This window comes from Streptomyces sp. NPDC048650 (assembly GCF_043199095.1).
In the GTDB taxonomy this organism is placed as follows: Bacteria; Actinomycetota; Actinomycetes; order Streptomycetales; family Streptomycetaceae; genus Streptomyces.
The window spans coordinates 170,416-285,758 of the sequence record NZ_JBICVM010000008.1 but is presented as its reverse complement, the minus strand read 5'-3'; the positions used below and the strand labels follow the sequence as shown (position 1 = coordinate 285,758).

The 115,343-nt window shown below is 69.9% G+C and carries 90 protein-coding genes and 4 pseudogenes (2 of these 94 only partly in view); 52 read left to right on the top strand and 42 right to left on the bottom strand.

Translation table 11 applies throughout. From position 1 onward, the window contains the following. The 3 genes from ACGFML_RS24075 to ACGFML_RS24065 all read left to right on the top strand — a co-directional run. Window positions 1–217: the 3' portion of an LLM class F420-dependent oxidoreductase gene (locus ACGFML_RS24075; RefSeq protein ID WP_393546847.1), read on the top strand. It extends 707 nt beyond the left edge of the window; only the last 217 of its 924 coding nucleotides appear in the window; its start codon lies off the left edge, out of view; the stop codon is at window positions 215–217. 83 nt (window positions 218–300) lie between these two features. Beyond that, a complete protein-coding gene (locus tag ACGFML_RS24070; RefSeq protein ID WP_393546845.1) occupies window positions 301–1,989 on the top strand; it encodes a 3' terminal RNA ribose 2'-O-methyltransferase Hen1 in 1,689 nt (562 codons plus the stop codon). Next, complete coding sequence (locus tag ACGFML_RS24065; RefSeq protein WP_393546843.1) at window positions 1,986–4,712, top strand: polynucleotide kinase-phosphatase; 2,727 nt, start codon at window positions 1,986–1,988, stop codon at window positions 4,710–4,712. Before ACGFML_RS24070 ends, ACGFML_RS24065 begins: the two co-directional genes overlap by 4 nt. A 96-nt stretch (window positions 4,713–4,808) precedes the next feature. Here ACGFML_RS24065 and ACGFML_RS24060 read toward each other — a convergent pair whose 3' ends face one another. Continuing rightward, on the bottom strand, window positions 4,809–5,780 hold the full coding sequence (locus tag ACGFML_RS24060; protein WP_393546841.1) for a GlxA family transcriptional regulator: 972 nt from the start codon (window positions 5,778–5,780) through the stop codon (window positions 4,809–4,811). A gap of 95 nt (window positions 5,781–5,875) precedes the next feature. Here ACGFML_RS24060 and ACGFML_RS24055 point away from each other — a divergent pair, with 95 nt between their 5' ends. The 4 genes from ACGFML_RS24055 to ACGFML_RS24040 all read left to right on the top strand — a co-directional run bounded on the left by ACGFML_RS24055 (window position 5,876) and on the right by ACGFML_RS24040 (window position 11,989). Next, on the top strand, window positions 5,876–7,387 hold the full coding sequence (locus ACGFML_RS24055; protein WP_393546839.1) for an MFS transporter: 1,512 nt from the start codon (window positions 5,876–5,878) through the stop codon (window positions 7,385–7,387). A 359-nt stretch (window positions 7,388–7,746) separates the two neighbouring features. Then, window positions 7,747–8,982 carry an arginine deiminase gene (locus ACGFML_RS24050; RefSeq protein ID WP_393546837.1) on the top strand — a complete coding sequence of 412 codons (1,236 nt, stop codon included), beginning with the start codon at window positions 7,747–7,749 and terminating at the stop codon, window positions 8,980–8,982. Between the two features lie 267 nt (window positions 8,983–9,249). Continuing rightward, entirely contained in the window at window positions 9,250–10,254 is a 1,005-nt protein-coding gene (gene argF, locus ACGFML_RS24045) for an ornithine carbamoyltransferase (protein ID WP_393546835.1), read from the top strand. Window positions 10,255–10,450: 196 nt separating this feature from the next. After that, a complete protein-coding gene (locus tag ACGFML_RS24040) occupies window positions 10,451–11,989 on the top strand; it encodes an amino acid permease (RefSeq protein ID WP_393546834.1) in 1,539 nt (512 codons plus the stop codon). Window positions 11,990–11,993: 4 nt separating this feature from the next. On the opposite strand, the gene ACGFML_RS24035 is transcribed toward ACGFML_RS24040, so the two are convergent. Continuing rightward, complete coding sequence (locus ACGFML_RS24035; protein ID WP_393546832.1) at window positions 11,994–12,542, bottom strand: ATP-binding protein; 549 nt, start codon at window positions 12,540–12,542, stop codon at window positions 11,994–11,996. 36 nt (window positions 12,543–12,578) lie between these two features. Then, on the bottom strand, window positions 12,579–13,340 hold the full coding sequence (locus ACGFML_RS24030) for a DUF6183 family protein (protein ID WP_393546830.1): 762 nt from the start codon (window positions 13,338–13,340) through the stop codon (window positions 12,579–12,581). 409 nt (window positions 13,341–13,749) lie between these two features. Here ACGFML_RS24030 and ACGFML_RS24025 point away from each other — a divergent pair, with 409 nt between their 5' ends. After that, the gene (locus tag ACGFML_RS24025; protein WP_393546828.1) at window positions 13,750–14,577 is read left to right on the top strand and encodes an enoyl-CoA hydratase family protein; all 828 of its coding nucleotides are present in this window, start codon (window positions 13,750–13,752) and stop codon (window positions 14,575–14,577) included. After that, a complete protein-coding gene (locus ACGFML_RS24020; protein ID WP_393546827.1) occupies window positions 14,562–16,877 on the top strand; it encodes a bifunctional salicylyl-CoA 5-hydroxylase/oxidoreductase in 2,316 nt (771 codons plus the stop codon). The genes ACGFML_RS24025 and ACGFML_RS24020 overlap by 16 nt, the downstream gene beginning before the upstream one ends. A 35-nt stretch (window positions 16,878–16,912) precedes the next feature. Here ACGFML_RS24020 and ACGFML_RS24015 read toward each other — a convergent pair whose 3' ends face one another. Continuing rightward, window positions 16,913–17,530, bottom strand: a complete 618-nt coding sequence (locus ACGFML_RS24015; RefSeq protein WP_393546825.1) for a ScbR family autoregulator-binding transcription factor — start codon at window positions 17,528–17,530, stop codon at window positions 16,913–16,915. 381 nt (window positions 17,531–17,911) lie between these two features. On the opposite strand from ACGFML_RS24015, the gene ACGFML_RS24010 reads away from it, so the two are divergent. Continuing rightward, window positions 17,912–18,406 carry a hypothetical protein gene (locus ACGFML_RS24010; protein WP_393546823.1) on the top strand — a complete coding sequence of 165 codons (495 nt, stop codon included), beginning with the start codon at window positions 17,912–17,914 and terminating at the stop codon, window positions 18,404–18,406. 94 nt (window positions 18,407–18,500) lie between these two features. Here ACGFML_RS24010 and ACGFML_RS24005 read toward each other — a convergent pair whose 3' ends face one another. Then, window positions 18,501–19,238: a TetR family transcriptional regulator gene (locus tag ACGFML_RS24005; protein ID WP_393546821.1), complete on the bottom strand. Its 738-nt coding sequence runs from the start codon at window positions 19,236–19,238 to the stop codon at window positions 18,501–18,503. 451 nt (window positions 19,239–19,689) lie between these two features. Between ACGFML_RS24005 and ACGFML_RS24000 the strand changes: the two genes are divergently transcribed. After that, entirely contained in the window at window positions 19,690–20,457 is a 768-nt protein-coding gene (locus ACGFML_RS24000; protein ID WP_393546819.1) for an HAD family hydrolase, read from the top strand. A 9-nt stretch (window positions 20,458–20,466) separates the two neighbouring features. On the opposite strand, the gene ACGFML_RS23995 is transcribed toward ACGFML_RS24000, so the two are convergent. Then, window positions 20,467–21,321 (bottom strand): PaaX family transcriptional regulator C-terminal domain-containing protein, encoded by an 855-nt coding sequence (locus ACGFML_RS23995; RefSeq protein WP_393546817.1) that lies wholly within the window; start codon window positions 21,319–21,321, stop codon window positions 20,467–20,469. 4 nt (window positions 21,322–21,325) lie between these two features. Continuing rightward, complete coding sequence (locus ACGFML_RS23990; protein WP_393546815.1) at window positions 21,326–22,933, bottom strand: AMP-binding protein; 1,608 nt, start codon at window positions 22,931–22,933, stop codon at window positions 21,326–21,328. 265 nt (window positions 22,934–23,198) lie between these two features. Here ACGFML_RS23990 and ACGFML_RS23985 point away from each other — a divergent pair, with 265 nt between their 5' ends. Together ACGFML_RS23985 and ACGFML_RS23980 are read left to right on the top strand one after the other, a co-directional pair. After that, window positions 23,199–24,332 (top strand): acyl-CoA dehydrogenase family protein, encoded by a 1,134-nt coding sequence (locus tag ACGFML_RS23985; protein WP_393546813.1) that lies wholly within the window; start codon window positions 23,199–23,201, stop codon window positions 24,330–24,332. 134 nt (window positions 24,333–24,466) lie between these two features. After that, window positions 24,467–25,267, top strand: a complete 801-nt coding sequence (locus tag ACGFML_RS23980; RefSeq protein WP_393546811.1) for a VOC family protein — start codon at window positions 24,467–24,469, stop codon at window positions 25,265–25,267. Between the two features lie 318 nt (window positions 25,268–25,585). On the opposite strand, the gene ACGFML_RS23975 is transcribed toward ACGFML_RS23980, so the two are convergent. After that, complete coding sequence (locus tag ACGFML_RS23975; protein WP_393546809.1) at window positions 25,586–26,539, bottom strand: LysR family transcriptional regulator; 954 nt, start codon at window positions 26,537–26,539, stop codon at window positions 25,586–25,588. A gap of 105 nt (window positions 26,540–26,644) precedes the next feature. Between ACGFML_RS23975 and ACGFML_RS23970 the strand changes: the two genes are divergently transcribed. The 10 genes from ACGFML_RS23970 (at window position 26,645) to ACGFML_RS23925 (ending at window position 36,535) form a co-directional block, all read left to right on the top strand. Further along, a complete protein-coding gene (locus tag ACGFML_RS23970) occupies window positions 26,645–27,550 on the top strand; it encodes an EamA family transporter (protein ID WP_393546807.1) in 906 nt (301 codons plus the stop codon). Window positions 27,551–27,672: 122 nt separating this feature from the next. Then, a complete protein-coding gene (locus tag ACGFML_RS23965) occupies window positions 27,673–27,960 on the top strand; it encodes a hypothetical protein (protein ID WP_393546805.1) in 288 nt (95 codons plus the stop codon). Then, window positions 27,957–29,240: an MFS transporter gene (locus ACGFML_RS23960; RefSeq protein WP_393546803.1), complete on the top strand. Its 1,284-nt coding sequence runs from the start codon at window positions 27,957–27,959 to the stop codon at window positions 29,238–29,240. Before ACGFML_RS23965 ends, ACGFML_RS23960 begins: the two co-directional genes overlap by 4 nt. Before the next feature lie 995 nt (window positions 29,241–30,235). After that, window positions 30,236–31,555, top strand: coding sequence for an aromatic ring-hydroxylating dioxygenase subunit alpha (locus ACGFML_RS23955; protein ID WP_393546801.1), 1,320 nt, complete (start codon window positions 30,236–30,238; stop codon window positions 31,553–31,555). Next, a complete protein-coding gene (locus tag ACGFML_RS23950; protein WP_393546799.1) occupies window positions 31,552–32,064 on the top strand; it encodes an aromatic-ring-hydroxylating dioxygenase subunit beta in 513 nt (170 codons plus the stop codon). The genes ACGFML_RS23955 and ACGFML_RS23950 overlap by 4 nt, the downstream gene beginning before the upstream one ends. A gap of 76 nt (window positions 32,065–32,140) precedes the next feature. Next, entirely contained in the window at window positions 32,141–32,533 is a 393-nt protein-coding gene (locus tag ACGFML_RS23945; protein ID WP_393546797.1) for a carboxymuconolactone decarboxylase family protein, read from the top strand. Further along, window positions 32,523–33,059 carry a hypothetical protein gene (locus ACGFML_RS23940; RefSeq protein ID WP_393546795.1) on the top strand — a complete coding sequence of 179 codons (537 nt, stop codon included), beginning with the start codon at window positions 32,523–32,525 and terminating at the stop codon, window positions 33,057–33,059. Before ACGFML_RS23945 ends, ACGFML_RS23940 begins: the two co-directional genes overlap by 11 nt. A 146-nt stretch (window positions 33,060–33,205) precedes the next feature. Then, window positions 33,206–34,264, top strand: coding sequence for a hypothetical protein (locus ACGFML_RS23935; protein WP_393546793.1), 1,059 nt, complete (start codon window positions 33,206–33,208; stop codon window positions 34,262–34,264). Window positions 34,265–34,397: 133 nt separating this feature from the next. Next, on the top strand, window positions 34,398–35,054 hold the full coding sequence (locus tag ACGFML_RS23930; protein ID WP_393546791.1) for a flavodoxin family protein: 657 nt from the start codon (window positions 34,398–34,400) through the stop codon (window positions 35,052–35,054). 251 nt (window positions 35,055–35,305) lie between these two features. After that, window positions 35,306–36,535: a 3-deoxy-7-phosphoheptulonate synthase gene (locus ACGFML_RS23925; RefSeq protein WP_393546789.1), complete on the top strand. Its 1,230-nt coding sequence runs from the start codon at window positions 35,306–35,308 to the stop codon at window positions 36,533–36,535. Between the two features lie 54 nt (window positions 36,536–36,589). Here the strand turns inward: ACGFML_RS23925 and ACGFML_RS23920 are convergent, their stop codons facing one another. The 3 genes from ACGFML_RS23920 to ACGFML_RS23910 form a co-directional block, all read right to left on the bottom strand. Continuing rightward, window positions 36,590–36,817, bottom strand: coding sequence for a hypothetical protein (locus ACGFML_RS23920; protein WP_393546787.1), 228 nt, complete (start codon window positions 36,815–36,817; stop codon window positions 36,590–36,592). A 607-nt stretch (window positions 36,818–37,424) separates the two neighbouring features. Further along, on the bottom strand, window positions 37,425–39,608 hold the full coding sequence (locus ACGFML_RS23915) for a hypothetical protein (RefSeq protein ID WP_393546786.1): 2,184 nt from the start codon (window positions 39,606–39,608) through the stop codon (window positions 37,425–37,427). 365 nt (window positions 39,609–39,973) lie between these two features. Next, window positions 39,974–40,114 carry a hypothetical protein gene (locus ACGFML_RS23910; protein WP_393546784.1) on the bottom strand — a complete coding sequence of 47 codons (141 nt, stop codon included), beginning with the start codon at window positions 40,112–40,114 and terminating at the stop codon, window positions 39,974–39,976. A gap of 179 nt (window positions 40,115–40,293) precedes the next feature. Here ACGFML_RS23910 and ACGFML_RS23905 point away from each other — a divergent pair, with 179 nt between their 5' ends. From ACGFML_RS23905 to ACGFML_RS23890, 4 genes and pseudogenes are all read left to right on the top strand, one after another. After that, window positions 40,294–40,953 (top strand): hypothetical protein, encoded by a 660-nt coding sequence (locus ACGFML_RS23905; RefSeq protein WP_393546782.1) that lies wholly within the window; start codon window positions 40,294–40,296, stop codon window positions 40,951–40,953. Between the two features lie 238 nt (window positions 40,954–41,191). Continuing rightward, entirely contained in the window at window positions 41,192–41,632 is a 441-nt protein-coding gene (locus tag ACGFML_RS23900) for an acyl-CoA thioesterase (RefSeq protein WP_393546780.1), read from the top strand. 686 nt (window positions 41,633–42,318) lie between these two features. Next, window positions 42,319–43,023: a phage antirepressor KilAC domain-containing protein gene (locus ACGFML_RS23895; RefSeq protein WP_393546778.1), complete on the top strand. Its 705-nt coding sequence runs from the start codon at window positions 42,319–42,321 to the stop codon at window positions 43,021–43,023. Between the two features lie 215 nt (window positions 43,024–43,238). After that, window positions 43,239–43,346, top strand: a pseudogene (locus ACGFML_RS23890) (hypothetical protein); the annotation flags it as partial. Window positions 43,347–43,546: 200 nt separating this feature from the next. Here the strand turns inward: ACGFML_RS23890 and ACGFML_RS23885 are convergent. The 3 genes from ACGFML_RS23885 to ACGFML_RS23875 all read right to left on the bottom strand — a co-directional run bounded on the left by ACGFML_RS23885 (window position 43,547) and on the right by ACGFML_RS23875 (window position 48,378). Beyond that, window positions 43,547–47,314 carry an AAA domain-containing protein gene (locus ACGFML_RS23885; protein WP_393546776.1) on the bottom strand — a complete coding sequence of 1,256 codons (3,768 nt, stop codon included), beginning with the start codon at window positions 47,312–47,314 and terminating at the stop codon, window positions 43,547–43,549. Next, on the bottom strand, window positions 47,311–47,727 hold the full coding sequence (locus tag ACGFML_RS23880) for a hypothetical protein (protein ID WP_393546774.1): 417 nt from the start codon (window positions 47,725–47,727) through the stop codon (window positions 47,311–47,313). The genes ACGFML_RS23885 and ACGFML_RS23880 overlap by 4 nt, the downstream gene beginning before the upstream one ends. Window positions 47,728–47,952: 225 nt before the next feature. Next, window positions 47,953–48,378 (bottom strand): hypothetical protein, encoded by a 426-nt coding sequence (locus ACGFML_RS23875; protein ID WP_393546773.1) that lies wholly within the window; start codon window positions 48,376–48,378, stop codon window positions 47,953–47,955. A 243-nt stretch (window positions 48,379–48,621) separates the two neighbouring features. Between ACGFML_RS23875 and ACGFML_RS23870 the strand changes: the two are divergent. From ACGFML_RS23870 to ACGFML_RS23855, 4 genes and pseudogenes are all read left to right on the top strand, one after another. Then, window positions 48,622–48,732 (top strand): annotated as a pseudogene (locus tag ACGFML_RS23870) (IS5/IS1182 family transposase); the annotation flags it as partial. 146 nt (window positions 48,733–48,878) lie between these two features. After that, window positions 48,879–49,271: a hypothetical protein gene (locus tag ACGFML_RS23865; RefSeq protein ID WP_393546771.1), complete on the top strand. Its 393-nt coding sequence runs from the start codon at window positions 48,879–48,881 to the stop codon at window positions 49,269–49,271. Window positions 49,272–49,279: 8 nt separating this feature from the next. Further along, window positions 49,280–50,206, top strand: a complete 927-nt coding sequence (locus ACGFML_RS23860) for a hypothetical protein (protein WP_393546769.1) — start codon at window positions 49,280–49,282, stop codon at window positions 50,204–50,206. Between the two features lie 87 nt (window positions 50,207–50,293). After that, window positions 50,294–54,097, top strand: coding sequence for a CHAT domain-containing protein (locus ACGFML_RS23855; protein ID WP_393546767.1), 3,804 nt, complete (start codon window positions 50,294–50,296; stop codon window positions 54,095–54,097). A 17-nt stretch (window positions 54,098–54,114) separates the two neighbouring features. On the opposite strand, the gene ACGFML_RS23850 is transcribed toward ACGFML_RS23855, so the two are convergent. The 7 genes from ACGFML_RS23850 to ACGFML_RS23820 all read right to left on the bottom strand — a co-directional run bounded on the left by ACGFML_RS23850 (window position 54,115) and on the right by ACGFML_RS23820 (window position 60,386). After that, on the bottom strand, window positions 54,115–55,158 hold the full coding sequence (locus ACGFML_RS23850; RefSeq protein WP_393546765.1) for a serine hydrolase domain-containing protein: 1,044 nt from the start codon (window positions 55,156–55,158) through the stop codon (window positions 54,115–54,117). A gap of 82 nt (window positions 55,159–55,240) precedes the next feature. Further along, on the bottom strand, window positions 55,241–56,338 hold the full coding sequence (locus tag ACGFML_RS23845; protein ID WP_393546763.1) for a glycosyltransferase family 4 protein: 1,098 nt from the start codon (window positions 56,336–56,338) through the stop codon (window positions 55,241–55,243). Then, the gene (locus ACGFML_RS23840) at window positions 56,335–56,874 is read right to left on the bottom strand and encodes a deoxycytidine triphosphate deaminase (RefSeq protein WP_393546761.1); all 540 of its coding nucleotides are present in this window, start codon (window positions 56,872–56,874) and stop codon (window positions 56,335–56,337) included. Before ACGFML_RS23840 ends, ACGFML_RS23845 begins: the two co-directional genes overlap by 4 nt. After that, window positions 56,871–57,410, bottom strand: a complete 540-nt coding sequence (gene dcd / locus ACGFML_RS23835; RefSeq protein ID WP_330479108.1) for a dCTP deaminase — start codon at window positions 57,408–57,410, stop codon at window positions 56,871–56,873. The genes ACGFML_RS23840 and dcd overlap by 4 nt, the downstream gene beginning before the upstream one ends. Next, window positions 57,407–58,627 (bottom strand): metallophosphoesterase, encoded by a 1,221-nt coding sequence (locus tag ACGFML_RS23830; protein ID WP_393546759.1) that lies wholly within the window; start codon window positions 58,625–58,627, stop codon window positions 57,407–57,409. The genes dcd and ACGFML_RS23830 overlap by 4 nt, the downstream gene beginning before the upstream one ends. Further along, the gene (locus ACGFML_RS23825; RefSeq protein ID WP_393546757.1) at window positions 58,624–59,946 is read right to left on the bottom strand and encodes a UDP-N-acetylglucosamine 1-carboxyvinyltransferase; all 1,323 of its coding nucleotides are present in this window, start codon (window positions 59,944–59,946) and stop codon (window positions 58,624–58,626) included. Before ACGFML_RS23825 ends, ACGFML_RS23830 begins: the two co-directional genes overlap by 4 nt. 2 nt (window positions 59,947–59,948) lie before the next feature. Continuing rightward, window positions 59,949–60,386, bottom strand: coding sequence for an ATP-binding protein (locus ACGFML_RS23820; RefSeq protein ID WP_393546755.1), 438 nt, complete (start codon window positions 60,384–60,386; stop codon window positions 59,949–59,951). 176 nt (window positions 60,387–60,562) lie between these two features. Here ACGFML_RS23820 and ACGFML_RS23815 point away from each other — a divergent pair, with 176 nt between their 5' ends. Together ACGFML_RS23815 and ACGFML_RS23810 are read left to right on the top strand one after the other, a co-directional pair. Continuing rightward, window positions 60,563–61,837, top strand: a complete 1,275-nt coding sequence (locus ACGFML_RS23815; protein ID WP_393546753.1) for a helix-turn-helix domain-containing protein — start codon at window positions 60,563–60,565, stop codon at window positions 61,835–61,837. Further along, window positions 61,834–62,391: a flavoprotein gene (locus ACGFML_RS23810; RefSeq protein WP_393546752.1), complete on the top strand. Its 558-nt coding sequence runs from the start codon at window positions 61,834–61,836 to the stop codon at window positions 62,389–62,391. Before ACGFML_RS23815 ends, ACGFML_RS23810 begins: the two co-directional genes overlap by 4 nt. Here ACGFML_RS23810 and ACGFML_RS23805 read toward each other — a convergent pair whose 3' ends face one another. The 3 genes and pseudogenes from ACGFML_RS23805 to ACGFML_RS23795 form a co-directional block, all read right to left on the bottom strand. Next, window positions 62,392–64,104, bottom strand: a complete 1,713-nt coding sequence (locus ACGFML_RS23805; protein WP_393546750.1) for a relaxase/mobilization nuclease domain-containing protein — start codon at window positions 64,102–64,104, stop codon at window positions 62,392–62,394. A 5-nt stretch (window positions 64,105–64,109) separates the two neighbouring features. Further along, window positions 64,110–64,679 (bottom strand): plasmid mobilization protein, encoded by a 570-nt coding sequence (locus ACGFML_RS23800; RefSeq protein ID WP_393546748.1) that lies wholly within the window; start codon window positions 64,677–64,679, stop codon window positions 64,110–64,112. 917 nt (window positions 64,680–65,596) lie between these two features. Next, window positions 65,597–66,444, bottom strand: a pseudogene (locus ACGFML_RS23795) (helix-turn-helix domain-containing protein). 1,253 nt (window positions 66,445–67,697) lie between these two features. Between ACGFML_RS23795 and ACGFML_RS23790 the strand changes: the two are divergent. Together ACGFML_RS23790 and ACGFML_RS23785 are read left to right on the top strand one after the other, a co-directional pair. Continuing rightward, a complete protein-coding gene (locus tag ACGFML_RS23790) occupies window positions 67,698–68,000 on the top strand; it encodes an AlpA family transcriptional regulator (protein ID WP_159468968.1) in 303 nt (100 codons plus the stop codon). Between the two features lie 128 nt (window positions 68,001–68,128). Further along, entirely contained in the window at window positions 68,129–69,301 is a 1,173-nt protein-coding gene (locus ACGFML_RS23785; protein WP_393546746.1) for a tyrosine-type recombinase/integrase, read from the top strand. Window positions 69,302–69,425: 124 nt separating this feature from the next. Here the strand turns inward: ACGFML_RS23785 and ACGFML_RS23780 are convergent, their stop codons facing one another. Continuing rightward, window positions 69,426–70,955 carry a helix-turn-helix domain-containing protein gene (locus tag ACGFML_RS23780; RefSeq protein WP_393546744.1) on the bottom strand — a complete coding sequence of 510 codons (1,530 nt, stop codon included), beginning with the start codon at window positions 70,953–70,955 and terminating at the stop codon, window positions 69,426–69,428. 116 nt (window positions 70,956–71,071) lie between these two features. Here ACGFML_RS23780 and ACGFML_RS23775 point away from each other — a divergent pair, with 116 nt between their 5' ends. Together ACGFML_RS23775 and ACGFML_RS23770 are read left to right on the top strand one after the other, a co-directional pair. Beyond that, window positions 71,072–72,091, top strand: a complete 1,020-nt coding sequence (locus ACGFML_RS23775) for a DUF1648 domain-containing protein (RefSeq protein ID WP_393546742.1) — start codon at window positions 71,072–71,074, stop codon at window positions 72,089–72,091. 1 nt (window position 72,092) lies between these two features. Then, window positions 72,093–72,452: a GntR family transcriptional regulator gene (locus ACGFML_RS23770; RefSeq protein WP_393546741.1), complete on the top strand. Its 360-nt coding sequence runs from the start codon at window positions 72,093–72,095 to the stop codon at window positions 72,450–72,452. Window positions 72,453–72,586: 134 nt separating this feature from the next. Here the strand turns inward: ACGFML_RS23770 and sigJ are convergent, their stop codons facing one another. Both sigJ and ACGFML_RS23760 read right to left on the bottom strand, forming a co-directional pair. Continuing rightward, the gene (gene sigJ / locus ACGFML_RS23765) at window positions 72,587–73,495 is read right to left on the bottom strand and encodes an RNA polymerase sigma factor SigJ (protein ID WP_393546739.1); all 909 of its coding nucleotides are present in this window, start codon (window positions 73,493–73,495) and stop codon (window positions 72,587–72,589) included. A 193-nt stretch (window positions 73,496–73,688) separates the two neighbouring features. Next, window positions 73,689–74,009, bottom strand: a complete 321-nt coding sequence (locus ACGFML_RS23760; RefSeq protein ID WP_393546737.1) for a hypothetical protein — start codon at window positions 74,007–74,009, stop codon at window positions 73,689–73,691. Window positions 74,010–74,309: 300 nt separating this feature from the next. On the opposite strand from ACGFML_RS23760, the gene acnA reads away from it, so the two are divergent. Next, a complete protein-coding gene (gene acnA / locus ACGFML_RS23755) occupies window positions 74,310–77,024 on the top strand; it encodes an aconitate hydratase AcnA (protein WP_393546736.1) in 2,715 nt (904 codons plus the stop codon). 100 nt (window positions 77,025–77,124) lie between these two features. Here the strand turns inward: acnA and ACGFML_RS23750 are convergent, their stop codons facing one another. Then, window positions 77,125–80,604, bottom strand: coding sequence for a GH92 family glycosyl hydrolase (locus ACGFML_RS23750; protein WP_393546734.1), 3,480 nt, complete (start codon window positions 80,602–80,604; stop codon window positions 77,125–77,127). Window positions 80,605–81,071: 467 nt separating this feature from the next. Here ACGFML_RS23750 and ngcE point away from each other — a divergent pair, with 467 nt between their 5' ends. The 9 genes from ngcE (at window position 81,072) to ACGFML_RS23705 (ending at window position 93,532) form a co-directional block, all read left to right on the top strand. Next, window positions 81,072–82,511 carry an N-acetylglucosamine/diacetylchitobiose ABC transporter substrate-binding protein gene (gene ngcE, locus ACGFML_RS23745; RefSeq protein ID WP_393546732.1) on the top strand — a complete coding sequence of 480 codons (1,440 nt, stop codon included), beginning with the start codon at window positions 81,072–81,074 and terminating at the stop codon, window positions 82,509–82,511. A 108-nt stretch (window positions 82,512–82,619) separates the two neighbouring features. Further along, window positions 82,620–83,543: a carbohydrate ABC transporter permease gene (locus ACGFML_RS23740; RefSeq protein ID WP_393546730.1), complete on the top strand. Its 924-nt coding sequence runs from the start codon at window positions 82,620–82,622 to the stop codon at window positions 83,541–83,543. Further along, window positions 83,543–84,487, top strand: coding sequence for a carbohydrate ABC transporter permease (locus tag ACGFML_RS23735; protein ID WP_393546728.1), 945 nt, complete (start codon window positions 83,543–83,545; stop codon window positions 84,485–84,487). Before ACGFML_RS23740 ends, ACGFML_RS23735 begins: the two co-directional genes overlap by 1 nt. 224 nt (window positions 84,488–84,711) lie before the next feature. Continuing rightward, window positions 84,712–85,920: an ROK family protein gene (locus ACGFML_RS23730; protein WP_393547023.1), complete on the top strand. Its 1,209-nt coding sequence runs from the start codon at window positions 84,712–84,714 to the stop codon at window positions 85,918–85,920. A 130-nt stretch (window positions 85,921–86,050) separates the two neighbouring features. Then, complete coding sequence (locus ACGFML_RS23725; protein WP_393546726.1) at window positions 86,051–87,145, top strand: sugar ABC transporter substrate-binding protein; 1,095 nt, start codon at window positions 86,051–86,053, stop codon at window positions 87,143–87,145. A 289-nt stretch (window positions 87,146–87,434) separates the two neighbouring features. Further along, window positions 87,435–88,235, top strand: coding sequence for an ATP-binding cassette domain-containing protein (locus tag ACGFML_RS23720; RefSeq protein WP_393546724.1), 801 nt, complete (start codon window positions 87,435–87,437; stop codon window positions 88,233–88,235). Then, window positions 88,232–89,521, top strand: coding sequence for a sugar ABC transporter permease (locus ACGFML_RS23715; RefSeq protein WP_393546722.1), 1,290 nt, complete (start codon window positions 88,232–88,234; stop codon window positions 89,519–89,521). Before ACGFML_RS23720 ends, ACGFML_RS23715 begins: the two co-directional genes overlap by 4 nt. Window positions 89,522–89,836: 315 nt before the next feature. Beyond that, entirely contained in the window at window positions 89,837–91,780 is a 1,944-nt protein-coding gene (gene dxs, locus ACGFML_RS23710; protein ID WP_393546720.1) for a 1-deoxy-D-xylulose-5-phosphate synthase, read from the top strand. Window positions 91,781–92,026: 246 nt separating this feature from the next. Next, complete coding sequence (locus ACGFML_RS23705) at window positions 92,027–93,532, top strand: amino acid permease (protein ID WP_393546718.1); 1,506 nt, start codon at window positions 92,027–92,029, stop codon at window positions 93,530–93,532. Between the two features lie 54 nt (window positions 93,533–93,586). Here ACGFML_RS23705 and ACGFML_RS23700 read toward each other — a convergent pair whose 3' ends face one another. From ACGFML_RS23700 to ACGFML_RS23690, 3 genes are all read right to left on the bottom strand, one after another. Further along, window positions 93,587–93,976, bottom strand: coding sequence for an NTP pyrophosphohydrolase (locus ACGFML_RS23700; RefSeq protein WP_393546716.1), 390 nt, complete (start codon window positions 93,974–93,976; stop codon window positions 93,587–93,589). A gap of 115 nt (window positions 93,977–94,091) precedes the next feature. After that, window positions 94,092–96,221, bottom strand: coding sequence for a 3-hydroxyacyl-CoA dehydrogenase NAD-binding domain-containing protein (locus tag ACGFML_RS23695; RefSeq protein WP_393546714.1), 2,130 nt, complete (start codon window positions 96,219–96,221; stop codon window positions 94,092–94,094). Continuing rightward, entirely contained in the window at window positions 96,218–97,438 is a 1,221-nt protein-coding gene (locus ACGFML_RS23690) for a thiolase family protein (protein WP_393546712.1), read from the bottom strand. Before ACGFML_RS23690 ends, ACGFML_RS23695 begins: the two co-directional genes overlap by 4 nt. A 273-nt stretch (window positions 97,439–97,711) precedes the next feature. On the opposite strand from ACGFML_RS23690, the gene ACGFML_RS23685 reads away from it, so the two are divergent. Beyond that, a complete protein-coding gene (locus ACGFML_RS23685) occupies window positions 97,712–98,392 on the top strand; it encodes a PepSY domain-containing protein (RefSeq protein WP_393546710.1) in 681 nt (226 codons plus the stop codon). Window positions 98,393–98,440: 48 nt separating this feature from the next. Here ACGFML_RS23685 and ACGFML_RS23680 read toward each other — a convergent pair whose 3' ends face one another. The 3 genes from ACGFML_RS23680 to ACGFML_RS23670 form a co-directional block, all read right to left on the bottom strand. Continuing rightward, a complete protein-coding gene (locus tag ACGFML_RS23680; protein WP_393546708.1) occupies window positions 98,441–99,715 on the bottom strand; it encodes an HRDC domain-containing protein in 1,275 nt (424 codons plus the stop codon). Window positions 99,716–99,794: 79 nt separating this feature from the next. Next, entirely contained in the window at window positions 99,795–100,457 is a 663-nt protein-coding gene (locus ACGFML_RS23675) for a response regulator transcription factor (RefSeq protein WP_016573641.1), read from the bottom strand. Window positions 100,458–100,751: 294 nt separating this feature from the next. Continuing rightward, window positions 100,752–101,408, bottom strand: coding sequence for a DUF3000 domain-containing protein (locus ACGFML_RS23670; protein WP_393546706.1), 657 nt, complete (start codon window positions 101,406–101,408; stop codon window positions 100,752–100,754). A gap of 147 nt (window positions 101,409–101,555) precedes the next feature. Here ACGFML_RS23670 and hemE point away from each other — a divergent pair, with 147 nt between their 5' ends. Continuing rightward, entirely contained in the window at window positions 101,556–102,623 is a 1,068-nt protein-coding gene (hemE, locus tag ACGFML_RS23665) for a uroporphyrinogen decarboxylase (RefSeq protein ID WP_393546704.1), read from the top strand. 37 nt (window positions 102,624–102,660) lie between these two features. Then, window positions 102,661–104,097, top strand: coding sequence for a hypothetical protein (locus ACGFML_RS23660; protein ID WP_393546702.1), 1,437 nt, complete (start codon window positions 102,661–102,663; stop codon window positions 104,095–104,097). 34 nt (window positions 104,098–104,131) lie between these two features. On the opposite strand, the gene ACGFML_RS23655 is transcribed toward ACGFML_RS23660, so the two are convergent. From ACGFML_RS23655 to ACGFML_RS23640, 4 genes are all read right to left on the bottom strand, one after another. Next, a complete protein-coding gene (locus ACGFML_RS23655) occupies window positions 104,132–105,529 on the bottom strand; it encodes an FAD-dependent oxidoreductase (protein WP_393546700.1) in 1,398 nt (465 codons plus the stop codon). Between the two features lie 89 nt (window positions 105,530–105,618). Further along, window positions 105,619–106,152, bottom strand: a complete 534-nt coding sequence (locus tag ACGFML_RS23650) for a chloramphenicol phosphotransferase CPT family protein (RefSeq protein ID WP_393547022.1) — start codon at window positions 106,150–106,152, stop codon at window positions 105,619–105,621. Window positions 106,153–106,219: 67 nt separating this feature from the next. Next, on the bottom strand, window positions 106,220–107,416 hold the full coding sequence (locus tag ACGFML_RS23645) for a thiolase family protein (RefSeq protein WP_393546699.1): 1,197 nt from the start codon (window positions 107,414–107,416) through the stop codon (window positions 106,220–106,222). A 109-nt stretch (window positions 107,417–107,525) separates the two neighbouring features. Next, on the bottom strand, window positions 107,526–108,533 hold the full coding sequence (locus ACGFML_RS23640) for a DUF4349 domain-containing protein (protein ID WP_393546698.1): 1,008 nt from the start codon (window positions 108,531–108,533) through the stop codon (window positions 107,526–107,528). Between the two features lie 213 nt (window positions 108,534–108,746). On the opposite strand from ACGFML_RS23640, the gene hemG reads away from it, so the two are divergent. Together hemG and hemQ are read left to right on the top strand one after the other, a co-directional pair. After that, the gene (gene hemG / locus ACGFML_RS23635; protein WP_393546696.1) at window positions 108,747–110,201 is read left to right on the top strand and encodes a protoporphyrinogen oxidase; all 1,455 of its coding nucleotides are present in this window, start codon (window positions 108,747–108,749) and stop codon (window positions 110,199–110,201) included. 11 nt (window positions 110,202–110,212) lie between these two features. Further along, on the top strand, window positions 110,213–110,947 hold the full coding sequence (hemQ, locus tag ACGFML_RS23630) for a hydrogen peroxide-dependent heme synthase (RefSeq protein ID WP_393546694.1): 735 nt from the start codon (window positions 110,213–110,215) through the stop codon (window positions 110,945–110,947). A gap of 65 nt (window positions 110,948–111,012) precedes the next feature. On the opposite strand, the gene ACGFML_RS23625 is transcribed toward hemQ, so the two are convergent. From ACGFML_RS23625 to ACGFML_RS23610, 4 genes and pseudogenes are all read right to left on the bottom strand, one after another. Further along, window positions 111,013–112,749 (bottom strand): alpha/beta hydrolase, encoded by a 1,737-nt coding sequence (locus ACGFML_RS23625; protein ID WP_393546692.1) that lies wholly within the window; start codon window positions 112,747–112,749, stop codon window positions 111,013–111,015. 137 nt (window positions 112,750–112,886) lie between these two features. Then, window positions 112,887–113,633 carry a TIGR04222 domain-containing membrane protein gene (locus ACGFML_RS23620; protein WP_393546690.1) on the bottom strand — a complete coding sequence of 249 codons (747 nt, stop codon included), beginning with the start codon at window positions 113,631–113,633 and terminating at the stop codon, window positions 112,887–112,889. Between the two features lie 75 nt (window positions 113,634–113,708). After that, window positions 113,709–114,746 carry a TIGR04222 domain-containing membrane protein gene (locus ACGFML_RS23615; protein ID WP_393546688.1) on the bottom strand — a complete coding sequence of 346 codons (1,038 nt, stop codon included), beginning with the start codon at window positions 114,744–114,746 and terminating at the stop codon, window positions 113,709–113,711. Window positions 114,747–114,751: 5 nt separating this feature from the next. Beyond that, window positions 114,752–115,343 (bottom strand): annotated as a pseudogene (locus ACGFML_RS23610) (DUF692 domain-containing protein); it runs 705 nt beyond the window's last position.

Sequence of the window (115,343 nt, the reverse complement as noted above, 5' to 3'; positions counted from 1 at the left end):
GGACGACGCCGAGGTGGCGCGGCGGGCCGCGGCCATCGGACGGGAGGTGGATGAACTGAAGGCCAACGGCCTCGCGGGCACGCCCGCCGAGGTCGTCGACAAGATCGGCCGGTACGCCGCAGTCGGTGCGTCCCGGGTCTATCTGCAGATGCTGGACCTCGACGACCTGGACCACCTGGAGTTGATCTCCGCGCAGGTGCAGTCACAGCTGACCTGACGCCGGACACGTGCCCGGTGGCGAGACGGGCGCCGGCGGAAAACGGGTGGGGGATCGGATCGTGCACGGCGATACTCGGGCGTGTGTTCCTGACGATAACCATCACCGGCAGTGCCGACCGTCCCGCGACCGACCTCGGCTTTCTGCTGCACAAGCATCCCGACAGAGCCCAGCGGTTCTCGACGTCGTATGGAGTCGCGCACGTCCTCTACCCGGAGGCCGATGCGCAACGGTGCACGGCGGCGCTGCTGCTGGAGGTCGACCCCATCGCCCTGGTCCGCCGGGGGCAGGGGAAGGGCCGTGGCGGGGCTCCCGATTCGGCGCTCGGACAGTACGTCAACGACCGTCCGTACGCGGCGTCGTCGCTGCTGGCCGTGGCGCTGCGCAGCGTCTTCACCAGCGCGATGAAGGGGGAGTGCGCGGCACGGCCCGAGCTGCCCGGCCGGGCGATGCCGTTGCGGATCGAGGTGCCGGTACTGCCGGCCCGGGGCGGCGCGGACCTGGTGCGCAGACTCTTCGAGCCGCTGGGCTGGACGGTGACGGCGGAGCCGTTGCCGCTGGACGCGACGTTCCCCGAATGGGGCGACTCGCGCTACGTACGTCTGGTGTTGGAGGGGGAGAGTCGGCTCGCCGAGGCGTTGCGGCATCTGTATGTGCTGCTGCCCGTCCTGGACGACGCCAAGCACTACTGGGTCTCGCCCGACGAGGTCGACAAGCTGCTGAAGGCAGGCGAGGGCTGGCTGGAGGACCATCCCGAGCAGCGGCTGATCGCCGACCGCTACCTCGCGCGGCGCCGGGCGCTGACACGTCAGGCCATCGAGCGGCTGGCGCTGGAACGGCTCGCCGAGGCGGACGACGCGGACGGCGAGGAGATCGACAACGCGGTGGACGAGGAGGTGGACACCGAGCAGAAGCCGGTACCGCTCGCCGTACAGCGGCGGGAGGCGATCCTGGCGGAGCTGCGGGCCGTCAACGCCACACGCGTGCTCGACCTGGGCTGCGGGCAGGGGCAGTTGGTCGGTGCGCTGCTCAAGGAGCGGCAGTTCACCGAGATCGTCGGCGTGGACGTGTCCATGCGGGCGCTGCACGAGGCGCGGCGCCGGCTGAGGCTGGACCGGATGCCCGAGCGGCAGTCGGAGCGGGTACGGCTCCTGCAGGGGTCGCTGGCGTACACCGACGACAGGCTCAAGGGATACGACGCGGCGGTGCTGAGCGAGGTCATCGAGCACGTGGACCCGGAGCGACTGCCGGCGCTGGAGTACGCGGTGTTCGGGGCGGCCAGGCCGCAAACGGTCGTGGTGACCACGCCGAACGTCGAGTACAACGTGCGCTGGGAGACGTTGCCGGCCGGTCAGGTACGGCATGCCGACCACCGCTTCGAATGGACGCGGCGGGAGTTCCGGCAGTGGGCGCAGGAGGTCGGCGCGCGGCACGGCTATGCGGTCACGTTCGAGCCCGTGGGTCCGGACGACGCCGAGGTCGGGCCACCCACTCAGCTCGCGCACTTCCGTATGACCGATGACGACGGCGAGGGCCGGAGCGAGTTCAAGACCCAGGACCGGAACCGAAGCCACAACAAGAACAACAAAAAGAACAACAACAAGAACAACAACAAGAACAACAACAAGAGCCAGGGCCAGGGCCAGGACACGGACCGGGACCGGGACGGGGACAGGGACAGGGACCCCGCGAGGGGATACGGCACGAGCGACGGCGCCGACGGCGCCGTCGGCAGCAGCGCGGCGACGACGGGAAAGGAGGTCGCGGCATGACGGACACCGACCGCACTCAGCACGGGGACGACAACGAACACCGGCACGGGGACGAGCAGGAGCGGGCCCGCGGGCCACAGCCGTCGCCCGGCCGGGCGACGCGCACCCTCGGCGTGCCCGACCTGGCGCTCGTGGTGCTGATCGGCGCCACCGGCTCCGGCAAGTCCACCTTCGCCGCCCGGCACTTCAAGCCGACCGAGGTCCTCTCCTCCGACTTCTGCCGCGGCCTGGTCAGCGACGACGAGAACGACCAGAGCGCCAGCGGCGACGCCTTCGACCTCCTGCACTTCATCGCGGGCAAGCGCCTGGCGGCCGGACGGCTGACCGTCGTCGACGCCACCAACGTCCAGTCGGAGGCCCGCACCCAGCTGGTGCGCCTGGCCCGTGAGCACGACGTACTGCCGGTGGCGATCGTGCTCGACGTACCCGAGCAGGTCTGCGCCGCACGCAACGCGGCGCGCGCCGACCGGGCCGGGCTGCCCCGCCGCGTCATCCAGCGTCACCAGCGCGAACTCCGCCGCTCCCTGCGCCATCTGGAGCGCGAGGGGTTCCGCAAGGTACACATCCTGCGGGGCCAGGAGGAGGTCGAGGCCGCCGAGATCGTCACCGAACGGCGGTTCAACGACCTGCGCCATCTCACCGGGCCGTTCGACATCATCGGTGACATCCACGGCTGCCGCTCCGAGCTGGAGAGCCTCCTCGGCCGCCTGGGGTACGCCCTGGAGCGCGACGCACTGGGCCGGGCCGTCGACGCCGTGCACCCGGCGGGTCGGACGGCGGTCTTCGTCGGAGACCTCGTCGACCGCGGACCCGACAGTCCCGGGGTGTTGCGCCTGGTGATGGGCATGGTCGGTGCCGGCCACGCCCTGTGCGTGCCGGGGAACCACGAGAACAAGCTCGGCCGTTACCTCAAGGGCCGCAACGTCAAGCACTCCCACGGCCTCGCCGAGACCGTCGCACAGCTGGAGAAGGAGGACGACACCTTCCGCACCGAGGTCGCGGACTTCATCCACGGCCTGGTCAGCCACTACGTCCTCGACGGCGGTGGGCTGGTGGTCTGCCACGCCGGGCTGCCGGAGAAGTACCACGGCCGGACCTCGGGCCGGGTGCGGTCCTTCGCGCTGTACGGCGACACGACCGGCGAGACCGATGAGTTCGGCCTGCCGGTGCGCTACCCGTGGGCCGAGGACTACCGGGGCCGCGCGGCCGTCGTCTACGGCCACACGCCCACCCCGCGTGCCGCCTGGCTCAACAACACCCTCTGCCTCGACACCGGCTGCGTCTTCGGCGGCGCCATGACCGCGCTGCGCTGGCCGGAGCGCGAAATGGTGGACGTACCGGCGGAGCAGGTCTGGTACGAGCCCGTCAAGCCGTTGGTCTCCGAAGCGCCCGGCGGTGCGGACGGCCGGCCGCTGGGCCTGGGCGATGTGGCGGGACGGCGGGTCGTGGAGACGCGCTACATGGGCCGGCTCGCGGTCAGGGAGGAGAACGCCGCCGCCGCGCTGGAGGTGATGAGCCGCTTCGCGATCGACCCGCGGCTGCTGCCGTACCTCCCGCCGACGATGGCCCCCTGCGCGACCTCCAAGGCCGAGAGCGGCGGCGAAACCGCCGGGGAGGGCTTCCTGGAGCACCCCGCCGAGGCGTTCGCCGCCTACCACGCGGACGGCGTGCGGGAAGTGGTGTGCGAGGAGAAGCACATGGGCTCGCGCGCGGTGGTCCTGGTCTGCCGAGACGAGGCCGCGGCCCGCGCGCGCTTCGGGGCGCCACAGGGTGTCTCGGGCGCGCTCTACACCCGTACGGGACGGCCGTTCTTCGATGACCGGGAGACGGCCGAGCGCCTTCTGCGACGCGTCCGCGAGGCCGCGGAGCGAGCCGGGCTGTGGGCGGAGCTGGAGACGGACTGGCTGCTGCTGGACGCCGAGCTGATGCCGTGGTCCCTGAAGGCGACCGGGCTGCTGCGCAAGCAGTACGCGGCTGTCGGGGCGGCGTCCGGCGCGGTGTTCCCGGGTGCGCTCGGGGCGCTGGAGGCGGCGGCCGAGCGGGGCGTCGACGTGGCGGAGCTCCTCGGGCGCCAGCGCGAGCGGGCCTCTGACGCCGCCGCGTTCACCGATGCCTACCGGCGCTACTGCTGGCGGGTCGGCGCGATGGGGCCCACCGGGGCGGATGAGCTGGCAGGCGTCCGGCTCGCCCCGTTCCAGATCCTCGCCGCCCAGGGCCGCAGTCTGGCCGGTCTGGCGCACTCCGATCAGCTCGCCATGATCGACCGGCTGATCGAGGCGGAGGCCGAGGGCGCGGAAGCCGACGGTACGACGCTGCTCGCCCCGACCCGCCGGCTCGTCGTGGACACCGGGGACGAGACGTCGGTCGCGGCCGGAATCGCCTGGTGGCTGGAGCTCACCGCGGACGGCGGCGAGGGCATGGTGGTCAAGCCGCTGAAGGCACTGATACGCGGCGCGGACGGCCGCCTCGTCCAGCCGGGCATCAAGTGCCGCGGACGGGAGTACCTGCGGATCATCTACGGCCCGGAGTACACCCGTCCGGAGAATCTGCGGCGCCTGCGGGTCCGCCACCTGGGCCACAAGCGTTCCCTCGCCCTGCGCGAGTACGCGCTCGGCCTGGAGGCGCTCGACCGGATGGCCGAGGGGGAACCGCTGTGGCGCGTCCATGAGGCGGTCTTCGCGGTGCTCGCGCTGGAGTCCGAGCCGGTGGATCCGCGGCTGTAGCGGTCACGCCCCGGGGCGGGGCCATGCCCCGGGGGCCGGATCATGCCCCGGGGCAGGCGGCTCGTCCGGCTCATGCCGCCGAGCTGCCCGGCCGGCTCATGCCGCCCGGGTCACCCGCGCTGCCCGGTAGGACCGCCGGTAGTCGACCGGCGGGACTCCCATGGCGCGGGTGAAGTGCCGGCGGAGGTTGGCGGCCGTACCCAGGCCGCTGATCTCCGCCACCCGGCCCACCGCGAGATCCGTTCCTTCGAGCAGCTCCCGTGCCCGGGAGATGCGTTGGGTCTGCAGCCACTGCATGGGCGTGGTGCCCGTGGCGGCGTGGAAGCGGCGGACCAGGGTCCGGGTGCTGGTGTTCGCATGCCGGGCCAGGTCGGCGACAGTCAGCGGCCGGCACAGCCGCTCGGCGGCCCAGTGCAGCAGCGGGGCGAGGGAGTCGTCACGCCGTTCGGGCAGCGGCGTCTCGATGTACTGCGCCTGACCGCCGGGGCGGTGCGCGGGGGCGACCATCTGGCGGGCCCGGGAGTTGGCGACCTCGGTGCCGAAGTCCTTGCGTACCAGGTGCAGACAGACGTCGATCGAGGCCGTGGCGCCGGCGCCGGTGAGCACGTCGCCGTGGTCGACGTAGAGCACCGCCGGATCCACGGTGACGGCCGGATAGCGCGTGGCGAGCAGGGACGCGTACATCCAGTGGGTGGCGGCCGTCCGGCCGTCGAGCAGCCCGGTCGCGGCGAGCGTGAAGGCGCCCGAGCAGAGGGAGACCAGGCGCGCACCACGCCGGTGGGCTTCGCGCAGCGCTGCCACGAGCTCGGGCGGCGGATCGCCGTGCACATCGGCCGAGGCCGGTACGAGGACCGTATCGGCGGCGACCAACTCCTCGACGCCGTACGGGGTCGTGGCGGTGAACCAGGACTGCATCCGGGGTGCCGCGCCGTTCGCGCCGATCGCGCACACCCGCAGGTCGTACCAGTCAGGGGGCGTCTCCATCCGGTCCGTGCCGAAGACGTGGCAGGGGATGGCGAGTTCGAAGAACGGCATTCCGTCGGTGGCGGCGACCGCGAGGGTGGGCATGGGGCGAGTATGGCAGCCGAAGTGGCAGGAATGTAGCGGGTGTTGTCAGGGCTGCCACTCGTAGGGGCGGCGCCCGGGGCCGAAGCTGTATGGGTATGACCACTCCTTCTACGGGGCGCCAGGGGACGGGTGTGCGCGCGGGCGCCCAGGACCGGCACTCCCCACTCGACGCGCCCGACCCCCGCCGCTGGCTGGTGCTCGCTATCGCGTCGGCCGCGCAGTTCCTCGCCGTACTCGACCTGATCGCCGTCACCATCGCCTTCCCGGAGATCGGCCGGGACTTCGCGCCCGCGTCCGCCTCCGCGCTGTCCTGGGTGCTCAACGCCTACACGGTGGTGCTCGCCGCGCTGCTCGTACCGGCCGGCCGGGTCGCCGACGAGGCGGGGCGGCGGCGCAGCTTCCTGATCGGCATGGTGCTGTTCGGCGTGGCGTCGGCGGCCTGCGGTGCGGCACCCACCCTGACCCTGCTGATCGTTGCCCGGGTGGTGCAGGGCGTGGCCGCCGCCGTACTGATCCCCACCTCCCTCTCCCTCGCCCTCCCCGCCTTCGCGCCGCACGAGCGCGCCACCGCGGTCGGCGCCTGGACCGCGGTCAGCGCGGTGGCGGCCAGCTCGGGCCCGGTGATCGGCGGTCTGCTCGCCGCCTCCGACTGGCGGCTGATCTTTCTGATCAACGTCCCGGTGGTGCTGGTGGCGGTGACCGCGGGCGTCCGGCTGCTGCCCCGGTCACCACGTGGCGCACGGCAGGCGCTCGACCTGCCCGGGACCGGGCTGGTCCTGGTGTGCATCGGCGCGTTGGTGACCGCGTGCGTCCAGGCCCCGGAGTGGGGTTACGGCGCCCCTGCCACGCTCGGCGCCCTCGCCGTCGGCGGGCTGGCGGGCGCGCTGTGCGTCCGCCATGTGCACCGCGTCGCCGAACCGGTCGTCCACCCGGCCCTCTTCCGTACCCCCGGCTTCACCGCGGCCACCCTCGGGCTGCTCTGCTACTTCGTGGCGTACTCCGCCATGATGCTCGGCGCGACCCTGCTGTTCACCGACGTCTGGCACTACCCGGTCCGTACGGCCGGGCTGGCGGTGGCCCCCTGGCCGCTGACCGTGCTGGTGGTGTCCGCCCTCTCCGGCCGGATCGTGGGCGCCATCGGGGAGCGGAGCGCGGGGGTGGCCGGCGCGCTCTGCTTCGTGGCCGCCGACCTGTGGTGGGCCGTCGCCGCGGACGGCGGTGCCGGCGGCACCCGGTACGCGGCGCACTTTCTGCCGGGGCTGATACTCGCGGGCTGCGGCACCGGGCTGTACCAGCCGGTGATGTTCGCCGCCACGGGGTTGCTGCCCGCGCACCGACTGTCGCTCGGTTCGGGAGTGCTGATGGTCTCGCGACAGGGAGGTACGGCGCTGGGCGTGGCCGTGCTGATCGCCGTCATGGGCGGCCAACAGGCGCCGGGGGCAGGGGCGTTGCGCGCCACCTGGCTCATCGCGGCGGTGATGTCGGCGGTGGCGGTGGCGGCCGCACTGCGGATCGGCCGGGGCCAAGGCGACGGTGGGGGCACCCGGCGGCGGAACGCAGGGGAGGCGGCGGTGGCGGCGGGTGGCTCGCGGGGCCCCCACTCCTGAGCCTGCCCAGGAGCTGTTCCGGGGATCGGTGACGGGTCCCGGAGAGATCCCGGAGAGATCCCGGAGAGATCCCGGAGAGATCCCGGAGAGCGACGCTCGGGGAACGGGGAACCAGGAGAGCGCTCCTGAGGGAGGTCGGGGAAGCCCGGCGTACGACCGGTGCGAGCCGGCCCACCCCTGAACCAGCGCGTCACTCCATCACTTCACCAGTCACCACTCCGCCACCCCATCGCTCCGTCAGCCCACCACTCACCACTCACCACTCCGATATTCCGCCACCCCGCCCGCCGTACCCCACAACATCGGCCGACATGCTCCGACGAGGTTCGTACGCGCCCCGCAGCGGCCAAGATGGGGAGATGGGATTCCATGTCGACTCCGAGGCCGGGCGGCTGCGCCGCGTCATTCTGCATCGCCCCGATCTGGAGCTGAAGCGGCTGACGCCCTCCAACAAGGACGCGTTGCTCTTCGATGACGTGCTGTGGGTGCGGCAGGCGCGGGCCGAGCACGACGCGTTCGCGGATGTGCTCCGGGACCGGGGAGTGGACGTGCACCTCTTCGGGGATCTGCTGGCCGACAGCCTGCGGATCCCCGAGGCGCGGACGCTGGTCCTGGACCGGGTCTTCGACGAGAAGGAGTACGGGCCGCTGGCCACCGACCACCTCCGGGCGGCCTTCGACGAGCTGCCGGTGGCCGAGCTCACGGAGGCGCTGATCGGCGGCATGACCAAGCGCGAGTTCCTCGAACGTCATCCCGAGCCGACCTCGGTCCGCTTCCACGTCATGGAGATGGACGACTTCCTGCTCGGCCCGCTCCCCAACCACCTCTTCACCCGCGACACCTCGGCCTGGATCTACGACGGCGTCTCGATCAACTCCATGCGCTGGCCCGCCCGGCAACGCGAGACGGTGCACTACGAGGCGATCTACCACCACCACCCGCTCTTCCGCGGCGCCGACTTCCATGTCTGGTCCGAGGGGCAGGCCGACTACCCCTCCACCATCGAGGGCGGCGACGTCCTGGTGCTGGGCCGTGGGGCGGTGCTGATCGGAATGAGCGAGCGGACCACCCCGCAGGCCGTGGAGCTGCTGGCGCGCGGGCTGTTCGCGGCGGGGTCCGCGCGCACCATCGTGGCGCTGGACATGCCCAAGCGGCGGGCCTTCATGCATCTCGACACCGTCATGACGATGGTCGACGGCGACACCTTCACGCAGTACGCGGGCCTGGGCATGCTCCGCTCCTACACCATCGAGGCCGGATCGGGGGAGCAGGACCTCAAGGTCACCGACCATCCGCCGGAGCACATGCACCGCGCTATAGCGGCCGCGTTGGGACTGGACGACATCCGGGTGCTGACGCCGACGCAGGATGTCCACTCGGCGGAGCGCGAGCAGTGGGACGACGGATGCAACGTACTGGCGGTGGAGCCGGGCGTGGTCGTCGCGTACGAGCGGAACGTCACCACCAACACGTTCCTGCGCAAGCGGGGCATCGAGGTGGTCACCATCCCCGGGAGCGAGCTGGGCAGGGGCCGGGGCGGGCCGCGCTGCATGAGCTGTCCGGTGACGCGGGACGCCGTACCGGGCCTGGGCTGAGCGGCGGTTCCGGACGGGCTCCCGCCGGGCTCCCGCCGGGCCGTCCGCGGCCGGGTCCGTCCGGAGCCGGGTTTGTCAGGTGCCGGGCGCGGCACCTGACAGGCGGGACCGGAGGCCGAACCGGTCGTGATCCCCACGGTGCGCGGCGGTGCCCGGCGAAGGGCGCGGCGAGCCACGCTGGACGAATATAGATACGGACATTCGTATATAGTTCCAGTATCTGAGTACGTCCGTCCGTCCCCGATTGCCGCGAACCAGGAGTCCACCATGGCGATAGACCTCGCGGGCCGCCACTTCCTCAAGGAGCTGGACTTCAGCGCCGAGGAATTCCGCCGACTGATCGACCTCGCGGCCGAACTGAAGGCCGCCAAGCGCGCCGGGACCGAGATCGCGCGCCTCCGGGGTCGCAATATCGCCCTGATCTTCGAGAAGACCTCGACCCGGACCCGCTGCTCCTTCGAGGTTGCGGCGGCCGACCAGGGGGCCTCCACGACCTACCTCGACCCCTCCGGCTCGCAGATCGGCCACAAGGAGTCGGTCAGGGACACCGCACGCGTCCTCGGTCGGATGTTCGACGGTATCGAGTTCCGCGGCAGCCGGCACGCGGACGTCGAGGAACTCGCCGCGCACGCCGGTGTGCCCGTCTTCAACGGGCTCACCGACGACTGGCACCCGACCCAGATGCTCGCCGACGTGCTGACCATGGTCGAGCACGGCGGGGGCCGCCCGCTGGAGGAGACCGCCTTCGCCTACCTCGGCGACGCCCGCAACAACATGGGCAACTCCTACCTGGTCACCGGCGCGCTGCTCGGTATGGACGTACGCATCGTGGCGCCCCGGCAGCTGTGGCCCGAGGAGGCGGTCGTCTCCCGGGCCCGTGAGCTGGCCGCCGGCAGTGGCGCCCGCATCACGCTCACCGAGGACGTCGCCGAAGGCGTGCGCGACGCGGACTTCGTCGCCACCGACGTCTGGGTCTCCATGGGGGAGCCCAAGGAGGTGTGGGACGAGCGGATCGCGCTGCTCGCCCCGTACGCCGTCACCATGGACGTCCTGCGGGCCACCGGGAAGCCCGGGGTGAAGTTCCTGCACTGCCTGCCCGCCTACCACGACCTGGGCACCGCGGTCGGCCGGGAGATCCACGAGCGACACGGGCTGGAGTCGTTGGAGGTCACCGACGAGGTCTTCGAGTCCGCGCACTCGGTCGTCTTCGACGAGGCGGAGAACCGCATGCACACCATCAAGGCCGTGCTGGTGGCGACGCTGGGGCGGTAACGGCACGCCGTACGGGACGAAGCGTAGGAAACATCACAGCGCATACCTTGCATAGGCATACGCCTCAGCGGGCGATCATGCAGGCATAACGGCTACCATCGAGCCGCTCACGGGGTTCGGACCCACCGGTCCGGACCCCGCTCGCGCGCCCCACCCGCGCCGCGCGCACCGCACCACCAGAGAAGAGAACCACCCCATGCGCCCGCCCGTCCTCCGCCACCGCCCCCAGCAGGCGCCGCGCGCCGCACCCCTCGCGGGCCCCGCCGGACTGCGCATCAAGTCCCCGGACCTGCTCATCGCCGAATCCGGCGCGGATCTCGACGGCAACGGCCTCAAGCGCAGCATGGGACTCTTCCAGCTCGTGTGCTTCGGTATCGGCGCGATCGTCGGCACCGGCATCTTCGTCGGGCTCTCCGACACGGTCGCCGAGGCGGGACCGGCCGTCATCGTCTCCTTCGTGCTCGCCGCCGTCACCTGCGTCTTCACCGCCTTCTCCTTCGCCGAGCTGGGCGGCGCGATACCGGTGTCCGGCAGCTCGTACTCGTACGCCTACGCCACCCTCGGCGAGCGCACCGCCTTCCTCGTCGGCTGGTGCCTGCTCCTCGAGTACGGCATCTCGGTCTCGGCGGTCGCCGTCGGCTGGGGCCAGTACCTCAACGAACTGCTCGGCAGCCTGACCGGCTGGGAGCTGCCCGCCGCGCTCTCCAGCCCGCCCGGCGACGGCGGCATCGTCAACGTCCCGGCCGTCGTGGTGCTGCTGCTCGCCACGCTGCTCCTGGTCCGGGGCATCCGCGAGAGCGCCCGTGCGACCGCGGCGATGGCCGTGCTCAAGCTCGCGATCCTGGTGCTGTTCTGCGCGATCGGGTTCAGCGCCTTCCGGGCCGGCAACCTCTCGCCGTTCGCCCCGGAGAGCGTCGCCGGCATCACCTCCGGCGCCTCCGTGGCGTTCTTCTCGTACATCGGCTTCGACGCGATCACCACCGCGGGCGAAGAGGTCAAGAATCCGCGGCGCAACATCCCGGTCGCCATCCTGATCTGCATCGGCGTGGTCACCGTCCTCTACTGCCTGGTCGCGGTCGGCGCCATCGGCGCACTCTCCGCCGACCAGGTCGCCGATCAGCCCGCCGCGCTCTCCCTGATCGTCAACCACGTCACGCACTCGGCCCTCGGCGGCGGCGTGATCGCCTTCGGCGCGGTCGTCGCCATCGCGTCCGTCGTCCTCGCGGTGATGTACGGCCAGACCCGCATCCTGATGTCGATGTCGCGGGACGGCCTGATCCCGCGGATCTTCGAGCGGATCTCGCCCCGGACGTCCACGCCGGTCGCCAACACCTGGATCGTCGCCGTGGTCTTCGCGGTCCCGGCGGCCGTCGTGCCGCTCGACGTCGTGATGAACCTGACCACCATCGGCACCCTGGCGATCATGGCCGTGGTCAACGTCTGTGTGATGGTGCTCCGCCGTACCCGCCCTGACCTGCAGCGTCGCTTCCGGGTGCCGCTCTTCCCGGCCAGCCCGCTGCTCGGCATCGGCTTCTGCCTCTACCTGATCTACGGCACCGGGCCCGCGACCTGGCTGCAGTTCGCCGGATTCCTGGTCGTCGGCGCGGTGGTCTACGCCTGCTACGGGCGGCGCCGGTCGCGGCTGGCGCAGGCGGGGCCGCCCGCGGCCGACACCGGCGCCGCGGTCGATGCGGCTCCGGACGCCGCCGGGGCGATGGCCACCCGGGAAGGATGAACGGCTACCCGGGAAGGATGAACCAGACGGCTCTGCCGTGCGGCGTCGGCCGACAGCCGGAAGTCGCACCGAGAGCGCGGATCAGCGCCGCTCCGCGACCGCCCGTGCCCTCTCCGCCCGTGCCCTCTCCGCCCGTGCCCTCTCCGGCCGTGCCCTCTCCGGGCTCCTCGGCGTACGGACCGGGACGCGGTGCCGGGAGACGACGGCCGGCGGCGGCCGACATCCCCCCGAGCCCGTCCGTCGGTGCCGGACCGCCGTCGTGCACCTCCACCCGGCAGCCGGCCGGATCCTGCTCCACCACCAGCTGAACGGGGATCTCACCCCGGCTGTGCTCGACGGCGTCGGTGACCAGCTCGGTGGCCAGCAGCTCGGCGGTCAGCAGGGCGGCGGCGTCACCCACGGTGGCGGGCCGCAGATCGAGCAGGGCCGTACGGACCAGCGCGCGGGCCATGGGGACGGCGCCCGCAGCGTGCGGCAGCACGATCCGCCAGGAAGGCGGTGCCGGCTGGGGCGGGATGTCCGCCGTCTCCGGTGCGGTGCGTGTCTCCGGCATGGCGCTGCTCCTTCGCAGGGACCCTTTGGGACACCGTCACCGTAGAAAGCGGGCGCCACACGGGGACAGGGCCGGGCGGCCGGGACCGGAAGGACTTCGGTCCCGCCACGGACGGGACGTTCGGCAGGGGCAGGGGCAGGGGCAGGGGCAGGGGCAGGGGCAGGGGCAGGGGAGAGGGAGCGGCGGAGGCAGAGGGGAGAGGGCGGCTGCGGGCCGGCGCGGCTGCGGGCCCCGGTTCAGTGCATGTCCGCATCCGTGCTCCGTGCGGCCGCCGACGAACCAGCCGTTGTCCGTGCCCTCCGCCACGGCCGCCACGGCCGGACGCAGCCGGCGGTGCTCGGTCGCGTACCGGACGGCGTCGGCGCGGGGCACGTCGTGCGCCAGATCCAGCAGCGCATACAGGCCGCGCCAGGCCGCCGGCCGGGCGTAGGCGCCGTCCTGCGCCCGGCCGCGAATCGTGCCGGTGAACGCGACGAGGAACAGGTCGGCCGGCACGTCGTCGCCCGTGGTGTGCGCGGCTGCCAGCGTCCGTGTCGTCAGCCCGTCGACACATTCGGCGGGGAGCGCGGTGACCAGGGCGGTGTCCCGTACCCGGTCCTCCCACAACGCTCCGCGTTGCCTCAATCCTCCGCCTTGCAGCTGCACGCACCAGACCCCACTCCCTGATCCGACGCGATCCGAACGACAGACCCTGGGCAGGCGCGGAACTCCGTTGCCGTGTCGAGCCGTTCGGGAAGTCGGCTCGCAGAGCGGGTACAGCAGCGCGGGGTCCGGCTGGTGTGCCGGCTGCCAGGCCATGTGGCGCAGAGCGCCAACGCGCTCCGGGACAGCCGGAGAGCTGTCCGTGGGACCTGCGCCAGACGTTCCCGGCCGGGGGCCTGCCGGCGCACGCGCAGGGCGCGGGTGGTGCGGGTGGTGCGGGTGGCGAGGTCGTAGAGCCCCCTCGGGGTCCTCGGTGGCGCGGGCCGCAGTCCGGCCGTGTCGGGGAGCGGGGGCGGAGCGGGCGCGTCGGTCGGCCGCGGCCTGGCGGAAAAGCTACGCCGGGCCCCCACCCCGCGCGATGCGATATCGCGCTCTCGTGACGACAGTAACAAGACGGTGATAACTTCAAGAGGCAGCACCCCAGCGCGTCCCAGCTCAGCCGACCGCACCTCACCGCGCCCAGTCACAGGCACCGGCCTTCCGGCCAAAGGGGGCAGGCACACCCATGAGCCCGTTCGCAGGATCCGCACACCGCACCAGTGACTGGGAGCACCTCCGGGTGACCAGCCACGACGACGTCGTCACCGTCACCCTCGCGCGCCCCGAGAAGCTCAACGCGCTCACCTTCGAGGCCTACGCGGATCTTCGCGATCTGCTGGCGGAGCTGTCCCGGGAGCGCTCCGTCCGTGCCCTCGTCCTCGGCGGCGAGGGCCGCGGATTCTGCTCAGGTGGGGACGTCGAGGAGATCATCGGCGCCACCCTGGCGATGGACACCGGACAGCTGCTCGACTTCAACCGCATGACCGGGCAGGTCGTCCGGGCCCTGCGGGAAGCGCCGTTCCCGGTGATCGCGGCCGTGCACGGAATCGCCGCAGGGGCCGGCGCGGTGCTCGCGCTGGCCGCCGACTTCCGCGTCGCCGACCCCTCCGCGCGCTTCGCCTTCCTGTTCACCAAGGTCGGCCTCTCCGGCGGCGACATGGGCGCGGCCTATCTGCTGCCCCGCGTCGTCGGCCTCGGCCACGCCACCCGGCTGCTGATGCTCGGCGACGCCGTACGCGCCCCTGAGGCCGAACGCCTCGGCCTGATCAGCGAGTTGGCGGACGAGGGGCGGGCCGATGAGGCTGCCGAGGCGCTTGCCCGGCGACTCGCCCGGGGCCCCGCACTCGCTCACGCCCAGACCAAGGCGCTGCTCACCGCGGAACTCGACATGCCGCTCGCCGCCGCCGTCGAAATGGACGCCGCCACCCAGGCACTCCTGATGAACAGCGCCGACTACGCCGAATTCCACGCCGCCTTCACCGCGAAGCGGGCACCCGAATGGCAGGGGAAGTAGCCATGCGGGTCGCCGTCATCGGCGGCGGGCCGGGCGGGCTCTACGCCGCCGCGCTCCTCAAGCGCCTCGACCCCACTCGCGAGATCACGGTGTGGGAGCGCAACGCACCCGACGACACCTTCGGCTTCGGGGTCGTGCTCTCCGACGAGACCCTCGGCGGCATCGAGCACGCCGATCCGGAGGTCTACCGCGCGCTCCAGGCGGAGTTCGTGCGCTGGGACGACATCGACATCGTCCACCGGGGCCGCACCCTCACCTCCGGCGGACACGGATTCGCGGCGCTGGGACGCCGCCGGCTGCTGGCCGTCCTGCACCGGCGCTGCCGCGACCTCGGCATCGACCTGCGGTTCTGCGCCGAGGCGCCGCCCGCCGCCGAACTGGCCCGCTCCCACGACCTGGTCGTCGCCGCCGACGGGGTGCACAGTGCCACCCGCACCGCCCACGCCGACGCCTTCCGGCCCCGGCTGACCACCCACCGCTGCCGCTACATCTGGCTCGCCGCCGACTTCGCCTTCGACGCCTTCCGCTTCGAGATCGCCGAGACCACCCACGGCGTCGCCCAGCTCCACGCCTACCCCTACGCCCACGCGACGGACGCCTCGGGGCCGCAGGGGCGATCCGGCGCCAGCACCGTCATCGTCGAGATGCGTGAGGAGGTCTGGCGGGCGGCCGGGCTCGACCGTGCCGACGCACACGACTCCGCCGCATGGTGCGCCAAGACCTTCGCCGACGCCCTGCGCGGCCGCCCCCTGCGCTCCAACAACTCCAGCTGGACCGCCTTCCGCACCGTCGTCAACGACCGCTGGTCGCACGGCAACACGGTCCTGATCGGCGACGCCGCGCACACCGCGCACTTCTCCATCGGCTCCGGCACCAAGCTGGCCGTCGAGGACGCCCTCGCGCTGGCCGCCTGCCTCCAGGAGCAGCCGGACACCGCGAGCGCCCTGGCCGCCTACGAGGAGGAGCGCCGCCCGATCGTCGCCTCCACGCAGCGCGCCGCCCGCGCCAGCCTCCACTGGTTCGAGGAGCTGGCCACCTACCTCGACCAGCTGCCGCACCAGTTCGCCTTCAACCTCCTCACCCGCAGCCGTCGCGTCACCCACGACAACCTGCGCCTGCGCGACCGCCACTTCACCCGGGCCGTCGAGCACGAATCCGGCTGCCCGGACGGCACCCCGCCGATGTTCACCCCCTTCCAGTTGCGCGGCCTGACCCTGCGCAACCGCGTGGTCGTCTCACCCATGGACATGTACTCCGCGCACGAGGGCGTCCCCGGCGACTTCCACCTCGTCCACCTGGGCGCCCGCGCCCTCGGTGGCGCCGGCCTGGTCATGACAGAAATGGTGTGCGTCAGCGAGCGGGGACGCATCACACCGGGCTGCGCCGGCCTCTACACCCAGCGGCAGGCGCAGGCCTGGCGCCGCGTCACCGACGCCGTGCACGACGGGTCACCCGGTACCGCGATCGGCGTCCAACTCGGCCACGCGGGCCGTAAGGGCTCCACGAAACTCATGTGGGACGGCATCGACGAACCGCTCGACGACGGCAACTGGCCCCTCGTCGCCGCATCCCCCCTCCCGTACAAGCCCGGCAGCCGGCGCCCGCACGAGCTGACCGCGGGTGAACTCGCCCTCATCCGCGGCGAGTTCGTCGACGCCGCCCGCCGCGCCACCGACTGCGGCTTCGACCTCCTCGAACTCCACTGCGCCCACGGATATCTGCTGTCCGGATTCCTCTCCCCGCTGGCGAACGCACGCACGGACGCCTACGGAGGTGACCTGCCGCGCCGGCTGCGCTTCCCCCTCGAGGTGTTCGACGCCGTCCGGGAGGTGTGGCCGGCCGAACGGCCCATGACGGTCCGGATCTCCGCCACGGACTGGGCCGACGGCGGCACCACCGCCGAGGACGCCGTGGCGATCGCCGCCGCCTTCGCCGAGCACGGCGCCGACGCGATCGACGTGTCCACGGGACAGGTCGTGGCCCACGAACGACCCGACTTCGGCCGCTCGTACCAGACGCCGTTCGCCGACCGCATCCGCAACACCCTCGGCATACCGGTCATCGCCGTCGGCGCCATCTCCTCCTGGGACGACGTCAACTCGCTCGTCCTGGCCGGGCGCACCGACCTGTGCGCACTCGCCAGACCGCATCTGTACGATCCGCACTGGACCCTGCACGCCGCCGCAGAGCAGGGCTACGAGGGCCCCGGCGCCCCCTGGCCGCTGCCCTACCGGGCCGGCAGCCGCACCCCGCCCACCGGACGCACCGATGCCCCCAAGCCCCGTCTCACCCTGCGCTGACGGGCCGCCGGAGCCGGTGCGGGGTCGGCGGCGGGTCAGACGGTGACCTGCACGCTCCGGCCGTGCGGGTCCAGATGGCTGAGCGTCCCGGGCGACGCCAGCCCCGGCAGGGTGTGTCTCCACAGGGCCGTGACTCGCTCCGGGAGATCGGCGCGGTTGGTCGCGGCCTGCGAGAACAGCTGCACGCCCATATAAGCGGCGACGAAGAACTCCGCCGCCCGATCCGGCACCACGCTGTGCAGCAGCTCGCCGTTGCCCCGGGCGTCGGTGAACATCGTCGTGACGATGTCGGTCCAGGACCGGTACGGCATCAGCGGGTCCTCGCTGAACGACGTCTCGACCGCGATCCGCGTCCCGGCCTGCAACAGCGCATCGCTGCGCAGCGCCAGCGCCACCCGGTGGGTGAAGTCGATGGCGTCCTGCAGCCGGGACTCGCTCACCTGGGGGAGGAAGGGGCGGCTCTGCTCCGTGACCACGGCGCGGGCCAGTGCGTCCTTGGAGGTGAAATGGAAGTAGACGGCGCCTTTGGTGACCCCGGCCCGCTGGATGATCTCGGCCATGGTGGCCGCCTGGTACCCGTGTGCGCCGATGACGTGGGCCGCTGCTTCGAGGACGGCGCGCCGGGTGCGCACCGCGCGTTCCTGCCTGGCCACTGATCATCCTCCGTAGGCTCTCTTGGAGTTGTGGTCTCTGAGCAGATCCCTCGCCCCGGGCCGCCCAGGCTCATTCCGCATGATAAAGAAGCCAACCATGCGGTATCGGACCATGACGTCGTCCGACGGAGTGATCCGGCGCCGTTCCCGTGCGTGCGAGGTGCTGATCGATGTCCGCGGCCGCCGTGCCCGCCACCCACCGGGAGGTGCGGCCCACCGCGCACGTCGGCGGTGCGGTGACGCCGGGTCACTTCGCGTTCGCCGAGGCGTCGGTGCCCAGGCCGGGGCCCGGCCAGGACCCGGTGCGCACCCGCCGGAGGGCGGTGACCGCGGCGATGCGCACCCGGACGACCGGTGCCCGGCTCCCGTGGGGCACCGTCCGTGCCGGGCCAGGCCCTGTGGGGCTCGGTGGTCGGCGAGTCGCGGTGGCCCCGGCGGCGGCCTCGCCCCGGCGATCCGGTGCATCACCCGTACGGATGGCGGGAGTTCGCTCTCGCGCCGGGGTCCGTGGTGCGGCGCATCGATCCGGACGCGCTGCCCACCCTTGCCGCGCACCTCTCGCAGGGGGCCACCGCCCGGGGTGCGCTGCGCCGGGCGGCCGAGGTTCGCCCCGGGGGCACCGTGTTCGTCACCGGAGCGGCCCGCGGGGTGGGCAGGTCGGGCGGTCGGATCGCCCGGCGGTTGGGGGCCCGCCGGGGCGTCGGCGATACCGGCTCCGAGCGCAAGGCGGTGCGGCTGCGCGCCGAGCCGGGCTATGACGACATCGTCGTGCGCGGCGCCGGCCCCGTCGCACGCCGGCTACGGCGCGCGGCCCCGGACGGCATCGACGTGCTGCTGGACGCCGTGGGCGGCGAACGGCTCGCCGCGGCGCGCTAGGCGGCCCGCCCCGACGCCCGCTACGGCTCGCTGGGCTTCCCGCACTACCCTGCTCCGCGCGGCATCGAGCGGGCGCCGCCCGCCCTGTGCGAGCTCATCCAGGGGCGTCGCACCGGATCCGTGCCGATCGAGCGGTGAGCTCGGGCTCGGCGGGCATGCACGAGTGAGCGGCGACCCCGACCGGCGTCACGGCGGGCGATGCCGGGACCCCCTCCAGGGTCGCTCCGCCGCCCGGCGCGACCGCGAGCCGGTCCCAGAGCCCGACGATGGCCTCCTTGTCCCACCAGGCGTGGTCGTCCCCGCCGAGGTGCAACAGCCCCGCCACGACCGTCGTGAGCAGCCGGGCCGTGCGCTGCGGTTCGCTGTCGGAGTCCGGCGCGCCGACCGGCGCGTCGCCGCCGTAGGCCGCTCCGTAGGCGCCGTTGGCGAGTGCCTTGTCGAGGAAGAGTGCGTACCACCGGTGCTCCAGGGCGTGGATGTCGAGCCCCGGGACGGTGTCCGACCGGAGCCGCAGTCCGGCGCGGAGCACGGGATCGGACTGCACCCGCTCGAACAGCTCGACGGCGAAGTCCCGCACGGCGGCGACCAGCGGCTGCGGGGAGCGGGCGAGCGTGTTCTCGACCTCCTGCAGGGTGGCGAGCGCGCTGTCGTGGACGGCGAGGGTGAGGTCGTCCTTGGACGTGAAGTGGAAGTAGAGCGCGCCCTTGCTCAGGCGGGCGCGCCGGCTGACTTCGACCATGCCCGCGGCGGGCACTCCCTTTTCCAGGAAGGTCTCGGCGGCCGAGCGGATGAGCGCCTGGCGGCTCTGGATGGCGCGATGCTGCGTGGGCACGGTGTCCGTCCCGTCTCTAGTACGGCTGCAAGCTTGGTTGGAGTCTACAAAAAAACCGACTATGCGGTTCTATCTCTTCCGCGGAATTGGCCGGAAGCGCTTGCTGCGGCGAGAAGGTGCCGCAGGACTCCCGGCACGGATCGAGGCCGCTTGCCGAACCCTGGCGACACCCAGTCTGGGCCTTGAAAGGGGGTGATGTCGACCCATCAGCCGTGACAGAGGCACATTGACAAACAGCGCGGACGGTTTTTAAATCTCCTGAGGCGACGGACGGGACGATCCGCTTCCGTCGAGCCGCCTCGACTGTCGCGTCCGCCCGGGACGGCGCCGCGTCATGGCGAGACCGCCTCTGTCCCTCTGTCCACCGTCGACCGCAGGCCGTTCGAGCCGGGCGAGCCAGCAGGTCAACCCGAGCCACCGCATCCACCGGAATCCGGAAAGGTCTCCAGCCATGCGTGTATCAACGGAACTCCGCGAACGCCCCGTCAGAGGCGTGCGGAGCGCCGCCGGCGGCGAGACGATCAGGGCCGCCGTCTTCGACCTGGACGGAACGCTCGCCAACACCCTCCCCGCGATCAGCAAGCTGCTCGTCAAGGTGGCATCGGAGCAGGGGTGTTCGGTCACCGCCCGACAGGCCGCCGCCGCCATCGGCAAGCCCCCGGGCGCCGCCTTCGGCCGGCTGCTCGGCAAGCCCGAGGACGACGGCCGAGTGCAGGCCGCCATCAGCCGCTACCGCGAACTCTTCTCCTACGAAGTGCTCTGCCAGGGCCCGCAGTTGCTCTTCCCCGGCGTCACGGCCGGGCTGTCCGCGCTGCGCGCCCACGGTGTCGAGCTGGCCGTCGCCACGTCCAAGTCCACCCGCGGCGCCGAGGCGCTGCTGGACGTCATGGGCATCCGCGACCTGGTCGGCCCGGTCATCGGGCAGGACATGGTCCGGCGCGGCAAGCCGCACCCGGAGATGGTGCTGCGCGCGGCCGGCCGGCTGGGCGTCGCGGCCTGGGAGAGCGCGTATGTGGGGGACACCGTGAGCGACATGCGGATGGCGGTCACCGCGCGCATGGAGCCGGTCGCGGTGACGTACGGCACCGGGACGTTCGGCGAGCTGGCCGGGGTCGCGGGCACCCGGATGTGCAGCTCCTTCAAGGACGTGGTCTCGGTGATCGCCGCGGCCCGGCCCCGCTCGGCCGCCGCGATGGCGGGGCCGCCGCGGCGCCGCTGACGCGGTGCGTCACGCGCCGGGGGCCGCCACCTCCCGCGCGTAACGGGCGCCCGCCGCACGGAGTTCGGTGTGCAGCCGACCGAACACCTCGGCCGCGCGCCCACCCGGCCAGCCCTGAGGCAGGAGGGGAGAGGGCAGCCCGGGATCCGCGTACGGCAGGCGGCGCCAGGCGTCCAGCGCCAGCACGTAGTCGTGGTACGCCGTCTCCGGGGGCACCGTGCGCCGCCGCGTCCACCGCCGCAGCACTGGTTCGTGGTCGTCGAGAAAGGCACGGTGCTGCGCGGCGAGGGCGTCCAGGTCCCACCACCGGGCCACCGCCCCGGCGGTCGGCTCGAAACCGGCGTGCGTACCGGTGAACAGATCGACGTACGCGTCGAGCCGCAGCCGCTCCAGGGCGTGCCGGGTCTCCTCGTAGAGGTGGGCGGGCGCGATCCAGACGCCGGGCGCCGCGGTGCCGAACCCCAGCCGGGACAGCCGGGACCGCAGCAGATGGCGCTTGTGCCGCTCCTCCTCGGGGACCGAGAAGACGGCCAGCACCCAGCCGTCGGAGAGTCGCGCGGTGGGCCGCCCGTAGATGCGGTGGTCGCCGTCCGCCAGGAGCTGGTGCGCGGCGTCGGACAGGCCGTAGGCCGCCGCCCCGGAGGCCGTGCGGTCCGCGACGAGCAGGCCGCGGCGCTTGAGTCGGGAGACGGCGGAGCGCACCGACGGCGGATCGATGCCGAGCACTCCCAGCAGCCGGATCAGGGCGGCGACCGGCACCGGCCCGGCGATACCGTCCGGGCCGTCGGGTCCGCCGCGCCCGTAGGCGCCGTAGAACGTGACGATCAGGGACCGTGGGGTGCGCTGCGCTTGCTGGTCGCTCACCGGGTCACTCTAGAGCGGGTCCCCGCAGGCGGAAGCGCTGGAGCTTGCCGGTGGGGGTGCGCGGCAGGGCGGCGCGGAAGACGATCTCCCGGGGGCATTTGTACGGCGCTATCCGCGACTTGGTGAAGGCGCGCAGCGCGGCGACGGTGTCCGCTCCCGGCGGGACGCCGTCCCGCAGCACCACATGGGCGACGACCACGGCCCCGCGCTCCTCGTCGGCCCGCCCGACCACCGCCGCCTCCGCAACATCCGGGTGCCGCAGCAGCGCGTCCTCCACCTCCGGCCCCGCGATGTTGTAGCCGGCCGAAATGATCATGTCGTCGGCGCGCGCGACATAGCGGAAGTAGCCGTCCGGCTCGCGGACATAGGTGTCACCGGTGAGGTTCCAGCCGTCGCGCACGTAGGTGGTCTGGCGGCCGTCGGCGAGATAGCGGCACCCCGTCGGGCCGCGCACCGCCAGCAGCCCCGGTTCGCCGTCCGGTACCGGCGCCCCGTCCGCGTCCACCACCCGCGCCTCGAAACCCGGCACCGGCAGCCCGGTGGTGCCCGGCCGGATCGCGTCGTCGGCGGCGGAGATGAAGATGTGCAGCAGTTCGGTGGCCCCGATGCCGTTGATGAGGCGCAGGCCCGTCGCCTCGTACCAGGAGTGCCAGGTCGCGGCGGGCAGGTTCTCACCGGCCGCCACACAGCGGCGCAGTGACGAGACGTCGTGCGCGGCGAGTTCGGGAAGCATCGCGCGGTAGGCGGTCGGCGCGGTGAACAGCACCGAGATCCGGTGTTCCGCGACATCGGCGAGCAGCCGCGAGGGCCCGCCCCAGTCCGTCAGGAAGGCCGACGCTCCGGCCCGCAGCGGGAAGATGACGAGCCCGCCCAGGCCGAAGGTGAAGCCCAGCGGCGGACTGCCGGCGAAGATGTCGTCCGGGTCGGGGCGCAGCACCTGCGCCGAGAAGGTGTCGGCGATCGCCAGCACGTCCCGGTGGAAGTGCAGACACCCCTTGGGGCGGCCGGTGGTGCCCGAGGTGAAGGCGATCAGCGCGACGTCGTCGGCGGACGTCGCCACCGCCTCGTACGGACCGGAACCGGTCTTGGCGAGCTGTTGCAGGTCACCGGGCCCGTCCCCGCCGAACGCCGTGATGTGCAGCTCCGGGACCTCGGCCCGGGCCAGGTCGGCCGTGCACCGGACGTCGCACAGGGCGTGGCGTACCTGCCCCAGCCGGCAGATGGTGGCGAGTTCGGCCGGACGCTGGGCGGCCAGCACGGTCACCGCCACCGCACCCGCCTTCATCACCGCCAGCCAGCAGGCGGCCAGCCACGGAGAGGTCGGGCCGCGCAGCAGCACCCGGTTGCCCGGTACGACGCCCAACTGCCCCGTGAGGACATGGGCGATCGCATCGACCTGTTCCCGCAGCTCGCCGTATGTCCACACGATCCCGCTCGGGTCACGCACCGCGGGCCGGTCCGGGCCCAGCCGCTCGATGGTCGCGTCCAACAGTTCCGCGCCGCAGTTCAGCCGGTCGGGATAGCCGAGGTCCGTGAGGTGCGGCCACTGCTCGCGGGGCGGCAGCCGGTCGCGCGCGAAGGTGTCGGTGTGGGCCGAGGACCGTGGCTCCATGGCGGATGCGCCCCCTGGCGGCGAGGCGGCCGGTGAGCGGCCGGAGGTGGGATGGGGGACTGCGAGACCTGGTGCGGCAACCGGACGTGTCCGGCTGCGGGCGGCTGAGGTAGTGCTCGGGAGTGCTCGGGCGGTGCTCAGGAGGTGCTCGGGGACTGCCGTTCGGATCCTTCGTCAGCGTAACGTGTTCGTGACGGCAGTCAACAGATCGCGATATGCGCGACCAGGCAGCGCTGCCGCCGGACCGCTACCAGGGAGCCGCCGCGTGACCGTATTCGCGCTGGGATCGGACGAATTGGAATGGTGCGCCGAACTGCGCGCGGTGACGGCCGAACGGCTTCGCCCGCTGGCGGACAAGGGGCAAGAGGGCAGGATCAACCGCCCGTTGGTCGCCGCACTCGGCGAACTCGGTCTGCTGCGCCGCCTGTTCCCCGCCGACGGGCCGCCGAACGCCCTCGACCTGTGCCTGCTGCGGGAATCCCTCGCCCAGGAGTGCACCGAGGCCGAGACCGCGTTGGCGCTCCAGGGCCTGGGTGCCTGCCCCGTCGTCCAGTCCGGGACCGACGCCCAACGCGCCCGGTGGATGCCCGAGGTGACCGCCGGGCGGGCGGTCGCGGCCTTCGCGCTGAGCGAGCCGGGCGCCGGCTCGGACGCCGCGGCGCTGTCCCTGGCCGCCGAACCGGACGGCCCTGGCGGCTGGCGGCTGACCGGCGAGAAGTGCTGGATCTCCAACGCCCCCGAGGCCGACTTCACCACCGTCTTCGCCCGCACGGGGGGCGCGCCCGGAGCCCGTGGTGTCACCGCCTTCCTGGTCCCGGCGGGCCGGCCGGGCCTGACCGGCGAGCACCTGGACATGCTCAGCCCGCACCCCATCGGCACCCTCGTCTTCGACGGGGTGCCGGTCACCGGTGCGGATGTGCTGGGCACGGTCGGCGGCGGCTTCGGCGTGGCCATGGCCACCCTGAACCTCTTCCGCCCGAGCGTGGGCGCCTTCGCGGTCGGCATGGCGCAGGCCGCGCTGGAGGCTGCGCTGGCGCACGCGGGCGCGCGGACCGCGTTCGGCGGCCCGCTGCGGGACCTGCAGTCCGTGGGCCACCAGCTCGCCGAGATGGCCACCCGCGTCGAGTCCGCACGCCTCCTGGTGTACGCGGCCGCCTCGGCCTACGACACCGGGGCCCCGGACATCGCCCGTCGCGCGGCCATGGCCAAGCTGCTGGCGACCGAGACCGCCCAGTACGTCGTGGACGCGGCCGTCCAGATCCACGGTGCCCGCGCCCTGCGCCGCGGGCACCTCCTCGAGCACCTCTACCGTGAGGTCCGCGCCCCGCGCATCTACGAGGGCGCCACCGAGGTGCAACGCTCCATCATCGCCAAGGAGCTCTATCGCACCAGGGCCTGAAACCGGCCGACGGGCGGTTGTCGGTGGCGGATGTCAGGCTGGACAGCGGGCGTACAACCGAGGCCGACACAGCGCGGCACCGGCTTCGTGGACCGCACACCGCGAAGTGGGCATTGCGAAGGGAAGGGTCCGCCATGATCACTACTGACTTCGTCCCCGGCTCCCCGTGCTGGCTCGACCTGAGCGTCCCCGACCTCGATGTCGCGACGGCCTTCTACCGCGCCGTCTTCGACTGGCAGGCCGCGCCCTACGGCGAGGATGCGGACGGATACCACCTCTTCCGTCTCGACGGCAAGGTCGTCGGCGCGGTCGGCCGATCCACCGAGGAGGGCGCCCGCCCCGCCTGGAGTGTCTACTTCCACACCCCGGACGCGGCCGCCACGGTGAAGTCGGCCGAGGAGGCCGGTGGCACGGTCCGCACGCCCCCGGCCGAGGTCGGTGACACCGACGGCCTGTTCGCCCGGCTCACCGACCCGCAGGGCGCGGACTTCGCCGTCTGGCAGCCCGGCAGGTACCCGGGCCTGGAGCAGACGGACACCGCCGGCAGCCTCGGCTGGATCGAGCTCTACACCACCGACTCGCCCGCCGCGCAGGCGTTCTACCACTCCGTATTCGGCTGGACCACGCGGGACATGCCGCTCCCGGGCGGTGGCGGCACCTACACACTCATCGCCCCCGAGGGCACCGGCGAGGAGCGGATGCACGGCGGCATCATGGGCGTACCGGCCGACCTCCTCAAGGACGGCGGAAAACCCTACTGGCACCCGGTGTTCGGCTCCACGGACTGCGACGCCACGGTGGCCCTGGTGACCCGTCACGGCGGCACCGTCTCCATGGGCCCGGAGACCGCCGAAGGCGTCGGTCGGCTGGCCGTGTGCAACGACCCGGCGGGCGCGGAATTCGTGATCCTGACCCCGGAGGCGGCCGCGGCCTGAGGGCGTGGCCTGAGGGCAGCCGGCGGTGCCGGGGAGCGGGGCGGGGCCGCCGGCCCCGTTCCCGGGTGGGCCGGTCCGGGCGGTTCAGCTGTCCCCGAGGCGCCAGGTGGCCGCGTGACCTGCCGCGAGGGGCGGTCGCACGCCGCTGACCTGCATGAACGGCGCTCGACCTGAGGCCCGGCGCGCCCGGGCCCGTGGACTCCTGTGGGTGGCGCCGCCCACGGAATTCCCGGCACGCGGTGTCGCCCATCTCGTCGGCGAGTCCTTGAGGCGGCCGGGGGCGGGCGGCGAGCGGAGCGCCGAAGGAAGGAGTTCAGCTCAGCACGGAGTGGGGTCCGTACAGGAAACACCCGGCCCGCTCGGCCTGTGGTTGTCCGTTCGCGGCCAGTGTCCGCGCAGCGCCGCCAGTGCAGCGTGAATGGCGGGCCGACGGTCGGCCTGGGAGCGCCAGACGGCAGAAAGTCGACGGGAGGGCGGGGGCTCCATCGGGACGACGCGGACGGTGGACGGCAGGTGGCCGCGGCCGAGTCGGGGCAGCATCGTGATGCCCAGGCCCGCCGCCAGAAGCGATACCTGGGACTCGTATTCCTCGATCTGGTAGGCGATGTCCGGTTCGATGTCGAGGTCGGAGAAGGAACGCACCAGCCATTCATGGCACATGGCCCCTGAGCCCTGCCCGATCCACCGTTCCTCCCGCAGGTCGTACGGGGTCACCACGTCCCGGTGGGCAAGCGGGTGCCCTTCGGGCAGGGCGACGTCGGCGATGTCCTCGCCCAGTTCGGCGGCGGACAGCGAGGAGGGCAGCGTCAGCGGGGTGTTGTGCCAGTCGTGCACGACCGCGACATCCGCCTCTCCCCGTACGACAAGGCCGATGGCGCGGTTGGGGTCGGACTCCACCAGCCGGCAGTCCAGGGCGTGGTGACGCCTGGCGAGGCCGGCGAGCGCGGCGGCGGCGAAACCGCGGCAGGCCGTGGGGAACGCGGTGAGCACCAGCCGCCCGGTGGGCTGGTCGCGCTGTTCCTCCAGGCGCGAGCGGGTCCGCTCCAGCACCGCAACGACCTCGTCCGTCGCCTCCGCGAGCAGCCAGGCCGCGGGCGTGAGCTCCACCTTGCCGCCCTGCCGGTCGAGCAGTTCGGAGCCGGTCTCGCGCTCCAGCTTGGCGATCTGCTGGGAGACGGCGGACGGCGTGTAGCCCAGAGCGGCGGCGGCACCCGTCACCGAGCCATGGGTGGCCACGGCACGCAGGGCGCGCAGACGATTGAGGTCGAACATGAAGCGATGCTAATACCCCACTTTCAGAAACCTTCGCTGGCCCTTACGGACGGCGACTGTTGTGATGGAACACCCCGAAGGAGCGCGTCCCCAGGAGCCGTTGGCATGAAGCCCGTGCACGTTGCCTTGGCGGTGGCCGTCGCCGCCGTATGGGGCATGAATTTCGTTGTGATCGACGTGGGGTTGCGCGATTTTCCGCCGCTGCTCTTCTCCGCGGTGCGTTTCCTCCTGGCCGCGCTGCCGGCGCTCTTCTTCGTCGGGCCGCCCGGAGTCGCCTGGCGCTGGGTGATTGCGGTCGGCGTCACGCTCGGCATCATGAAATTCGGGATGCTGTTCATCGGTATGCATGCGGGGCTGCCCCCGGGGCTGGCCTCCCTGGTGCTCCAGGGGCAGGCGGTGTTCACCGTGTTCTTCGCCGCGGCGCTGCTGAAGGAGCGCGCCCGGCCGGTGCAGATCGTCGGCATGGGCATCGCCTCGGTGGGCATCGTGCTGGCCGGGCTGGACTCGACAGCCGGCACATCCGGTGGATTCCTGCTGGTCGTGGGCGCGGCGGCATGCTGGGGCCTGTCGAACATCGCGATGCGGAAGGCGGGTCCGCCGGACACCTTCCGGTTCATGGTCTGGGTGAGCGTCGTGCCGCCCGTCCCGCTCGTGCTCCTTTCCGTGCCCTTCGAAGGCTGGGAAGCGGACCTACGGGCGCTGCAGCATCTGAACCTCGGCGGAGCGGGTGCCGCGCTCTATGTGGCCTGGGGTGCCACGCTGTTCGGATTCGCCGCATGGGGATATCTCCTGCGCACCTATGACGCGCCGACCGTGGCTCCTTTCTCGCTGCTCGTCCCGGTATTCGGTCTGGCCTCCGCCTGGATTTTCCAGGGTGAGCGCATGACCGTGCTGACCTTCTGCGCCACGGCTCTTGTCGTCGTCGGCATTGCGGTCGGAATGCTGCGATGCAGGAAGAAACCGACGCCGCCCGAAACCGAGCGAACGGCCGTGACAATCGCGGCACCCTGAGGCCCGCGAAGTCGACTGCCCTTTCCAGTCGGCACGCAAGAGGCATCGGGGACATCGAAGTCCCGCGAGCGCATTTCTCTTCCCCGGTGTCTCACCCGCCGTCAATCGAGGGGAACCCACGCATGCCTGCAAGGACGTCCGAGCCGCCGGTGCGTGCGCCGGCCGACGCCGCCGAGGAGCCGGCCCGCACGGCTCCCCGGCCGCCCGACCGGATCCACGCCTGGACCCGCCTCCCCACCGCCGAAGGACTTCTGGACCTGCCCACCAGGGCCGACGGTGTCCCCGTCGTGCCGCCGCCCGCCGGGAACGGCTCCGCCCGCATCGAGGTGCAGTGCGCCGTGCAGGATGCGAAGCAGGCCGGGCCCCGTCGGGACTGTCTGCACGCGAGGGCGGAGGCGGGCCACCCATGAGCCGGCTCCTCGGCAAGGCACTGCCCGCGTCCGGCACGCCACGCCTGCTGGCCGTCTCCTGGCTGGTCAACACCATCGGCGGCGGCCTGTACCTCCCCACGAGCTCGCTGTACTTCACCCGCGTCGTGGGCCTCCCCGTCGCGAAGGTCGGCATCGGCCTGACCGTCGCGGGTCTGGTGGCCCTCACCGGCGCCGTGCCCATCGGCAACCTCGCCGACCGCTACGGTCCCCGGCGGGTCTTCGCCGTCGTACTGGCGGTGCAGTGCGCGGCCATGCTCTGCTTCACCGCCGTCCGCTCGTTCCCCGCCTTCCTGGCCTGCGCGATGGTGTTCACCCTTGCCGACCAGGGCAGCAACGCGGCCCGCGGCGCGCTGGTCGCCGCGGCGGGAGAGGGCGCCGAGCGCGTCCGGCTGCGTGCCTGTCTCCGCGTCGTGACCAACCTCGGCATGGGCGCGGGAGCGGTCCTGGCCGCACTCGCCATCCAGGCGGACGGCGCCGCGTGGTACACCGTCCTGCTCGCGGTGAACGCGGCCACCTTCCTCGGCGCCGCGGTGCCGTTGCGGTGGCTGCCGCCGGACACCGGCCGGCGCGGGGGCACGGGCGAGCCGCAGGCCCCGCCGGTCTCCCGCCGGCAGGTGCTGCGCGACGCCCGGTACGTGTGCACCACCGCCCTCAGCGGCGTGCTCAATCTCCAGCTCCAGGTGATCTCGTTCGCCGTTCCGCTGTGGGTGGTCGACCACACCTCCGCCCCGAGGGCCATGGTCTCGGTGATCGTCGTGGTCAACGCGGTCATGGTGGTCCTGTTCCAGATGCGCGCCAGCAGGGGAGTGGAGGATGACGGCCGTGCCGCCGCCCTGTGCCGCCGCGCGGGCGTGGCCCTGCTGGCCGCCTGCGCGGTGGCCGCGTGCACCGGCGGCAGCGGCACGGCGGCGACCGTCGGACTGCTCCTGGCCTTCGCGGTGCTGCTCACCCTCGGCGAACTCTGGACCTCCGCAGGCGGGTTCGGTCTGAGCTTCCAGCTCGCCCCGGAGTCCGCCCACGGCCAGTACCAGGGCTTCTTCTCCCTGGGGAAGGGCTCGTCCCAGGCCATGGCCCCCTCCCTGCTGGCCGCCCTGTGCCTGGGCAGCCACCCCACCGCCGGCTGGCTCGCGCTCGGCGGCCTCTTCGCCGTCGCCGGCCTGCTGATGCCGGTGGCGGTCCGCCGCGTACCGGGCGCCCAGCCCGCCGTCGCACCGCCTCGCCCCGGTACTCCCCACGACCTTCCGCAACGGACCCACTGAGCCCGCGACCGCGAGCAGCCAGGACGGGCTGGGAGGCCGTCGACGGTGCGCTCCGCAGGTGTACGAGTCATTCAACAGGCAGGTAAGCGGAGGTACCGACGACGGCCCACAGACGGCCCCGGGGAGCGCAATCAGCTTCCTGGCTGCGGCGCCCCCCGCCCGTCAGATGTCCCGGAAGAGACCAGGGGGCGCTGTGACCTGCTGCGATGGGCGACTTTGGGGCACTGACCTGCGCTGATGGCCTTTCGGCTGTGTCACGCTCGTGCCTGTCGATGCACCGGGCGCTCTTCTGTGCCGTGAGGGCCTCTACACGTCGCTGATCGCGGCGTGGCGCTCCTGCAGGATCCGGGCTCTATAGGCGGCCGAGGACGTTCTCGGGTGCCTCGCTGCTGGAACTTACCGGGCCGGGTCTCCTTGCTCGCCCTCTACTCACCATTTGCAGAGTAGATCTTGCCTCACACGATCTTGGCAGAGAGGGTCTTCCTCAGTGTTGTGAAGTTTCGCAACTCCATGATCACTGATGCGGCCTCACCCGTTTCCGCGGCCTCCACAGAGGGCGCCTACCCCGCGAAAACTCCGGCCAACGACTCACCGTCCGAGAACGCAATACCCCGGCGTCTTCTGCTGCCTCTTGTCGCGCTAATCCCGGAGCCCGTCCCAGGGCTCGGCGCCGGCCCGTCGACAGCAATAACCGTGCTTATGGGGCTGTCGGCGGGCGTCGAAGCACAGCGACAGCCGGCGATGGGTCTTAAGTCCTATGTACGACCGACTTGGCGACTGACAATCTGCCCGTTGTTGCAATCCTCCACCTAGGAGGGCTGCAGAGTCGTGAACGGCCCCCGGTGTTGGGTTTCACATCCCCGCACTGGTGCTTTTGGTCAGACACACGTCGGGGGCCGGAATGTACGCCGCGCAGCCGGAGTGCGGCGTTGCTGCCGCACGCACGGCGAGGTGGTCGTCAGAACCGTCCAGAAACTACAGCGAAAGAGTGAGCAGTGACGATCGAACTGCAGCGGCCGGTGGACGACCCGATCGTCGTCGATGATCTCGAGCGCCTCTCGTTCCGGGTGGATCGCCGCGCCTACACCGACGACGACGTGGCCGCGCGGGAGATGGCCAGGATCTTTGATCGCTGCTGGTTGTACGTCGGGCACGAATCGGAGGTGCCCGGGCCGGGCTCCTACGTGGCACGCGACGTCGGCGGGCGCCCGGTGGTCATGGCGCACGGGTCCGACGGGGTGATCCGGGTGTTTGCCAACAGCTGCACTCACCGCGGGGCTTTGATCTGCTCGCAGCCGGCCGGGCAGGCCAAATCGTTCCGGTGCCCTTATCACGACTGGACGTTCTCCAACCGGGGCGAACTGGTCGGGGTTCCGATTCCGGACGGGTACGGGCCGGACTTTCGGAAGGCGGACTTCGGCCTGGCGCAGCACCGTAGTGACACTTACCGCGGTTTTGTCTTCGTCACCTTCGATCCGGAGCAACCGCGCACCTTGACCGAGTACCTGGCGGGAGCCACGGAGTACCTCGATCTGATCGACGACCAGTCCGAGGTCGGAATGGAGGTGATCCAAGGCGCGCAACTCCACGGGGCTCAAGCCAACTGGAAGCTCATGATGGAGAACAGCGTCGACATCTACCATTTCCGTGCACTGCACAAGCGTTACGTCAGCTACATGCAGTCGCTCGGGTCGGTGCCACCACGACGACGAGGTGGCTTCGGCCGAGGCCTCGGCCTGGGGCATGGAGCCAACGAGCTGCCGCCGGCCGCAGCCCGCCCGCTCGCCCACTGGACGCCGATGTTCGGTCCCGAGGTCCGGCCGCGAATCGAGGCGACCGCCGCACGTTTCGTCGACCGGTTCGGCGCCGAACGCGCCGAACGGATCACCGGCACCAATCGCGCGTTGCTGATCTTCCCCAACTTGTTGATCATCGACGCGATTGCGATCACGATTCGCAAGATTGAACCGATCGGCGCCGACCGGATGGCCATCACCTCGGTTGCGCTGGCCCCCAAGGACGAAGATCCGGAGATCCGGGAACTCCGCAAGAGTCACTACCTGACGTTCCTCGGTCCCGCTGGCTTCGCCACTCCCGACGACATCGAGATCGTCGAGTCGTGCCAGCGAGGTTATCTCAACCGCACGGTGCGCTACTCGGATCTCTCACGCGGTATGAACAAGGAGATCCCCGAGACGACCGACGAGCTTCCTGCCCGCGAATTCTGGCGGCAGTGGGACCGACTGATGCACGGCGACGACGGTCACTTCGAGGCCGCTCACCAGGCCGAGTTGCAAGGGGCAGAAAAGAAATGACCAGCGAACTGATAGTCGACGATGCGGCCCAGGTGAGGCTGTGGCACCGGGTGAGCCAGTTCCTTTTCCGTGAGGCTCGGCTGCTCGACGAGTGGCGTCTGATCGAGTGGTACGACGAGATGCTGACCGACGACATCCGCTACGTGGTGCCGGCTACCGACGTCCGCGGCGAGTCGCCCGACGCGCTCGGGCTCATCGACGACGATGCTGCCCGGCTTCGCCAGCGGATCGAGCAACTCCTCAATGGTGAGGTGTGGTGCGAGGACCCTCGGTCGCGAACGAATCGCATGATCAGCAACGTGGAAATCCTGGCTGATCAGGGCAGCTACCTCGAGGTGGCGGCAAATGTCGTCGCATACCGCTACGGGCACGGGCGCTCCGACGCCTACGTCGGAAAATATCGATTCGAACTCGTCCCTGAGGGCGAGTCGTTCCGGATCCGGAGACGGGTCGTGGTGCTCGACCACGAGACGTTGTACGAGCACGGCAAGCTCAGCATCGTCCTGTGATGGACCGATGACAGCAGCCGGCCCTGGCGGCTTCCCAACCGTCGCCGCCGCAGCCAAGACATGGAGGAGTTGATCGATGAATCAGCCGTCTGCCCGGCGCGAGCGGGGTGAAGCCATCTTCAAGGAGGTCTTCGGCCGCGAACCGCGCGCGGGTTCTTATCCGGAGTTCCTGCAGATAACCGTCGACCACTTGTTCGGCGAGATCTGGGACCGCCCGCACCTGAGCCTCGAGGAGCGCGAACTGGTCGCACTGACCGCGGTCGCGCTGGCGCGGACCGATTGGGAGTTGCGGGGCCACATCGGTGCCGCGCTGAACCTCGGGATGTCGCGAGAGAAGATCGTCGAGGTCATCATTCAGCTCGCCTACTACGGCGGTTGGCCGGTCGCCAACAACGGACTGCGCGTTGCCCAGGAGGTCTTCGCCGAGTTGGACGACGTCACAGGGAAGGACGCGGACCATGACCGGTGAAACGTCTCCTCTCGACCCGACGGAGAAGGTCGACCTGTGGCGCCAGCGGTACTTCGAGGCCCAGGCGGCCGCGGAAGAGTTCGTCCTGGGAGAGCACGGCGAAGAAGGCCTGGCCGGATGGGTTGAGGCGAACTCCCGCATCACCGCGGAACTACTGCGAGCGCAACGGCCCGACGGGGTATCGCCTACCGATCACTTCATGACCCGGCTGCAACGTCAGCTCATGCTGTACGACTCGGCAGTGTCCACTGAGGCTCAGCCCTCGGGCACCGTCCTGCGTAACGTCGACTGCGGGATCCTCCGGTACCGCAAAGAGGCTGCCCGCGCCGGCGTCGTCCTGACGTTCAAGTCACCGTGCGGGTACTGCCAGGATCTCAACTCCGCCATCGCCGCCCGCTACGTGGAACCGGACGTCAAGGTGTCGTGCGAACAGGCGGGCGACGGGTGCACCTGGCGCGCGGAGGGTCCTCACGCTCCAAGGGAGGACGCGGCCGGGTCACCGCACCGCGGACGAACTGCTGATTGAACCGACGGCAGTACAGTTTCCTGCCAATCGGCCCAGCGGGGCATTTAGCGATGCCACCAACTCGGACATTTTTTCGCGACTTTGCCGGACCCTCGACCGGAACGTCTTCCAGCACTTCTCGTACCCGTCTATCGGAGTGATCAGGCATGCCTTTGTCGATGGTCGACAAAATGATCCGTCTAAACCTGATGTCTTTCCCGCGCCCGCTTGGTGTGACGCAATTCTACCCGGCGCTTTCAACGTACAGCGTTGAGCAGCCTTTTTCGCTTGGCGATTTCCAGGACGCAGTCAGTCACTTCCTTGACAAGAACCCGCTCTTTCCGAAGTGCTATGTGATCGAACGAGAGTTCGAAGATCCGGAAGAATTCCCGATCTCATCCTTTCAGGGGATCGTGCTCGACGAGTATCCCAATTACTACGACGGCTTCCTGTTGATGTCCGTCAGGTACAAGTCGAACCCCGACATCCAGGGGATTTTTACAGCCTTCCCCATGTCAATGCAGGACGGCTACAGGTGCTTCCGCTTCCACCAGGCGTTGATGAGTACCATGAAGGCGGGCAAAGACCAGTTCCGCATTGCTGAGGCGATAGCGGAGCTTGAACTGCAGGCCGCGGACCTGGACCAGTATCTGCCCGCGAAGAAGCCGTCCATTGATGAGCATGAAGCGGTGCGAATCATGCCCTGGGAGCTTCGAGAGACCGTCGAGCCGGCCCAGAAGATCGGTTCATATCTCGACATGGTCAAAGCGGAATTTCTCAAAAGGTCCAGCGAAAACCTTCTCGTGATGAAGAACGCCTCGTACGCCTCAAGCCTTCCCTTCGGGAATCATCTCATGTTCCTGTTTGTTCCGCGCGAGGTGGTTGCTCGATCCAGTGGTATTCAGATCCGCGACTACTACAGAGCGCTGGCAGCCGAAGCGGAGAAAACCGTTGCGCAGTTGGAGACGCCAGAGGACTTTGCGAGAGCCGGCGAGGCTGTGCTGCCAGGGATCGGCGCGCACCCCCGTCGGTTTGGCGTCAACAACTACGGTGACGTCTCGCGATATGACGGGTCTGACTTCTGCCCGGCAAAGGGAACCCTCGTGAAATATCAGTGGCACATGCCATACGTTGTCTCGCGTGGAGCGGCCGAGGAAGGGTCGGGAATGCACATGACCATTACCATCAACGGTAAGGCATCTTATTTCCTGACGGAGCGGCGGTAGGGAACTGAATGGCGTTCGACGGGTAAGCATTCACTTCTTGAGTGGTTGAGGCTGCCTCAGAGTGCGGCCACGGGCGCTTCGTCAGGTGCCCGGTCTTGAATGGCGCTGAGCGGACAAGGGGAGGTCCATCCAGATGAAGATCGTTGCGTTGTCCTGCACACAGAGGCGTCTCCCGTCGCTGACAGACGCGTTGCTCGAGGCGGCGATTACCGGCGTCACCCGGGAGGTCGGCGACGCGGAGATCCAGCGGATCCGGTTGATCGACCATCGCATCGAGATGTGCGAAGGCGAGGACACCTGCCTTGATCCCGAGGTGGGCCGGTGCACGCTCAACGACGACTTCGAGCGTGTCATCGAGCTGGCCGAGGGCGCGCAGGCGATGCTGCTCGCCATGCCGGTGTACGCGGGGAACGTACCTGCGGTACTGAAGATCTTCCAGGAGCGCTTGAAGAGCTTCATGAACTCCACGCAACGCCCTTTCGGCAACATGACGGTGGGCACGATCGTGCATTCGCGCACGATGCTGACCGAGCCTGCGCTGGCATCGTTGTTCCCGTGGTACCTGCGGCTGAAGAACAGGAACGTGGCGTCGGCGTGTGTCACCCAGAACAATCATCAGGACCTGGCCCGCACCGCGGCTCCCGACCTCTGTGTGGCCGTGGGCCGTCAACTCGGCATGACCCTCAACGGCAGCCGGTCGTCGGACCACCACCGCGCGGCACTGCCGTTGGTTCAGTCACCGCCTCGTCCGCGGTGCGGTGACCCGGTCGCGTCCTTTCCTGGCGCGTGAGCAGATTCCGCGTGCCAGGGGCCTCCGTCGCCCGCCTGTTCGCACGACACCGTGACGTCCGGTTCAGTGCCACCCTGAATCGGTGCTCAGTCAGGACGGTATGACCGTTCTCATCGATCTGGTGCGCGACCTCCTGCCCACCTGAGTAGTTGTTCGCCTTCGCCTTCCGGAAGAGGCGAGGTGCCGGTTGGCCATCGGCGGAATGTCTGCAACTTTGGAGCGACGAGCTTCCAATTCGGGGGATCAAATTCGTGACCACGCCTCTCACCCTCACACCGTCAGTTGAAACCGATTTCACTTCGGATCAGGAGCGCGAGGGTCAATGGCTTCGCACTCTGCCGGCCCAGCAGCAACCGCGGTGGAAGGACCACTGTCTGGCTGAACGGCTCAGCAGCGCACTCAGTGACCTGTCCGGCCTGGTGACCTGGGACGAGGTACGCCATCTGCGGCTGCTCCTCGCCGAGGTCGCGGCCGGCGGGCTACAGATCCTGCAGGCGGGCGACTGCGCCGAGGACCCCGCGGATTGCGTTCCCGAGGTGCTCAGCCGCAAGGCCGGCATGCTCGACGCGCTGGCCGGGGCGATGCAAACCCGAACCGGCCTGTCCGTGGTGCGGGTGGGTCGGATCGCGGGTCAGTTCGCCAAGCCCCGCTCCGCCGACCTGGAGCGGCACGGAGAGCTCGAGCTACCGACGTTCCGCGGCCACTTGGTCAACGACCCGCAGCCCGATCCGCAGCTACGCCAGCCGGATCCGGCGCGCCTGCTCACCGGCTACCGGGCCGCTCACGCCGGAACGGAATTCCTGCGCCGACTCGGCGGCGCCTGGGGTCTGCCGACCGCGGCACCTGTGTGGACGAGTCACGAGGCCCTCGTGCTGGACTACGAGCTACCGTTGCTGCGTCGTGGCCGGCGAGGCCTGCTGCTGTCCTCGACGCACTGGCCATGGATTGGGGACCGCACCCGCCAGGTGGACGGTGCACACGTGCAGCTGCTGGCCCGGATCCAGAATCCGGTGGCCTGCAAGGTCGGTCCGACGATGACACCCGCCGAGCTGATTCAGCTCTGTTCGGTCCTGGACCCGGCTCGTACGCCCGGCCGACTGACGCTCATCTCCCGGATGGGCGCGGATCGGGTCGCGGAGTGGCTGCCACCGTTGATGGCCACTGTCCGCGACGCGGGGCATCCGGTCATCTGGCTGTGCGATCCGATGCACGGCAACACTCAATGCGGCCCCTTGGGCCGCAAGACCCGCCTGCTGACCAGCATCAAGCGCGAAGTGGAGCTCTTCCAAGAGGTGGCCGCCGCAGAGCACGTGGTCGCAGGGGGGCTGCACCTGGAAGCCACGCCGGAGAACGTCGTTGAATGTGTGGCGGACGAGTCACATCTCGATGACCTCCTCGACCCACTGAGCTACACCACCCTCTGCGACCCGCGCCTCAACATCGACCAGGCCGTGGCAGTCGTGTCGGCCTGGCGTCGTTGAGCGACGCGACCACCGTCCACAGCACGACGACCGGCCGCTGGACACCTTTTGCGATCAAGGTCTGGCCGGCGACGGTGGAGATGGACCTGTTCCGGTGAGGTAGCCGTCGATCGGACGGGTGCGGTATTGCATGCGGTTGAGGCGGTTCTTCACCGCGGCGGCGAGTTCGCCGGCGGTGCGGGCGGCGAGGTCGGCCAGGCTGCCTTTCATCGTCGACCAGACCTTCTCGACCGGGTTGAGCTCGGGCGCAGAGGTGCCGTCGCACCCCGTCCATACATGCATTCGTGCAGGTCAGGCAGGGTGCGGCGGACCTCGTCCCTCAGATGTCCCGGAAGAGACCAGGCGGCACCGTGACCTGCCGAGATGGGCGGCTACACGTCGCTGACCTGCGCAGATAGTCTTTCGGCTGTTTCACGCTCGTGCCCGTTGATGCAGCCGGAAGTCCCAGAAAAGTCCCAGGGAACTCCCACTGCCGAGGTCCGCTCTTTCGGCTCTATACAGAGTGAGGGAGGCCCGTGTGGGCTGGGGCTCGTGCATCGGTGGTCCACCTTGAACGAACGGCAGCGCGCGCTTCTGGAGCGGCTCGCAGCCAGTGAGGAACGTCGAGCCTGGGCGCCGGGGGAATGGCGCTCGGCCTATGCCCTGCGCGACCGTGGCCTGCTGACGGTCAGCAAGAGTGGTGGGGGTGTCCACGCGGAGGTCACTGCGGCCGGCCGGTTCTAGCTTCGGCATGGGGACTCTGTAGCGCCCCGTTGCCAGACAGGGATGCACCCTCCAATGGTGAACTTCTGGAGCAGCTCGTACGCATCGTTATCCGGTATTCAAGACTGTTCGAGGGGAGCTCGCTTTCGGAGTAGTGCCCAGCGACCCAATCTGCTCGAGAGGCCAGCTATGCCTGGGCAGCTTCGTCTCCTGAGCGCGTTGCCTGATGGAGTTCTGTCGCTGCCACCCACTGGTATCCGAGGGCCTTGATGCGTTGACCTGCCGTGTGGACGCTGGCCGTGCAGCGGTAGCGTTGTTTAGAGCGTTGAAGCGCACCGATACGGGAGGAAGCCAGGAACTCGAGGGCTTCCACGACAGTGCCCTCGTCGACGCGGTACCCACGGGTCCGGAGCTCGCGTCGGATCGACGTGAGATCGAGCCAGCCCCCCTCCTCCAGTGGGTCCTCTGCTTCCGCATTCAAGATGTCGACCAGCGCGTACTCGAGTCGACTGCGTATGTCCTGGGCCTCCCAGCACCCGCGCATGGCGGCGCAGCGGTGAGCTCCCTTCAGGGCTGGGTCAACCAGGGGTGCCAGTTCGGTCAGGGTGAGCGGCGTCTGTTCCTGGCGACGGACGACCTCGGCCAGCAGTCCGGTGTCGATCACGGCGATGGCGGGATCGTCGTCGGCTTCCTTGAGCATGCGACGCTCGAAGCCCGGCCCGATGAGGAGGTGTACATGTGCCCCGACCCTCGCTCGATGTTCCGGCAACCCGAACAACGGCTGATCCCTCACCGGACCAGTGGCCGAAGTCTTCGCCTCGATGGCCAGGATCCGCGAGTCCGTACCGACCCCGAATCGCACATGGCCGTCCACCGCTCCGGGGCCGCCCACGTGCTGGCCCGGCATGCCCAGGTAGCTGAGCGCAACGATGGCAGCCTTCTCCAAGCGTTTGGAGTTCGCGCTATCCCGTGCGGCATCCTCCAGCTCCGCCGCGATGTGCGACGCCGTGGAACTGGATTGGTGAGTGATGCCCGAAAGGCTGTCACCGTGGTGGCTGCCGGTGGCTCCGTCGGAGGGTGCGCGACCTGCGGTGTCATTCGGCTGGAAGCAGGGCAGTGAGTCCTTGAACGCTCGCCCAAGAGTCGTCGTACGGTAAGTGGTCTGCGAGAGCCGGGTGACGAGCCCGCAAGCCTGCAGCAGATTTAGACGGGTATTGACCGCACTGCGGGACAGAGGCTTCCCGCGGTTGGGGAGGTAAAGGGAACTGCGTTCCGTAAGCGTGCCGGTCGTGGGCCGAACCGTATGGTCAAGCTCGCCCAGCACCTCACAGAAGAAGGCGATTGCGGCATGAACAGTGCGTGCAAGGTCCAGCGGTTCGCCCGACGCGACCCAAGCAAGGGCAGCTGGTGTGGCGGCCCAGCTCTTGGATGACGTCCGCTGAATCAGTCCGAGCGCCTTGAGGGTGTCCTTCGCTGTTCGTGCCGTGGCCACAGTTTGGGCCTTGGGGAAGTTGCTCTGTACGAATCGCACAAATTCCTCGTCACTGACCGATGGAATGGCTGCCTCGGTGAGCACCTGTAGTGCATCCAGCATTCCGCCGTTAGCAGCGACTCCCGGAATATAGAGATTCGCGCCGTCCGCTCTATCCCTGAGGCCAGCTTCGTCGAGCTGTTCGACAAGCCTGGCGATGGCTCCGGGTGTGGGGGCGAGCTGTACGACGGTGTCGGTGCCGTCGGGCTCGGGCTTTCCCAACTCGATGGTCGCCAAGACGCGCCGACCTGCTTCTGTCAGGTGGACTTGGCGGTCGAAGAGTTCAACCATTCCCGTGACAGCGAGCCACCCTGTGCGATCACGCACAGGGGCCGGGGTGTCCCACTGCAGATCGAACTCTTCGCGGGCCAGCCTCAGGAGCTGCTCATGCGTGCGAGGCCCGGAGTACAGGGCGTCCATGGCTTCACCCACGAACCTGACGTTGCAGTGGAGCGCTTGCACGAGCACGGCAGGGTCGCCACTTTGCTGCCAGGAGGTGGCAGCGGCACTGGGCATAACCGTCGCCCCTTCGCGAGCGAGCAGTCCGGCGCGGACGAGCCGCTGAAGCTGGTGCCGGTTCAGCCCACCGGTCCGAGGGAGGGACACTTGATCGCTTGAGGCCGGCTGTCTGTTGGTGGACAGCTCCTCGATCAGCGCGTGAAGTGTGATGAGCCAGGTGGACTTTGCGCCTGGCAGCACTGGCATACCCATCGATCGTTGCGCCCACGTCCGAGGGTGTATGAGGTCTCCCATGGTCATGCACGCTACGTTCATCGTGGCCGTGATGGAGCAATCTTTGGAGAAATTGCTGACAAGAATCGCAAGAGTGATCGCGCGCATCGCGCTGACCTTGATCTCTCTGATGACCCGCGATTGGCCGCGGTTTACCCCTCGTTCTGGTGCGCATCTGGTGCGGTGTGATGCAGCCTCGTAAGTGGAGTAGTTCCTTGCAGCAGGGGGATGCCAGTCTCCCGAGGGTTTGGCGCGCGGACTTTCCATACAACCAGGGGTGAGGCATGGAGTGGACAGCAGTCGTGGCGACGGCTGTGGGTACGGTTCTTGGCGTAGCCAGCACTCTTGTTGCCGACCGCATTCGGTGGCGCCGAGAGAGGTCTGAGAGGGACCGCGCTGAGCTGCGCACCTCATTCATGGAATACCTGGGTGCCCTGGCTCAGGCCCGTGACGCTTTCTCTCGGGCTGAGCCTTCACAGGAGCGCGTCGGCAGGGGGCACATCGCGATCAGCGAGTACGGCGTGTATGCCGCGCAGCACCAACTGGAGTTGGTGGCACCACAGCCGATCCTTGACATGGCTCGCCAGGCCACCCTCACGGTGCTCGACTTCCATGATGCAGTGGTTGCCGGTCACGGCGCGGACTCGGACGAGTGCAAGAACGCGTGGCGGGCTGCGCGTGAGGCCCGTGGCAGGTTAATTGAGGCGATGCAGACGGCTTTGAGGCACCCATAAGGGCCGGGCCGCATTAAACACGCAATCCACTATCGCATTAGGGAGTGGACGGTTTCCTGATGGCATTGATCAGCGCCATGGGTCTATCAGATGGATGCTGTAAGGGGTTTTGGTTCGAACCTGGAGAGAGGGCGATTCACGATATGGATCAAGGTGAGGCTGCGGTTTGGGCAGCAGCTATCGCAGGTCTCCTGGGCGTTGGTGGCACGACGGCAGGCGCTTGGTTCACCGCGCGCACGATGCGGCAACAGGTTCGCGCTCAAGGCGCTGTGGAGCACAGTCATTGGCAGCGTCAGGCGCGGAGTGACGCATACGCAGCATTCCTTGCCGAATGGCATGACGCCAGTCGGGCGGTAGATGCCGCTCTCGGAGAAGTGATCAAACATCGGGGCATCAGTGATGCACAGATCGCGGTCATATCCGCGGCAAGGGAGGAGCTTGCTCGCACGCGCGTGCGCGTCTCCATTGCCGGTCCCCAACGAGCTGCGGAGGTGGCTTGGCGCGGCTACGACGCTCTGGGCACGGCCGAAGATGCCGTTCGCAGTCTGGCAATCTCACTTGAGGACAGCGGTGAGGCGCCGAGAGAGCGATTCCAACACCTAGATGCGAGTCGCCACGAGATCGCTGGCATCTATGCGGTGTTCACGAACGTTGCGACGGAAGTGTTGGGTAACCCGTACGGCGATGACGCGACGAGTCAGTTGGCGGAGCGCCCATGACGGGCTGAGCCACATCGTGTTAGCAGATCGCTCCCCCGGCCACGTGTCGAGGTACGTCCGCTCCACGCTCCCGCATCCGTGACGGTACGGCGAGTGCGGGACGGGTGGCCTCGGCCAAGCTGACCACCCGGCTGTCACAGGAATGACGCGTCAGCAAGGGCCGTCCGCGAGCCCTCCAGCTCACGGCCCGGTTCGATGCCCTGACTGTGAACTCCGGCGAGGAGTTCACGAAGTTGACGTGGCCGACCGGACCGCGACCCTGGATTCTGCCGCCAAGATGCCGGCCGATTCCCGGGTCATGCTCGCGCACATCAAGAGTGAGCACGACACCAACCTGTACGGCACCATCCACGGCGGCGTGGTGATGAAGCTCATCGGCGACGCGGCCGCGGCCGCCGCTGGCCGACATGCTGGCGGCCCTGCGGTGACCGTCTCCGTCGATCGGATGACCTTTCTTGCCCCGGTCCGCGCCGGTGATCTCCTCAGCGTGCACGCCGAACTGGAACGCGCCGGGAGGATGTCCATGACGGTGGTGGTCCGGGTGACGGCGGAGCGTTGGAATGCCTCCGGTCCAGTTGCCGAAGTGGCCACCGGCCGCCTGATGTTCGTCGCCATCGATGCCAAAGGCGTGCCACGTCCGGTGCCGCATCTCGATGTCTGCGGAACGGACGAGCAGTGAGGGCTGCGACCTGCGCCTGGTCGTGGGTGGCTGGTCGGCTGGCACCTTGACGCCGCGCTCTTCGGCGCAGTGGGGACCTGGCACTCGGGCTGCCGAATGATTCCGGCACTGCGCGCAGCAGGAGTGCACTAGCAACTCCGCGACCGTGAGGGGCAGAAAGAGGTGGCGCTCGGCCTGGACGAGGCCGTCGGGGACGACGGAACGCAGGGGCTGACCGGTCGGCCAAGGCGGCGAACCCTGTGCAACGGGGCCGCTATGGCTGAATGAGGCTCACCTGTGACGAGGAGACGTCAGTCACATGAATTGCCCTCAAATAGCCCCGCAGTTACGCCTAGTGGCACTGAATGACACAGGGATCACGTCCAACGCCAAAGATTCCAAGGAGTGACCAAAGGGCCTGACACGCCGTGCCAGCGAGGGGTTACGAGGTACTCCGCAGTGTGTCAGGAAGGTGCATTACTCTGAATGCCGCAAGGCCGCCTTCAATCCGAAGGCGGCCTAGGGCAAGCTCTCGCGCGGGTGGAGCCACAACGGAGCACGATGTACAAGGGAGTGCAACCTTGTCCATGCGGGACCTTACCTTGCCGTCCGACGGAGACAACCCCGGGGGCAGTCTGTTCGATCGGCTCAAGCTCGTAGATCATTACGGTCGGGAGTGTTGGTCGGCGCGTGATCTTCACAAGTCTATGGGCTATGCCTCGTGGGAAGGCTTCGAGTCCGCCATCAATCGAGCAATAGCCGCAGCGGAAAACAGTGGAGTCAACCCTCTTGATCACTTTCGTGGCGCCACGAAAGTGATCACCGGTGGTCGCTGGGGTCGGCAGAGCGTCGCAGACTTCCGCCTCACTCGGTACGCCTGCTACCTGGTTGCCATGAACGGCGACCCCAGAAAGCCGGAGATCGCGTCCGCTCAAACGTATTTCGCTGTCCGGACGAGAGAGGCCGAAATCGCGCAGGGGCAGGGGGCGGATGTCTCCAGCCCCGAGGGGATTCTTGTCCTGGCGGAGAAGTGCGTCGAGGCTGCTCGCGACCTAGTTCAGGCCAAGAGGGAACTCGCGATCGCCGCACCGAAGGCCGGCAAGTGGGATGACTTCTGCGACTGCGATGGTCTGATCGACATGGCGACCGCAGCAAAGGCGCTGACCCAGATATCCGGAGGACTGGGGCGTACCAAGTTCATGGAACTGTTGCGGCGGGACGACATCAGGCTCCTGCAAGTTCAGAACCCTCGCCTGCCCTATGAGTGCCACACCAAGGCGGGCAGAGCCGAGGTGAAGTTTGTTCCGACGCCGAACGGTCGATGGGTGGAGCAGACGTTCCTCACGCCTAAGGGGCTCGACTGGGTGGCTAGCAAGCTTGGAGCCGGGGGGCTGGTTAACCGAGCGGCATGACCGCGCGAACGTCGCGACCGTTCCCCCGCCAGTCGAATGCAGGGGGAAATGGTGCTGATCTGGTGCGCGACACCTGAACTGGCCCGTACGACAAGGAAGGCCCAGGTCGCTGACCTGGGCCTCAGCTCTGGAGCGGGTGCCGGGATTCGAACCTGCGCTCTGAGCTTGGGAATCAACGGGAACGCTGCCCGTACTTGCTGCCTGAACTGTGCGCTATGCGCCTACTTAGGGCGATCGCGAGCCGCGAGATGCGTGACCTGCTGGGGGCCAAGGTGCACTTCGGGGCCGATCTGGCGGTGTTCGTGACGACCACGCGGTTCAGCCGGCCTTCCGAAGGGTTCGCCGTACAGCACGGCATTCTCGCTGTGCACCGTGACCACCTCGGCCTGTGGAACAGCGGAGCCTCGCTGCTGTCGCTCGGCGAGGCAAACGGTGGCGGACAGGGGGGCCTCGGCACCGGACGCGCTGGAGGCAGGCGTACGGAGAGTGAGAGCCCCCACCGGATCAGAGCGTGGGGCCTGGCTCACCCCCGCTGCTCGTCTGTCTCGTACAGCCTCCAGGCCGGCCATCGAGCGGCTTCGACTTCGCCGTCCCCACTGCCCAGCAGGTTTCGCCGGTGCAGCATGAGCCGGAGGTGGCGTGCCGCGTCGGCGCCCTCTTCGACTCCTCTGTCGAGCAGTACAGCTCTAGGGGCGGTGTCGCCGACGCCTGCCACCAGAGCGTCCGCCGGATGCCCGTGAACGGTCTCGCCCAGCGTGACAGTGGCTCCCGCCTCGCGGGAGAGGACCTGGTACATGCGCTTGAGCAGCACGTCTTCGCTGCTGTCATGTGAGGGCACTCCGTCGCGCTCCGCACTCTCCAGCAGCGCGGCGGCCACGCCTCCCCGTTTCCGCCAGCGCTCCTTGTCGCCCACCACGATGAGGTGACTTCGCGCCCGGGTGACGGCGACGTTCCAAAGGTTCAGCTGTCCGCCGACCCATTCGACGGCACCGGGGTGCATTCCGTCCCCGGCGACGAGGGTGAACACCATGACATCGCGTTCGCCGCCCTGGAAGGTGTGTACCGTTCCGATGCGCAAACGCTCCTCGTCGTACGGTCGCAACCGCCTCCGCAGCGCGTCGGCTTGCGGCGCGAAGGGAGTGACGACGCCGACGGTGGCTTCGGGCGGCAGCTGTTCCAGCAGGTAGTTGACGCTGTCGTGCGCTTTTCGGATCTCGTCTTCGTTGACCCAGGAGCCACCTAACCGGGGGCGGGTGGCCCGTCCGGGCACGTCTGTCCAGATGACGGCGGGACGCGGCAGAGCGGGGCGGCCGCGGGTGTCGGTGAGGACGGTCAGTCCGCCATCGTAGAAGAGGTCGTTGGAGATCGCGGCGATGTGCGGGTGGCAGCGGAAGTGTTCGTCGAGAAGCAACGTACCGCCTGCGGAGCGTTCGGCAGCGTGGAAGGCGGAGTGGCGCCGGTAGGCAAGGCGGTTTTTCTCCAGCCATTCGGACCGCAGCCCGTTCCCGTGGCGAATGAGCGCCTCGCGGTGCGGGCTGGTCTTCGTGATGTGCGTGAGCTGCATCAGGTCGCCGATGACGAGGGCGCGCCGCGCGCGGAAGAGCAGCGGCAGGACATGCGGGATCGCGCACTGGCTGGCCTCGTCGATGACGACCAGATCGAACAGGGCCGGGCCCAGAGGGAAACGCCGGGCAGAGAGGCTGGTGACGGCCCACCCGGCCACCGCGGGTGTCTCGGGCGAACCGTCTGATCGGCCCAGAACCCTCCGCATCTGCGGCCAGTCGCCGCGAGCCTCGTCCTCCTGAGCGGTCAGCAGATCGAGGATGCGACGGCGCCCAGCCCAAGCGGCGGCTTGCACCGTGGTGGCGAGGAGAGTGCGTGAAGCGTCCTGAACGCTGTTCTCGGCGTCCCGCAGTGCGCGCGCGAGCGCAGTGTCGTCCACGGAGGCCGCGTGCTCGCACCCGTCACGCCATTCCATCTCGGCCGCGGCGAAGCCGGCGAGCGCGAGGCAGCCCGCGGCGGAATCGCCGTCGTACCCGTCCAGACCTGCCCCGCGCAGGAACCGGGCCCGGCGCCACGACCCGAGGAAGCGCGCACGGGAGAGGCGGCGAGCTTTGTCTTCCAGCTCCCTGGGCAAACGACCGAGTAGGTCCTGGAGTTCGGCGACGGCGATCCCGAGCTGTTCCGCGTGATGCTCGCGGGCCTCGCCTGCCCGGCGGAGCCGCAGCTCCGTCTCCGCGATGCGCGCCAGGTCCCGCCGTACTTTTGTCAGATGGTCGGCGGCCAAGGCGGCCTCCATGGACGCCGTGGCCATGGTGGACGACGGCTCCGGGCCGGTGCGCAGTGCGTGCAGCGCGGCGGCCTCATGCTCCGTGTTGCTCTTGGCGTTCTTCCGCGCCGAACCGGTCCGTACGATGCTGCCGGGCACCAGCGTGTCGCAGCGGCGCCAGACCTCGTCCACTGCCTCGTTGTTGGTAGAGGCGACCAGTACGGTCTGACCGGCGGAGACCGCGGTGGCGACGAGATTGGCGACCAACTGACTCTTGCCGGTGCCGGGCGGGCCGGTGGCCACCGTGAGCCGGCGGGTCATTGCGGACCGGAGCACCGCGGTCTGCGCCTCGTTGCAGGGCAGTGGCGTCACGAGGCGCGCCGGTTCAGGATCCGTGTGGCCGAGGGCTCGGTCACGCTGCGAGGTTTCGGGCGCGAGGGCCCCGAGGGCGGTCTTCTCGATCTGGTCGGTCCGCTTGGCGATGTCGGCGAAGTCTTTGAGCAGGCGCTTGGTGAAGCCTGTCTGGGGGCGCGCCGCGAAGAGGACTGCGGTGTTGCGGGCGCCGTGGCCGGGTGTGCGGACGTCGATGCGGTCGGCGAGTTGGTCGGGCTGGAGCTCCTGCACGCACGGCAGCTCGAACTCCTGCGTAAGGAGGTTACGTACCTCCAACGCCATGCGGTCGTGCTGGCCTCGATGCCAAGACGGCTGGAACGTGTTGATGAGCTGGGTGGCTTCCTCTTCGCCGAGCCAGTCGAGAGCCAGCTGAGGATGCGGCAGGACCGGACCGTACGGCTTCAGCCTCACCTCGCCCTCGCCCTCGCCTTGGACGATCTCGACACGGCGTACCAGAAGCGGCGCGAACTTCGGGTGCCGCCAAGGGCGTCCGGAGCGCGGCCCGGTGAGGACCACGGCCGGGTAACCCGCCCAGAGCTCCGCGTCGTCCTCAGCCGCCGAATCCACCAGCGTGGCGGCTTCTTCGGGGAGCGCAGTGCATCCGTCGTCGTCCACGTCGCCGGAGAGGAACCTCTCCGCGCCGTCCAGGCATACGTACGACGTGTTCTGGTGGCCCACCTCCATCAGAGGCGTCTCGGCGCCTTCGGCCAGAACGCACTCGCGGTAGTAGTCCAGCAAGCCGGCCCAGGCGGGCTGCGTATGAGCGGACTTCGCGGCGTGCGGCTGTGGCTGCACCTCGGCGCCGGGGCGGGGCCGCGGACTCAGGGGATCGAGGATGGGGGCCCGGCCGAATGGACTGTCCGCGATGACGATTCGGTCGTCGACGCCGAGCGCGGAGTGCACCGGCACCTGACGGCCACCGTCCTGGGCACGCATACGCCGGTTCACATAGTGGAACAGGTCGCTGACCTGTACTTCACGGCCGCCGTCCTTACTGACCTTCCCCGTGCGCAGCGCCTCGATGACCTCACCGGTGAACGCCGACGGCTTCACGTCATCGCCGCCGCCCGCGTCAGCGAACGAGTCTTCCCCGGCCCGTGAGGACGACAGGACGTACACACCCCTGCTGGTCAGCGGGGGCTGCTCGCCGGATTTCGCCACGGAGCTGTCAGGCCGTCGGTCCGACGTACGCAGACCCATGGCGAACCCGCCGCTGCGACAGCAGTCGATCATCACGATCTTCTGCGGTGCGACGCACTCTTCCAGTGAATCATTGAGGAACCCGGCGCTGACACCGGTCGCGGCCACTCTGTCGTAGTCGGTGTCCTTGGCGATGAAGTGAAACTCGCCGCCATCACGCACCGTGCGTACACCATGCCCGGAGACGTACACGAGCGCGAGCTCGTCCTCGTCGCGATCCTGAAGGAACTCGCCGATCACCGCCCGCATGTCGTCTGCGGTGAGATCGGATTCTGTCTGGACGGAGACGAAGTTGCCGATATTGCGGTGCTTCAGGACCTGGGCGAGTCCCCATACGTCCGCTCGGACGGAGGCGAGGGGCGAGAAGCGGCCATCGTCGTAGTGCTCGTTGCCGATCAGAAGAGCCCGGCGCTTATGGAAGCGGGTCACGCCGCGCTGTCATCCGGTCCGGGGCCGTCGTCGCCGGAGATCCGGTCCTGGAATTCGCGGACCATGCGTTCCTGTGCGGCGTCAGGGCGCCCGGTGATCTCGACGGAGTCGCTCGCGATGGTGACCACGACCTTGCGGTGTCGTTCCTTGGCGCACCACTCCTTGATCAGGGTGATCAAGACCTGGGACGCCGGGCGAACAACAGCGGCAGTGGTAGCGGCCCAAAGAGCCACCTCGCCCACGCCCGTACCCTTACGGCCCGGTTCGGCGGACGCTTCGGCGTCATGAAAGCCGACGACGAGACCGTCCGCCCTCTCCAGGCTGTCGTGCAGATCCCGGGTGAGGCGCTCCTGCCGGAGTGTGTCGCCGCCTGTGGGCACGGTGAGTGTCCACTGCGGTCCCCCGTCGCGCATGTGCTGCTCCTCGCGTTCGCTTATTTGCTTGTTCGGTCCGTTCAGCGACTTTGGCACGAGGACGTTCGCTGGTGACAGCCTGGGGTCGAGGGGAGGGGCGGCATCCGGCCACCTCCGCGCCTTGGAGGAACGGCGTCTCAGCCGCCGACCGGCGTCTTCGTCTCCCCGGGCGATCGCAGGCATTGAGGCGGGAGAGACGTTCTGCCAGCATCCCGTCGGTGCTGCTCAGGAGTAAGAGGCCGCGGCGCCCTTCGCTCCGGTGCTCAGGCTGCGGCTTCGCCGGGATCCTCGTCTTCCGGGGGGGTGGACCCAAGTAGTACCGGGTGCCAGGTCGGCCCCTGTCTCCGCCTTGTACTGCGCCGTCTTTTCCTCGCTGGCGTTCTGACCCTTAGTGAGCTTCCGTAGGTGGGGGGTGGGCGACTGCCGAGGCTGGCCCGTGGTTTCAGTGGCGGAGGTCTCCTCCTGATCCTCGGTGTCTTCGGGGACGCTCGGTTCCATGGCGTTCCTGGCGATCACGACAACGGCGATCAGAGCCACGCTGCCGACAGCGCCGCCGACGGCGAGGATCTTCCCCCTGTGCTTCCTGTAAAGGTCCTTCGTCCTCTCGGCGAAGGAAGTGGGCTCGCCGTCCTCGGGCGTGAAGTCAGTCACGCGCACACATCTACCGGGCCCATCCCTCACCTGTCAGGCAATCAGCCGGCATCGCCCGATCAAGTTCAGTGGCTTGGCACCGTTGACGTCAGGAGGATTTGGCGGAGTGCCGAGCAGTGAAACGCGCGCCCGTCTGCCTGAGGTCGAGCGGCGCTGCTATTGGATCAGTCGGAGCACTGGCCTCTGTTCTTGAACGCCCACAAGGTCCCGCACCCTCTTGCTTGTCCAGGCCAGTTCATGTGCATCAACCGCCTCAAACAGTGGCGAGGAATCGCCACCCGCTACGAGAAGACCGCGACCATCTACCTGGCCGGACTCCACATCGCGGGCATCTTCCTCTGGTCCGCCCGATGATCCAAACGAAAGTCCCTAGGGCTGGAGCTCCCGGAGCAGGAACGCCTCAGGCAGTTCGCCGAACCCGGGCGTGCACCTTCACGTCTGGAGCGAGAATGGCTGCCTGGGGCAGAAGGATCAACAAGGCATAGGGGGCGGAGTTCTGCATGACGAGCCAGGCGGAAGTAGTCGGCCTGAAGGTCGCCAAGGCACTGTCGTACGTGTGTAGGCATCGGGATGAACTTGCTGAGCTGCTCGACGAGGACGACGCCAGCTTGCGCGCTGTCGAAGCCGCAGTCGGCAGCCCGGCCGAGGACGACGGCTCACTCACGCCCCTCCTGGACGCCTTGCACGCAGCGGTTCGATGCGCAGGCGACCCGTCGGGGGTGTACGGAGATTCGGGCCGCAGCGTGATGCCGGCCGGTGTTGCTGATCTGGATGTCGTGTACCGGTGTCCCTTGCAGCTGTGCATCGGCAGATCGGGTCACGAAGTGGACGACGTGCCACACTGCCGGTTCGCTCTCGCTGATCCGGCGCTGATCCGGGAGAGGCTCCCATAATGGGAGGGTTGCTCGGCGAACTCGGCAAGAAGCTGGCCGAGCGGTGGCTATCCCTCCTCGTGTTGCCAGGCGCCCTTTACCTGGCGGTCGCCACAGCCGGACATACCCTCGGGCAGAGTGCCGCGCTGGACTTGGGGCGGCTCGCTCACGCGATCTCAGAGGCCGCCCGGGCTCCCCAGGTAACTGCAGTAGGCGGCCAGGTCCTGCTGCTCGCTGCTGTGCTGGCAGGTGCGGCCGTCGCCGGGCTGGCAGCCCAGTCCCTCGGGTCCGTTGTCGAGCGTGTCGCCTTGGCCGCCGGCTGGGGCGCATGGCCGTGGCCGTTTGGCGAGTTGGTCGAGCACCACGTGGCACGCAGGCAGCGTCGCTGGGACGCAGCACGGGCGGAGTACGAAGCTCTGCGGCTCCGGGAACGCGCTCCGCGTCCGGCCGACCGCCCCAGGCCACGGGATCGTCACCGTGCGGCTCACAGGTGCGAACGCATCTCCGTGGAGCGACCGGAACGGCCAACCTGGAGCGGTGACCGGATCCACGCCGCCGCGGTCCGGCTTGACCGAGACGCATATGGCAATCTCCTCACCGTCTGGCCCCACCTCTGGCTCGTGCTGCCAGAAGAAATACGCGGTGATATCGGCAGGGCCCGCGCCGCGTTAACGCGAGCTGCCGTCCTTGGTGGATGGGCCCTGCTCTATCTGCCTTTGGCCTGGTGGTGGTGGCCCGCTGCGCCGCTCGCCGCCACGCTGGTGGTCATTTCGGCACGTCGCCTCCGCGCCGCCTCGGATATATACGCCACGCTGCTGGAGGCATCCGTGCGTCTTCACCTGACGGACCTGGCCGACAAAATGCGCATCGAGGAACAGCCGATGAGCCCACCGCTCGGTCGTGCGGTCATGCGACGGCTCAGCAGCCCGGCGCCGGTGTCGGAACCGGCTTCGTGAGCTCGCCGAATTCAGAGGCTCGCCGCGGCGGACCTGGATGGCGCAGCCACCTGATCTACTCGAGAACGAGAAGTGACAGGACAGTTCATGCAGGGTCGTGAGCAGGACTTCGCAAGACAACTCGAACTGGAGAACCGGATTGCCGCAGTGGGGTTACGGCTGGATCGGATGGCCCGCGAACAAGACATCGGTGTGGTGCTGGAGCCGGAAGCATTGGCCGAGTCCCGCCAACTCGCCGCGATCCTCCGAAACGACGCGTCCGACCTGGAAGGTCATTACGCCCTCGGCTGGTTGCACATCTTCAGGTACCGGGCACTTCTCGGAGGGGCTGGGCAGCGGGACAGAGAGGAGGCCGTCGCGAGGTTCACGCCCTGCTTCGTGTTCGACGACGCTGGTGCGGAGGATTTGCCGGACGAACTACTTCCGGATGTAGCCCAGCAAGCGCTGGGCTTCGTCTGGAAGGTTCAGCAAGGAATGTACGCTTCGCCGAGCCCAGAGCTGCGCGCAAGGGTGACCGATCTCCTGCGGCGTATCGCGGCCGTTATCCCCCGTGGCGAAAGCGAGCACGCGGAAACGCTGTCCAATCTTGCCGTCATCCTGAAAACCCATTTCGACATGGGTGGCGAACCGGCGGATCTGGACGCGGCGATCGACGCGGCGTGGGGGGCGGTGGAAAGTACGACAACGGGGCACCTGAACCGGTCGGTCATGCTGGTCAACCTGTCAGGTGTGCTGATGGAGCGTTTCACTCATGCAGGTATGACGGCGGACCTGGACGATGCAATCGAGACTGGCCGACTGGCAGTCCAAGCGGCGGTGAGCCCTTCTGCCGACCGGGCTGGCGGGCTCAACAATCTGGGCACCGCGATGAAGACCCGGTTCACCGAGAGAGGCATCCTGTCGGACCTGGACGCGGCGATAGAAGCTTTCCAGGAAGCGTCAGACCTCTGTGTCGAGGACCACGACAAGGCGGGAGTTCTCTACAACCTGGGTATCGCTTGGCAAGACCGATACGAAAGCACCGGCATCCCGGCCGATCTGGAGAACGCGATCGAGTGCTGCCAGGCCGCTGTCGAGGCTGCCTCCGAGGAACATCCTAGGCGCGCCACATTCCTGGCTGGGCTCGGCAGCACCGCGCTGACCCGATTCAAGCGCACTGGGGAAACAGATCATCTGGACCGTGCTATTAACGCGTTCCGGGGAGCTCTGGAGATGACCCCGCTGGGTCAACGGACACGGGGGCTTCGCCTCTCCGGCCTGGGGCAAGCTCTCCTAGCGCGGTACCGCCTCGGCGGGGACAGGTCTGACCTCGATACGGCGATTGAGATGAACCGGACTGCCTCCCGAGAAATCGCCCCGCAACAAACCGCGTTCAACGCAGTTCTTAACAACCTGGGCATTTCTCTGTGGCAGCGCTTAGAGTGCAATGGTCATATGGCCGACCTGGACGAGGCGCTCAGCGCCAGCCGTGCTTCCGCGCAGGCCACAGCGGACGGTCACCCCGATCGCCCGACCCGTCTGTCCAACGTCGGACTGATGCTGTGGACGCGGTACAAGCACACCGGGGCGCTGTCGGACCTGGATGCCGGGATCGAGTTCGCACACGACGCTGTGGAGGCAGCATCACCTGGCCACTCTGTCCTGGCGGGAATGCTGTCCAATCTCGGCATCGCACTGATGGAACGTTACGAACGAAACGAGTACACACCGGATCTCGATGAGGCGATCCAAAGAAATCGCGAGGCCCTCGCGATCACAGATTCCGTCAGTCCCGACCGTCCGCGCTTCCTCGCGAATCTGTCCGCCACACTGCACGCGCGGTTCCAACAAACCGGGGGGTTCGAGGACCTGAATGGCGCGATCAAGGCAGGACGGGACGCCGCCGCCGATGTCCCGAGCCACTACCCAGAGCGCCCGCGATACCTGTCCGCGCTGGGAGCCGTACTGTCCGTCAGATTCAAGGAGACCAGATCCGCAGTGGACCTGGACGAGGCGGTGGCAGCATGCGAGGCCGCGCTCGACACTACGTCCGCCGAACATCCGGAGAGATCTAACTACCTGCTCAACCTCGGGACAGCCCTACACAGCCGGTATGAGCGGACTGGCTCACGGCACGACTTCGATCGCGCTCTGGCCGCACATCTGGAAGGTTCGCGAGCCGACTGGACCAGACCGTCAATGCGAATTCGGGCAGCTCAGGCGGCAGCCTCACTGATCGGACGGGAGGACCCCGATCTCGCGGCCGATCTCCTGGCCGGGGCCGTACGCTTGCTGCCCGAGGTAGCTGATCGTCGGCTGGGCCGTGGCGACCAACAGCACGCCATGGGCAAGTGGTCCGGGCTGGCCGGAGATGCCGCGGCACTGGCTCTGGCTTCTCACGAGGAAACACCCACCGACCGGGCCGTGCGGGCGCTGCAATTGCTTGAGACGGGCCGCGGCGTCCTCCACAGCCAGGCACTGGACATGCGGAGCGACCTTGCCGAGCTTCGCGAGTGCCATCCGGACCTGGCCCAACGCTTCCAGACGCTCCGAAACGAGCTAGACCGACCGATGGAATGGACTGCTTCCCCCGCAGACCCCACGGGGCAAGTCCGCACCGCCATAAGCGCGGTCGATGCTGGGGAACATAGACGGGACCTCGTCGGCCAACTCCAGGCAACGCTGGACCGCATCCGAGATCAGGACGGATTCGCCGGTTTCGCTCGTCCCCCCGCTGTTGCTGAGCTCTTGGCGGAAGCCGCCTTCGGGCCGGTGGTGAGCTTCAACGTCAGCCACTACCGCATCGACGCACTGCTATTGACGTCTGATGGAATCGAATGCCTGAACCTGCCCGGCCTCACTTACGACCACGTGGTCGACCGGATACAGGTATTCCACCAGGCCCTGGACGCCGCTGCGGATCGGCACACGACGCCACTCGCACGCAAGGAGGCCCAGGCAACGCTGCGCGCCGTCCTGGAGTGGCTGTGGGACGCAGCAGCCGAACCGGTCCTGCACCGCCTCGGTTTCACAGCTGAGCCCTCCCCCGGGGAACCGTGGCCCCGTGTCTGGTGGGCGCCGGGTGGGCTCTTCTCACTGCTACCCCTGCATGCTGCTGGCCACCACACCGAGTCGCCCCAGGCGGGCCGGGGGAATAGGCGGCGGACGGTCATGGACCGTGTCGTCTCCTCCTACACCCCCACCATCCGCGCACTGCATCACGCACGCCGTAGTCACACCTCCACGCTGTCCGTGAGCCGGTCCTTGATTGTTGCCATGCCCACGACTCCGGGTGTTCACGGCCGCCTGGACCACGTCTCCGATGAAGCCGCACTGCTGTGCAGCCTGCTGCCGAAGCCGAGGCTACTCATCGAGCCGGACGGAGCAGCCCACAGCACGACCGCTTCCAAGCTGTCAACACAACCGATCAAGACCCGGGTCCTGAAAAACCTCTCCGATTGCGGGATCGTTCACTTTGCCTGCCACGCTGCCCACGACCCCGCCGACCCGTCCAAGAGTCTGCTGCTCCTGCACGACCACGAATATGATCCGCTCACTGTGGCAGACCTTGCCGAAATGAGGCTGGATTCAGCCCAATTGGCCTACTTGTCAGCGTGCCGAACAGCGTTCATGGGCTCCGTGGAGCTGATCGACGAGGCCATCCATCTCACCTCGGCATTTCAGCTCGCTGGATTTCGTCACGTCATCGGCACCCTCTGGGAAATAAACGACGAGATGGCCTCACGTCTAGCTGCTGCTTTCTATGCCGAGCTCGGCATGGCCAGGAGCCGCCATGGTGGCCTCGATACGAATGGGGCGGCCCGCGCTCTACACCACACCGTGCGCAATATCCGTGATCGATACCCAAAGGCCCCTTACCTGTGGGCGGCCCACCTGCATGTCGGGATCTGATGCTCGGCGGTGCCTCTTCAGCTGAAGACCCGGCTTCGGAAGGCGTTGCGGATCCGGGTCAACGGCTCTCGGTCGCGGGTGTAGTAGAGCTTGTTCGTCAGCAGGACGGCCCAGGTTCCCCGTTTGGGGGAGATCCACATGCCGGTGCCGGTGAATCCGTAGTGCACGTAGGTGCGGTCGGCAGGGTCGGTGCCGGGGGCGGGGTGCCAGAAGAGGCCGCGTACGGGCTCCAGGGTTCCGGTCTGGATGCTGAGCGACTCCTCGACCCAGCTCGGCCCGAATCCCGGCTCTGTGGGGGCGGTCGTGGGGTCGAGCATGTACCGCAGGAAGCGGGCGAGGTCGTCGCGGACGGAGAAGGTGCCGGCGATGCCGCAGACGCCGCCGAGGAGGCGGGCGGAGAAGTCGTGGGCGGTGCCCTTGAGATGGCGGCCGGTGTCCTCGTCGAGTTCGGTCGGGGCGCAGCGGACGGACAGCTCGGGTAGCAACGGGCCGAAGCGGGTGTGGGTCATGCCCAGGGGCTGCCAGATGTGGGTGTGGGCGAGTTGGTCGAGACTCTGGCCGGAGAGGTGTTCGGCGAGGTAGCCAAGGATGAGAGCGGCTCGGTCGGTGTATTCGACGGCCTCGCCGGGCGGCCGGTGCAGGGCTTCGTGAAGGACGCCAGCTCGGATGGCTGCCGGGTCGGTGCCGTAGAGGTTCTTCAGCTGGGCTCGCAGTGGTACGCCGGCGGTGTGGGTGAGCAGGTGGCGGGCGGTGACCTGGCCGAGGGGGTGGCCTGTGGCCTCGGGCCAGAAGGCGCCGAGGGGTTCGTCGAGCGGGAGGGAGCCGTCTTCCCAGAGGGCGCCGACCGTGGACCAGACGGCCAGGATTTTGGTCAGGCTGGCGACGTCGAAGACCGTGTCCGCCCGCATGGGGATGCCCGTCTCGGCGGGATCGAGGACGCCGGCGGCGCCCGCGGCTTTCGTAGCTGCTGCGTTGCCGATGGCCCACACCGCGCCGGGGTAGACCTTGTCGCGGACGCCGTCCGCCACGAGCTGCTTGATCCGGTCGGTGCTGTCTTCCATGAACATCTCCGATGTCGCGGTGCGGGCCCGCCCGTCAGCGTAGTGACGCGGGCGGGCCAGGCCGGGGAACGTGGCGGGGTGGTCAACTGATCCGGTGGCCGAGCTCGGTCAGGGCCCTGGCGGTGGCGCTGAGCGGGTAGCGGGCGGCGTTGCTCCGCCCGGCCTGCCGCAAGGCAGCGAGCAGCCCGGGGGTCGTACGAAGACGGCCGATGTCTCGGGCAACGGCTGGGGGGCGGGTGAAGTCGGTCGCGGTGCCCGAGGCAGCGAGCGTGTCAGCCAGGCCGGGGACGGGCTGGTAGAGCACGGGCAGGCCGCAGGCTTGGGCTTCGAGGGCGACGAGTCCCATGGCTTCGAGGGTGGTGGAGGGCATGACGAGCAGGTCGTGGTCGGTGAAAGTTCTCCACAGCTGTGGGCGGCGGAGCCAGCCGAGGTACCGGATCTTGACGCCGGACTGCCGTACGGCGCGGCTGAGGGTGCGGAACTGGTCTTGCGGGGCGGCGATGCTCAGCTCGACGCCCTGTACGGCCGCCAGGGCCAGCAGCAGGTTCTCGGCGCCCTTCTCCGGCGTGAGTCGCCCGGCGTACAGCAGCCGGAAGGGACTGCCTGACGGACGGGGTGATCTGGGCGGCGGGTGGGCCAGGAGCCGGTCGGGGATGCCCCAGGGAATGTGGGCGATCTTCGCGCGGTCGGTGGTAGGCGCAATGCGCAGGAGCCGGTCGGCCATGGCCGGTGTCGGCACGACGATGGCGTCGGCGAGTCGCACGGATTCGGTCAGCACTTTGTGCTGGTGGCGGTGGGCTTCGGCGAACAGCAGGTCGGTGCCATGCACGAGTGCGATCCGCGGGTGCTCGCGCAGGGCCCTGATCAGCGCGGGGGTGCCACCGAAGGTGAGGTGCTGGAGGTGAAGGACACCGATGTGATCCGGGTCGATTGCCTCGGCCAGGGACCGTTGGAGGGCTGCTACGTAGCGGTGGAACGCCGGGCCTTCGAGGCACTTGCCGACGACCGGCAGCAGGTCGAGCCCGGCGGGCAGTTGGGGGCTGGGGCTGGCGGGGGCGAGCATGAAGGCTCGTGCGGGAATGAGGGGCCTGTCCCCCGTGTAGAGGTCGAGGAAGAGCTCGACGCTGCCGCCGGGGCTGGGGAAAGGGAGGTCGAGGACGGTGGCTACCTTGGCGTTCATGGTCGGCAACCCCCAGAGATTTCCTCATACAGGCGGGAAGTCTCGATTCCTTGGCTGGCCATGTACTTGAGGCCGTGCTGCTGATAGCTGGCCGCAGCGCCGAGGGGCTGTAGGAAGACGAGCTTGCCGAAGGTCATGCCGGGATAGATGCGGACCGGCTGGCTGGCGCGGATCTCCAGGGTCCAGCGGATGGCGTGGCCTTGGTGGCCGAGTGGAGCGGATACATGGACCCAGATGCCGAGGGTGCCGGTGGTGCGGTCGCCGTTGAGGAGCTGTGCGTAGGTCTCCGAGCCGGTCTTCTCGTGGGTGACGCCGAGGTAGAGCACGCCGGGTTCCAGGACGAACCCCGTACGGGGGATGGAGATCTCGGCGGACGAGGTTGGGGCGGCGGCGTCGAGGTCTCCGTCGCAGATGCGCAGGTGGCTGCCGAGGCGCCAGTCGTAGGCATTGGGGGAGAGCCTGCCGGGGTCGTACGGATCGATGGTGATCTCACCCGCGGCGTGCGCTGCGGCGATGGCGGGGCCGGTGAGGATCACGGCGCCACCGCTTCCAGAGGGGCGACGTCCCGCCAGAAGGCGGACGGCTTGGGCCCGCTGGCTGCCTGGTACTTGCCGGAGTACGGGGTGATGGGCCCGACGGCGACGAAGAACATGATCTGCCCGATCTTCATGCCCGCGTAGACGCGTAAGGGGCGGATGGGGGAGAGCATCAGGGTCCACTGGCCGTGGAAGCCGATGTCGCCGATGGGGGCGGTGATCTCGACGAACAGGCCGAGGCGGCCGACGGAGGAGCGGCCGAACAGGAGGGGGACGAAGGTGTCGGAGCCGACCTGTTCGACGGTGTGGCCCAGGTAGAGCTGGCCCGGTTTGAGGACGTAGCCGTCGGCGCCGATCTTGATGCGGTGGGTCGGGTTGGGCTGGTGGGCGTCGAGGACAGGGGTTTTGTAGGTGAGCAGGGTCGGACCGAGGCGGACGTTGTAGCTGTTGGGGTTGACCTGCGCGTTGTCGAAGGGGGCAATGCGCAGGCGGCCGTCGGTCGCGGCTGCGGTGATCTCGGGGCCGGTGAGGATCATCGATGAGGTCCTTCGGTCAGGATCTGCTGGAGGGCCTGGCGGAGACGGAGGCCGGCTTGGTGGGTACGGCCGTCCAGATAGCTCTCGGCTAGGTAGTCGGTGGTCAGCACTGTCGGTAGCTCCGGCGGCAACGGGGTCGGTTCAGCGAGCAAGGGGCCAGCGCTCTTGGTGAGGTGGGCCAGCAGAGCGTGAGGGCTGGTACGCAGCGTCTCGGGAACGCGCGCGTGGACGAGCTGGTTGTTGAAGGGCTCGATGGCCAGGAGGCCGCCGAAGGTGAGGACGTCATCGAGCTGGGTGGAGCGCAGGGCGGTCTCGTTGAGGATGACGGCTTCGGCGCCGAGAGCCGTGCGGAGACGGGCGGCGAGGTTGCCGAGGAGCAGCCGGCGGTCGAGGAGGTGGCCTCGGTACGGCTTGGCGACGGCGCCGATCGGCAAGGCCAGGCGATCTCTGAGGTCTTCGATCCGGTCATGGACGGAGGCGAGATGGGCCGGCAGTGCTGCGGTGCTGGTGCCGGGGAAGCAGGCGTTGTGCGCGGTCCATCGCGTGGGGGCCGGTTCGGCGAGGGCGTAGCCGACGCCGAGTTCGCGGCCCTTGAGAACGAGGGTCTCGCCCACTCGGGTGGGACCGTACTGGTCGCTGTGGCAGTGCCCGGCGAAGATCACGTCGAGGAAGGGGCAGGCGGCGGCCAGTTCGAGGTCCTCGTCGAAGCCGCTGTGGCTCAGCACGACCCAGGCATCGACCTCGTGGTGGTGGGCCAGCATCACTTCGCGCAGAGCCTGGGCTGGTTCTGTGACGCGATGACCTGCTCGCTGGTCTTTGGGGATGGAGTGGAATGCCTGCGAGCCGATGACCGAGGTGATGCCGACGCGCTGTTCGCCGATGCGGGTGGTGTGCAGGCGGCGAAAGAGGGTTTGGCCGGTGGCGGCATCGACCGCGTTCGCGCACACGGTGATGTTCCGGACCGGGGATTCGAAGTGGTGGATCCAGCCGTGGTTCCCGGGCGCGATCACGTCGTAGAGGCCAAGGAGGATCGCTGTCTCGATACGGCCGTGGCCGAGGCGGTAGTACCCGCTGCCTTCGAAGAAGTCGCCGCAATCGACGATCAGCGTCTCCGGCCGGATGGCGTGCAGATGGGCCAGCATCGACAGGGCGTCATCGAATGAGCTGTGGACATCGGTGGTGGCTGCGATCCGTCGCAGGGCGCGTGGACCGGTCATGGGGTGACCTCGCAGATGTCGGCGCCAAGAGCGAGCAGCTTGGTGGGAAGGTCGGCGTGGCCTCGACGGAGCTGCTCGAGGCCGCCGAGCGTCGTGACGCCGCGTGCGGTGAGGCCGGCGATGAGCAGGGCCGACCCGGTGCGGATGTCGGTGGCTTCCACTCCCGTGCCGATCAGCTGCTGTGGCCCGGTCAGGCGGCACTGGGTGGGCGAGGTCTGGTGGATGTCGGCACCGAGGCGAGCGAGCTGGGGAATGAGGTTGCTGTGACGCCCGGGGTTGATCGCGTCGGCGAACAGATGGGTGCCATGCATTCCCAGCGCCAGTGCCATCAGGGCGGGTTCGAAGTCGGCATCGAGCCCGCGGGGAGAGAGCGAGGCAATGGCTCGCAGGGGCTGGTGGGTGGGCCGAGTGCCCTCGGCACGGACGTTGAGGGCGTTCTGCTGGGCGTCGACGGGAATGCCGAGCCACCGCAACGCGGCCACCATCGGCGCAACGTCCTTGCTGCGTACGCCCTCGACGAGTCCGTTGCCTTGGGTGGCGGCGATGGCACAGGCCAGGGTGCCGGCTTCGACCTTGTCTCCGGGGACGGCCCAGGTCACTGGCTTTTGCGGTGCGGAGGTCGGCGGAGCCAGGGAGAGAACCCGATCGTCGGCCCGTGTCTCCCAACCGGCCACCTGGAGCGCGTGCAGGACGCTGAGGACTTCGGGTGAGAGGTTGGGCTGCCCCAGCCGCAGCGGTCGCCCGGCGATGACGGCGCGCAGAATGGCCGCGATGCTCGCGCCGCGGGAGCGGAACGGCAGCATCACCGACACCGAACCGGTGTGGCTCTCACCGGCTTCGACGCTGTAGCCGTGGTCGTTCACGATCGTGCGGTCGCCGAATGCCTCGTACACCTTGAAGTGCTGCTCCATCCCGCGTTCACCGATCCGGCAACCGCCCGGCCAGGGCAGCACGGCCCGCCCGTGCACGGCGAGGAGGGCGGGAACCAGGTAGTACGAGGCACGGATACGGGCTGCGGTGTCGTGGAATTCCGGCGCGACGTGCAGGCCATCGCTCGGCAGGATCAGGACCGTGCTCGGCTTGCCGACCGGATGGGTGATGCCGTGACCGGCGTGCTGGAGCAGCTTCAGCATGGCCTGAACGTCGTCGTTGGCCGGGACGTTGCACAGCTGGATGGGGCGGCGCAGGGTGGCTGCCGTAGCGAGGAGCGGCAGGGCGGCGTTCGTGGAACCGTCGACGGTCACGGACCCGGAAAGCGGCGGGCCGGGACGGATGGCGATCACCTCGGAGGTAATGGCGGGTGTCCGGGCGGTTGTCACAGTCAACTCCTCGAAACTGGAGCCTGGAATGGGGCATGGGGACTTGCAGCGGCAGGCAGATGGACCTCGGCCCAGCACCGCTTGCCAGCCGCGGTCGGCTCGACGCCGTGCCGGTCGGCCAAGGCCGCGATGAGGAACAGGCCCCGGCCGTGTTCGTCGTTCTCGCCAGACCCTCGGGGCCGGGGCTGACCGTGGCTGCTGTCACTGACCTCGACTCGTACGGCGTTGCCATCGCAGCTGGCGGACAAGGCGATTGCGCCCTGGCCTGCGTACTGCACGGCATTCGAGAGCAGTTCGCCGGCGATCAGCTCGGCGGTGTGCAGCGCGTCGCTGTCGACTGGCAGGCCCCAGTCGCGTATCTCGGCGACGAACTGCCGCCGCGCCGACGCCGCAGCTGCGGGGGTGCCGGAGACTGACAAGCGGATGTCGTGCACTTCCATGAGGGGCCTCCTGGATGGGTGCGGCTGGTCCAGGCAACCGCTCCAGATGCAGGTCCACCCAGTCCGTTTGCTGGCGCTGCATCACTTATGCAGGAGCTGCATCACGGCCAATTACTCGTCCATTACGCTCGGTTGAGCAGGCAGAATCGGCGACGGCGGGAGGAGCCGTGGCACAGATGGCCGAAGCGCAGAGCGAAGCGAGACGGATCGGCAAAGTGATCCGTCAGGCACGCGTGTTACAACGGCGCTCGCAGAAAGACGTCGCTGCCGCACTGGGGTATCACCAGTCCAAGGTGAGCCGCTTGGAGGCCGGAAGGGGTGTCCAGGACGTCGGCATGCTGCGTGAGGTCGCGCGGGTGCTGGGCATCCCGCCGCACCACATCGGTCTCGCCGCTGCTCCGGATGCCAGCCCCTCCACCCCAGAGACAACCGAGGACATGCACCGCCGTAACTTCCTCGCCGCGGGTATCGCCGCGCTCGTCACCCCCGCCGCGCCTGCCGCCGCCCACCAGGATCTGATCCAGTCCCTTCTCCCCGGCCCGAGCCCAGTGGCCACAGGACCGGTACCGGACCTGACGGAGATGCGTGATTACGTCACAGCCGCGCGCCGCCTCTTTTGCACCTGCCAGTACACGGAACTGGGGCGCACGCTGCCCGGACTGATCGGGCAGCTCCGGCAAGCCATCAGCGATGCCCCCGGCTCGGCGGGCCTGTCCGGACTGCTGGCCACGGCCTATCAGACCTCGGCGAGCCTGCTGCTCAAGCTGAGCGATCACGGCAACGCATGGCTCGCCGTCGGCAGAGCCATGGCCGAGGCCGAGCGCTCCGGGGATCCGGTGGTGCTCGCGTCCAGCGTCCGGGTACATGCCCACGCCCTCGCCCGTGCCGGCCACACCACCCAGGCCATCACCCTCGTCCGGCACACCGCCGACCAGCTCACGGGCGCGTACGACCAGCGATCCCCGAAATACCTCGCCGCGCTCGGCCTGCTGCTCCTGCGCGGCGTCACCGCCGCAAGTACCGGCGCCAACCGCTCCGCCACACAGGACTTCCTCACCGAGGCGAAGGAAGTCGCCCGCTACGTCGCGCTCGACCGCCCCGACGCCTGGGCGAATTTCAGCCCGACCAACGTGGCCCTGCACGGCATCAGCGCGGCCGTTGCCTTCGGCGACGCGGGAATCGCGCTGCAGACCGCCCGCCCCCTCATGCGACGCCACATCCCCGTGCCTGAGCGCCGCGCTGCCCTCTGGGTCGAATCCGCCCGGGCCTACAGCCAGCAGGGCCGCCTCGCCGACGGCTACCAGGCGCTGCGCATCGCCGAGAGCTGCGCGGCCCAGGACATCCGCCGCCCGGCCGTCCGGGAGCTGGTCGCCGACATGGCCGCCCGCGACCGCCGTCGTACCCTGCCGGAACTGCACCAATTCAGCCGTCGACTGGGAGTCCCCGCGTGAGCGAACAGCCCGACCAGCAGACCAAGAAGCCGTTCCTGTACGTCGTCGTATGCGCGTCAGGAATCGCCGACGACGTCGGCAAGCTGATCACGGCTGCGCAGGAGGCGAACTGGGATGTCGGTGTCATCGCCACCCCACAGGGCCTCGGCTTCATAGACACGACGGCGGTCGAAGCGCAGACCGGCTACCCCATCCGCTCAGCCTGGCGCTCACCCGGCGATCCGCGGCCCCTGCCGCCCGCCGACGCCATCGCGGTCGCGCCGGCCACCTTCAACACCATCAACAAATGGGCCGCAGGGATCTCCGACACCCTCGCGGTGGGCATCCTGTGCGAGGCGTACGGCCTCGGCATCCCCACCGCCGTGCTCCCGTACCTGAATACGGCCCAGGCCGCCCACCCCGCGTACCGGCAGAGCCTGGACCGGTTGCGCGAGATGGGCGTCTTGATCGGCTCGTACGATCCTCACCGGCCGAAGGCCGGTGGCGGAGCGGACCGTTTCCACTGGGAGGAGGCGTTGGAGCTGCTCGCTCCGGAGGTGTTGGGTCGAGCGTGATCACCGTCGCTGGGGCCGGTTCGCTTCCTGGTGGGCGACGGCGGCAGCGGCAGGGGCAGCAGGGGCGGGCTCGGTACGAGGACGCCGCGACCTGGGGGCCGACGCGGGTGGGGTGACGTAGCCGAGGTGCTGTAGCCGCCAGACCAGGACTTCGCTAATCGAGTCGGCGCTGTCCAGTTCGCGTTGCGCGGCGGCCCCGGCTAGCAGGGCGGTGGTGTCGTGGCCGGCACGTTCTGCCTGGTCGAGCACCGCGGTCAGCGCGTCCCAGCCAGGCTCGGCTTGAAGGTGCTCTGCCAGCTGGGGGAGGGCGGTGCGGACCGTGGCGGCGTGGTGTCGCCGGGACTGTGCAGGCAGGCGTTGGCCGTAGGCGCGCATGGCGGCCAGCAGGCTGGCGGCGGTTGCCTGGTAGGCGGCGCGCAGGTGGGATGCGGCCTGTTGGGCGGCCTCGGCCTGCTGAGCGTGGCCGCGGGCTGCGTGCCAGCGGGCGGCGGCGATGACGGTCAGGATCATGATGTCGAGGACCAAGGCGGTGGCGGCGCCGTCCTGTCCGCGGCCGAGAGTGGATCCGGAATGGACGATCTGGTGAGCCGCGCGGCGCAGGGCGTACATCTCCTCCTTCTCGGCGCGGATGTGCGAGCGAGTGGCGCGCTCGAAGTGCACTGCGGTCTCTCGTAGTTCGGCCTTCGTAGGGCCGAACGAGGTCTGGGCGAGGGCGTCGAGTACCTCGCCGACCCCGATCAGCTGGGCAGCTGCCGCACTGTCATCGCCGGCTGTGAAGGACGTCAGGGCCGAGTCGGTGGCCTCGGCGGCGAAGTGGCGGGCGCGGACCGGTGCCGAGGCGCCGCTGCGTTCCAGGACCGTGGGGGGCTCGGGCATGTCCGTGGTGGCTGCGAACCGCTTGCGGATCCGGGGCAAGGAAAGGTCCGGCGCGAGCTTGGAGCCGGAGAACCAGATGGGCTCGCCCGCCTTGTTGCGGTCGCCGACCTTGGCGACCGAGTACCCGAGCACATCGCCGGAGGGGGCGAGGCGTTTCTTGATGCGGACTCCTTCGGCGGCGAGCCGGTCGAAGAACTCGGCTTCGTCGGCGGCACCGGCCAGGGCACGGTGGACGTGTTCGCGCAGCAGCTCGCGCGAGGTGGCCTCCTGGCCGAGGCGTTCGGCCTTGCGGCGTTCGGCGCTGGTGGGGCGCTTGGCCGCGGTTCCGTCACCTTCCTTGAGGCGGCGGAGCCCGAACTCCTTCTCGATCTTGCGGCACTCGGCCTGGGCGCGAGTGCCGTCCTTGTGGTGGCGGGGGCGGGTGCGGTCGGCGCGAACGAGGGTGGCGACGATGTGGATGTGGTCGGGGGCGTGACGGACGGCGATCCAGCGGCAGGCTTGGTCGTCGCCGTCCAGGGCGATGCCGGTGGCGGCAAGGACGCGGCGGGCGACGGTGGCCCATTCCTCGTCGGTCAGGGTCCGGTCGCCGGGGGCGGTGCGGACGGGGCAGTGCCACACGTGCTTTTTGGGGGCTTTGCCGCCGAGGGCGTTGACCCACAGGTCGAGGTCGGCGGCCAGTACGCTGAAGGTGGCGTTCGGGTCGCGTCCGGGGTCGGGCAGGTGGGGGTCGTAGGCGGCGACGAGGTGCGGGTCGACGTGGGCTTCGATGTCGCTGGTTCGGTAGAGGTAGTGGAGCAGGCCGATGGTGCGGCTGCCGCGGGAGACGTCGGGGACCAAGGCGTTCAGCTCACCAGCTTCTGTGCGGCCGTACGGATCTTGGTGGCGGCCTCGGCTACGGCATCGGCGGCGCGGTCGATGTGGAGGGCGTCGCCGCCGGAGTTGAGGACCTTGGCGATCTGGTTCAAGTTGTTGCCGGCGCGCACCAGCGGGACGCGGGCGGCTTCCAAGCGGTCGAGGGCATCGTCCTGGTCGAGGTGGGGGCGGCCGTGGATTTCGGAGTGGACGGCCTGGGCGATGAAGCGGGCCTTGGAGACGCCTTTGGCGTCGGCAGCGTTCTGGATGTCCTCCGACTCGGTTGGGCTGGAGCGGAAGGTCAGACGTTCGGACCGCTGCCTGGGCTGGCGGGACCGCCGTCGGCCCTGCTTCGCCCTCTGCTTGTGGCCGCCCTCGGCCACGAGCTGCTGGTTCTGCGCCCCCTGGCGCGGGGCCTCCTCCGCCACCTCTGGGGCGGAGGCATGCGCGCTGGACCGACCCTTGGACGGTCCAGGGCTACAGCTTGCTCCGCTGGTGGTGCTGTTGCGGTCCTCCTGGCTGTCGTTTTGGGAGGTGGCCTCGTGGTTCGTGTTGTGCACTGAGTTCGTTTCCATGGGGTGTGGGAGTTCGGTGTGGGCGGGCGTTGCGGCGGCATGGTCCGTGTCCGCTGGTCGGTGGGGGAGGCGCAGGGAGCCATGCGGCGCTCGGCCTCTGACCGTGGTTCGCAGCGTGGGTCGAGGCTGCTCGTCCGGAGGTCGGTGTGACATTGCGAGGGTCGGGGACCGGGGACCGGGCGGGGTCGCTCCCCTGATGGTTGGTCCTGAGGCCGGGGCCCGGCACCCGTTTCGGTGCCGGGGTGGTCTTGGTCCCCAACGGATCGGTCCCCGGCTCGGTGTGTCGCAGGGCCCTGGTCCCCCGGTTGTCGGGGACCGAGTGAGGACGGTCCCCGATGCTCCCGGTCCCCGGGGGATCGGGACAGTTCCGTGGCGCGCTGAGCAGCGATTTTGCAGGTATCGGTGCTGGACCCGCATCGCTGCTGGCCTTGGGGACCGTGCTGTCACGGTCCCTTCTCTCGATGTTCGCGCGGTCCCCGGTCCCCGGTTTCGGTGCGCTCGGTCCCCGTGCTGGTTCCCGTCGGGGACCGCGTCGGGACGGTCCCCGACGGGACCGGACTGTCGAGCTGTCGCTGGGGACCGGCGACCGGGGACCGTGTGGAGCCGTCGGCTGAGGCGGTCCCGTGCGTGCATCCGATCGAGGACCGACGGGCTGCCGGTCAGCCGACCTTGCCCTGCTCTCCCTCCTCACGTGCCATGCCTCCCGGGGCAGAGACATGTCAGTGGTGGCCGGCGCTGGGACGGCGCGTGACCACCTACTGCACGAGCCGCGACGCAGCTGAGGGCTGGTGCCCACGGATGCTCGCGCGATGGCCACATCAGGTGGGCGATCAGCCGCCGCGTCGGCTCCAGCGCCGCTCGGGCCACGGAGGCGACTGCGCGACGTTCCAAGGCACGGCGTATTACTCCGTTTCCGCCGGTTCGTCGAGGGCGGCGAGGAGGGCTGCGGTGTGCGCTTCGGCGCGAGTCATGCCGCCCGCCGAGGTTGAGATGGGGGCGCCGCCGGGCAGGGCGCGCAGATGCGGGTGCCCGGGGGTGGGGGTGCGTTCGCGGGCGATCCAGGCGCGCCAGTCGGCGGCCCACGCGGCGGCGGTGCGCGGTATCCCGACCGCTCGGTAGGAGCGCCACTTCTCGTCGGCGGTGCGCAGGGCGTGATCGCCGAGCCGGGCGAGGTGCCCCTGATGCTGCAGCCAGGCCCGGGTGTCCTCGTCGATCTGCCATTGGGTGGCGGGGATGAGTGGGGCAGAGCTGCTGCTCTTACGGTTCACCTTCGGTTCTCTACTGTTCTGGGGGTCGGAATCCGTGCCCCCTGGGGGTTGGGTTCCGTGCCCCCTGGGGGTTGGTTTCCGTTCCCCGGGGTCAGATTCCGGTCCCCCTTGGAAGGGGGTGGCAGGGTTGGATTCCGTCCCCTCGGGGGTTGGATTCCGTTCCCCTTGGAGAGTCGGATTGCGGCCCTCGTCGATGGCTTGGTCGGCGAGGAATCAGGCGGCGGCCGGGAGGTGGTAGTAGGTCTCTCCACGGGGCCCCTTGCGGCCCGTCAGCTGCTCCAGCTCGCCGGTGGTGAGCAGCTTGGCAGGGCGTCGCGCACGGCGGTACGGGAGGCGTTCGCGCGCTTCATGAGGGTGGGCATGGACGCGTAGGCGACGCAGCCGCGGTCTACGCAGCGGTCGGCGATCAGGGTGAGGACCATGCGGGCGGTGCCCTTGCTGGTGCTGTGGTCCCACACCCATTCGCGGGCGGCGTGGCTCATCGGGTGATGGCTCCTTGGTCGGGGGCGGTGAGGCGCGGCGAGCCCTCTTCGGGCGAAGCGCAGGAGGGGGTGGCACACGGTTCCGGCCCGAACGTGCCGGGCAGGGCCGCGGAGGCAGGAAGGTGGGTTCGCCCGGCCCCGGATTGGCATGCCGGAATCTCTCATGCCCCTGAGCTGGCAGCCCGGGGTGGAATCCAAGACAGCCACAACGACGTCGCGCAAGTCCAGTATTCCGCTGGGAAATGAGGAAGCTGGCAGCGAACGCATTCTGAGCGGCGGTTCCAAAACGATAGACCCGGATTGGCCGTTGCCGAAATCAGTTAGCACCAGGGCGAGTCAGAAGGATCACATCGAGAAACCGTTGACCCCCGTTGCGGCGCAAGCTACAACACAACACCACATGTCAGAGAGCTTTCGGATGGCCGGTGCAGCAACATCCGCCGACGCCCAGAACCCAGTTCGGAGGTCATTCACGGTCGCGCGCCGGGCGAAACATAGACGACGATCGGCCGTTAACCAAACCGGCGATCGCGAGCTATAACTGAGCCCATGGCAGTGCGTCCCCTTGAAATCGGTCTGGCAGGAACCCGGACCGCCCGCGATATCGAAATTCTCCGCACCGAACGCGGTCCTGCTTAGCCTTAGCTGGCCGCCCGCGTCACCGTCCTCGGCCGACCCATGACCGCCACTGCGCTCTCCCACATCGAACGCAAGGCCCGACGCTGCGACATCGATGACTTCGTTGCCATCGCCACCGCACCCGGAGCCTCCCCGCGCAGCCTCTTCGCCAGCTCTCCCAGTGATCGGAACGACCCGGAGCGGGCGGAACATAGCCGACGATCGCCGGTTGGCCAAACCGGCGATGCTCCGCATCATTGAATATCCCGGCACCCCGTCGTGCCTTCTTTCGGTAATCCGCTCTTTCCATGCGAGGAAACCCTTTGCCTCGACCCCTCGTAAGCCCTGCCCGAAACCCTCTCGACAACGAGGAGGCGGGGTGCTGATGAATGGCTCCAGCCGCTCGCGCGACAAAATGACCGTGGACGAACTCTGCGCCGATCTTCAGGTCTCCCGGTCGGCTTTCTATGACTGGCCCTGAAAGGGGCAGGTGCCCCGCTGGGTGAAACTTCCGAACGCCATTCTGCGTATCCTCCGCAATCATCCGGAGAACTAGCCCACCGATTGCGAGTGCCGCGCATGACGAACCGGCCCTTCAAGGTCCGCTCCCTCCCGTACCTCACAGAGAATCTCCTATGCCTGCCCGATCTTTGCGTGCCCCCACAGCTTCCCCGGGCGCCCTGCACACGGCCTTCCTGACCGTGAAGGACGCCGCCGAGTACCTCGGCCTCTCACCCCACACCCTCTACGTCTGGCGCCACCGTCGACAGGGACCTCCGAGCTTCCGCATGGGTCCACGAGGCCGCGTCATGTATCGACTCGAAGCCCTCGATGCCTGGGTCCGCGAGCAGGAGCAGGCCGACTCGCGCTCAAACGCGGCTCTCAACCCGCTGAACGCTCCTCGTCAGGAACGGTCCACCCGCCTCACCAGCGCCTGACGTCGCAAGCGCCGTAGAACGCCGTCTCCATCCTCTACATCAAGGAGTCCCACCTGACCGGCTACATAGAAGACCGATGGCTCAAGAAGCGCCCCAACCCGACGACCGGCAAGCGTGAACGCACGACCATGTATGGCAAGTGCACCCGCTACCGCGTCAAGGGCATCCCCGGCGTCAAGGACCGTTCCTTCGACGTACTCCAGGACGCCAAGACCTGGCTCGCCCAGGCTCAGACCGACGCACGTCGGGGCGAGTTCGTCGATCCACGCGATGGAGCCATCTCCCTCAAGGACTACATCGCGACCCACTGGTGGCCCACCCAGGGTGGCGACCCGTCCACCCTCGAACGCATCGAGCAACGGGTCCGCCAGCACATCGTCCCGCACCTCGGTGCCCTGCCGCTCAATGGCGTCGGTACCGAAGTGCTGCGGAGTTGGAAGAAGCGACTCGAGAAGGATCTGGGCCCTACCTCCATCCGTCTCGTCTGGGCCACGCTGTCCGGTGTTCTCCAGGCTGCCGTCGAAGATCGACGCCTCGCACGTAACCCGTGCCGTGCGAGCACAGTCCGCCCTCCGGCGGCTGCACCGGGCCGGGTCGAGGCATGGTTGCCCGAGCGCGTGCTGGCCGTACGCGCAGCTATCCCGGACCGCTACCGCGTGCTTGTCGGGATTGGTGCTGGACTCGGCCTGCGACAGGGAGAGGCGTTCGGCCTGTCGATGGAGGACATCGACTTCGACGGGGAGATCGTCCATGTCCGGCGCCAGGTCAAGATGGTACGGACGAAGCTCTGCTTCGCGCTTCCCAAGGGGCGCAAGGTACGCGACGTACCACTGCCCTCAAGCGTGGCCAAGGCACTGCGGCAGCATGTGGAGTTCCTCGCACCCGTGCCGGTCACCATGCCGTGGGACGATCCGCGCCCGCCGCAGACCTCGGTAGAAGCCAAGCACCGTCGGCCCAGGACGTACAACCTCCTGGTGACGGGCCGCGAGCGTAAGGCGATCAATCGGAACTACTTGAACTCCTACGTCTGGAAGCCCGCCCTGGCCGAGGCCGGCGTGATCGCCGCGCTGGAGGAGAGCGCACTGGACGGATCCCGAGCCTGGGAGCCCTCCCGGGAGCACGGTTATCACGCCCTGCGTCACTTCTACGCCTCCGAGCAGTTGGAGGCCGGCGAGTCGGTCGTCTCCCTGGCCAGGTGGCTCGGCCACTCTGACCCCGGCTTCACGCTCCGGAAGTACGCACACTTCCTGCCCCGCGCCGGTGCGCGCGGCGGCGCCGCCATCGACGAGGTCTTCGCATAGCCGCAAGCCGACCGGCAGGCGCTCGGTCCTGGCGCAAAGTCCCAGAGAAGTCCCAGAGGTGCCGCCGCACCCCCTCCTGGCCCGTATTCGCGCAGGTCAGAAAGGGTGCAGCGGCATCCGCCGTTCAGATGTCCCGGAAGATCTCGATCTGCGCGCCGATCGAGTTCAGTCGTTCCGCCAGATCCTCGTAACCCCGGTTGATGACATAGACGTTGCGCAGGACGGAGGTGCCCTCGGCGGCCATCATCGCGAGGAGTACGACGACGGCGGGGCGCAGCGCCGGGGGGCACATCATCTCGGCGGAGCGCCAGCGGGTGGTGCCCTCGACCAGCACGCGGTGCGGGTCGAGGAGCTTGACCTGGGCGCCCAGGCGGTTGAGGTCCGTCAGGTAGATGGCGCGGTTGTCGTAGACCCAGTCGTGGATGAGGGTCTGGCCCTGGGCGCTGGCCGCGATGGCCGCGAAGAAGGGGACGTTGTCGATGTTCAGGCCCGGGAAGGGCATGGGGTGGATCTTGTCGATGGGGGCCTGGAGTTTGGAGGGGCGGACGGTGAGATCGATGAGCCGGGTACGACCGTTGTCGGCCGCGTACTCGGCGCTGCGCTCGTGGTCGAGGCCCATCTCCTCCAGGACCGCCAGCTCGATCTCCAGGAACTCCACCGGAACCCGGCGGATGGTCAGTTCGGACTCGGTGACCACCGCCGCCGCCAGCAGGCTCATCGCCTCGACCGGGTCCTCGGACGGCGCGTAGTCCACGTCCCGGTCGATGTGCGCGAGGCCGTGGACGGTCAGCGTCGTGGTCCCGACGCCCTCGACCTTGACGCCCAGCTCCTCCAGGAAGAAACACAGGTCCTGGACCATGTAGTTGGAGGAGGCGTTGCGGATGACCGTGACGCCGTCGTGCCGGGCGGCGGCCAGCAGGGCGTTCTCGGTGACGGTGTCGCCGCGCTCGGTCAGGACGATCGCGCGCTTGGGGGAGACGGTGCGGTCGACCTCGCCGAGATAGGTGCCGTCGGTCGCGGTGATCTCCAGTCCGAAGTGCCGCAGCGCCGTCATGTGCGGCGTCACGGTACGGGTGCCGAGGTCGCAACCGCCCGCGTACGGCAGCTTGAAGCGGTCCATCCGGTGCAGCAGCGGGCCGAGGAACATGATGACGCTGCGGGTGCGGCGGGCCGCCGCGGTGTCCATCGCCTCGAGGTTCAGCTCGGCGGGCGGGATGATCTCCAGGTCGTTGCCGTCGTTGATCCAGCGGGTGCGCACGCCGATGCTGCCCAGCACCTCGAGGATGCGGTAGACCTCCTCAATGCGCGCCACTCGCCGCAGAGTTGTCCGGCCGGCGTTGAGGAGTGTGGCGCAAAGCAGCGCCACACAGGCGTTCTTGCTCGTTTTGACGTCGATGCTGCCGGAGAGCCGGCGTCCGCCGACCACCCGCAGATGCATCGGCCCGGCGTAGCCGAGCGAGATGATTTCACTGTCCAGGGCCTCGCCGATGCGGGCGATCATCTCAAGGCTGATGTTCTGGTTGCCGCGTTCGATGCGGTTCACCGCGCTCTGGCTGGTGCCGAGCGCCTCGGCGAGCTGCGTCTGTGTCCAGCCCCGGTGCTGTCGGGCGTCACGGATGAGCTTGCCGATGCGTACGAGGTAGTCGTCTGCCATGGACTGACCGTATCTCAGATATGAGATGGTTGCCGGTATTGACGCTGGTCGCATTGTCTTGATTTCTCCGGGTAGTTGTTCTAGTAATATGCGAACAACTCAAACTGGAGGTTGTCATGGCGGGTAAGAAGCCCGAGGAGACCGCCCCGCATTCGGCGCGGCGCCGGGCCGGCGCCGCGTCCGGGCCGGTACGGAACTGGCTGGCCGCCTTCCCCTTCGTCGCTGCGCTCGCCTCCTTCGCCGGGGTCTACGCGGCGGTCTTCGAGCGGCTGCCCGAACCGCTCGCCACCCACTTCCGGTCCGACGGCCGGACAGACGGATACGCCTCCGTCCAGGGCTTCCTGACCGGCATGCTCGTCATGCTCCTCGTCCTCGGCGTCGGCCTCGGCGTGCTCGTCCAGCTGCGGCGCACCGCCCCGGGAATCCGCTGGTCGATATCGGCCGGATGGGGGGTCGCCGCTCTGTCCGGGTACCTGGCGTGCCTGACGCTGCTGGTCAACGCGGGTGTCACGGACGCGTCCGAGGTGCGGCTCCCGTTCTGGCAGGTCGGGGTGGCCATGGCCGCGGGCGTCCTGTGCGGCGGGCTCGGCTGGCTGCTCGCCGGTCCCGACGAGCGGCCGGCGGCGCACCAACCGTCCGGCACCGAGCGGCGGCTCGCCCTGGGCGGTGGGGAGGCGGCCGGCTGGTCGCGGTGCGTCAGCTCGCCGCTGATGGCCGCCGTGAGCGCGGTGCTGCTGGCCGCGGCACTGGCGATCGGCTTCACCGGTGACTGGATGGTCGGCGGCGGACTCCTCGTCGGTGTCGTGGTGGTCGGGGCGATCACCTCGGTGCGGGTGACCGTGGACCGGCGCGGTCTGGCGCTCGCGCCGACGCTGCTGCCGTACCCTTTCCGGCGCATAGCGCTCGACCGGGTCGAGGGGGCCACCAGCCGGAAGGTCGTCCCCTTCACCGAGTTCGGAGGCTGGGGCTATCGCGTCCGGCCGGGCGCCAGCGGCCTGGTGCTCCGATCGGGTGATGGGCTGGTGCTGCGGCTCGCCAACGGCCGGGAGTTCGTCGTGACGGTCGACGACGCGGCCACCGCCGCCGCACTGTTCAACACGTATCTCGACCGTGCGCGGGCACGGCAAGGAGGCTGAGGTGCTCTTCCGGGTCGACCCCTCCTCCACCGTCCCGCTCGGGGACCAGATCGCGGCCTCCGTGCGCGGCGCCATCGCCGGCGGTTCGGTGCGTGCCGGCGAGCGACTGCCCGCGGCCCGCGCGCTCGCCGGGTCCCTCGGGGTGAACGTCCATACCGTGCTGCGTGGCTATCAGCGCCTCAAGGAGGAGGGGCTGATCGAACTCCGCCGCGGGCGCGGCGCCGTGGTCACCGGGGCCGCGCCCGCCGCCCGCGCCCGGCTCGGCGAGACGGCCGAGCGGTTGATCGCCGAGGCGCGCCGACTGGGGCTCTCGGACGAGGAGATCGTGACGGTGGTGCGTGCGGGGCTCGCCGGCACGTGAGGCCGAGCGGCGCGCCCGCGTCGCGGGAGCAGCACGCGGTAGCCGCCCGACGTGCGGCGGGCGGCTACCGCTGCGGCCTGGTCCCTCGCCTCTCCCGGGCCCCGCGGAAGACCGCCTTGCGAAGCCGCGAGCCCTCAGAAGGCCGTCACATCGACCTGCTCCAGGCGCGCCGGATCGGCGAGGACGTTGATCTCCACGATCCTGCCGTCGGCGACGGTGAACCCCATGACGGAGAAGGCCCGGTCCTTGCGGACCGTGATGAGCCCCGGCGCGCCGTTCACCAGCGCCGGCTGCGCGGCAAGGGCGAAGCGCGAGAACGTCAGCGCCTGTGCCACCACGGCCCGCGCCCCGCGCACCACCTTCGACAGGTTCGGGGACGCCGTGCCGCCGTCGGAGCGCAGCAGGACGTCCGGGTCGAGGACCGCGAGCAGCGCTTCGAAGTCACCGTTGCGGGAGGCGGCGAGGAAGGCGTGCACGACCTCCCGCTGGCGGGGCAGGTCGGCGTCGGGGGCCGGGGCGGCGCCCTGGACCCGGCGGCGGGCGCGGCTGGCGAGCTGGCGGGCGGCGGCCGGGGTGCGTTCCACGATGGGCGCGATCTCGTCGAAGGGCACGGCGAGCATGTCGTGCAGGACGAACGCCAGCCGCTCGGCGGGAGCCAGTGCATCGAGGACGACGAGCAGCGCCAGCCCGACCGAATCGGCCAGCAGCGCCTCCTGCTCGGGGTCGACGCCCTCCTCGCGGCTGATGACCGGCTCGGGCACATGGGTGTCCAGCGAGTCCTCGCGCAGCGCCTTGCGGCTGCGCAGCATGTCCAGACACACCCGCCCGACGACCGTCGTCAGCCAGCCGCCCAGGTTCTGCACGCCGTCCGCTCCGGAGCGGCTCAGCCGCAGCCAGCTCTCCTGTACGGCGTCGTCCGCCTCGGTCAGCGAGCCGAGCATCCGGTAGGCGACGGCCCGCAGATGGCGGCGGTGCTCCTCGAACCGCCGTGCCAGCCAGTCGTTCCCGCGCGCGTCCGCGGTGTGTTGCCCGAACTCGTCCATGCTCACAGCCCTCCGTTGCGGTTCCTCACCGCACTGACGAACGGGATGCCGCAGAGGTGACACGCCGGCCGCCGCGGGACCCGTGCGGGGCGGCGCAGGTCGCCCCGTTCCGCCAAGCGGCCACCGACTGCAGCCGCTCGTCGCTCCCGCCGCCCTCCGTCGCGGGGCCGTCGCCGGAGGCCGGTTGGTTCCGCTACGCCCGGCCGCACCTCTCGTGCTGCTTGACCACGGTCAGCGTGATCTTCAGCGCGCTCATCCGGGCCCCTGGGGCCGGCTGCTGGCCGCAGACCCGCCAGTGGGCCGGCCAGAGCACATGGCGTCCCCTGCCGAGCCCGTCGCGGAAGTGGACGTCCGTGTGGTAGTGCAGCTTCTGGTACGCCGCGACCAGATTCGTGCCTTTCACATCGGGCATCCTGCCGGGGCCGGTGTCGGCCTGTGCGGGGGCGGCCGCGGCGAGGGCGGCGAGGACCAGGGCCGCCGTCAGGGCGGTCTTGTGCGCGGGGGTCTTCTTCATGACCGGAGGAATGACCGTTCCGTGTGCCGGCCACGCCCCGGCCGACCTGATCGGATCAACCGGGACGGAGGCTCGACGGCGATCGATCCAGGTTTGCCGTCACAGGGTGGCCGGTCAGGGCATGACCTCGGCGTGGCGATGTATTAGAGTTATCTCGACATCGAGATATCTGACGAGAGGCGTACCGCTGCCGCGCCAGTAAGGCATACCTAACTTAGGCATACCTTAGCGGATGGGCAAGCTCCTGTGACGGCAGGATTGCGGCGGTACGCGCGAATTTCATGCATGGAGGAGACTGTCGTGTCGGCGAACAGCTTCGACGCCCGCAGCACGCTGCAGGTGGGCGACGAGTCGTACGAGATCTTCAAGCTGGACAAGGTCGAGGGCTCCGCCCGTCTGCCGTACAGCCTGAAGGTGCTGCTGGAGAACCTGCTCCGCACTGAGGACGGCGCGAACATCACCGCCGACCACATCCGGGCGGTCGGGAGCTGGGACTCCCAGGCCCAGCCCAGCCAGGAGATCCAGTTCACGCCGGCTCGCGTGATCATGCAGGACTTCACTGGCGTGCCCTGTGTCGTGGACCTCGCCACCATGCGTGAGGCCGTCAAGGAGCTCGGCGGTGACGCCGACAAGATCAACCCGCTGGCCCCGGCCGAGCTGGTCATCGACCACTCCGTCATCGCGGACAAGTTCGGCACGAAGGACGCCTTCGGCCAGAACGTCGAGCTGGAGTACGGCCGCAACAAGGAGCGCTACCAGTTCCTGCGCTGGGGCCAGACCGCCTTCGACGAGTTCAAGGTCGTCCCGCCGGGCACCGGCATCGTCCACCAGGTCAACATCGAGCACCTGGCCCGCACGGTCATGGTCCGGGGCGGCCAGGCGTACCCCGACACGCTCGTCGGCACCGACTCGCACACCACGATGGTCAACGGCCTCGGCGTGCTCGGCTGGGGCGTCGGCGGCATCGAGGCCGAGGCCGCGATGCTCGGCCAGCCGGTCTCCATGCTCATCCCGCGCGTCGTCGGCTTCAAGCTGACCGGTGAGCTCAAGCCCGGTACCACCGCCACGGACCTCGTCCTCACGATCACCGAGATGCTGCGCAAGCACGGCGTCGTCGGCAAGTTCGTCGAGTTCTACGGCGAGGGCGTCGCCGCCACCTCGCTCGCCAACCGCGCGACCATCGGCAACATGTCGCCGGAGTTCGGCTCCACCGCCGCGATCTTCCCGATCGACGACGAGACCCTGAAGTACCTGCGTCTGACCGGCCGCAGCGACCAGCAGGTCGCGCTCGTCGAGGCGTACGCCAAGGAGCAGGGCCTCTGGCTGGACCCGGCCGCCGAGCCGGACTTCTCCGAGAAGCTCGAGCTGGACCTGTCGACGGTCGTCCCCTCGATCGCCGGCCCGAAGCGCCCGCAGGACCGCATCGTCCTGGCCAACGCCGCGCAGCAGTTCGCCGTCGACGTCCGCAACTACGTCGCCGACGACGAGGAGGCCGGCAAGGAGTCCTTCCCGGCGTCCGACGCCCCGGCCGCCACCAACGGCATCCCGTCGAACCCGACCACGGTCACCGCCCCCGACGGCTCGACCTACGAGATCGACCACGGCGCCGTCACCGTCGCCGCGATCACCTCCTGCACCAACACCTCGAACCCCTACGTCATGGTCGCCGCGGCGCTGGTGGCCAAGAAGGCGGTCGAGAAGGGCCTGACCCGCAAGCCGTGGGTCAAGACCACCCTCGCCCCCGGCTCCAAGGTCGTCACCGACTACTTCGACAAGGCGGGCCTGACCCCCTACCTCGACAAGGTCGGCTTCAACCTCGTCGGCTACGGCTGCACCACCTGCATCGGCAACTCCGGCCCGCTGCCGGAGGAGGTCTCCAAGGCCGTCAACGACCACGACCTGGCCGTGACGTCGGTGCTCTCCGGCAACCGCAACTTCGAGGGCCGGATCAACCCCGACGTCAAGATGAACTACCTCGCCTCCCCGCCGCTGGTCGTCGCGTACGCCCTCGCCGGTTCGATGAAGGTGGACATCACCAAGGACGCGCTCGGCATCGACCAGGACGGCAAGCCGGTCCACCTGGCCGACATCTGGCCGACCGAGGCCGAGGTCAACGACGTCGTGGCGAACGCCATCGGCGAGGACATGTTCAACAAGTCCTACCAGGACGTCTTCGCGGGCGACGCCCAGTGGCAGGCGCTGTCGATCCCCACCGGCAACACCTTCGAGTGGGACCCGCAGTCCACCTACGTCCGGAAGCCCCCGTACTTCGAGGGCATGACGATGGAGACCACCCCGGTCTCCGACATCACCGGTGCGCGCGTCCTCGCCAAGCTGGGCGACTCGGTCACCACCGACCACATCTCCCCGGCCGGTGCGATCAAGGCCGACACCCCGGCCGGCACGTACCTCACCGACCACGGCGTCGAGCGTCGCGACTTCAACTCCTACGGCTCGCGCCGTGGCAACCACGAGGTCATGATCCGCGGCACCTTCGCCAACATCCGCCTGCGCAACCAGATCGCGCCGGGCACCGAGGGCGGCTTCACCCGCGACTTCACCCAGGCCGACGGTCCGGTCTCCTTCATCTACGACGCGTCGCAGAGCTACCAGGCCGCCGGCACCCCGCTGGTCATCCTGGCCGGCAAGGAGTACGGCTCCGGCTCGTCCCGTGACTGGGCCGCCAAGGGCACCGCGCTGCTCGGCGTCAAGGCCGTCGTCGCCGAGTCCTACGAGCGCATCCACCGCTCGAACCTCATCGGCATGGGCGTCCTGCCGCTGCAGTTCCCGGAGGGCGCGTCCGCCGAGGCCCTCGGCCTGACCGGTGAGGAGACCTTCTCGGTCACCGGCGTGACGGAGCTGAACGACGGCACCACGCCGCGCACGGTCAAGGTCACCACCGACTCGGGCGTCGAGTTCGACGCGGTCGTCCGCATCGACACCCCCGGCGAGGCGGACTACTACCGCAACGGCGGCATCATGCAGTACGTGCTGCGGTCGCTGATCCGCAAGTAAGCGACACCCGGCACGCCAAGGGCCGCACCCCCGCGCAGGCGGGGGTGCGGCCCTTCGCATGTTTCGCCGGTCCGGCCCCGTTCGGACCGGACCTCGGCCGTCACCCGCCGGACGGCCTCCCGTCCGCCAGGAGCTCCACCTCCGCGAGCCTCGGCGTCGCGCCGCCCCCGGAGGGGACCAGACGGTAGTGCGCGTACGGGCCCGGTCGGGCCAGGGTGAAGACCCGGGTCTGGTGGTCCCAGCGGAAGGTCTCGCCGGTGCGCCGGTCGAGGTCGGTCCAGGCCGAACCGTCCGACGACCCCTGGAGGACCCAGCCGGTGGGCGCCTCGGCGTGGTCCGACGAGGTGAGGGTGTACTGGACGGCGCGGGCCGCGCCGGAGGACACCGGCAGGTCGGTCGGGGCCGCTACGGCGGCGTCCGTGTCGGAGGTGTTGTCCAGCAGTGGCGAGCCGCCGGGCACGGTCACATCCTCGGTGAGGGCGGGGACGCGGTCGCCCTGGGTGAGGGAGGTCGGCCCGGCGTTCCTGCCGCTGCCCCAGGACGAGGGCTTCGGCCCCATCGCGAAGTCCAGCCGGCCGCCGCGGGCGAGGACCGAGTGGGGCAGCGCGGTGGAATTCCAGGACTTTCCGTTGACCTCGAGTCCCTGGACGTAGATGTTCCGGGCGCTGTTGCGAGGGGCGTTGACGACCAGATCCCGGCCGTTCTCCAGATGGACGGTCGCCTTGGTGAAGAGCGGGGAGCCGACCGCGTATTCGCCCTGGCCCATGACCAGCGGATAGAAACCCAGTGAGCTGAAGAGGTACCAGGCGGACATCTCGCCGTTGTCCTCGTCGCCCGGATATCCCTGGCCGATTTCGCTGCCCAGGTACAGCCGGGAGAGCGCCTCGCGGACCTTTTGCTGGGTCTTCCAGGGCTGCCCGGCCGCGTCGTAGGTGTAGGCGATGTGGTGCGACGGCTGGTTGCTGTGGCCGTACATTCCCATGCGGGTGTCGCGGGCCTCGGTCATTTCGTGGATGACATCACCGTAGGAGCCGGCGAATTCCTTGGCGGCCGTCTCCGGGGTGGCGAAGTACGCGTCCAGCTTCTTGGCCAGCGCGGCGCGGCCACCGTACAGATTGGCCAGGCCGCGGGTGTCCTGCGGGGCGGTGAAGGCGTATGTCCAGGCGTTGGTCTCGGTGTAGTCGTTGCCCCAGACGCGAGGGTCGAACCTGTCGGGGCTCAGGCGCCAGTTGCCCTTGGCGTCCTTGCCCTGGAAGAAGCCGACCCTGTTGTCGAAGAGCGTGACGTAGTTCCGGGCACGGTGCAGGAAATAGCGCGACTCCTCCTGGTAGCGCTGCTTGTGCGTCCTGGCGTACAGCGCCTGCCCCATGCGGGCGATGCCGAAGTCGTTGAGATAGCCCTCCAGCGCCCAGGACATGCCCTCGCGGGTTTCGGTGCCGGTATAGCCGAGGAAGGGGGAGGTGTTCATGCCCTTACGGCCGACGCCGGGATCGGGCGGCGCCACCGTGGCATTCTTGACGGCCGCGTCATAGGCGGCCTCGGCGTCGAACCCCACGCCCTTGGCGTACGCATCGGCGAAGGCCACATCGGAACTCGTGCCGGTCATCAGGTCCGCATAGCCGGGGGAGGACCAGCGGGAGATCCAGCCGCCGTCCTTGTACTGCTGGACGAAACCGTCGACCATCTTCCCGGCCCATTTCGGGGTGAGCAGGGAATAGGCGGGCCAGGTGGTCCGGTAGGTGTCCCAGAAGCCGTTGTTGACGTAGATCTCGCCGTCGACGATTTTCGATCCGGTGCGGGTGGGGGTGTCCGGACCGGTCTGCGGGGAGAACGGGCTGGCGTAGCGGGTTCGGGAGCCGACCCGTTCCGAACCGGAGTTGGGATAGAGGTAGAGGCGGTAGAGGTTGGAGTAGAGGGTGGTGAGCTGGTCTTGGGTCGCGCCCTCGACCTCGATGCGGCCCAGGATGCCGTCCCACTGGGCCCGGGCGCGGTGTTCGACGGCGGCGAAGGTGGCGTCGGCGGGGATCTCGCGGGACAGGTTCGCCTTCGCCTGGTCCACGCCGATCAGGGAGGTGGCGATGCGCATGGTGACGGTGCGGTCGGCGCCGGGCTTGAAGCGGAGATAGCCGGTGACGTCCTTGCCCCCGGTGCAAGCACCGGCTCCACTGGAGCGGCTGACGCCGCACCCCCTGCTGTCGAGCTTGCCGCCACCGGTGACGGGCGCGTCGAAGACCCCGTAGACGAAGAGCCGGGTGGCGCCGACGGACAGGCCGCTCTTGACGTCGGAGAAGCCGGTGACGACGCCGTGCTCGGTGTCGAGGGTCAGGCCGCCCTTGTTGTTGACGTTGTCGAAGATGAGGTTCGCGTCGTTGCCGGGGAAGGTGAACCGCATCATGGCGGCGTGGTCGCTGGGGGTGATCTCCGTCTTGAGGCCGTTGTCGAAGGTCACGCCGTAGTGGTGCGGGTGCGCGGTCTCGTTGGCGTGGTGGAAGGGGAGGGCGCGGGCGGTGCGGGAGGCGTCGGGGGTGCCGGCCGCGGTGGAGGGCATCACCTGGAAGGTCTGGCGGTCGCCCATCCACGGGCTGGGCTCGTGGCTGGCGCTGAAGCCCTGGAGGGTGGGGAGGTTGTCGGCGTTGTTCTTGCGCGCGTACTCGTAGAGCCAGTCGGACGAGCGGGCGTTGGTGACCGGCGTCCAGAAGTTGAAACCGTTGGGCACGGCGGTGGCGGGGAAGGTGTTGCCCCGCGAGAAGCCGCCGCTGGAGAGGGTGCCGCGGGTGGTGAGGGCGTAGCCGGAGAGATGGGGCAGCCGCTTTGGCGGGGGCGCGGGCGCGAGGGTGAGATCGTCGAGCCAGCCACGGAAGGCCCGTGCGGCGGCCGGGGTCTCGGGGGCGTCGTAGGCGACGAGGATGCGGTCGACGGTCTTGCCGGCGGCGACCGCGCCGATGCGCGACTCGCGGTGGTTCCACTGGTTGACGTACAGCGTCTTGGAGGCGGCCTGGCCCTGCGGTGTCAGCGGGGCGCCGTGCTGGTCGACGGCGTGCAGATCGCTGAGGTAGGTGCCGTCGGTGAAGGCCAGGTCCACGGCGACATGGGTCGCGGGGTAGGAGAGGTCGGTGGTGCCCATCTCCGGGAAGAGCGTGTACGAGAGGGAAGTCGACGCGTCCACGGGCAGGTTGACGTCGAAGAGCCGGTTGTACGCGTAGCCGCGTGCGGAGCCGGTGTGGGTGCCGGCGTAGCGCAGGGCGTGGGTGCCGGTGAATCCCGCGTGCGCCTTGGCGGTGGGCGAGTCGGCGGGGCCGGTGTCGGGCCGGCTCGTCATGCCGCGGGCCGTGGGTGCGCCTTCCGGGGCGACGCCGGCGGTCCGGGGCCGGCCGTCGGGGCCGGTCTCGACGCTGTCGGTCCAGGTCGGCGCCGGTTCGCCCGTCTCGAAGGAGGAGCGGAACTCCGTTGTGGCGGCGGGCTTTTGGGGCGCCGAGGCCCGGGCCGGGCCGGGCAGGGCGATGACGAGCAGGGCGGCCGCCACGAGGGCGACGGGGCGGGTGGATCCCCGCGGTGGACGGTGCCGGTGTCTGAGCCGCACGCGAGCCCTCTCAACGTGGTTGACATCGTTGTCAGTTGAATGGCGCCGAGAATCACAGAGGCGAGTGGGGATAAGCAGAGATAAGTAAGGGGGGTGGGGGGATTGGTGTCAAGGGTGCTGCTGCGCTCGGAGGGTCGCCGCTTCGGCCGGGCCGAACCGCCGTGCCGGTCGAGGGGAGCGCCCTGGCATACCGGTGAGGTCTCAACTAGGGAAAGACGCTGCCCAACCCTGCATTCGATCTTGCCCCTTCGGCCGGAAGTGGACTATACCTGTCGGCATCCGAGCGGCCGCGCGACCGGGCCGTGGATCCGGGGGGAGTGCCGGGGAATGGATGATTTCCCCGCGTCTTCCTAGCGCGTATCCCACGCGTCCGGTGCACATCCCGTACAACTCAGCTTCATCTGACCTGCGGTGCCGGGGTGGCTCCGGTACACCGCCTGAGTCCTGAAGAAGGCGAGGACTTGAGCATGGGATCCACCTCAGAATTCAACCGTCGCGATCTGGTCAAGCGGGCCGCCGCCCTGGGCATCGTCGCCGTACCGGCCATGACCATGTTGTCGGCGTGCGCCGGTGCCTCCAGCGGAGACGGCGACAAGGTCGCCAAGGGAAAGAAGACGGCGAAGAATCCGCTGGCCGTCAACGAGTCCGCGGGGCTGGACGTCGTCATCTTCGACGGTGGGTTCGGCGACAAATACGCCAAGGACGCACAGGCCGAGTACGCCAAGGCGTTCCCCAAGGCCGCCGGCAAGGTCAAGCTCTCCTCGACGCAGAAGATCCAGTCCTCGCTGCAGCCGCGCTTCAACGGAGGAAATCCTCCCGACCTCGTCGACAACTCCGGTGCGGAACAGATGGATTTCGGCACCCTCGTCGGCAAGGACCAGCTCACCGATCTCACACCGCTTCTCGACGCTCCCTCCATCGATGACCCGACGAAAAAGGTGCGCGACACGCTGCGCCCCGGTGTCCTTGAAATGGGGCAGTTCGGCGGCAAGGAGACCTGGATCCTCTACTACGCGTACACCGTGTACGGCGTGTGGTATTCAAAGGGCAATCTGCAGAAGCTGGACGCGGAATATCCCGAGACCTGGGACGACATGCTCGCGCTGTGCGCGAAGGCCAAGAAGAAGGGGATCGCGGGCTGGGCCTATCCGGGGAAGTACCCCTATTACCTGCCCTTCAGCCTGTACCCGATGATCGCCAAGATCGGCGGCGAGGAGGTCCTGCGGCGGATCGACAATCTGGAGCCGGGCGCCTGGAAGGACCCGGCCGTCAAGGCGGCCTTCGACGCCTACTACGAGCTCTACAAGAAGGGGTACGTCCTCAAGGGCTCGCCGGGACTGGACCACCTCCAGTCGCAGAACGCGTGGGCCAACGGCAAGGCGCTGTTCATCCCCAACGGCTCGTGGGTGGAGAACGAGTCCGCCAAGCAGATCGCCAAGAACCCGAAGTTCGACCTCGCGGTCGGCGCGCCGTCCAGCCTCTCGTCCTCGGACAAGCTGCCCTTCGGCACGATCTGGGCGTCGGGCGGCGAGCCGTACATCGTCCCCAAGCGGGCGCAGAACGCCGAGGGCGGCATGGAGCTGCTGCGCGTCATGCTCGGCAAGAAGTCCGCGCAGAACTTCATCAAGCAGGTCTCCTCGCTCTGTTCCTTCAACGGCGGCACCGACGGCATCACGCTTCCGCCGGGTCTGGCCTCGGGGCAGCAGGCGCTGCAGAAGGCCGGCTCGAACATCGTCAATCCGCGGTTGCAGGACTGGTATGTGGCGCTGCAGAAGGAACGCATCGGGGTCGGCGCACTCGGCGAGATGATGGCCGGCCGGATGACGCCGGACGAGGCCATAAAGAAGATCCAGAAGTATGCGGACGACACCCGCGACGACTCCAGTGTCAAGAAGTACAAGCGCTGACCGACGAGTTCGTGAGGCACCTCCTGGGGCCCCCGGCGTCGGCCGGGGGAGGCCCGGGGGCGCGCCACCAGCGGTGGCATCCGCAGGCAGAGAACGGGATCGGGAGTCATGCAGCACGGTAAATACCGTTTCATCGCGGGGTTCCTGGCGATCCCGCTGGCGATCTATGCGATTTTCGTCATCTCGCCGTTCGTACAGGCCATCTACTACTCCTTCACGGACTGGACCGGCCTGAGTCCGGACATGAAGATGATCGGCTTCGACAACTACGTCCGCCTCTTCCAGGACGACGTCTTCTGGGCCGCCGTCGGCAACAGCGTGACGCTGCTGCTCCTGCTGCCGGTGGTGACGCTTTCGCTCGGGCTCTTCTTCGCCCTCATGCTGAACGTCGGCGGGCGCCGGCGGAAGAATGCCGTGATCGGTGGCGTCCGGGGTTCGGGCGTGTACAAGATCCTGTACTTCTTCCCGCAGGTGCTGTCCGTACCGATCGTCGCCCTGCTGTTCCAGTTCGCCTACAACCCGGAGAGCGGTGCGCTCAACGCGTTCTTCAAGGCGATCGGTCTGGACGGTGTGCAGCCGGACTGGCTGGGAGATCCGGGGATCGCCCTGTGGTGTGTGATGGGCGCGATGGTGTGGGCCAATGTCGGTTTCTACGTCGTGCTCTTCTCGGCCGGTATGAGCTCCATTCCGAAGGACTTCTACGAGGCGGCACTGCTGGACGGTGCGAACCGCTTCGACATGTTCTTCCGGATCACCCTGCCGCTGCTGTGGGACACCGTGCAGACCGGCTGGATCTATATGGGCATTCTCGCCCTGGACGTCTCGGCCTTCGCCTTCGTGCAGATCATGAGCGTCGGTCCGGGCGGCCCCGACTATTCGACCGAGGTCCTACCGCTGTACGTGTACCAGAAGACCTTCCGCGACGGTCAGGCCGGATACGCGACGTCCATCGGCGTTTCCCTGCTGGTGGTGACCCTCATCTTCTCGGCCGTGGTGATGCGGCTGGGACGACGTGAGCGACTGGAGTTCTGATGAGCGCGCAGACGGATCCCGTGGAGCTGTCGGAGGTCACGAAGGAGAAGCCGCCGGCCGGCCGGTCCGGTCCGCCCGGCGGCCGGCGCCTCCGCGGCAAGGGGAAGGGCAAGGGCAAGGGCCGGACCCTCAACGTCTTTTCGCACGGCGTCCTGGTGATCTGGGGCCTGCTGGTCACCATGCCGCTGCTGTGGGCGGTGGTCAGCTCCTTCAAGGACGACACCGAGATCTTCGGCGCGCCCTGGGGGCTGCCGTCGGTCCTGCACTTCGACAACTGGGCGCGCGCCTGGGACAAGGCCAGCATGGGCCAGTACTTCCTCAACTCGCTGATCGTGGTGGGGGGTTCGCTGATCGGCACGATGCTGCTCGGGTCGATGGCGGCATATGTGCTGGCCCGGTTCGACTTCCCCGGGAACCGCTTCGTGTACTTCCTGTTCGTGGGCGGCATGGGCTTCCCGATCATCCTGGCGCTGGTCCCGTTGTTCTTCGTCATGAAGAACATGACGCTGCTGGACACGTACCACGGGCTGATCCTGGTCTATATCGCCTACTCCCTGCCGTTCACGGTCTTCTTCCTCAGCGGGTTCTTCCGCACGCTGCCGACGTCGGTGGCGGAGGCCGCGCTCATCGACGGCGCCTCGCACACCCGCACCTTCTTCCAGGTGATGCTGCCGATGGCCAAGCCCGGCCTGATCAGCGTCGGGATCTTCAACTTCCTCGGGCAGTGGAACCAGTACCTGCTGCCGACGGTGCTCAACGTCGGCGACCCGAACAAGAAGATGCTGACCCAGGGGCTGGTGGCACTGGCGGTGAGCCAGGGCTACAAGGGGGACTGGTCCGGTCTGTTCGCGGGACTGACGATCGCGATGCTGCCGGTGCTCGCGGCCTACATCATCTTCCAGCGGCAGGTGGTGGCCGGTCTGACGGCCGGGGCGCTCAAATAGTCCACCGCCGGGCCAGGGGCCTCCCGCCGGTTCACCGGGGGAGGCCCCGTCCGCTTCCCACGCATTTCCGCTTGATCTCTTGGCCGCTCAAGGACTTGACGGGAGACGGCCCGGGCGCGTCAGCTTAGATTCACATGTTGGAGACAGTGCTGGGCCCCACTGGTGTGGCCCGGCGCGGCGGGCGGTCGTCGTACTGCTCGCCCCAGGCGGGAGTGGATGAGTCGATGGAGACTCCGGGGTCGCAGTCCTCGCTGCACCGGGCCAATCTGGAGCGGGTCGTGCGGGCGGTGCGCATGGCGGGCTCGCTCACGCAGGCGGAGATCGCCCGGAGCACGGGGCTGTCCGCTGCCACCGTGTCCAACATCGTTCGTGAGTTGAAGGACGGCGGGACCGTCGAGGTCACCCCCACCTCCGCGGGCGGACGGCGGGCGCGGAGCGTCTCCCTCTCGGGCGACGCGGGCATCGTGGTGGGCGTCGATTTCGGGCACTCCCATCTGCGGGTGGCGGTGGGCAATCTGGCGCACCAGGTGCTCGCCGAGGAGGCCGAGCCGATCGATGTGGACGCTTCCGCCGCCGAGGGCTTCGACCGCGCGGAACAGCTGGTCAACCGGCTGATCGAGGCGACGGGGATCAACCCGGGCAAGGTCATCGGTGTCGGCCTGGGCGTCCCGGGCCCCATCGACGTCGAATCCGGGACCCTCGGGTCGACGGCGATCCTGCCGGGCTGGTCCGGTACGAACCCCAGCGAGGAGCTGTCCGGGCGCCTGGGTGTGCCCGTCTACGTCGACAACGACGCCAACCTGGGTGCGCTCGGCGAGCTGGTGTGGGGCGGCGGGCGCGGTGCGGCCGATCTCGCGTACATCAAGGTGGCCAGCGGCGTCGGCGCCGGCCTGGTGATCAGCGGGCAGATCTACCGCGGGCCCGGCGGCACCGCGGGCGAGATCGGCCACATCACGCTGGACGAGTCCGGGCCGGTCTGCCGCTGCGGCAACCGCGGCTGTCTGGAGACCTTCACCGCGGCGCGCTATGTGCTTCCGCTGCTGCAGCCCGGCCACGGCGCCGATCTGACCATGGCACGCGTGGTGCAGCTGGCCCGTGAGGGCGATCCGGGCTGCCGGCGAGTCATTGCGGATGTAGGCCGTCATATCGGTAGTGGTGTGGCGAATCTGTGCAATCTGCTCAATCCGAGCCGAGTGGTGCTCGGTGGTGATCTCGCGGAAGCCGGTGAGCTGGTGCTGGCGCCGATCCGCGAGTCGGTGTCGCGGTACGCGATCCCCAGCGCGGCCCGGCAGTTGGGGATCGTGCCGGGCACGCTCGGCGGCCGTGCCGAGGTGCTGGGCGCGCTCGCGCTGGTGCTGAGCGAGATGGGCGATTCGACCCTGCTCGACGGAGTACAGGGCGTGGACGCTCCCGCCCTGGCGACACAGCGCTGAGTTCATACAGCTAACGCATGGCACCGTTGTCATCTCGTTAAGGATTTACTCCTTGACGGTCGGCTGGCGGCCGAGTTGACTTCCAGCCACCTCGGCCGCAACGACGCGGCCTCGTCAGGGAGGCAACCCCATGAACGTTTGGACGCGTCGCGTCGTCATAGGCACGGCCGCCGTCTCGATGGCGCTCTCCGTCGCCGCCTGCGGCAAGGCCGGCGACGGTGCGAAGTCGGGCGGCGGCGACGGCAAGACGATCGGCCTGCTTCTGCCGGAGAACAAGACCACGCGTTACGAGACCTTCGACCGCCCGCTCATCGAGGCGAAGATCAACGCGCTGTGCAGCGACTGCAAGGTCAAGTACAACAACGCGGCGCAGGAGACCGAGACCCAGAAGAAGCAGTTCGACGCGCTGATCACCCAGGGCGTGAAGGTGATCATCCTGGACTCGGTCGACTACAAGGCCACCAAGTCCTGGGTGAACCAGGCCGCCAAGAAGGGCGTCAAGGTCGTCGCGTACGACCGGCTGGCCGAGGGCAACATCTCCGCCTACGTGTCCTACGACAACGAGAAGATCGGCCGCCTGCAGGGCCAGGCGCTGGTCAAGGCGCTCGGCGACGAGGCCAAGGACAGCAATGTCGTCATGATCAACGGTTCGCCGACCGACCCGAACATGCCGTTCTTCAAGAAGGGCGCCCACAGCGTCCTCGACAAGCAGGTCAAGAAGATCGCGTACGAGCAGGACATCCCCGACTGGTCGACGGACGAGGCCAACAAGAAGATGGGCGCAGCCCTCGACTCGCTCGGCAAGGACGGCTTCCAGGGCGTCTACTCCGGCAACGACGGCATGGCCGGCGGCATCATCACCGCCCTCAAGCAGAAGGGCGTCAAGGTCCCGGTCGGCGGCCAGGACGCCGAGCTCGCGGGTCTGCAGCGGATCCTCAAGGGCGACCAGGCGTTCACCATCTACAAGCAGATCAAGCCGCAGGCCGACTCCACGGCCGAGATCGCGGTCAAGCTGCTCAAGGGTGGGAAGATCGGCTCCCTGACGGACACCAAGGTCGACAGCCTCAGCGGTGAGGTCAAGGGCATCCCGGCCAAGCTGTACGACGCGCAGATCGTGACCAAGGACAACATCAAGGACACGATCCTCAAGGACAAGGTCTACAAGGCGAGCCAGATCTGCACCGGCGACGTCAAGAAGGCCTGCGAAGCGGCCGGTATCAAGTAGGCCCCGGCCCCCAGGCCCCAGCCCCAGGCCCCGGCCACCGGCTGTCGGCCGGCGGCCGGCGGCCGGCAACCCTGGGCCCTGCCGGGCCCGTTCCTGGCCCGGCCCGGCATCCCGGCCCGGCACCCCGGCTCCGCATCCCCGCCCGGCAGTCCGGCCTGTTCCGTTCCGTCCTGGCTCCGGCCCGCGCCGCCCCGTTCCGGGCGCGGGCCCTCGGCCGCACACCCCCCCGTTTCGCAGAGCCCCCGCTCTTCGCACCACCATCCCCGCCGTTGTGACGGCGGCGAAGGAGATGATTCACGTGTCCGCTACGCCTGTGCTGGCGTTGCGCGGAGTCTCCAAGCGGTTCGGCGCCGTCCAAGCACTGACGGACGTCACCCTGGAGATCCACCCCGGTGAGGTGGTCGCCCTCGTCGGCGACAACGGCGCCGGCAAGTCCACCCTGGTCAAGACCATCTCGGGCGTGCACCCGGTCGACGACGGCGTCATCGAGTGGGAGGGCGGGGCGGTACGCATCAACAAGCCGCACGACGCCCAGGAACTCGGCGTCGCGACCGTCTACCAGGACCTCGCGCTCTGCGACAACCTCGATGTCGTCGCCAACCTCTACCTCGGCAACGAGATCCGCACCGCGGGCGTCCTCGACGAGATCGCCATGGAGAAGCGCGCCAAGGAGCTGCTGGACACCCTGTCCATCCGCATCCCCAGCGTCCGCATCCCCGTCGCCGCGCTCTCCGGCGGCCAGCGGCAGGTCGTCGCGATCGCCCGCGCGCTGATCGGCGACCCGAAGGTCGTCATCCTCGACGAGCCCACCGCGGCCCTCGGCGTCGAGCAGACCGCCCAGGTCCTCGATCTGGTCGAGCGGCTGCGCGAGCGCGACCTCGGCATCATCCTCATCAGCCACAACATGGCCGATGTGCAGGCCGTCGCGGACCGCGTCGCGGTGCTGCGGCTGGGCCGCAACAACGGTGTCTTCGACGTCGAAGGCACCTCCCACGAAAAGATCGTCGCCGCCATCACCGGCGCCTCGGACAACGCCGTCACCCGCCGAAAGGCGCGTACGGACCAGGTGAAGAAGGAGCCCGGGGCATGAGCGACCTCACCAAGACGCCCGCGCCCGACAGTCGGCCCGCGGCCGAGAAGACCGCGCCGGCAGCCGTCGACCCCCGCCTGCTCGTCCGTGAGCAGGGCTTCGCGGGCTATCTCAAGGACTTCAAGCGCCGGGTGCGCGGCGGCGAGCTGGGCTCGCTGCCGGTCGTCATCGGCCTGATCGTGATCGCGATCGTCTTCCAGCTGAAGAACAGCAGCTTCCTGTCCGCCGACAGCCTCGCCAACATCGGCGTCTACACCTCCGGCCTCGGGATCATGGCCGTCGGCATCGTCTTCGTCCTGCTGCTCGGCGAGATCGATCTCTCGGTCGGCTCGGTCGCGGGCGTCGGCGCGGCCGTGTGGGCGGTGCTCAGCGTCACCCACGGCGTCAACGACTACCTCGCCGTCCTGATCGCCATCGTCGCCGGTATCGCCATCGGCGCCCTGCACGGGTTCTTTTTCGCCAAGATCGGCGTGCCCGCGTTCGTCGTCACCCTGGCCGGCTTCCTCGGCTGGAGCGGCCTGCAGATCTGGATGATGGGCAAGGAAGGCTCCATCAACACCCCGAGCGGCAGCCTGGTGGAGAGCCTCACCGGCTACTACTTCGAGGACAAGGCCGCCGCGTACGGGTTGGCGCTGGTCGCGGTCCTGGCGTACGCCGGATCGCTGCTGCTGGACAGCAAGCGACGCAAGACCGCCGCGCTGCCGTCCCGGCCGCTCAACGAGATCCTGCTCCGCACCGGCGTGGTCGCGGTGATCGCCTTCGTGGTCGCCTACGTCCTCAACGAGCCGGCCGGTGCCCGCGGCCTGCCGCTGGCGCTGGTGCTGTTCCTCGCCGTGCTGGTCATCGCGGACTTCGTGGTGCGCCGTACGACCTACGGGCGGCAGATCTTCGCGGTCGGCGGCAACGCCGAGGCGGCGCGGCGCGCCGGTATCAACGTCAACAAGATCCGGATCAGCGTCTTCGCGATCTCCGGGATGCTCGCCGCCTTCGGCGGACTGTTCATCGCCAGCCTCTCCGGCGGCGCCACCAAGAACCTGGGCTCCGGCAACACGCTGATGAACGTCATCGCGGCGGCCGTCATCGGCGGCACCAGCCTCTTCGGTGGCCGCGGCAAGATCTGGTCGGCGCTGCTCGGCATGCTGGTCATCCAGTCGATCCAGCAGGGCCTGAACCTGCTCGGCATGGCCAGCGAGATCCAGTACATGATCACCGGTGCGGTGCTGCTCGCCGCCGTGGTGATCGACTCGGTGTCGCGGCGGACGCAGAAGACCGCGGGGCGCACCTGACCGCGAGTCGCTGTACGGGTGCGGCGGCGCCTCCGGCGCACCTGACCGCGAGTCGCTGTACGGGTGCGGCGGCGCCTCCGGCGCACCCGAGCCCCTGAGTCGCGCGGGACATTTCCGGCGGAACGGCCCCCATCCGGCGTATGCCGATGGGGGCCGGCCCGTGTCCGCCCGTACCGCCGTTCGGGTGCGGCACTCAGGTGAGATACATCGCAAGGCCCGGCCGTCGGCACGGCCGACGGAACATTAGACTCATCTGATCAGCAAGCACGATCCACGGCATACAGGCAGCAGGCAGCACGCAGCAAGGAGGCAGGGGTGGCGTTGCTTTCCCGTATCAGGGGACCGCGCGATCTGGACCGGCTGGAGCCGGAGCAGCTTGAGCAGCTGGCGGGGGAGATCCGAACCTTCCTCGTCGACGCGGTCTCCAAGACCGGCGGGCACCTCGGCCCGAACCTCGGCGTGGTCGAGCTGACCATCGCCCTGCACCGCGTGTTCCACTCCCCGCAGGACAAGGTCCTCTTCGACACGGGGCACCAGTCCTACGTCCACAAGCTGCTCACCGGCCGCCAGGACTTCGCGGGACTGCGCAGCAAGGGCGGCCTGTCCGGCTACCCCTCGCGGGCCGAGTCCCCGCACGACGTCATCGAGAACAGCCATGCCTCCACGGTGCTGGGCTGGGCCGACGGCCTCGCCAAGGCCAACGAGGTGCGCGGCAGGGACGACCACGTCGTCGCCGTCATCGGCGACGGGGCGCTCACCGGCGGGATGGCCTGGGAGGCGCTCAACAACATCGCCGCCGCCAAGGACCGCCCGCTCGTCATCGTCGTCAACGACAACGAGCGCTCCTACGCCCCGACCATCGGCGGCCTCGCCAATCACCTCGCCACGCTCCGCACCACGGACGGCTACGAGCGCTTCCTGGCCCGCGGCAAGGACCTCCTGGAGCGCACGCCCGTCGTCGGCAAGCCGCTCTACGAGACCCTGCACGGCGCCAAGAAGGGCCTGAAGGACTTCATCGCGCCGCAGGGCATGTTCGAGGACCTGGGCCTGAAGTACGTCGGCCCGATCGACGGCCACGACCTGGAGGCCCTGGAGTCCGCGCTGGTCCGTGCCAAGCGGTTCGGCGGCCCGGTCATCGTCCACTGCCTCACCGAGAAGGGCCGCGGCTACAAGCCCGCCGAGCAGGACGAGGCCGACCGCTTCCACGGCATCGGCCCGATCCACCCGGACACCGGCCTGCCGGTCAAGACCGCGGCCGCCAGCTGGACCTCGGTCTTCGGCGACGAGATGGTCAAGCTCGGCAAGGAGCGCGACGACATCGTCGCGATCACCGCCGCGATGCTCCAGCCCGTCGGCCTCAAGAAGTTCGCGGAGGCGTTCCCGGAGCGCATCTACGACGTCGGCATCGCCGAGCAGCACGCCGCGACCTCGGCCGCGGGCCTGGCCACCGGCGGGGTGCACCCGGTCTTCGCCGTCTACGCGACGTTCCTCAACCGCGCCTTCGACCAGGTCCTGATGGATGTCGCGCTGCACAAGTGCGGGGTGACCTTCGTGCTGGACCGGGCCGGCGTCACCGGTGACGACGGCGCCTCGCACAACGGCATGTGGGACATGTCGATGCTCCAGGTCGTGCCCACACTGCGGCTCGCCGCCCCACGTGACGCGGAGCAGCTGCGTGCGCAGCTGCGCGAGGCCGTCGCGGTCGAGGACGCGCCGACGGTGCTGCGCTACTCCAAGGGCGTCGTCGGACCGGCCGTGCCCGCCGTCGGCACGGTGGGCGGCATGGACGTGCTGCGCGCGAGCAAGGCCGAAAAGCCCGACGTCCTGCTGGTCTCCGTGGGTGCGCTCGCGCCCATGTGCCTGGAGGTCGCCGACCTGCTCGACAAGCAGGGCATCTCCAGCACCGTCGTGGACCCGCGCTGGGTCAAGCCGGTCGACGAGGCGCTGCCGGGCCTCGCCGCCGGGCACCGCGTCGTGGTCACCGTCGAGGACAACAGCCGCTCCGGCGGCGTCGGTTCGGCCGTCGCGCAGGCGCTGCGGGACGCCGGTGTGGACCTCCCGCTGCGCGACTTCGGCATCCCCGAGCGGTTCCTCGACCATGCCTCGCGCAAGGAGGTCATGGCCGAGATCGGGCTCACCGCACCGGACATCGCCCGTCAGGTGACGGGTCTGGTCGCCCGGATCGACAACCGCGGCGGCGGCGAAGTCCGTCCGGTGGGGGCCGCGCACGACCGGCCCGCAGAGGTCGCCCGCGACTGATCCGGCACACGACGGCACGATGGGCCGGTCGGCCACCCGTACGGGTGTTCCGGCCGGTCCATCGGCATATCCGCAGCCGCACCTCATCGAGTGAATCGCCGCCGGGTGAAGGCTCGCCGACCCTGACTGTTCCCTCCCATTGCGGAGACTCGGTCAGTTCAGGAGAGTTGCGAGGGTCGTCCAGGCGGAGGTTCGCCCATGAGCACACAGCACGGCACAGGGAAAATTTCGCGCCGCGATCGCGGCATGTTCCGGACAAAGACTGTGGAGCAGTCGATCCAGGACACCGAGGAGCCGGAGCACTCGCTCAGGAAGTCCCTTTCAGCGCTTGATCTGACCGTCTTCGGTGTCGGTGTCGTCATCGGAACCGGCATCTTCGTGCTCACCGGCAAGATCGCCAAGGAACAGGCGGGCCCCGCCGTCGCGCTGTCCTTCGCCGTCGCGGGTGTGGTCTGCGCGCTGGCGGCGCTGTGCTATGCCGAATTCGCCTCCACCGTCCCCGTTGCCGGATCCGCCTACACCTTCTCCTACGCGTCCCTCGGTGAACTGCCCGCCTGGATCATCGGCTGGGACCTGATCCTCGAACTCGCCCTGGGATGTGCGGTGGTGGCCGTCGGCTGGTCCGGCTACATCCGCTCACTGCTCGACTCCGCCGGATGGCATCTGCCCCAGCAGCTGGCCGGCACCCACGAGGGGCACTTCGGCTTCGACCTTCTCGCCTGTTTCCTCGTGCTGGTCCTGACCGGCATCCTGGTCCTGGGCATGAAGCTGTCCTCACGGGTGACGGCGGTGATCGTCGGCATCAAGGTCACCGTCGTACTGCTGGTCATCGTCGCCGGCGCCTTCTTCATCAGCGGCGCCAACTACCACCCGTTCGTGCCCCCGAGCCGGCCCAGCGAGGGCGGCGGCGGGCTGACCGCGCCGCTGGCCCAGCTGATGTTCGGCTTCACCCCGGCGAACTTCGGCGTCCTGGGCATCTTCGCCGCCGCGGCCGTGGTCTTCTTCGCCTTCATCGGCTTCGACATCGTGGCCACCGCGGCCGAGGAGACCCGCAACCCCCAGCGCGACGTGCCGCGCGGCATCCTCGGTTCGCTCGCCATCTGCACGATCCTCTACGTTGCCGTCTCCATCGTCGTCACCGGCATGGAGAAGTACAGCAAGCTCTCCACCGATGCCCCGCTCGCCGATGCCTTCAAGGACCTCGGGCACCCCTTCTTCGCGAACATCATCAGCTTCGGCGCGGCCGTCGGCCTGACGTCGGTGTGCATGATCCTGCTGCTCGGCCAGAGCCGGGTGTTCTTCGCCATGAGCCGGGACGGCCTGATGCCGCGGGTCTTCTCACGGTCCCACCCGCGCTTCGGCACGCCGTACCGGGCGACGATCCTGCTGGGCGTCGTGGTGGCCGTCGCCTCCGGCTTCACCTCCATCGATGTCCTGGCCGAACTGGTCAACATCGGCACGCTGTTCGCGTTCGTGGTGGTCGCCGTCGGCGTCGTCATCCTGCGCCGCTCCCGCCCCGACCTCCCGCGCTCCTTCCGGACCCCGCTCGTCCCGCTGGTCCCGGTGCTGTCCGTGCTCGCCTCGGTGTGGCTGATGCTCAACCTGCCCGCCGAGACATGGGTCCGCTTCGCGATCTGGATGGTGATCGGCTTCGGCATCTACTTCGTGTACGGGCGCTCGCACAGCCGCCTCGGCAGCCGCCTCCGCACCCGCGCCAAGGAGGGCGAGGGCCCGGCAGCGCCCCGCACGTGACCCGCCCGTCCGATTCCCCCGGGCCCGTAACGGCATCCGCCGTACGGGCCCGTGTCACGCCGTGCCGCTCCCGCCGCGGACGGTCCGCGGCCCGGCGACCCGTGCGCCCAGCGCCTCGACCCGCGCGCGCAGACCACGGTCCGCGGTGATCACCAGGCAGTCCCGCCCCTGGCCCTCCGCGGCGACCAGTTCCACGATCCGGTCGTCCCCGCTGCCGTCCGCGGGCTCCACCCGCACGTCCTCGACGGACGTCACACCGCGCGCCGCGCCCTCGACGACCAGCACCAGTTCCAGGGGCGGTGCGGCCAGCCCCGGCAGCCCGCCGGCGGCGTAGGGCGGCAGCGTGTCGCGCAGCCGCTCCGCCGCCCCGTGCCGGTCCCGCCACCAGCCGTCCGGTACCGAGCCGACCACGTTCGCCGCATCGACGATGACCAAGCAGTCCATGGCGCCAGCCTGCCACGGCCCGGCATTGCCCGACCTGCCCGGGCACGGTCCCGGACACAGCGATGCGCGGGCCGCCCCACCGGGCCGGCCCGCGCATCTCGCCTCGTGAGGCCGCTTACGCGGGAACGCTCGCGACGCCCGGGGCGAGGAACTTCTTGCCCGTGACGCGCTCGGAGACGCCCGCCCGGTCCAGGTACGGCGTGATGCCGCCGAGGTGGAAGGGCCAGCCGGCACCGGTGATCAGGCACAGGTCGATGTCCTGGGCCTCGGCGACGACGCCCTCGTCGAGCATCAGGCCGATCTCCTGGGCGACCGCGTCCAGGACACGGTCACGGACCTGCTCCTCGGTCAGCACCGAGTCGCCCTGCTTGAGGAGCGCGGCGACCTCGGGGTCCAGCTCCGGCTTGCCGGAGTCGTAGACGTAGAAGCCGCGCTTGCCGGCCTCGACGACGGCCTTGAGGTTGGGGGAGACCGTGAAGCGGTCCGGGAAGGCGCCGTTGAGGGTCTCGGAGACGTGCAGACCGATCGCCGGGCCGACCAGCTCCAGCAGCACCAGCGGCGACATCGGCAGACCGAGCGGCTCGATGGCCTTCTCGGCGGTCTCGACCGGGGTGCCCTCGTCGATGACGTTCTGGATCTCGCCCATGAAGCGGGTGAGGATGCGGTTGACGACGAACGCCGGGGCGTCCTTCGTCAGCACGGCCGTCTTCTTCAGCGACTTGGCGACCGAGAAGGCGGTGGCCAGCGACGCGTCGTCGGTCTTCTCCGCCCGCACGATCTCCAGCAGCGGCAGGATCGCGACCGGGTTGAAGAAGTGGAAGCCCACGACCCGCTCGGGGTTCTTGAGCTTCGACGCCATCTCGGTGACCGAGAGGGAGGAGGTGTTCGTGGCGAGGATGGCGTGCTCCGGCACGACCGCCTCGACCTCGGCGAACACCTTCTGCTTGACGCCCATCTCCTCGAAGACGGCCTCGATGACGAAGTCCGCGTCACCGAAGGCGGTCGCCTTGTCGAGGTGACCGGAGACCAGGCCCTTGAGGCGGTTGGCCTTGTCCTGGTTCACCCGGCCCTTGAGCAGCAGCTTGTCGATCTCGCCGTGGACGTACTCCACGCCCTTGTCGATGCGGGCCTGGTCGATGTCCGTGAGGACGACCGGCACCTCCAGGCGGCGGGCGAACAGCAGCGCCAGCTGCGAGGCCATCAGACCGGCGCCGACGACGCCCACCTTGGTGACCGGGCGGGCCAGCTTCTTGTCCGGCGCGCCGGCCGGACGCTTGGCGCGCTTCTGCACCAGGTTGAACGCGTAGATGCCGCTGCGCAGTTCGCCGCCCATGATGAGGTCGGCCAGGGCCGCGTCCTCGGCGTCGAAGCCCTGCTGGCGGTCGCCGCTCTTGGCGGCGGCGATGATCTCCAGCGCACGGTAGGCGGCGGGGGCCGCGCCGTGCACCTTGCCGTCGGCGATGGCCTTGCCGCGCGCCACGGCCTCGTCCCAGGCGGCGCCGCGGTCGATCTCGGCCCGCACGACCTCGGTCTCGCCCTTCAGCACCGAGGCGGTCCAGATCAGCGACTGCTCGAGGAAGTCCGCGCCCTCGAAGATCGCGTCGGCGATCCCGAGCTCATGGACCTGCACGCCCTTGAGCTGCTTGTTCTGGTTGAGGGAGTTCTCGATGACGACCGAGACGGCACGGTCCGCGCCGATGAGGTTCGGCAGCAGGACGCAGCCGCCCCAGCCGGGCACCAGGCCGAGGAAGACCTCGGGCAGGGAGAAGGCGGGCAGCGCCTTGGAGACGGTGCGGTAGGTGCAGTGCAGACCGACCTCGACGCCGCCGCCCATCGCCGCGCCGTTGTAGTAGGCGAAGGTCGGCACGGCCAGGCCCGACAGCCGCTTGAAGACGTCGTGGCCGCCCTTGCCGATGGCCAGCGCGTCCTCGTGCCGGCCCAGGAGCTCGACGCCCTTGAGGTCGGCGCCGACCGCGAAGATGAACGGCTTGCCGGTGAGACCGATGCCGACGATCTTGCCGTCCGCGGCCTCCTTCTCGACCTGGTCGATGGCGGCGTTCAGGTTCGCCAGCGACTGGGGGCCGAAGGTGGTCGGCTTGGTGTGGTCCAGGCCGTTGTCCAGCGTGATGAGCGCGAACGTGCCCGCGCCCTGGGGGAGATCGAGGTGGCGTACGTGCGCCTGCGTCACGACCTCGTCGGGGAACAGCTCGGCCGCACCCTTCAACAGCTCAGCGGTGGTGGTCACTTGCCTGCTCCCTCGAAGTGCGGGTTCTCCCAGATCACGGTGCCGCCCATGCCGAATCCGACACACATGCTGGTGATGCCGTAACGGACCTGCGGCTGCTCCTCGAACTGCCGGGCCAGCTGGGTCATCAGCCGGACGCCGGAGGACGCGAGCGGGTGGCCGAAGGCGATCGCGCCGCCGTACTGGTTGACGCGCGGGTCGTCGTCGGCGATGCCGTAGTGGTCGAGCAGCGAGAGCACCTGGACGGCGAACGCCTCGTTGATCTCGAAGAGACCGATGTCATCGATCGTCAGACCGGCCTTGGCCAGCGCCTTCTCGGTCGCCGGGACCGGACCGATGCCCATCACCTCGGGCTCGACGCCGGCGAACGCGAAGTCCACCAGGCGCATCTTGACCGGCAGTTCCAGCTCGCGCGCCACGTCCTCGGCGGCGATCAGCGAAGCGGTCGCACCGTCGTTGAGACCGGCGGCGTTGCCCGCGGTCACCCGGCCGTGCGGACGGAACGGGGTCTTGAGGCCCGCGAGGTTCTCCAGGGTCGTCCCCGGGCGCATCGGCTCGTCGGCGGTGGCCAGGCCCCAGCCGGTCTCGCCCGCCTCGGCGTTGGTGCGGCGCACCGAGATCGGCACCAGGTCGGCCTGGATCTTGCCGTTGGCGTACGCCTTCGCGGCCTTCTCCTGGCTGCGCACGGCGTATTCGTCGGCGCGCTGCTTGGTGATGTGCGGCAGGCGGTCGTGGAGGTTCTCCGCCGTCATGCCCATGAACAGGGCGGACTGGTCGACCAGCTTCTCCGACACGAAGCGCGGGTTGGGGTCGACGCCCTCACCCATGGGGTGGCGGCCCATGTGCTCGACGCCACCGGCGAGGGCGATGTCGTACGCACCGAAGGCCACGCCGCCGGCCATGCTCGTCACGGCGGTCATCGCGCCGGCGCACATGCGGTCGATGGAGAAGCCGGGCACGGACTGCGGCAGGCCCGCCAGGATGCCGGCGGTACGACCCAGGGTCAGGCCCTGGTCGCCGATCTGGGTGGTGGCGGCGAGGGCGACCTCGTCGATCCGGGCCGGGTCCAGGTCCGGGTTGCGGCGCAGCAGCTCCCGGATGCACTTGACGACCAGGTCGTCGGCGCGGGTCTCGTGGTAGATGCCCTTCGGGCCCGCCTTGCCGAACGGGGTGCGGACGCCGTCGACGAAGACGACGTCCCTAGCGGTACGAGGCACGTTGGCTCTCCTCCAGGTGCGGGATGGCACTGCTGCGGGGCGCCCCGGGGGACGCTTCACACCCACATGCTACTTACGGGTAACCAAGCTGCACACCCCCACCGCCGGGAGCGGCGAACATCACACCCTCGGAGGCGTGGAATCGCGGTCCGACCGCGGGCGGCGGTGTCCGCCGCACCGCTCCGCCGAGGGGGCGGCACCCGGTGAGGCGTGGGTTTAAATTGCGCATAGCACACCTAAAGTACCTATATGGCGACTAAAAGGTATGGTTTCGTGACACAGGGTGGCGGGCGGGCAGGATGCCGGGCGATCGGCCTGGTGTGTGCCGTCGCCGCCACGGGTGCGCTGCTGGCGGGCTGCAGTGACGGCAACGGCAAGCAGTCCGGCGCGGCCCGGGCGGTCAAGGGCGCGTCCGCGTCCCCGAAGGACGAGGCGCCCGCGGCCGCGTCCCCGAGCGCGTCCCTCAACGAGGACCAGGCCCAGCGCAAGGACCTCTTCCCCAAGGCCAAGGTGAACTACGACCAGGCGCTGCGCGCCGCAGTGGCTGCCGTCCCCGGTACCAAGGCCGTCGGTGCCGACCTCGACGACGGCAACGGCAACGGGCCGGTCTGGGAGACCCGGGTCGCCACCGCCGGCGGCACGGTGAGCAACGTCCTGGTGGACGCGGTCTCCGGCAAGGCGGGCCGGCCGCACACCGATTCCGACGACGACCAGGACGACAAGAGCCGGCTGGCCGCCGCGCTCAAGAAGGCGACCGTCACACCGCAGCAGGCGGCCCAGACGGCCATGGCCAAGACGAAGGGCACCGTCGGCGCCATCGAGCTCGACGACCACGACGACGGTTCGCTGACGTGGTCCGTCGACGTGGTGAGCACCAGCGACTGGAACAAGACGACCTACGGCGTCGACGCCACCAACCGCAAGATCCTCTGGGATCACGTCGACACCGACTGAGCGTCCGGTGTGCCGGACCGGCCGGCCCCGGGGGGCCGGCCGGAAGGGTCACTCGCCGTTCGCCAGCAGTGCCTCGGTGAGGATCGGCGCCACCTGCTCGATCTGCCAGGCGCGCGCGCCGTGCCCGGCCAGCACCTCGGTGACCGACTCCTCGGTGGGCTCGGCCGGCGGCTCCCAGCACAGCCGGCGCACCGTGTCCGGGGTGATGAGGTTCTCCTGGGGGAGGTTGAGGCTCTCGGCGAGCGCCGTCACCGCGGTACGGGCGGCCGACAGCCGGGCCGCGGCCGCGGGGTCCTTGTCGGCCCACGAGCGGGGCGGCGGCGGGCCGTTGAGCGGCTGACCGGGCTGCGGCAGCTCGCTGTCCGGCAGCGCGCGGGCACGGTCCACGGCGGCCTGCCACTGCTCCAGCTGGCGCCGGCCCATCCGGTGGCCGAAGCCGGACAGCGCGGCGAGCGCCTGACTGTTCGGCGGAAGGTTCAGCGCCGCCTCCACGATCGCGCCGTCACCGAGCACCTTGCCCGGGGAGACGTCGCGCCGCTGGGCGACCTGGTCGCGGGCGGTCCACAGTTCGCGTACCACGGCCATCTGGCGGCGTCTGCGCACCTTGTGCATGCCGGATGTACGGCGCCAGGGGTCCTTGCGCGGCGGTGGCGGGGGCGCGGCGGCGATCGCCGTGAACTCCTGCCGGGCCCACTCCAGCTTCCCCTGCCGGGCCAGCTCCTCCTCCAGCGCGTCGCGCAGGTCCACCAGCAGCTCGACATCCAGCGCGGCGTAGCGCAGCCAGGGCTCGGGCAGTGGGCGGGTGGACCAGTCGACCGCGGAGTGTCCCTTCTCCAGGGCGAAGCCGAGGACGTTCTCGACCATCGCGCCGAGGCCGACCCGGGCGAAGCCGGCCAGCCGGCCGGCCAGCTCGGTGTCGAACAGTCGGGTGGGGACCATCCCTATGTCACGCAGACAGGGCAGGTCCTGGGTGGCGGCGTGCAGGACCCACTCGGTGTCGCCGATGGCCTCGCCCAGTGTCGTGAGGTCCGGGCAGCCGACCGGGTCGATCAGTACGCTGCCGGCGCCCTCACGGCGCAGCTGGACGAGGTAGGCACGCTGGCCGTAGCGATAGCCGGAGGCGCGCTCGGCGTCGACGGCGACCGGGCCGCGGCCCGCCGCGAAGGCCGCGACCACCTCGGCGAGCGCCGCGTCGGTCGCGGTCACCGGGGGGATGCCTTCGCGGGGCTCCAGGAGCGGGACCGGCGCCGGTCGGGGGTCCGGAGGCGAGTCTCCGGAGGCTCGCAGTGTCGTGTCTGCTGCGGTCTTTTGGGCGTCGGTCACCAGTCAAGGGTATCTGTGTATGCACGTCGCCCGTCGAGGGAACGTTCCCTCGACGGGCGGGACGGGTCGGACGGAGGGGTCAGTGGATGATGCCGGTGCGCAGCGCCACCGCCACCATCCCGGCGCGGTCACCGGTACCGAGCTTGCGTGCGATGCGGGCGAGGTGGCTCTTGACGGTCAGTGCCGACAGTCCCATCGAGACGCCGATGGCCTTGTTGGACTGGCCCTCCGCAACCAGCCGCAGGACCTCGACCTCCCGGCCGGACAGCTCGCGGTAGCCACCGGGGTGCCCGGGGGCACCCGGCGGCCGGCGCTGCATGCGGGCGGCGTTGGCACCGATCGGCGCGGCGCCCGGGCGTCCGGGCAGGCCGAGGTTGGTACGGGTGCCGGTGACGACGTAGCCCTTGACGCCGCCGGCCAGAGCGTTGCGGACCGCGCCGATGTCGTCGGCGGCGGACAGTGCGAGGCCGTTGGGCCAGCCTGCGGCCCGGGTCTCGGACAGCAGCGTGAGCCCGGAGCCGTCGGGAAGGTGCACGTCGGCGACGCAGATGTCGCGCGGGTTGCCGACGCGAGGGCGCGCCTCCGCGATGGACGACGCCTCGATGACGTCCCGTACACCGAGCGCCCACAGATGGCGGGTGACGGTGGAGCGGACGCGAGGGTCGGCCACGACGACCATGGCCGTCGGCTTGTTCGGCCGGTAGGCGACCAGGCTCGAAGGTTGCTCGAGGAGAACAGACACCGGGCCTCCTGGGGGGAGTGGCGGGGACGGAGCCGGCTGAGGGAAGCCGGGATGATCCGTGTTTGAAGGGTCACTGACCTCTTCGGCAGCAATCCGGCAGGACTTTAGACTTTGATCACGATTTAGTTAGGGGCAATTCGGGCAAATCGGATGCCTGAGCGATCAAGGGTGAACATCGAGTGAGCAGTGAATGCGCACGCGCCTTCACCCGGGCACGCCAAGCCGTCGATCATGCTCGAACATGATCGACGCGGTGGGGCGGAAAGTGCTCTCGGTGGAGCGGGGACGGCTCTCTCAGCGGGGCTGCGGACCGCGGCGCTGGGGCAGCGCCACCACCCCGCCGCGCGGGGCCGGGTCGAGCGTGTCCGGCGGCAGGCCCGCGATCTGGCACAGCAGATCGCACCAGGCCGCCAGGTGCGCCGCCATGTCCGGCACGCCGCCCGGGCCCTCGGCCGGGGTCCAGGACGCCCGGATCTCGATCTGCGTCGAGGGCTCCCGCGAGGCCAGCCCGCCGAAATAGTGCGAGCCGGCCCGGGTCACCGTGCCACTCGGCTCGCCGTAGGCCACCTCGCGCGCCTCCAGCGCACCGGTGAGCCACGACCAGGACACCTCGGGCAGCAGCGGATCGGCGCCCATCTCCGGCTCCAGTTCCGCCCGCGTCAGCGTCACCACGCGGAAGGTGCCCTGCCAGGTGTCCTCCCCGGCCGGGTTGTACAGCAGCACCAGCCGTCCGTCCGCCAGATCCGTGTCCACGCCGTCCGGGCCCGCGCCCGGTTCGACGACCGCGGCCTCCAGGGCGTACGCGAACGGGGCGAGCCGCTTGGGCGCCGGGGTCGGGTCGATCTCGATCTCCGGCCGCAGCCGTGCCGCGCGGAGCGCCTCGACCGCCTGACGGAAGGGGATCGGGGTCTCGTCCGCGCTGTCCGCGAGGTGTTCTTGAGCCGCAGCCATGCCCGGAAGATTAGGCGGAAGGAGGCCCTCATCCGGGGAGGACACCCGGTGCGCGCGTCGCCCATTCGGAGGTGTGCCCGCGCGCGCCGGTCATCGGGGACCACCTGCCGAAAACACCGGGTGGGTCCGCATGCGAAGATTTGGGGCGTGAGTGCCAACCAGGGCCCCGCGGGCCAGCAGCAGACCGGTACGTACGACTCGGCCTTCCTCAGGGCGTGCAGGCGCGAACCGGTGCCGCACACGCCCGTGTGGTTCATGCGTCAGGCCGGCCGCTCGCTGCCCGAGTACCGCAAGGTCCGCGAGGGCATCGCGATGCTCGACTCCTGCATGCGGCCCGAGCTCGTCACCGAGATCACGCTCCAGCCCGTCCGCCGCCACGGCGTCGACGCCGCCATCTACTTCAGCGACATCGTCGTCCCCCTCAAGGCCATCGGCATCGACCTCGACATCAAGCCGGGCGTCGGCCCGGTCGTCGAGAACCCGATCCGTACCCGCGCCGACCTCGCGCGGCTGCGTGCCCTGGAGCCCGGCGACGTCCCGTACGTGACCGAGGCCATCGGCATGCTGGTGCGCGAGCTGGGCGGCACTCCCCTCATCGGCTTCGCGGGCGCGCCCTTCACGCTCGCCAGCTATCTGGTCGAGGGCGGCCCGTCCCGCAACCACGAGCACACCAAGGCCATGATGTACGGCGACCCGCAGCTGTGGGCCGACCTCGTGGACCGCCTCGCCGACATCACCGCCGCCTTCCTCCGGGTGCAGATCGAGGCCGGGGCGAGCGCCGTCCAGCTCTTCGACTCCTGGGTCGGGGCGCTCTCGCCCGCCGACTACCGCCGCGCCGTGATGCCCGCCTCCGCCAAGGTCTTCCGGGCCGTCGAGGGCTACGGCGTCCCGCGCATCCACTTCGGCGTCGGCACCGGTGAACTCCTCGGCCTGATGGGCGAGGCGGGCGCGGACGTCGTCGGCGTCGACTGGCGGGTCCCGCTGGACGAGGCGGCCCGCCGGGTCGGCCCCGGCAGGGCGCTCCAGGGCAACATCGACCCGGCCGTGCTCTTCGCCCCCCGGGAGGCCGTCGAGACCAAGGCCCGCGAGGTCCTGGACGCGGCCGCCGGTCTGGAGGGCCACATCTTCAACCTCGGCCACGGCGTCCTGCCGGACACCGACCCGGAGTCGCTGACCCGCCTCGTCGAGTACGTGCACGAACAGACCGCGCGCTGAGCGGAACTTCGGCGGGCCGCCGGGCGTCATGGAGATCATGGACACGACGCCCGGCCCGAACTTCACCGAACCGCCCACCTCCAGGGAGCTGCTCGAGCGGCGCGCCCCGGCCGAGGTGCCGGACGCGGCCGTCCTCGAGAGCGCCCGCGCGCTTGCCGCCGACCCCGGCGGCGAGCGCGCCCACGACGAGGTCTACCGGCTGCTCTCGATGACCCGCTACGTGGCCACCAGGGCGGGTGACGAGGTGGCCCGCGAGGTCGTCGAGGCGCTGTTGGCCGCGGCCCGCGCCGTGGACGGTCCGCCGTGCGGCCACTCCGCACACGCCTATGAGCACGCCCTCGAGACCCTCTCGGACGAGGTCGAGCTGGCCGCCGCTGCGCCGGATCCGGCGCAGGAGGAGTACGGCTGCCCGGACGCCGTCGCGATGTTCGCGCGGATCGCCGCGGAGATCATCGCTCCTGGCACCGTGGAGGGCATCCCGGACCGCTTCCCGGCGTACCACGAGGACGCGATCGGGAACTTCGCGTCGGTGCTGCATCTGTATCCGAACAGCGATGAGCCGCAGTACGACCTCACGACCGGCATCTCCGAGTACCCCACCAAGGGGGAGCTCGCCGGAGACATCGTTCTGATCCGTGCCGCGTGCTGGCATGTCGCGTCGGGGATGATCCGGCAGCGCTGGGTGTTCGACGACACGATCGAGGCACTGGAACGCGTCCTGGCGCGACTGGGCGGGGCATCCTGCGCACACGCCGACGGCGAGCACCCGGAGCTCACGGAGGACGTGGACACCGACGCGGCGACCGGCTACTACCTCCGCACCCCGGGCGGCCGCGCCCGGCTCCAGAAGGAGTACGAGGAGGGTGAGCAGGAGGCCCCGGCGGCCGCCTGGACCTGTCCCGTCCTGCTGCGCGACCTCGCCCGCTCCGCCCACGCCCCTCTCGTCGAGGCGCGCGAGCGGTTCTTCGGAGAGCGGCGTACGGACCACCTGGACGCCGAATACCTGCTCGCGGACGGTGAGTTGGCGATAGCGAAGATCACTGAGCGGCTGGTGGCCACCAAGGGGAACCGGCCGTACGCCGAGGACCTCGCGGTGTGGGCCGCGCGCCGCCGCGCGCAGGGCACCGGCGACGACCGCGAGCGGCTCTTTCTCTTCCTGGCCGCGGCCCGCGGCCTGGACGTCGCCGATTCGGAGCTGCCGCCGGCCGTCTCCCGCGACCTGCGCCCGCTCCTCCAGGAGGTCCTCGCGGCGCCGCTGCCCGTGAGCTGCCCGCACCGGAGCGACCACCCGGGCACCGGCGCAGACCTGGGCGAAGCGGTCGGCGCCCACCTCGCCCACCTCGGTGATCCGCGGACCTTCCCCGCCCCGGAGGGCGCCCGCCCCTTCGATGCCTGGTCCTGTCCCCGTAACCTCGCCCCCGTCGCGGAGAAGTGGCTGGGGTGGGTGGACGAGTGGGACGAGGCGCCCTACTGAGTCGGGGGCGAGGTGGCGCGGGCGCGGCCCCCGGTCAGGCCCCCGCCGCCCGCACCGCCGCCGTCGCCTTGCGGGCCGCCACCAGCACCGGGTCCCAGACCGGGGAGAACGGCGGGGCGTAGCCCAGATCGAGCGCGGTCATCTGCTCCACCGTCATCCCGGCCGTCAGCGCGACCGCCGCGACGTCCACCCGCTTGCCCGCGCCCTCCCGGCCGACGATCTGCGTGCCCAGCAGCCGCCCCGTACGCCGCTCGGCGAGCATCTTGACGTGCATCGGGCGGGTGCCGGGGTAATAGCCGGCGCGGCTGGTGGACTCGACGGTGACGGTGACGAACCGCAGCCCGGCCGCGCGGGCCTGGCGTTCCAGCAGCCCCGTACGGGCGATCTCCAGGTCGCAGACCTTGCTGACGGCCGTACCGACGACACCGGGGAACGTCGCATAGCCGCCGCCCACGTTGGTGCCGATGACCTGGCCGTGCTTGTTGGCATGGGTGCCCAGCGCGATATGGCGTTCGCGCCCGGCGACCAGGTCGAAGACCTCGACGCAGTCGCCGCCCGCCCAGATGTTCTCGTGTCCACGGACCCGCATCGCCAGATCGGTCAGCAGCCCGCCGGAGTCGCCCAGCGGCAGCCCGGCCGCCGCGGCCAGCGACGTCTCGGGGCGTACGCCCATGCCCAGCACCACCACGTCCGCCGGATAGGTGCCGTCCTTCGTGGTGACCGCGCGGGCCCGCCCGTTCGGGGAGGTGCCCCCCTCGCCCGTCAGCACCGCGGTGACCGCCGCGCCGCGCACCGTCTCGATGCCCAGCTCGCACATCGCCTCGTGGACCAGCGCCCCCATGTCCGGGTCGAGGGTGGACATCGGCTGCTCGCGCTGCTCCAGGACCGTGACGTCGTAGCCGCGGTGGACGAGGGCCTCGGCCATCTCGACGCCGATGTAGCCGGCCCCGATGACCACGGCCCGCCGGCCCTCGGCCGCGGCCAAGCTGTCCAGCAGGGCCCGGCCGTCGTCGAGGTTCTGCACGCCGTGCACGCCCGGCGCGTCGATGCCGGGCAGCGGTGGCCGTATCGGCCGCGCGCCGGTCGCCAGGACCAGCTTGTCGAAGCCGGTCCACGACTCCCTGCCGCCGTTCTCCAGATCGCGGGTGCGCACCCGCCCGCCGTCCAGGTCGAGTTCGGTGACCTCGGTGCGCATCCGCAGATCGATGTCCCGGGCGCGGTGCTCCTCGGGCGTACGGGCGATCAGGGCGTCCGGCCCGTCCACCTCGCCGCCCACCCAGTAGGGGATGCCGCAGGCGGAGTACGAGGTGAAGTGGCTGCGCTCGAACGCGGTGATCGTCAGTTCGCCGGGCCGCTTCAGCCGCCGGGCCTGCGACGCGGCGGCCATGCCCGCCGCGTCGCCACCGACGATCACCAGTCGTTCCGCCGCCATGCCGGGTGTCCCTTCGCCGTCCCGGCCGTGTGCCGGTGCCTCACGTTACGTCGCGGGGGGTACCGCTGCCCGGCCGTCGCGCCGCCCGCTCACAGCTTTCCGCGCAGCCGCTCGAAGGCGGTGGGGGACGGGCGACGGGGCAGGAAATCCTTGATCTGCCGGGCGCAGTCGTCGGGGTCGGCGGCGGTCGTGTCGCACTCGATGTCGTAGACCCCGTGCGCATGGACCGCCGCCAGCTGCCGGGCGGCCAGCCCCGCGGGGCGGTTGCCGCGGGCCTGCTCGCGGCGCTGCAGCTCCTGGCGGGAACAGTGCACGCCCACCAGGACGACGTCCTCGGGGGCGAACAGGTCCAGGCAGTCGCGCAGCCGCCAGGGCTCGCTCAGGACATGGTCCACCACGACGTCATTGCCGCCCTCGGCCATCCCGGCGACCGCGCGATGGAAGCCGCGCCAGGTGCGTTCGAGGGTGGTACGGAGCGCTTCGGGCGTCAGCTCCTGCCGGGACCGCATGGCGTGGAAGGCGTCCACGGGCAGGTGGAAGCACGGCGCGTCGAGGGTGCGCAGCAGAGCCTGGGCGATGCTCGACTTCCCTGAACTCGACGTGCCGTTCAGGAAAATGATCAGCCCGCGCGGCGGCGCCGGGGACGGCGACCGCCCCGCGGGAGCGCCGAGTGCTGTGGGGCCGGGCACGCTAACGCTCCAGCACCAGGGCGAGTCCTTGGCCCACGCCGATGCACAGCGCGGCCAGGCCGGTGCCCGAGCCCCGTGCGGCGAGTTGATGGGCCACCGAGCCGGCGAGGCGGGCGCCGGACGCCCCCAGCGGGTGCCCGATGGCGAGGGCGCCGCCGCGGGGGTTCACCACCGAGGGGTCCAGCTCCGGCCACTGGCCGAGGCAGCCCAACGCCTGGGCGGCGAACGCCTCGTTGAGCTCGAAGGCCGACACCTCGCCGAAGCCGCGCCCGGACCGCTCCAGGGCGCGGCGCACCGCCTCCACCGGGCCGAGCCCGAACAGCTGCGGCTCGATACCGGTCACCGCGCTCGCGCCGATCCGGGCCAGCGGCTCGCGGCCGGTGGCCCGCAGGCCCTCCTCGTCGACCAGGAGCAGCGCGGCGGCACCGTCGTTCAGCGGCGAGGAGTTCCCGGCGGTGACCGTGCCGCCGGCCGTGCGGAAGACCGGCTTCAGCTTCGACAGCGACTCCAGTGAGGAGCCCTCCCGGATCGTCTCGTCGCGCTCCAGGTCGGTGCCCGGCAGCGGCACCACCTCGGCGTCGTATCCGCCCTCCCGCCAGGCTCGCGACGCTTTCTGGTGGCTGGCCAGCGCGAACACGTCCTGCTGCTCGCGGGTGATGCCGTGCCGGTCGGCGATCAGCTCGGCGCCCTCGCCCAGCGCCACTGTCCACTCCGGGGCCATCCGCGGATTGACCATCCGCCAGCCCAGCGTCGAGGAGAACAGCTCCTGATGGCCTGCCGGGAAGGCGCGTTCGGGCTTGCGCAGCACGTAGGGCGCTCGGCTCATCGACTCCACGCCGCCCGCCACCACGACGTGCGCGTCGCCGTGCGCGACGGCGCGGGCGCCCTGGATGACCGCCTCCAGGCCGGACCCGCACAGCCGGTTGACGGTCACGCCGGGGACGGTGACCGGCAGCCCGGCCAGCAGCACCGCCATCCGCGCGACGTTGCGGTTGTCCTCGCCCGCGCCGTTCGCGTCGCCGAAGCACACGTCGTCGATGCGTGCCGGGTCGAGGTCGGGGGTGCGGTCCACCAGGGCTCGGACCACATGGGCGGCCAGGTCGTCGGGCCGGACGCCGGCCAGGGCGCCGCCGTACTTGCCGACGGGGGTCCGTACGGCATCGACGATGTAGACATCCCGTAGGCGTGGGTCGGTCATCAGGCGCTGTCCTCGCTGTCCCGGCTCGGCGGTCGGTGGGGCCGGCGCACGACGACCGGTGGAAGATCGTCGCCGCCGGCCCCGAGTCTTTGCCCGCCGGTGCCCGGTGTCAACGGGTTCCCCGGTCACCTTCCGCCGCCGGCTCGGCCTGGGGCGCCGGGCGCGGCGCCTGCGGCGCACCCGCCGACGAGCCCTCGGCCGGGCCGTCCCCGGCGGCCCGCGCCGCCTCGGGGGCGGTGTCCCCGCCGGTCCGCCTGCGGGCCCGCGGGGACACCGGCAGCCGTCCGCGCAGCACCCGCCACAGCCCGTACAGCAGTCCCGCGGTCACCGCGAACGGCAGCAGCGCGCCGATCGCCACCAGCACCCAGCGCACGGCCGTCACAAAGGCGTGCCAGCCACCGGAGAGGGCGTCCGAGAAGGTCGTCGGCCCGTCCTGTGCCGGCTTGTCGGCGACGGCGTCCGGTTGCCGCAGCAGCAGCGTGACGGTGGCCGTGCCGCTCCGCTCCCGCAGCGACTTCAGCTCGGCCTCCAGCGACTCCAGGCTCGCCTGCCGGCTGCTCAGTTCGGACTCCAGGGAGACGATGTCGGAGATCGACGTCGCCTTGTCCATCAGCGCCCGCACCCTGCTGACGCTCGCCCGCTGGCTCTTGATGCGGCTGTCGGTGTCCACCACCCGGTCGGTGACGTCCTTCGCCGAGACCTGGCGCGAGACGAGCCTGCCGAGCCCGGCCAGCCGCGTCAGCACCGCGTCGTACTCCTTCGGCGGCACCCGCAGCACGATCCGCGAGCGGTCGTGACCGCCGGAGTCCCGGTCGCTGCTCTCGTCGGCGGCATAGCCGCCCGCGCCGTCCACCAGGCCGCGTGCCCGGGCCAGGGCGGCCGGTACGTCCTTGGTCTGCACGGTGAGGGTGGCCGTCCGGATGATCTGGTCCGGCACGGACCGTGCCGCCCGGCCGTCCGCGCCCCGGGCCGTGGCCGTCGCCCCGGAGCCGCCCTGCCCGCCGCCGGGGGCCCGGGACGGCGCCGCCGCCTCCTTGCCCGCACTCCGGTCGCTCGCCGAGCTCACCGCGCCGTCCGCGCTGCACCCGGCCACCGCCGGCGACACCGCGAGCAGCACGACCGCAGTCGCCGCCCGGCGCCCCCGCCCACCGGCCCGTGCCCCCCTTCCACTGCGTGCTCCTCGTGCTCCCCGTTCTCCCCGCATGAGTCGCCCGCCCTCCAAGTGGCCTGCCGATGGTGCTTCTTCGACGAGCCGCGCCCTGCCGGGGTTGCCGTCCGCAGATCGCGATCCGGTCACGGCCGCGGTGGCGGGCTCTGAGAGAGTGGAGACATGAGCGCAGCGCACAGCGGTACGGGCCGGGAACCCGGCAGTGTCGGCCACGTCGTCGTCATCGGTGGCGGCATCGCGGGCCTGGCGGCCGCGCACCGTCTGCTCGAAGGCGGCGCCCGGGTGACGGTCCTGGAAGCGGGGGACCGGCTCGGCGGCAAGCTGCGCGCGGGCGAGATCGCGGGCGTCGGGGTCGATCTGGGCGCCGAATCGATGCTGGCCAGGCGGCCGGAGGCGGTCGACCTCGCCCGTGCCGTCGGCATCGGCGACCGACTGCAGCCGCCCACCACCGCCACCGCCTCCCTGTGGACCCGCGGCGCGCTTCGCCCGATGCCCAAGGGACACGTCATGGGCGTGCCCGGGGATCTCACCCCGCTCGCGTCCGCCGGAGTGATCTCCGCGGCGGGGCTCACCCGTGTCGAGGAGGACCTCCGGCTGCCGCGCACCGAGGTCGGCGAGGACGTCGCCGTCGGCGAGTACGTCGCCCGGCGCCTGGGCCGCGAGGTCGTCGACCGGCTCGTCGAACCGCTGTTGGGCGGGGTGTACGCGGGCGACGCCTACCGCATCTCGATGCGGGCCGCCGTCCCCCAGCTCTTCGAGGCCGCCCGCACCGCACGCTCGCTCCTGGAGGGCGTCCGCGCCCTCCAGGAGCGCACGGCCGCCGCCACGCCGGTGGCCGGCCCGGTCTTCATGGGCATCGACGGCGGCATCGGGACGCTGCCGGGCGCGGTCGCCGACGCGGTGCGCGGCGCCGGCGGCGAGATCCTGCACCACTCGCCCGTGCAGGATCTGCGCTGGACCGGTGAGGGCGGCTGGGAGGTCCGCACCGGCGACCGGTCCCTCGGGGCGGACGCGGTGATCATGGCGGCGCCGGCGGACGCCGCGGCCCGCATCCTCCGGCACGGCTGCCCGGCCGCCGCCGCCGAGCTGGACACCGTCGACTACGCCTCGATGGCGCTGGTCACCATGGCCTTCCGCCGCGCCGACCTGGACCACGTACCCACCGGCAGCGGCTTCCTGGTCCCGCCCGTCGACGGCCACCGCATCAAGGCGTCGACCTTCGCCAGCCACAAATGGGGCTGGATCGGCGACGCCGACCCGGACCTCTTCGTGCTGCGCACCTCCCTCGGCCGCTATCAGGACGACGCCGACCTCAAGCGCGACGACTCCGAGCTGGTCGCCCTCTCGCTCGCCGACCTCGGCGAAGCGGTCGGCCTGGCCGCCCGCCCCGTGGCCGCCACGGTCACCCGCTGGTCCGACGGCCTGCCCCAGTACGACGTCGGACACCTGGACCGGGTGGCGCGGATCCGCGCCGCCGTCGCCGGGACGCCGGGACCGCTGCGGGTGTGCGGTGCGGTCTACGACGGCGTCGGCATCCCGGCCTGCATCGGCTCGGCCCGCCGGGCCGCGGACGAGATCCTCGGGACCCTGACGCCGCCCGCCGCCGGCGGCGAGTGAGAATGGACGGCATGACAGACGCTTCGACCCCCGCCACCGCTCCCGACAAGACCCCGAACGCCGGGAAGAAGGCGAAAGACCTCAACGAGGTCATCCGCTACACCCTCTGGTCGGTGTTCAAGCTGCGCGACGTCCTCCCCGAGGACCGTGGCGGCTACGCCGACGAGGTCGAGGAGCTGTTCGCGCAGCTCGCCGCCAAGGACGTCGTGGTGCGCGGCACGTACGACGTGTCCGGGCTGCGCGCGGACGCCGACATCATGATCTGGTGGCACTCGGAGAGCTCGGACGCCCTCCAGGAGGCGTACAACCTCTTCCGCCGTACCCGTCTGGGCCGTGCGCTGGAGCCGGTCTGGTCGAACATGGCGCTGCACCGTCCCGCCGAGTTCAACAAGTCGCACGTCCCGGCCTTCATGGCCGACGAGGAGCCCCGCGCCTATGTGAGCGTCTACCCCTTCGTGCGCTCCTACGAGTGGTACCTCCTCCCCGACGAGGACCGCCGCCGGATGCTCGCCGACCACGGCAAGATGGCCCGCGGCTTCCCGGACGTCCGCGCCAACACCGTGCCGTCCTTCTCGCTCGGCGACTACGAGTGGGTGCTGGCCTTCGAGGCCGATGAGCTCTACCGCATCGTCGACCTGATGCGCCATCTGCGCGGCTCCGAGGCCCGCATGCACGTCCGCGAGGAGGTCCCGTTCTACACGGGGCGGCGCAAGCCGGTCTCCGAGCTGGTCGCCGGTCTCGCCTGACCCGCACCGCGCCGAAACGCCACGGGCCGCCCCTCGGGGCGGCCCGTGCGCGCTCTGCGGCGAGGTCAGTGCGGCTTGCCGGCAGCCTGCTGGTTCGGCACCGTCTGCTGGTTCGGCACCGGCTCGGCGCGCGGCGCGCAGCTCACCGAGTGCGCCGGGGCCTTGCCGTCCAGCAGATACGCCTCGGTGTAGCGGTTCACACACTCGTTGGCGCCCAGCGCGATGCCGTGGGTACCCGCGCCGCGCTCGGTGACCAGCGAGGAGCCGGCCAGCCGCCGGTGCAGCTCCACCGCGCCCGCGTACGGGGTCGCCGCATCGCGCTCGGCCGCCAGCAGCAGCACCGGCGGCAGCGCGCCGGGCGCCGTACGGATGTCGAGCGGGCCGCTCCGCCCGAGGGCGCCGTCGGCCGCCGCCATCGCGGTGTCCCGCGAGGCGTCCGTCAATTCCTGCAGGGCACCGATCCCGGCGGCACCCACCCCGGCGGCCGCCCGCTCGGCCGCGGCGGCACCGGCGCCCATCCGCTCGGTCGCCGCATCGAGCTGGGCGGCGGCCGACTCCGCGTGGTCGGGCCAGAAGGCACACGGCAGATTCATCCAGGCGTTGTCCCAGGTCTCGAACGGCGCCGTCCGGGCGACCCTGGTGTTGTCCCGGTCCCAGGTCTGCCAGTCGCGCGGCCAGGGGGCGTCGTTGCACTCGACGGCGGTGTAGACCGCGTTGGTGTTCTCCTCGGCCTTCGCGCTGTCCGCCTTGGGCAGGGTCTGGGTGGCCAGCGCCTTCGTGTCGCCGCGCAGATACGTCGAGAGCGACTGGGCGCTGATCGGCCAGAAGGCGTCGTTGTAGCCGGTCTTCAGGAACGCCGACTGCAGCTGGGCCGGCCCGATCTTCCCGTTGATGGGCTTGCGGCGCACCCGCTCCAGCGCGGTGTCGTACGAGCCCTGCACCGCCTTCGGGGTCGTCCCGAGGTGGTAGGTGGCGTTGTGCGCGGCGACCCAGCGCAGCCAGTCGCCCCAGCGGCGCTCGAAGGCGACGTTCTGGTCCAGGTTGTTGCGGTACCAGACCTGCCGCGGGTCGGGGTTGACGACGCTGTCGAAGACCATCCGGCGGATGTGGCCGGGGAAGAGCGTCGCGTAGACGGCGCCGAAGTACGTCCCGTAGGACGCGCCCATGAACGTCAGTTTCTGCTCGCCCAGCCCGGCCCGCACCATGTCCAGGTCGCGGGCGTTGTTGACCGAGTTGTAGAAGGGCAGGTCGGCTCCGGCGCTGCGGGCGCAGCCCTGCGCGTACGCCCGTGCCTGGGCGACCTTCTGCCGTTTGAACGCCTCGGTGGGGTGGCGCTGGGTGTCGGTGGGCGCCTTGGCGAACTCGGCGGGGTCCTGGCAGGACAGCGGCGCCGAGCGGCCGACGCCGCGCGGCGCGTAGCCGACGAAGTCATAGGCGCGGGCGGTCCGGCGCCACTTGGGCAGTGCGCCGTAGAGCGGGAACTCCATGCTGGTCGCGCCGGGGCCGCCGGGGTTGAAGACCAGGGCGCCCTGCCGCTCCTGGGGCACGGTGGCGCGGATCCGGCTGACGGTGAGGGTGATCTTCTTGCCCTCGGGGCGTGCGTAGTCGAGCGGTACGGCGAGCTTGCCGCACTGCACGGAGGCGGGCAGGTGCTCCACCGGCGCACACCGGCCGAACACGATCCGCTGCGGCACCGGGGCGGGAGGTGCGGCGCGCGGCGCCGTGGCACCGCCCGCCGGGGCGGTGGCGAGGGCCGTCAGGACCAGCGACCCGATGGTGCCGTACAACGCAAGTGTTCTCACGAGCCGTCCCTTCGTGGGGTGCGGGATGCGTGGCGCACGACGAGAGGCTCGGTGCACTAGGCCGCACGGTGTGCATACAAAAGGGATAGTTGGGTCGGGCGTTGCGGATGTAAAGCACCGGACACCGGTGTCGGACGCTATGCCCCGGAAGAGTGGAGAGCGGCCCGCAGGGCCGGATCGGTGAGTGCGACCCGGCCCTGCAGGGCCAGTGCGGTGAGGGCCGGGGACCCCTCCCGGCCGTGCTGCCGCAGCAGTCGCTCGCCCGCCGCAGTGGCCCAGTCGGGGTACGGGTGGACCTCCCACCGCGCCATCGCCCATGTGCCGGCGGTCGCGACCAGCGGCAGCGCGAACCACGCCAGCATCGGCCCGCTCCGGGTGCCGGCGGGTGCCATCCAAACCGCCGCCCCGGCGGTCAGCAGCACCAGCAGTACGGCGGTCCGCACCTGGCGGACGGCGGCGCCGACTCCCGGGCGGCCGTGGGCGGGCAGGGCGAGGCCCGCTGCGACGAGCCCTTCGGCGAGCGCCCGCACCGCGCCGCCGGCGGCCAGAGTGCCGCGTATCGCCGTGATCCGGCGCTGGCCCTCGGGACCGATGGCGGCCAGCACGGCGCGTTCGACGGCGTCCCGACCGATCGGGTCGACGACCGAGGCCCAGCCGGTGTGTGCGAGCAGCAGTTGCTGTTCGCGGGCCATCGACACCAGGGCGACATCCGCGACCCGGCCCGGGCCGCCCGCCAGATAGGCGGTCTCGTACAGGGTGAGCTCCGCGGTCAGCCGGGCGTGCGCGGCAGGCGCCGGATGCGCGGCGGCCAGGGCCGCACGGCAGACACGTGCGCAGGACAGAGCCGCCGCCGCCCAGGCGGAGGCGAGAAAGAGGAGCCACATGGCGGTGGTTCTACTGGACGGGCCGTCGGGGCCGCCACGCAGTTTCTCAGAATCCGGGCAGGCGGCCGGCCGGCGTCAGCTTCCGCCGCCACCGCAGCCGCCGCCGCCCCCGCCCCCGCAGGACGACCCGCCCCCGCACGACGATCCGCCGCCCCCGCAGCTCGAACCGCCGCTCCCGCACGACGAACTGCTGCCGCCGCAGGACGAACTGCCGCAGCCGGACGACGACCCGCCGTCGGAGGAGCCGCACCAGGAGCCGCCGTCGCCGGGCGTCGTCCAGCCGCAGCTGCTTCCGGACGAGGAGGACGAGCCCGCCGGGCCGGCAGGGCCCGCGGAGGCGGACACCATGGAGCGCTGCGCCTCCGCCAGCTGCTCGCGCAGGGCCTCGTCCGCGATCAGCGCGGCGCCGCCGAGCGCCACCACCATGCCCGTGGCCACGGCGGCACCGCCGCTCACGCCGGGGCTGTGGTCCGCCCGCGCGGTCTTCAGGGCGCGGGCGCCCGCCCTGGTGACCCGTCGGCGCAGCGTCTGCCGGCAGGCCGAGGCGACGGCCAGGCCCACGACGATGCCGGGCGCGATGGCGATGACGGTCGGTGCCTCGTATGCGTCGTCCCCGGCGGCCCCCGACAGCGTCAGCACCAGGCCGACGAAGAAGAGCGCCGCGTAGCCCGCCATCTGGAACCCGGCCATCGTGCGCCAGAGCCGGCCGTGCCGCGGATGCCGCATCAGCCCGCGCAGCGCCAGCCGGTCGCCTATTTCCTGCACCGCCGGGCTCTGCATCACGGCGGTGCGGAGCCTGGGCAGCGCCCCGCCGGGCGTCCGGCCCACCGCGTCCAGGACGGCCGCCTCCACCGCGTGGTGGGCGGTGTACTGACGTACGGACACCACTCCGGGACCGCCGACCGCCAGCCGGCCGTCCTCGTGCATCACGGCGAACGCGGTGTCCGCCACCCGGCCCGGCCCACCGGCGAGAAACGCGGTCTCCCACAGGTCGTGGGTCCGCGCGTCCGCCGGCCGGATCCGCGGCGCCGACCGCACGACCACGACCGTCCCGATGACGAGCACCAGTGACGACACCAGGACCGCCAGGTAGACCCCCGTTGTGTACGACATGCTTCCTACCCCCTGTGCAGTGCGCGCCGGACGGCGCGCGCGAGTCGGGCCAGCGGCCCGTCGGACGGTGGCCTGGGTCCCGCGCGATCCCGCCACCACTGGGTCAACCGCCGTCGCGCGTCCGGGTCTTCGGGGAGGTCTTGGGCCAGCAGATGCGCCGCGAAGTCCAGGGCGTCCTGGCGGTAGCCGCCGGTCATGGGGCGGCTGCGCGCGTAGCCGAGGAACGCGGCCCGATAGTTCTCGCCCAGGATCCCGGGCAGCTCGGGCGCGACCTTGGCGACGACGGAGGCCCGCTTCGCGGTCAACGCCCGGCTCTGCACCCCCAGCCGGGTCCGGTCGAAGCCCTCGGGGGGCGGTGTCCCGGCGACCAGGGCCGACAGCAGTGCGGTCTGCGCGAGCGCCAGCCGCTGTCGCGCCGCGTCGGTGCCGGACTCCGCCGCGGCCGTGCCCCGAGCCGTCTCAGGCCGCCGGGACATGACGGGCCTCCTTCAGCACGGTGCGGATCGCGTCCAGCTCGCCGGCCAGTTCCGCGCCCTCGGGGAAGTCCTCGTCGCGCTCCAGCAGCACACCGGGCGGCGTCGTACGGGAGCAGAGCTC

What these genes read in the sequence shown, in the direction of transcription:
- ACGFML_RS23945 (WP_393546797.1), top strand. Translation starts at nt 32,141, where the DNA reads ATGAATCAGCCGTCTGCCCGGCGCGAGCGGGGTGAAGCCATCTTCAAG.
- ACGFML_RS23660 (WP_393546702.1), top strand. Translation starts at nt 102,661, where the DNA reads ATGGACACGACGCCCGGCCCGAACTTCACCGAACCGCCCACCTCCAGG.
- ACGFML_RS23615 (WP_393546688.1), bottom strand. Translation starts at nt 114,746, where the DNA reads ATGTCGTACACAACGGGGGTCTACCTGGCGGTCCTGGTGTCGTCACTG.
- ngcE (WP_393546732.1), top strand. Translation starts at nt 81,072, where the DNA reads ATGGGATCCACCTCAGAATTCAACCGTCGCGATCTGGTCAAGCGGGCC.
- ACGFML_RS23780 (WP_393546744.1), bottom strand. Translation starts at nt 70,955, where the DNA reads ATGGCAGACGACTACCTCGTACGCATCGGCAAGCTCATCCGTGACGCC.
- ACGFML_RS23970 (WP_393546807.1), top strand. Translation starts at nt 26,645, where the DNA reads ATGAAGCCCGTGCACGTTGCCTTGGCGGTGGCCGTCGCCGCCGTATGG.
- hemQ (WP_393546694.1), top strand. Translation starts at nt 110,213, where the DNA reads ATGACAGACGCTTCGACCCCCGCCACCGCTCCCGACAAGACCCCGAAC.
- ACGFML_RS24060 (WP_393546841.1), bottom strand. Translation starts at nt 5,780, where the DNA reads ATGCCCACCCTCGCGGTCGCCGCCACCGACGGAATGCCGTTCTTCGAA.
- ACGFML_RS24020 (WP_393546827.1), top strand. Translation starts at nt 14,562, where the DNA reads ATGGCAGGGGAAGTAGCCATGCGGGTCGCCGTCATCGGCGGCGGGCCG.
- ACGFML_RS23895 (WP_393546778.1), top strand. Translation starts at nt 42,319, where the DNA reads ATGGGCTATGCCTCGTGGGAAGGCTTCGAGTCCGCCATCAATCGAGCA.
- ACGFML_RS24065 (WP_393546843.1), top strand. Translation starts at nt 1,986, where the DNA reads ATGACGGACACCGACCGCACTCAGCACGGGGACGACAACGAACACCGG.
- ACGFML_RS23865 (WP_393546771.1), top strand. Translation starts at nt 48,879, where the DNA reads ATGACGAGCCAGGCGGAAGTAGTCGGCCTGAAGGTCGCCAAGGCACTG.
- ACGFML_RS23670 (WP_393546706.1), bottom strand. Translation starts at nt 101,408, where the DNA reads ATGGCTGCGGCTCAAGAACACCTCGCGGACAGCGCGGACGAGACCCCG.
- ACGFML_RS23775 (WP_393546742.1), top strand. Translation starts at nt 71,072, where the DNA reads ATGGCGGGTAAGAAGCCCGAGGAGACCGCCCCGCATTCGGCGCGGCGC.
- ACGFML_RS23845 (WP_393546763.1), bottom strand. Translation starts at nt 56,338, where the DNA reads ATGAACGCCAAGGTAGCCACCGTCCTCGACCTCCCTTTCCCCAGCCCC.
- ACGFML_RS23880 (WP_393546774.1), bottom strand. Translation starts at nt 47,727, where the DNA reads ATGCGCGACGGGGGACCGCAGTGGACACTCACCGTGCCCACAGGCGGC.
- ACGFML_RS23965 (WP_393546805.1), top strand. Translation starts at nt 27,673, where the DNA reads ATGCCTGCAAGGACGTCCGAGCCGCCGGTGCGTGCGCCGGCCGACGCC.
- ACGFML_RS23990 (WP_393546815.1), bottom strand. Translation starts at nt 22,933, where the DNA reads ATGGAGCCACGGTCCTCGGCCCACACCGACACCTTCGCGCGCGACCGG.
- dcd (WP_330479108.1), bottom strand. Translation starts at nt 57,410, where the DNA reads ATGATCCTCACCGGCCCCGAGATCACCGCAGCCGCGACCGACGGCCGC.
- ACGFML_RS23740 (WP_393546730.1), top strand. Translation starts at nt 82,620, where the DNA reads ATGCAGCACGGTAAATACCGTTTCATCGCGGGGTTCCTGGCGATCCCG.
- ACGFML_RS23850 (WP_393546765.1), bottom strand. Translation starts at nt 55,158, where the DNA reads ATGGAAGACAGCACCGACCGGATCAAGCAGCTCGTGGCGGACGGCGTC.
- ACGFML_RS23940 (WP_393546795.1), top strand. Translation starts at nt 32,523, where the DNA reads ATGACCGGTGAAACGTCTCCTCTCGACCCGACGGAGAAGGTCGACCTG.
- ACGFML_RS24035 (WP_393546832.1), bottom strand. Translation starts at nt 12,542, where the DNA reads ATGCCGGAGACACGCACCGCACCGGAGACGGCGGACATCCCGCCCCAG.
- ACGFML_RS23830 (WP_393546759.1), bottom strand. Translation starts at nt 58,627, where the DNA reads ATGACCGGTCCACGCGCCCTGCGACGGATCGCAGCCACCACCGATGTC.
- ACGFML_RS23790 (WP_159468968.1), top strand. Translation starts at nt 67,698, where the DNA reads ATGCCTGCCCGATCTTTGCGTGCCCCCACAGCTTCCCCGGGCGCCCTG.
- ACGFML_RS23920 (WP_393546787.1), bottom strand. Translation starts at nt 36,817, where the DNA reads ATGCATGTATGGACGGGGTGCGACGGCACCTCTGCGCCCGAGCTCAAC.
- hemG (WP_393546696.1), top strand. Translation starts at nt 108,747, where the DNA reads ATGAGCGCAGCGCACAGCGGTACGGGCCGGGAACCCGGCAGTGTCGGC.
- ACGFML_RS23935 (WP_393546793.1), top strand. Translation starts at nt 33,206, where the DNA reads ATGCCTTTGTCGATGGTCGACAAAATGATCCGTCTAAACCTGATGTCT.
- ACGFML_RS23705 (WP_393546718.1), top strand. Translation starts at nt 92,027, where the DNA reads ATGTTCCGGACAAAGACTGTGGAGCAGTCGATCCAGGACACCGAGGAG.
- ACGFML_RS24055 (WP_393546839.1), top strand. Translation starts at nt 5,876, where the DNA reads ATGACCACTCCTTCTACGGGGCGCCAGGGGACGGGTGTGCGCGCGGGC.
- sigJ (WP_393546739.1), bottom strand. Translation starts at nt 73,495, where the DNA reads ATGGACGAGTTCGGGCAACACACCGCGGACGCGCGCGGGAACGACTGG.
- ACGFML_RS23730 (WP_393547023.1), top strand. Translation starts at nt 84,712, where the DNA reads ATGGAGACTCCGGGGTCGCAGTCCTCGCTGCACCGGGCCAATCTGGAG.
- ACGFML_RS23655 (WP_393546700.1), bottom strand. Translation starts at nt 105,529, where the DNA reads ATGGCGGCGGAACGACTGGTGATCGTCGGTGGCGACGCGGCGGGCATG.
- ACGFML_RS23760 (WP_393546737.1), bottom strand. Translation starts at nt 74,009, where the DNA reads ATGAAGAAGACCCCCGCGCACAAGACCGCCCTGACGGCGGCCCTGGTC.
- ACGFML_RS23645 (WP_393546699.1), bottom strand. Translation starts at nt 107,416, where the DNA reads ATGACCGACCCACGCCTACGGGATGTCTACATCGTCGATGCCGTACGG.
- ACGFML_RS23700 (WP_393546716.1), bottom strand. Translation starts at nt 93,976, where the DNA reads ATGGACTGCTTGGTCATCGTCGATGCGGCGAACGTGGTCGGCTCGGTA.
- argF (WP_393546835.1), top strand. Translation starts at nt 9,250, where the DNA reads ATGGCGATAGACCTCGCGGGCCGCCACTTCCTCAAGGAGCTGGACTTC.
- ACGFML_RS23620 (WP_393546690.1), bottom strand. Translation starts at nt 113,633, where the DNA reads ATGTGGCTCCTCTTTCTCGCCTCCGCCTGGGCGGCGGCGGCTCTGTCC.
- ACGFML_RS23855 (WP_393546767.1), top strand. Translation starts at nt 50,294, where the DNA reads ATGCAGGGTCGTGAGCAGGACTTCGCAAGACAACTCGAACTGGAGAAC.
- ACGFML_RS23785 (WP_393546746.1), top strand. Translation starts at nt 68,129, where the DNA reads ATGTATGGCAAGTGCACCCGCTACCGCGTCAAGGGCATCCCCGGCGTC.
- ACGFML_RS23720 (WP_393546724.1), top strand. Translation starts at nt 87,435, where the DNA reads ATGATTCACGTGTCCGCTACGCCTGTGCTGGCGTTGCGCGGAGTCTCC.
- ACGFML_RS23905 (WP_393546782.1), top strand. Translation starts at nt 40,294, where the DNA reads ATGGCATTGATCAGCGCCATGGGTCTATCAGATGGATGCTGTAAGGGG.
- ACGFML_RS24025 (WP_393546828.1), top strand. Translation starts at nt 13,750, where the DNA reads ATGAGCCCGTTCGCAGGATCCGCACACCGCACCAGTGACTGGGAGCAC.
- ACGFML_RS23930 (WP_393546791.1), top strand. Translation starts at nt 34,398, where the DNA reads ATGAAGATCGTTGCGTTGTCCTGCACACAGAGGCGTCTCCCGTCGCTG.
- ACGFML_RS23735 (WP_393546728.1), top strand. Translation starts at nt 83,543, where the DNA reads ATGAGCGCGCAGACGGATCCCGTGGAGCTGTCGGAGGTCACGAAGGAG.
- ACGFML_RS23910 (WP_393546784.1), bottom strand. Translation starts at nt 40,114, where the DNA reads ATGGAAGTCGAGCACCGTGAGGGTGGCCTGGCGAGCCATGTCAAGGAT.
- ACGFML_RS24000 (WP_393546819.1), top strand. Translation starts at nt 19,690, where the DNA reads ATGCGTGTATCAACGGAACTCCGCGAACGCCCCGTCAGAGGCGTGCGG.
- ACGFML_RS23725 (WP_393546726.1), top strand. Translation starts at nt 86,051, where the DNA reads ATGAACGTTTGGACGCGTCGCGTCGTCATAGGCACGGCCGCCGTCTCG.
- ACGFML_RS23975 (WP_393546809.1), bottom strand. Translation starts at nt 26,539, where the DNA reads ATGTTCGACCTCAATCGTCTGCGCGCCCTGCGTGCCGTGGCCACCCAT.
- ACGFML_RS23820 (WP_393546755.1), bottom strand. Translation starts at nt 60,386, where the DNA reads ATGGAAGTGCACGACATCCGCTTGTCAGTCTCCGGCACCCCCGCAGCT.
- ACGFML_RS23950 (WP_393546799.1), top strand. Translation starts at nt 31,552, where the DNA reads ATGACCAGCGAACTGATAGTCGACGATGCGGCCCAGGTGAGGCTGTGG.
- ACGFML_RS23715 (WP_393546722.1), top strand. Translation starts at nt 88,232, where the DNA reads ATGAGCGACCTCACCAAGACGCCCGCGCCCGACAGTCGGCCCGCGGCC.
- ACGFML_RS24050 (WP_393546837.1), top strand. Translation starts at nt 7,747, where the DNA reads ATGGGATTCCATGTCGACTCCGAGGCCGGGCGGCTGCGCCGCGTCATT.
- ACGFML_RS23915 (WP_393546786.1), bottom strand. Translation starts at nt 39,608, where the DNA reads ATGCGCGCGATCACTCTTGCGATTCTTGTCAGCAATTTCTCCAAAGAT.
- ACGFML_RS23815 (WP_393546753.1), top strand. Translation starts at nt 60,563, where the DNA reads ATGGCCGAAGCGCAGAGCGAAGCGAGACGGATCGGCAAAGTGATCCGT.
- ACGFML_RS24030 (WP_393546830.1), bottom strand. Translation starts at nt 13,340, where the DNA reads ATGGCCTGGCAGCCGGCACACCAGCCGGACCCCGCGCTGCTGTACCCG.
- ACGFML_RS23960 (WP_393546803.1), top strand. Translation starts at nt 27,957, where the DNA reads ATGAGCCGGCTCCTCGGCAAGGCACTGCCCGCGTCCGGCACGCCACGC.
- ACGFML_RS23980 (WP_393546811.1), top strand. Translation starts at nt 24,467, where the DNA reads ATGATCACTACTGACTTCGTCCCCGGCTCCCCGTGCTGGCTCGACCTG.
- ACGFML_RS24040 (WP_393546834.1), top strand. Translation starts at nt 10,451, where the DNA reads ATGCGCCCGCCCGTCCTCCGCCACCGCCCCCAGCAGGCGCCGCGCGCC.